The 115,343-nt window shown below is 48.0% G+C and carries 114 protein-coding genes and 3 tRNA genes (1 of these 117 only partly in view); 17 read left to right on the top strand and 100 right to left on the bottom strand.

Features of this window, described 5'->3' with window-relative positions; genetic code table 11:
* Nucleotides 1–17: 17 nt before the first annotated feature.
* The 9 genes from ACUUHJ_RS14115 to ACUUHJ_RS14075 form a co-directional block, all read right to left on the bottom strand.
* Nucleotides 18–623 (bottom strand): TetR/AcrR family transcriptional regulator, encoded by a 606-nt coding sequence (locus ACUUHJ_RS14115; RefSeq protein ID WP_017248223.1) that lies wholly within the window; start codon nucleotides 621–623, stop codon nucleotides 18–20.
* Nucleotides 624–818: 195 nt separating this feature from the next.
* Entirely contained in the window at nucleotides 819–1,721 is a 903-nt protein-coding gene (locus tag ACUUHJ_RS14110; RefSeq protein WP_472299122.1) for a C40 family peptidase, read from the bottom strand.
* 301 nt (nucleotides 1,722–2,022) lie between these two features.
* The gene (locus tag ACUUHJ_RS14105) at nucleotides 2,023–2,649 is read right to left on the bottom strand and encodes a fumarylacetoacetate hydrolase family protein (protein WP_472299121.1); all 627 of its coding nucleotides are present in this window, start codon (nucleotides 2,647–2,649) and stop codon (nucleotides 2,023–2,025) included.
* Between the two features lie 62 nt (nucleotides 2,650–2,711).
* On the bottom strand, nucleotides 2,712–3,257 hold the full coding sequence (locus ACUUHJ_RS14100; RefSeq protein WP_188068110.1) for a hypothetical protein: 546 nt from the start codon (nucleotides 3,255–3,257) through the stop codon (nucleotides 2,712–2,714).
* 133 nt (nucleotides 3,258–3,390) lie between these two features.
* Nucleotides 3,391–4,020 (bottom strand): VanW family protein, encoded by a 630-nt coding sequence (locus tag ACUUHJ_RS14095; protein ID WP_289677766.1) that lies wholly within the window; start codon nucleotides 4,018–4,020, stop codon nucleotides 3,391–3,393.
* A 158-nt stretch (nucleotides 4,021–4,178) separates the two neighbouring features.
* Nucleotides 4,179–5,225, bottom strand: coding sequence for an NAD(P)/FAD-dependent oxidoreductase (locus ACUUHJ_RS14090; RefSeq protein ID WP_289677765.1), 1,047 nt, complete (start codon nucleotides 5,223–5,225; stop codon nucleotides 4,179–4,181).
* Nucleotides 5,226–5,403: 178 nt separating this feature from the next.
* Nucleotides 5,404–5,490 (bottom strand) — tRNA-Leu (locus ACUUHJ_RS14085).
* Nucleotides 5,491–5,497: 7 nt separating this feature from the next.
* Nucleotides 5,498–5,573: transfer RNA gene (locus tag ACUUHJ_RS14080), tRNA-Thr, on the bottom strand.
* 43 nt (nucleotides 5,574–5,616) lie between these two features.
* Nucleotides 5,617–5,693, bottom strand: a tRNA-Asp gene (locus tag ACUUHJ_RS14075).
* A gap of 178 nt (nucleotides 5,694–5,871) precedes the next feature.
* Here ACUUHJ_RS14075 and ACUUHJ_RS14070 point away from each other — a divergent pair.
* A complete protein-coding gene (locus tag ACUUHJ_RS14070) occupies nucleotides 5,872–6,780 on the top strand; it encodes a C40 family peptidase (protein WP_472299119.1) in 909 nt (302 codons plus the stop codon).
* A 79-nt stretch (nucleotides 6,781–6,859) separates the two neighbouring features.
* Here ACUUHJ_RS14070 and ACUUHJ_RS14065 read toward each other — a convergent pair whose 3' ends face one another.
* The 17 genes from ACUUHJ_RS14065 to ACUUHJ_RS13985 all read right to left on the bottom strand — a co-directional run bounded on the left by ACUUHJ_RS14065 (nucleotide 6,860) and on the right by ACUUHJ_RS13985 (nucleotide 23,381).
* On the bottom strand, nucleotides 6,860–7,105 hold the full coding sequence (locus ACUUHJ_RS14065; protein ID WP_289677763.1) for a hypothetical protein: 246 nt from the start codon (nucleotides 7,103–7,105) through the stop codon (nucleotides 6,860–6,862).
* A 120-nt stretch (nucleotides 7,106–7,225) separates the two neighbouring features.
* On the bottom strand, nucleotides 7,226–9,013 hold the full coding sequence (locus tag ACUUHJ_RS14060; protein WP_472299118.1) for a M3 family oligoendopeptidase: 1,788 nt from the start codon (nucleotides 9,011–9,013) through the stop codon (nucleotides 7,226–7,228).
* Between the two features lie 143 nt (nucleotides 9,014–9,156).
* Nucleotides 9,157–10,374: a M20 family metallopeptidase gene (locus ACUUHJ_RS14055; protein WP_472299117.1), complete on the bottom strand. Its 1,218-nt coding sequence runs from the start codon at nucleotides 10,372–10,374 to the stop codon at nucleotides 9,157–9,159.
* A 37-nt stretch (nucleotides 10,375–10,411) separates the two neighbouring features.
* The gene (locus ACUUHJ_RS14050) at nucleotides 10,412–11,374 is read right to left on the bottom strand and encodes a P1 family peptidase (RefSeq protein WP_289677760.1); all 963 of its coding nucleotides are present in this window, start codon (nucleotides 11,372–11,374) and stop codon (nucleotides 10,412–10,414) included.
* Complete coding sequence (locus ACUUHJ_RS14045; RefSeq protein ID WP_064199677.1) at nucleotides 11,374–11,931, bottom strand: ECF transporter S component; 558 nt, start codon at nucleotides 11,929–11,931, stop codon at nucleotides 11,374–11,376. Before ACUUHJ_RS14045 ends, ACUUHJ_RS14050 begins: the two co-directional genes overlap by 1 nt.
* A gap of 66 nt (nucleotides 11,932–11,997) precedes the next feature.
* A complete protein-coding gene (locus ACUUHJ_RS14040) occupies nucleotides 11,998–12,834 on the bottom strand; it encodes an energy-coupling factor transporter transmembrane component T family protein (RefSeq protein WP_289677759.1) in 837 nt (278 codons plus the stop codon).
* 13 nt (nucleotides 12,835–12,847) lie between these two features.
* Nucleotides 12,848–13,708 (bottom strand): energy-coupling factor transporter ATPase, encoded by an 861-nt coding sequence (locus tag ACUUHJ_RS14035; RefSeq protein ID WP_087350826.1) that lies wholly within the window; start codon nucleotides 13,706–13,708, stop codon nucleotides 12,848–12,850.
* The gene (locus tag ACUUHJ_RS14030) at nucleotides 13,705–14,574 is read right to left on the bottom strand and encodes an energy-coupling factor transporter ATPase (protein WP_289677758.1); all 870 of its coding nucleotides are present in this window, start codon (nucleotides 14,572–14,574) and stop codon (nucleotides 13,705–13,707) included. Before ACUUHJ_RS14030 ends, ACUUHJ_RS14035 begins: the two co-directional genes overlap by 4 nt.
* A 162-nt stretch (nucleotides 14,575–14,736) precedes the next feature.
* Nucleotides 14,737–16,035 (bottom strand): sigma-54 interaction domain-containing protein, encoded by a 1,299-nt coding sequence (locus ACUUHJ_RS14025; protein ID WP_289677757.1) that lies wholly within the window; start codon nucleotides 16,033–16,035, stop codon nucleotides 14,737–14,739.
* Nucleotides 16,032–16,274, bottom strand: coding sequence for a hypothetical protein (locus ACUUHJ_RS14020; protein ID WP_289677756.1), 243 nt, complete (start codon nucleotides 16,272–16,274; stop codon nucleotides 16,032–16,034). Before ACUUHJ_RS14020 ends, ACUUHJ_RS14025 begins: the two co-directional genes overlap by 4 nt.
* 109 nt (nucleotides 16,275–16,383) lie before the next feature.
* Nucleotides 16,384–17,055, bottom strand: a complete 672-nt coding sequence (locus ACUUHJ_RS14015) for a GNAT family N-acetyltransferase (RefSeq protein WP_289677755.1) — start codon at nucleotides 17,053–17,055, stop codon at nucleotides 16,384–16,386.
* A 41-nt stretch (nucleotides 17,056–17,096) separates the two neighbouring features.
* Nucleotides 17,097–17,768, bottom strand: a complete 672-nt coding sequence (locus ACUUHJ_RS14010; protein WP_289677754.1) for a GNAT family N-acetyltransferase — start codon at nucleotides 17,766–17,768, stop codon at nucleotides 17,097–17,099.
* Between the two features lie 36 nt (nucleotides 17,769–17,804).
* Nucleotides 17,805–18,662 (bottom strand): carbon-nitrogen hydrolase family protein, encoded by an 858-nt coding sequence (locus ACUUHJ_RS14005; protein WP_173603935.1) that lies wholly within the window; start codon nucleotides 18,660–18,662, stop codon nucleotides 17,805–17,807.
* Nucleotides 18,663–18,790: 128 nt separating this feature from the next.
* Nucleotides 18,791–20,050: a M20 family metallo-hydrolase gene (locus ACUUHJ_RS14000; RefSeq protein ID WP_472299116.1), complete on the bottom strand. Its 1,260-nt coding sequence runs from the start codon at nucleotides 20,048–20,050 to the stop codon at nucleotides 18,791–18,793.
* Nucleotides 20,047–21,669 carry an amidohydrolase gene (locus tag ACUUHJ_RS13995; RefSeq protein ID WP_472299115.1) on the bottom strand — a complete coding sequence of 541 codons (1,623 nt, stop codon included), beginning with the start codon at nucleotides 21,667–21,669 and terminating at the stop codon, nucleotides 20,047–20,049. The genes ACUUHJ_RS14000 and ACUUHJ_RS13995 overlap by 4 nt, the downstream gene beginning before the upstream one ends.
* 27 nt (nucleotides 21,670–21,696) lie before the next feature.
* Nucleotides 21,697–23,187, bottom strand: a complete 1,491-nt coding sequence (locus tag ACUUHJ_RS13990) for a sodium:solute symporter family protein (protein ID WP_289677750.1) — start codon at nucleotides 23,185–23,187, stop codon at nucleotides 21,697–21,699.
* Nucleotides 23,184–23,381 carry a DUF3311 domain-containing protein gene (locus ACUUHJ_RS13985; RefSeq protein ID WP_026043050.1) on the bottom strand — a complete coding sequence of 66 codons (198 nt, stop codon included), beginning with the start codon at nucleotides 23,379–23,381 and terminating at the stop codon, nucleotides 23,184–23,186. The genes ACUUHJ_RS13990 and ACUUHJ_RS13985 overlap by 4 nt, the downstream gene beginning before the upstream one ends.
* A gap of 153 nt (nucleotides 23,382–23,534) precedes the next feature.
* On the opposite strand from ACUUHJ_RS13985, the gene ACUUHJ_RS13980 reads away from it, so the two are divergent.
* Nucleotides 23,535–25,178 carry a PucR family transcriptional regulator gene (locus ACUUHJ_RS13980; protein ID WP_472299114.1) on the top strand — a complete coding sequence of 548 codons (1,644 nt, stop codon included), beginning with the start codon at nucleotides 23,535–23,537 and terminating at the stop codon, nucleotides 25,176–25,178.
* 43 nt (nucleotides 25,179–25,221) lie between these two features.
* Complete coding sequence (locus ACUUHJ_RS13975) at nucleotides 25,222–25,407, top strand: hypothetical protein (protein ID WP_012686240.1); 186 nt, start codon at nucleotides 25,222–25,224, stop codon at nucleotides 25,405–25,407.
* Between the two features lie 69 nt (nucleotides 25,408–25,476).
* On the opposite strand, the gene ACUUHJ_RS13970 is transcribed toward ACUUHJ_RS13975, so the two are convergent.
* From ACUUHJ_RS13970 to ACUUHJ_RS13945, 6 genes are all read right to left on the bottom strand, one after another.
* Nucleotides 25,477–27,090 (bottom strand): ABC-F family ATP-binding cassette domain-containing protein, encoded by a 1,614-nt coding sequence (locus ACUUHJ_RS13970; RefSeq protein WP_289677747.1) that lies wholly within the window; start codon nucleotides 27,088–27,090, stop codon nucleotides 25,477–25,479.
* A 350-nt stretch (nucleotides 27,091–27,440) separates the two neighbouring features.
* The gene (locus ACUUHJ_RS13965; protein WP_289677746.1) at nucleotides 27,441–28,562 is read right to left on the bottom strand and encodes a sulfate/molybdate ABC transporter ATP-binding protein; all 1,122 of its coding nucleotides are present in this window, start codon (nucleotides 28,560–28,562) and stop codon (nucleotides 27,441–27,443) included.
* Nucleotides 28,559–29,425 (bottom strand): sulfate ABC transporter permease subunit CysW, encoded by an 867-nt coding sequence (gene cysW, locus ACUUHJ_RS13960; RefSeq protein WP_012686235.1) that lies wholly within the window; start codon nucleotides 29,423–29,425, stop codon nucleotides 28,559–28,561. The genes ACUUHJ_RS13965 and cysW overlap by 4 nt, the downstream gene beginning before the upstream one ends.
* Nucleotides 29,426–29,437: 12 nt before the next feature.
* Nucleotides 29,438–30,274: a sulfate ABC transporter permease subunit CysT gene (gene cysT, locus ACUUHJ_RS13955; RefSeq protein WP_472299113.1), complete on the bottom strand. Its 837-nt coding sequence runs from the start codon at nucleotides 30,272–30,274 to the stop codon at nucleotides 29,438–29,440.
* A gap of 30 nt (nucleotides 30,275–30,304) precedes the next feature.
* Complete coding sequence (locus ACUUHJ_RS13950) at nucleotides 30,305–31,309, bottom strand: sulfate ABC transporter substrate-binding protein (RefSeq protein ID WP_253721130.1); 1,005 nt, start codon at nucleotides 31,307–31,309, stop codon at nucleotides 30,305–30,307.
* Between the two features lie 286 nt (nucleotides 31,310–31,595).
* Entirely contained in the window at nucleotides 31,596–32,822 is a 1,227-nt protein-coding gene (locus ACUUHJ_RS13945; protein ID WP_472299112.1) for an NAD(P)/FAD-dependent oxidoreductase, read from the bottom strand.
* Between the two features lie 150 nt (nucleotides 32,823–32,972).
* Here ACUUHJ_RS13945 and ACUUHJ_RS13940 point away from each other — a divergent pair, with 150 nt between their 5' ends.
* A complete protein-coding gene (locus tag ACUUHJ_RS13940; RefSeq protein ID WP_016740093.1) occupies nucleotides 32,973–33,275 on the top strand; it encodes a DUF3846 domain-containing protein in 303 nt (100 codons plus the stop codon).
* Nucleotides 33,276–33,373: 98 nt separating this feature from the next.
* Here the strand turns inward: ACUUHJ_RS13940 and ACUUHJ_RS13935 are convergent, their stop codons facing one another.
* Complete coding sequence (locus tag ACUUHJ_RS13935) at nucleotides 33,374–33,910, bottom strand: dUTP diphosphatase (protein ID WP_173625954.1); 537 nt, start codon at nucleotides 33,908–33,910, stop codon at nucleotides 33,374–33,376.
* Between the two features lie 197 nt (nucleotides 33,911–34,107).
* Between ACUUHJ_RS13935 and trhO the strand changes: the two genes are divergently transcribed.
* The 3 genes from trhO to ACUUHJ_RS13920 all read left to right on the top strand — a co-directional run bounded on the left by trhO (nucleotide 34,108) and on the right by ACUUHJ_RS13920 (nucleotide 37,182).
* A complete protein-coding gene (trhO, locus tag ACUUHJ_RS13930; protein WP_289677744.1) occupies nucleotides 34,108–35,052 on the top strand; it encodes an oxygen-dependent tRNA uridine(34) hydroxylase TrhO in 945 nt (314 codons plus the stop codon).
* Between the two features lie 144 nt (nucleotides 35,053–35,196).
* Nucleotides 35,197–36,648, top strand: a complete 1,452-nt coding sequence (locus tag ACUUHJ_RS13925; protein WP_472299111.1) for an amidase family protein — start codon at nucleotides 35,197–35,199, stop codon at nucleotides 36,646–36,648.
* Between the two features lie 12 nt (nucleotides 36,649–36,660).
* Complete coding sequence (locus tag ACUUHJ_RS13920; protein ID WP_472299110.1) at nucleotides 36,661–37,182, top strand: hypothetical protein; 522 nt, start codon at nucleotides 36,661–36,663, stop codon at nucleotides 37,180–37,182.
* A gap of 31 nt (nucleotides 37,183–37,213) precedes the next feature.
* On the opposite strand, the gene ACUUHJ_RS13915 is transcribed toward ACUUHJ_RS13920, so the two are convergent.
* Nucleotides 37,214–37,663: a hypothetical protein gene (locus ACUUHJ_RS13915; protein WP_173603927.1), complete on the bottom strand. Its 450-nt coding sequence runs from the start codon at nucleotides 37,661–37,663 to the stop codon at nucleotides 37,214–37,216.
* 240 nt (nucleotides 37,664–37,903) lie between these two features.
* Between ACUUHJ_RS13915 and ACUUHJ_RS13910 the strand changes: the two genes are divergently transcribed.
* Nucleotides 37,904–38,656, top strand: a complete 753-nt coding sequence (locus ACUUHJ_RS13910; protein ID WP_472299109.1) for a class I SAM-dependent methyltransferase — start codon at nucleotides 37,904–37,906, stop codon at nucleotides 38,654–38,656.
* Between the two features lie 46 nt (nucleotides 38,657–38,702).
* Here ACUUHJ_RS13910 and ACUUHJ_RS13905 read toward each other — a convergent pair whose 3' ends face one another.
* Nucleotides 38,703–40,067 (bottom strand): D-serine ammonia-lyase, encoded by a 1,365-nt coding sequence (locus ACUUHJ_RS13905; RefSeq protein ID WP_472299108.1) that lies wholly within the window; start codon nucleotides 40,065–40,067, stop codon nucleotides 38,703–38,705.
* A 160-nt stretch (nucleotides 40,068–40,227) separates the two neighbouring features.
* On the opposite strand from ACUUHJ_RS13905, the gene ACUUHJ_RS13900 reads away from it, so the two are divergent.
* The 3 genes from ACUUHJ_RS13900 (at nucleotide 40,228) to ACUUHJ_RS13890 (ending at nucleotide 42,075) form a co-directional block, all read left to right on the top strand.
* Nucleotides 40,228–40,719, top strand: a complete 492-nt coding sequence (locus ACUUHJ_RS13900) for an NUDIX hydrolase (RefSeq protein ID WP_472299107.1) — start codon at nucleotides 40,228–40,230, stop codon at nucleotides 40,717–40,719.
* Between the two features lie 18 nt (nucleotides 40,720–40,737).
* Nucleotides 40,738–41,190: a GNAT family N-acetyltransferase gene (locus ACUUHJ_RS13895; protein WP_472299106.1), complete on the top strand. Its 453-nt coding sequence runs from the start codon at nucleotides 40,738–40,740 to the stop codon at nucleotides 41,188–41,190.
* An 84-nt stretch (nucleotides 41,191–41,274) separates the two neighbouring features.
* Nucleotides 41,275–42,075: a VOC family protein gene (locus ACUUHJ_RS13890; RefSeq protein ID WP_472299105.1), complete on the top strand. Its 801-nt coding sequence runs from the start codon at nucleotides 41,275–41,277 to the stop codon at nucleotides 42,073–42,075.
* Nucleotides 42,076–42,136: 61 nt separating this feature from the next.
* Here ACUUHJ_RS13890 and ACUUHJ_RS13885 read toward each other — a convergent pair whose 3' ends face one another.
* Genes ACUUHJ_RS13885 through ACUUHJ_RS13875 form a run of 3 tightly spaced genes read right to left on the bottom strand, consistent with a single transcriptional unit; the run spans nucleotide 42,137 to nucleotide 44,604 of the window.
* On the bottom strand, nucleotides 42,137–43,255 hold the full coding sequence (locus ACUUHJ_RS13885) for a YheC/YheD family endospore coat-associated protein (RefSeq protein WP_472299104.1): 1,119 nt from the start codon (nucleotides 43,253–43,255) through the stop codon (nucleotides 42,137–42,139).
* 59 nt (nucleotides 43,256–43,314) lie between these two features.
* Complete coding sequence (locus ACUUHJ_RS13880) at nucleotides 43,315–44,223, bottom strand: RluA family pseudouridine synthase (protein WP_142496130.1); 909 nt, start codon at nucleotides 44,221–44,223, stop codon at nucleotides 43,315–43,317.
* Nucleotides 44,224–44,256: 33 nt separating this feature from the next.
* The gene (locus tag ACUUHJ_RS13875) at nucleotides 44,257–44,604 is read right to left on the bottom strand and encodes a thioredoxin family protein (RefSeq protein ID WP_012686219.1); all 348 of its coding nucleotides are present in this window, start codon (nucleotides 44,602–44,604) and stop codon (nucleotides 44,257–44,259) included.
* Between the two features lie 151 nt (nucleotides 44,605–44,755).
* Between ACUUHJ_RS13875 and ACUUHJ_RS13870 the strand changes: the two genes are divergently transcribed.
* Together ACUUHJ_RS13870 and ACUUHJ_RS13865 are read left to right on the top strand one after the other, a co-directional pair.
* A complete protein-coding gene (locus ACUUHJ_RS13870; RefSeq protein ID WP_012686218.1) occupies nucleotides 44,756–44,974 on the top strand; it encodes a hypothetical protein in 219 nt (72 codons plus the stop codon).
* 133 nt (nucleotides 44,975–45,107) lie between these two features.
* Nucleotides 45,108–45,695: a class F sortase gene (locus ACUUHJ_RS13865; RefSeq protein WP_289677734.1), complete on the top strand. Its 588-nt coding sequence runs from the start codon at nucleotides 45,108–45,110 to the stop codon at nucleotides 45,693–45,695.
* 29 nt (nucleotides 45,696–45,724) lie between these two features.
* Here ACUUHJ_RS13865 and ACUUHJ_RS13860 read toward each other — a convergent pair whose 3' ends face one another.
* The gene (locus ACUUHJ_RS13860; protein WP_289677733.1) at nucleotides 45,725–46,612 is read right to left on the bottom strand and encodes a LysR family transcriptional regulator; all 888 of its coding nucleotides are present in this window, start codon (nucleotides 46,610–46,612) and stop codon (nucleotides 45,725–45,727) included.
* Nucleotides 46,613–46,726: 114 nt separating this feature from the next.
* Here ACUUHJ_RS13860 and leuC point away from each other — a divergent pair, with 114 nt between their 5' ends.
* Both leuC and leuD read left to right on the top strand, forming a co-directional pair.
* A complete protein-coding gene (gene leuC / locus ACUUHJ_RS13855) occupies nucleotides 46,727–48,157 on the top strand; it encodes a 3-isopropylmalate dehydratase large subunit (protein WP_289678082.1) in 1,431 nt (476 codons plus the stop codon).
* Nucleotides 48,154–48,738 carry a 3-isopropylmalate dehydratase small subunit gene (leuD, locus tag ACUUHJ_RS13850; RefSeq protein ID WP_289677732.1) on the top strand — a complete coding sequence of 195 codons (585 nt, stop codon included), beginning with the start codon at nucleotides 48,154–48,156 and terminating at the stop codon, nucleotides 48,736–48,738. Before leuC ends, leuD begins: the two co-directional genes overlap by 4 nt.
* Before the next feature lie 66 nt (nucleotides 48,739–48,804).
* Here leuD and ACUUHJ_RS13845 read toward each other — a convergent pair whose 3' ends face one another.
* The 23 genes from ACUUHJ_RS13845 to ACUUHJ_RS13735 all read right to left on the bottom strand — a co-directional run bounded on the left by ACUUHJ_RS13845 (nucleotide 48,805) and on the right by ACUUHJ_RS13735 (nucleotide 77,405).
* Complete coding sequence (locus tag ACUUHJ_RS13845; protein ID WP_289677731.1) at nucleotides 48,805–49,320, bottom strand: GNAT family N-acetyltransferase; 516 nt, start codon at nucleotides 49,318–49,320, stop codon at nucleotides 48,805–48,807.
* A 117-nt stretch (nucleotides 49,321–49,437) separates the two neighbouring features.
* Nucleotides 49,438–51,096, bottom strand: a complete 1,659-nt coding sequence (locus ACUUHJ_RS13840) for an AMP-binding protein (RefSeq protein ID WP_289677730.1) — start codon at nucleotides 51,094–51,096, stop codon at nucleotides 49,438–49,440.
* A 135-nt stretch (nucleotides 51,097–51,231) separates the two neighbouring features.
* On the bottom strand, nucleotides 51,232–51,708 hold the full coding sequence (locus ACUUHJ_RS13835) for a hypothetical protein (protein WP_012686211.1): 477 nt from the start codon (nucleotides 51,706–51,708) through the stop codon (nucleotides 51,232–51,234).
* A 92-nt stretch (nucleotides 51,709–51,800) separates the two neighbouring features.
* Entirely contained in the window at nucleotides 51,801–52,292 is a 492-nt protein-coding gene (locus ACUUHJ_RS13830) for a YajQ family cyclic di-GMP-binding protein (protein WP_472299103.1), read from the bottom strand.
* 20 nt (nucleotides 52,293–52,312) lie between these two features.
* Nucleotides 52,313–53,101 (bottom strand): SDR family oxidoreductase, encoded by a 789-nt coding sequence (locus ACUUHJ_RS13825; protein WP_289677728.1) that lies wholly within the window; start codon nucleotides 53,099–53,101, stop codon nucleotides 52,313–52,315.
* Nucleotides 53,102–53,225: 124 nt separating this feature from the next.
* Nucleotides 53,226–56,321: an efflux RND transporter permease subunit gene (locus tag ACUUHJ_RS13820; protein WP_472299102.1), complete on the bottom strand. Its 3,096-nt coding sequence runs from the start codon at nucleotides 56,319–56,321 to the stop codon at nucleotides 53,226–53,228.
* A gap of 4 nt (nucleotides 56,322–56,325) precedes the next feature.
* Nucleotides 56,326–57,549, bottom strand: coding sequence for an efflux RND transporter periplasmic adaptor subunit (locus tag ACUUHJ_RS13815; RefSeq protein WP_289677726.1), 1,224 nt, complete (start codon nucleotides 57,547–57,549; stop codon nucleotides 56,326–56,328).
* 247 nt (nucleotides 57,550–57,796) lie between these two features.
* On the bottom strand, nucleotides 57,797–59,656 hold the full coding sequence (gene pepF, locus ACUUHJ_RS13810) for an oligoendopeptidase F (protein WP_199927037.1): 1,860 nt from the start codon (nucleotides 59,654–59,656) through the stop codon (nucleotides 57,797–57,799).
* Between the two features lie 96 nt (nucleotides 59,657–59,752).
* Nucleotides 59,753–61,039 (bottom strand): UDP-glucose dehydrogenase family protein, encoded by a 1,287-nt coding sequence (locus tag ACUUHJ_RS13805; protein ID WP_472299101.1) that lies wholly within the window; start codon nucleotides 61,037–61,039, stop codon nucleotides 59,753–59,755.
* 12 nt (nucleotides 61,040–61,051) lie between these two features.
* Entirely contained in the window at nucleotides 61,052–62,125 is a 1,074-nt protein-coding gene (locus ACUUHJ_RS13800; protein WP_172138061.1) for a glycosyltransferase, read from the bottom strand.
* Nucleotides 62,126–62,151: 26 nt separating this feature from the next.
* Entirely contained in the window at nucleotides 62,152–63,102 is a 951-nt protein-coding gene (locus tag ACUUHJ_RS13795) for an NAD-dependent epimerase/dehydratase family protein (protein ID WP_289677723.1), read from the bottom strand.
* Entirely contained in the window at nucleotides 63,099–63,902 is an 804-nt protein-coding gene (locus ACUUHJ_RS13790; RefSeq protein ID WP_087350231.1) for a glycosyltransferase family 2 protein, read from the bottom strand. The genes ACUUHJ_RS13795 and ACUUHJ_RS13790 overlap by 4 nt, the downstream gene beginning before the upstream one ends.
* Nucleotides 63,899–64,945 (bottom strand): glucose-1-phosphate thymidylyltransferase, encoded by a 1,047-nt coding sequence (locus ACUUHJ_RS13785; RefSeq protein WP_289677721.1) that lies wholly within the window; start codon nucleotides 64,943–64,945, stop codon nucleotides 63,899–63,901. Before ACUUHJ_RS13785 ends, ACUUHJ_RS13790 begins: the two co-directional genes overlap by 4 nt.
* 122 nt (nucleotides 64,946–65,067) lie before the next feature.
* Nucleotides 65,068–66,240 carry a glycosyltransferase family 4 protein gene (locus ACUUHJ_RS13780; RefSeq protein WP_472299100.1) on the bottom strand — a complete coding sequence of 391 codons (1,173 nt, stop codon included), beginning with the start codon at nucleotides 66,238–66,240 and terminating at the stop codon, nucleotides 65,068–65,070.
* Complete coding sequence (locus tag ACUUHJ_RS13775) at nucleotides 66,221–66,643, bottom strand: hypothetical protein (RefSeq protein WP_087350223.1); 423 nt, start codon at nucleotides 66,641–66,643, stop codon at nucleotides 66,221–66,223. Before ACUUHJ_RS13775 ends, ACUUHJ_RS13780 begins: the two co-directional genes overlap by 20 nt.
* A 105-nt stretch (nucleotides 66,644–66,748) precedes the next feature.
* Complete coding sequence (locus ACUUHJ_RS13770; RefSeq protein WP_472299099.1) at nucleotides 66,749–67,432, bottom strand: DnaD domain-containing protein; 684 nt, start codon at nucleotides 67,430–67,432, stop codon at nucleotides 66,749–66,751.
* Nucleotides 67,433–67,553: 121 nt separating this feature from the next.
* Nucleotides 67,554–68,843 (bottom strand): asparagine--tRNA ligase, encoded by a 1,290-nt coding sequence (asnS, locus tag ACUUHJ_RS13765; protein WP_472299098.1) that lies wholly within the window; start codon nucleotides 68,841–68,843, stop codon nucleotides 67,554–67,556.
* Nucleotides 68,844–69,060: 217 nt separating this feature from the next.
* Nucleotides 69,061–71,958 carry a WIAG-tail domain gene (locus tag ACUUHJ_RS13760; protein WP_472299097.1) on the bottom strand — a complete coding sequence of 966 codons (2,898 nt, stop codon included), beginning with the start codon at nucleotides 71,956–71,958 and terminating at the stop codon, nucleotides 69,061–69,063.
* Nucleotides 71,959–72,130: 172 nt separating this feature from the next.
* The gene (locus ACUUHJ_RS13755; RefSeq protein WP_064200000.1) at nucleotides 72,131–73,642 is read right to left on the bottom strand and encodes an AAA family ATPase; all 1,512 of its coding nucleotides are present in this window, start codon (nucleotides 73,640–73,642) and stop codon (nucleotides 72,131–72,133) included.
* On the bottom strand, nucleotides 73,635–74,162 hold the full coding sequence (locus tag ACUUHJ_RS13750) for a hypothetical protein (protein WP_472299096.1): 528 nt from the start codon (nucleotides 74,160–74,162) through the stop codon (nucleotides 73,635–73,637). The genes ACUUHJ_RS13755 and ACUUHJ_RS13750 overlap by 8 nt, the downstream gene beginning before the upstream one ends.
* Before the next feature lie 173 nt (nucleotides 74,163–74,335).
* Entirely contained in the window at nucleotides 74,336–75,598 is a 1,263-nt protein-coding gene (ltrA, locus tag ACUUHJ_RS13745; protein ID WP_106834678.1) for a group II intron reverse transcriptase/maturase, read from the bottom strand.
* Nucleotides 75,599–76,204: 606 nt separating this feature from the next.
* Entirely contained in the window at nucleotides 76,205–76,684 is a 480-nt protein-coding gene (locus ACUUHJ_RS13740; RefSeq protein ID WP_289677715.1) for a cell wall elongation regulator TseB-like domain-containing protein, read from the bottom strand.
* A gap of 28 nt (nucleotides 76,685–76,712) precedes the next feature.
* Nucleotides 76,713–77,405 (bottom strand): hypothetical protein, encoded by a 693-nt coding sequence (locus ACUUHJ_RS13735; protein ID WP_289677714.1) that lies wholly within the window; start codon nucleotides 77,403–77,405, stop codon nucleotides 76,713–76,715.
* 133 nt (nucleotides 77,406–77,538) lie between these two features.
* On the opposite strand from ACUUHJ_RS13735, the gene ACUUHJ_RS13730 reads away from it, so the two are divergent.
* Nucleotides 77,539–77,718, top strand: a complete 180-nt coding sequence (locus tag ACUUHJ_RS13730; protein ID WP_133257456.1) for a hypothetical protein — start codon at nucleotides 77,539–77,541, stop codon at nucleotides 77,716–77,718.
* A gap of 63 nt (nucleotides 77,719–77,781) precedes the next feature.
* Here ACUUHJ_RS13730 and ACUUHJ_RS13725 read toward each other — a convergent pair whose 3' ends face one another.
* The 15 genes from ACUUHJ_RS13725 to ACUUHJ_RS13655 all read right to left on the bottom strand — a co-directional run bounded on the left by ACUUHJ_RS13725 (nucleotide 77,782) and on the right by ACUUHJ_RS13655 (nucleotide 93,294).
* On the bottom strand, nucleotides 77,782–79,086 hold the full coding sequence (locus ACUUHJ_RS13725) for an amidohydrolase (RefSeq protein WP_173603902.1): 1,305 nt from the start codon (nucleotides 79,084–79,086) through the stop codon (nucleotides 77,782–77,784).
* A gap of 16 nt (nucleotides 79,087–79,102) precedes the next feature.
* The gene (locus ACUUHJ_RS13720; RefSeq protein WP_012686190.1) at nucleotides 79,103–79,726 is read right to left on the bottom strand and encodes a redox-sensing transcriptional repressor Rex; all 624 of its coding nucleotides are present in this window, start codon (nucleotides 79,724–79,726) and stop codon (nucleotides 79,103–79,105) included.
* Between the two features lie 15 nt (nucleotides 79,727–79,741).
* Nucleotides 79,742–80,647, bottom strand: a complete 906-nt coding sequence (locus tag ACUUHJ_RS13715; protein WP_472299095.1) for a ComEC/Rec2 family competence protein — start codon at nucleotides 80,645–80,647, stop codon at nucleotides 79,742–79,744.
* A gap of 41 nt (nucleotides 80,648–80,688) precedes the next feature.
* Nucleotides 80,689–83,592 (bottom strand): ATP-dependent DNA helicase DinG, encoded by a 2,904-nt coding sequence (gene dinG / locus ACUUHJ_RS13710; RefSeq protein ID WP_472299094.1) that lies wholly within the window; start codon nucleotides 83,590–83,592, stop codon nucleotides 80,689–80,691.
* Nucleotides 83,593–83,683: 91 nt separating this feature from the next.
* Nucleotides 83,684–85,093: a tetratricopeptide repeat protein gene (locus ACUUHJ_RS13705; protein ID WP_472299093.1), complete on the bottom strand. Its 1,410-nt coding sequence runs from the start codon at nucleotides 85,091–85,093 to the stop codon at nucleotides 83,684–83,686.
* Between the two features lie 82 nt (nucleotides 85,094–85,175).
* Nucleotides 85,176–85,559, bottom strand: a complete 384-nt coding sequence (gene panD, locus ACUUHJ_RS13700; protein WP_007723146.1) for an aspartate 1-decarboxylase — start codon at nucleotides 85,557–85,559, stop codon at nucleotides 85,176–85,178.
* A 21-nt stretch (nucleotides 85,560–85,580) separates the two neighbouring features.
* Nucleotides 85,581–86,447 (bottom strand): pantoate--beta-alanine ligase, encoded by an 867-nt coding sequence (gene panC, locus ACUUHJ_RS13695; protein WP_472299092.1) that lies wholly within the window; start codon nucleotides 86,445–86,447, stop codon nucleotides 85,581–85,583.
* A complete protein-coding gene (gene panB / locus ACUUHJ_RS13690) occupies nucleotides 86,444–87,307 on the bottom strand; it encodes a 3-methyl-2-oxobutanoate hydroxymethyltransferase (protein ID WP_289677708.1) in 864 nt (287 codons plus the stop codon). The genes panC and panB overlap by 4 nt, the downstream gene beginning before the upstream one ends.
* 260 nt (nucleotides 87,308–87,567) lie before the next feature.
* Nucleotides 87,568–88,551 (bottom strand): biotin--[acetyl-CoA-carboxylase] ligase, encoded by a 984-nt coding sequence (locus ACUUHJ_RS13685; RefSeq protein ID WP_064199991.1) that lies wholly within the window; start codon nucleotides 88,549–88,551, stop codon nucleotides 87,568–87,570.
* Nucleotides 88,541–89,764 (bottom strand): CCA tRNA nucleotidyltransferase, encoded by a 1,224-nt coding sequence (locus ACUUHJ_RS13680; RefSeq protein WP_472299091.1) that lies wholly within the window; start codon nucleotides 89,762–89,764, stop codon nucleotides 88,541–88,543. Before ACUUHJ_RS13680 ends, ACUUHJ_RS13685 begins: the two co-directional genes overlap by 11 nt.
* 127 nt (nucleotides 89,765–89,891) lie before the next feature.
* Complete coding sequence (bshA, locus tag ACUUHJ_RS13675) at nucleotides 89,892–91,034, bottom strand: N-acetyl-alpha-D-glucosaminyl L-malate synthase BshA (protein WP_289677706.1); 1,143 nt, start codon at nucleotides 91,032–91,034, stop codon at nucleotides 89,892–89,894.
* A 16-nt stretch (nucleotides 91,035–91,050) separates the two neighbouring features.
* The gene (gene bshB1 / locus ACUUHJ_RS13670) at nucleotides 91,051–91,746 is read right to left on the bottom strand and encodes a bacillithiol biosynthesis deacetylase BshB1 (protein ID WP_472299090.1); all 696 of its coding nucleotides are present in this window, start codon (nucleotides 91,744–91,746) and stop codon (nucleotides 91,051–91,053) included.
* Nucleotides 91,743–92,153, bottom strand: coding sequence for a methylglyoxal synthase (locus ACUUHJ_RS13665; protein WP_056492842.1), 411 nt, complete (start codon nucleotides 92,151–92,153; stop codon nucleotides 91,743–91,745). The genes bshB1 and ACUUHJ_RS13665 overlap by 4 nt, the downstream gene beginning before the upstream one ends.
* A gap of 48 nt (nucleotides 92,154–92,201) precedes the next feature.
* Nucleotides 92,202–92,954 (bottom strand): 4-hydroxy-tetrahydrodipicolinate reductase, encoded by a 753-nt coding sequence (gene dapB / locus ACUUHJ_RS13660; protein ID WP_472299089.1) that lies wholly within the window; start codon nucleotides 92,952–92,954, stop codon nucleotides 92,202–92,204.
* Complete coding sequence (locus tag ACUUHJ_RS13655) at nucleotides 92,947–93,294, bottom strand: nucleotide pyrophosphohydrolase (protein WP_472299088.1); 348 nt, start codon at nucleotides 93,292–93,294, stop codon at nucleotides 92,947–92,949. The genes dapB and ACUUHJ_RS13655 overlap by 8 nt, the downstream gene beginning before the upstream one ends.
* A 216-nt stretch (nucleotides 93,295–93,510) precedes the next feature.
* On the opposite strand from ACUUHJ_RS13655, the gene ACUUHJ_RS13650 reads away from it, so the two are divergent.
* Nucleotides 93,511–94,368, top strand: a complete 858-nt coding sequence (locus ACUUHJ_RS13650) for a YitT family protein (RefSeq protein ID WP_172138011.1) — start codon at nucleotides 93,511–93,513, stop codon at nucleotides 94,366–94,368.
* A gap of 58 nt (nucleotides 94,369–94,426) precedes the next feature.
* Here ACUUHJ_RS13650 and ACUUHJ_RS13645 read toward each other — a convergent pair whose 3' ends face one another.
* The 23 genes from ACUUHJ_RS13645 to aroB form a co-directional block, all read right to left on the bottom strand.
* Nucleotides 94,427–95,242: a sporulation protein YpjB gene (locus tag ACUUHJ_RS13645; RefSeq protein WP_472299087.1), complete on the bottom strand. Its 816-nt coding sequence runs from the start codon at nucleotides 95,240–95,242 to the stop codon at nucleotides 94,427–94,429.
* A gap of 48 nt (nucleotides 95,243–95,290) precedes the next feature.
* A complete protein-coding gene (locus ACUUHJ_RS13640) occupies nucleotides 95,291–95,890 on the bottom strand; it encodes a DUF1405 domain-containing protein (RefSeq protein ID WP_016740044.1) in 600 nt (199 codons plus the stop codon).
* A 76-nt stretch (nucleotides 95,891–95,966) separates the two neighbouring features.
* Nucleotides 95,967–96,758: a menaquinol-cytochrome c reductase cytochrome b/c subunit gene (locus ACUUHJ_RS13635; protein ID WP_016740043.1), complete on the bottom strand. Its 792-nt coding sequence runs from the start codon at nucleotides 96,756–96,758 to the stop codon at nucleotides 95,967–95,969.
* A 28-nt stretch (nucleotides 96,759–96,786) separates the two neighbouring features.
* Nucleotides 96,787–97,458: a menaquinol-cytochrome c reductase cytochrome b subunit gene (gene qcrB, locus ACUUHJ_RS13630; protein ID WP_007716591.1), complete on the bottom strand. Its 672-nt coding sequence runs from the start codon at nucleotides 97,456–97,458 to the stop codon at nucleotides 96,787–96,789.
* A gap of 1 nt (nucleotide 97,459) precedes the next feature.
* Complete coding sequence (locus ACUUHJ_RS13625; protein ID WP_064199985.1) at nucleotides 97,460–97,978, bottom strand: ubiquinol-cytochrome c reductase iron-sulfur subunit; 519 nt, start codon at nucleotides 97,976–97,978, stop codon at nucleotides 97,460–97,462.
* Nucleotides 97,979–98,229: 251 nt separating this feature from the next.
* Nucleotides 98,230–98,652, bottom strand: coding sequence for a DUF2487 family protein (locus tag ACUUHJ_RS13620; protein WP_012686171.1), 423 nt, complete (start codon nucleotides 98,650–98,652; stop codon nucleotides 98,230–98,232).
* Between the two features lie 89 nt (nucleotides 98,653–98,741).
* Nucleotides 98,742–98,957, bottom strand: a complete 216-nt coding sequence (locus ACUUHJ_RS13615) for an IDEAL domain-containing protein (RefSeq protein WP_012686170.1) — start codon at nucleotides 98,955–98,957, stop codon at nucleotides 98,742–98,744.
* A 9-nt stretch (nucleotides 98,958–98,966) separates the two neighbouring features.
* Nucleotides 98,967–100,085 carry a hypothetical protein gene (locus ACUUHJ_RS13610; RefSeq protein WP_289677701.1) on the bottom strand — a complete coding sequence of 373 codons (1,119 nt, stop codon included), beginning with the start codon at nucleotides 100,083–100,085 and terminating at the stop codon, nucleotides 98,967–98,969.
* A gap of 103 nt (nucleotides 100,086–100,188) precedes the next feature.
* Nucleotides 100,189–101,136 carry a tetratricopeptide repeat protein gene (locus ACUUHJ_RS13605; RefSeq protein WP_472299086.1) on the bottom strand — a complete coding sequence of 316 codons (948 nt, stop codon included), beginning with the start codon at nucleotides 101,134–101,136 and terminating at the stop codon, nucleotides 100,189–100,191.
* 128 nt (nucleotides 101,137–101,264) lie between these two features.
* Nucleotides 101,265–101,915: a zf-HC2 domain-containing protein gene (locus ACUUHJ_RS13600; RefSeq protein ID WP_289677700.1), complete on the bottom strand. Its 651-nt coding sequence runs from the start codon at nucleotides 101,913–101,915 to the stop codon at nucleotides 101,265–101,267.
* Nucleotides 101,912–102,502 (bottom strand): RNA polymerase sigma factor, encoded by a 591-nt coding sequence (locus tag ACUUHJ_RS13595; RefSeq protein WP_007716581.1) that lies wholly within the window; start codon nucleotides 102,500–102,502, stop codon nucleotides 101,912–101,914. Before ACUUHJ_RS13595 ends, ACUUHJ_RS13600 begins: the two co-directional genes overlap by 4 nt.
* A gap of 148 nt (nucleotides 102,503–102,650) precedes the next feature.
* Entirely contained in the window at nucleotides 102,651–103,772 is a 1,122-nt protein-coding gene (locus tag ACUUHJ_RS13590) for an amidohydrolase family protein (protein ID WP_472299085.1), read from the bottom strand.
* 316 nt (nucleotides 103,773–104,088) lie between these two features.
* On the bottom strand, nucleotides 104,089–105,369 hold the full coding sequence (gene aroA, locus ACUUHJ_RS13585) for a 3-phosphoshikimate 1-carboxyvinyltransferase (RefSeq protein ID WP_472299084.1): 1,281 nt from the start codon (nucleotides 105,367–105,369) through the stop codon (nucleotides 104,089–104,091).
* A gap of 91 nt (nucleotides 105,370–105,460) precedes the next feature.
* A complete protein-coding gene (locus ACUUHJ_RS13580; RefSeq protein WP_289677696.1) occupies nucleotides 105,461–106,564 on the bottom strand; it encodes a prephenate dehydrogenase in 1,104 nt (367 codons plus the stop codon).
* Between the two features lie 70 nt (nucleotides 106,565–106,634).
* Nucleotides 106,635–107,729 carry a histidinol-phosphate transaminase gene (gene hisC, locus ACUUHJ_RS13575; RefSeq protein WP_289677695.1) on the bottom strand — a complete coding sequence of 365 codons (1,095 nt, stop codon included), beginning with the start codon at nucleotides 107,727–107,729 and terminating at the stop codon, nucleotides 106,635–106,637.
* A 29-nt stretch (nucleotides 107,730–107,758) separates the two neighbouring features.
* On the bottom strand, nucleotides 107,759–108,577 hold the full coding sequence (trpA, locus tag ACUUHJ_RS13570; protein WP_472299083.1) for a tryptophan synthase subunit alpha: 819 nt from the start codon (nucleotides 108,575–108,577) through the stop codon (nucleotides 107,759–107,761).
* Nucleotides 108,578–108,579: 2 nt separating this feature from the next.
* On the bottom strand, nucleotides 108,580–109,800 hold the full coding sequence (gene trpB / locus ACUUHJ_RS13565; RefSeq protein WP_472299082.1) for a tryptophan synthase subunit beta: 1,221 nt from the start codon (nucleotides 109,798–109,800) through the stop codon (nucleotides 108,580–108,582).
* Nucleotides 109,763–110,431, bottom strand: coding sequence for a phosphoribosylanthranilate isomerase (locus ACUUHJ_RS13560; protein ID WP_289677692.1), 669 nt, complete (start codon nucleotides 110,429–110,431; stop codon nucleotides 109,763–109,765). The genes trpB and ACUUHJ_RS13560 overlap by 38 nt, the downstream gene beginning before the upstream one ends.
* Complete coding sequence (trpC, locus tag ACUUHJ_RS13555) at nucleotides 110,428–111,228, bottom strand: indole-3-glycerol phosphate synthase TrpC (protein WP_472299081.1); 801 nt, start codon at nucleotides 111,226–111,228, stop codon at nucleotides 110,428–110,430. Before trpC ends, ACUUHJ_RS13560 begins: the two co-directional genes overlap by 4 nt.
* Nucleotides 111,218–112,243, bottom strand: coding sequence for an anthranilate phosphoribosyltransferase (gene trpD, locus ACUUHJ_RS13550; protein ID WP_016740028.1), 1,026 nt, complete (start codon nucleotides 112,241–112,243; stop codon nucleotides 111,218–111,220). The genes trpC and trpD overlap by 11 nt, the downstream gene beginning before the upstream one ends.
* Nucleotides 112,237–113,751 (bottom strand): anthranilate synthase component I, encoded by a 1,515-nt coding sequence (gene trpE, locus ACUUHJ_RS13545; RefSeq protein ID WP_472299080.1) that lies wholly within the window; start codon nucleotides 113,749–113,751, stop codon nucleotides 112,237–112,239. Before trpE ends, trpD begins: the two co-directional genes overlap by 7 nt.
* A 286-nt stretch (nucleotides 113,752–114,037) precedes the next feature.
* Nucleotides 114,038–114,415, bottom strand: a complete 378-nt coding sequence (gene aroH, locus ACUUHJ_RS13540) for a chorismate mutase (RefSeq protein ID WP_064199973.1) — start codon at nucleotides 114,413–114,415, stop codon at nucleotides 114,038–114,040.
* 2 nt (nucleotides 114,416–114,417) lie between these two features.
* Nucleotides 114,418–115,343 carry the 3' portion of a 3-dehydroquinate synthase gene (aroB, locus tag ACUUHJ_RS13535; RefSeq protein WP_472299079.1) on the bottom strand. 175 nt of this gene lie beyond the right edge of the window, so 926 of the gene's 1,101 nt are visible here — the last part of the coding sequence; its start codon lies beyond the right edge, outside the window; the stop codon is at nucleotides 114,418–114,420.

Here is a 115,343-nt window from a genome sequence, read left to right as displayed (position 1 = left end):
CCTATAAAATGGATCGGTTAAGGCTTGGCAGCAATCCCTTTCATAATCATCGACATGGCTGTTTCTAACACCTCTTCCGGTACGTCTTCATTTTCCCAGTAAACCCAACGCATCCCGATGAATTGTCCGATCGACATGAGACAATAAGCCAGCGTCTCATGATCCATCTCTCGAAACGCTCCTTCGTTCATGGCGTTCTTCAAACTTCGTACGTACCCGGCTGCCAGTTTGGCGTAATACCAGCGATACAGCTCCTGGTCGACGAGCGCAGCCTGTTGAATAATGCTGTACATATTGCGATGATGTTTGATCCAACGAAAAAAGGCCAGAAATCCTAGGCGCAAATTCTCTTCTTGCGTGGTTGCTCCCATGATCGCTTCTTTGATCGTGGAACGTAGCTCTCTACTCAGCTGCCTGATCAATTCATCATAAATCGCTTTCTTCGACTCGAAATAATTGTAAAATGTTCCTTGGGACACCTGTGCATGCTGCGTAATCAAGACGATAGATGCATCATAATAACCCAGCTCTCCAAACACATGCTCTGCGGCATCCAGTATTTTTTTACGAGTTTCCTGTCCTTTCTTGGTTAAAACAGGGGTAGGTAGACTATTTTCTGACACCTGAATCACCTCTCAGTTTTTATTATATGTATATTTCTGAATATTACAACACATTTCGTGTTGCGAACGTAAAAGCGGTATGATTCCCTTTTCCCTATTGGCAAAAATTGACGCGAAACGATCTGTGCGAACAAGCGTCATATATAATACAAAAGCTCCCATGCAAATGCACGAGAGCTGAAATGGATTGGATGCTTAAATGACGCGCTTGATTTTCACTGTGCGCTTTTCCCAGTTCGTTCCATCGTACTTGGAATAAGTCACACCAGGACTGCCGTACGTGTGCAGGATTTTCCCATCCCCTGCATAAATGGCTACGTGTGTAATCCGATCAGAAGTACTGTTTACCGATGCCTTCATGAAGATCAGATCACCTTTTTGCAGATTGCTCTTGGAAACAGATTTCCCTACAGTAGATTGCTGGCGGGAGTCGCGCGGCAATGTAATGCCCGCTTCTTTAAACACGCGCTGTGTAAAGGAAGAGCAATCGAATGTTTTGGTCGTACTGCTGCTAGAGCCGTATTTGTAATTGGTGCCCATATACTTTTCGCCATTTTTAATGACTTGATCGGCAACAGTGATTGTCGGCTTTTCTGGCTTGCTTGGCTTATTCTCTGAGGAATTGCTCTCAATAACACGACGAGCCCCTACAAATTTGTCACTGTACTCCGAATATGTTTTGACAACTACCTCGTCTTCCCCTTTCGAAGAATAAACGAATTGATCACTGCCTATGTATATTCCCATAAAAGTTGGGCTACCGCTTCCGCTAGAGGCGAAGAACACCAAATCTCCTGGCGTTACGCTTTTTTCGGATACTTTCGTCCCAGTCTTGTACAGGCTAGAGATTGTGCTCCCGATGGAAATCCCTACTTGTTTGTACGCATACGTAGCCAGCTCTGCTGATCCGAATTGCTTCGGTCCCTTTGCTTTGTACTCGTAATCCTTCCCGATCAAAGAAGTAGCAATATTTGCAACCTCTGATTGTTTTGAATCTTGTGTCTTAGCGGCCACTACTCCAACTTGACCACCCATTAACAGGGACGTACTCAGCATGACTGCTACTGTTGACCTCATTACCCAATCTCGTTTCGTCACTTTCTTTTCCTCCTTGTCATGTTGTGGCACCCGTCTTGGGTACATGGACAGAATAGCGCAGGAGGAAACAGGAGGATAAGACCGTAAAATTTTCCAATGATGGAATTGGTAGCATGGGACTAGTCAGAAAACAAGGTGTAACGTAGGCGGTTGCTACTCCTTAGTTCCATAGAACCACAAAGGTTACAAAACGGTATCAAAGATAATTTTCGCCGCAAAAACCCGCTCTATTGCTGGCCCGAGCGCCAAACAAAAACCATCTTCTGCTTGTTTCTGTCAGAAGATGGTTTTCCATTTGTCCCTATTTCATTTTCGCCGTAAACTGCCCCCACGTCTCTTCTCCCCACTTGAGAGTGAGGACGTCTCCATCCGTAACAGGTCCTACCCCCGCTGGCGTACCCGTGTAAATGATATCCCCTTGATCCAGTCCTAGATGTTCGGAAATATAGGCAATAATCGTTTCCAAATCAAAAATTACATCACGCAGATTGCCGCGTTGCACTTGGTCTCCATTTTTCAGCAAGGAGAAATCCGTTTGGTGCAGCGCATGAATGCCAGGGAAAGGATGAAAAGAAGTCAAAATCGCTGAATTTTTAAACCCTTTTGCCAACAACCATGGATGCCCTGCTTTCTTCAGCTCGCTCTGAACATCCCGCAAAGTAAAGTCGATCCCCAGTGCTATTTTGTCAATCATCTCGTCAAGAGAAACTCCAGCCTCATACGGCCTCGCGATGTGAATCACAAGCTCCGCCTCATAATGGAGTTCTCCACGAGATGAAGGAAGCTCAATGGCCTCACCGTTTGCCATTGCAAGCGCATGTGTTGGCTTATTAAAGATCATTGGCTTGGTTGGCACATCGTTCCCCAACTCCGCAGCATGCAATCGATAGTTGCGACCGATAAAGTAAATATTTTTGACGTGCTCCATTTTGTCTTGTCCTCTCCTTTGGTGGCTGTCTTTTTTTCACTATATCATGGCTACATGGCGTCTTACAGCTTGTCTTGTTCGTCCTCTTCCATGCAGTTTCCATAACCAGGCCAAAGTCGGGCATTTCCACGTGCTTCTACTTCAATCACGGTATCACAAATACATTCCAAAGCACTCTCCAGATCCATCTCTTGCTCGGAGCTCCAGGAAAACTCGTAATGAAAAATCACTTGTTGCTCTGTCGCTTCGGAGAGGACAAAGGCAAACTGCTGTTGTTGTTCCACGACATGCTTTCTGGCTTCAACCGTTGCTTCCACCGAGAACATGCCATCCCATTCCGCCACCATATATGTAGAAGTAACATCAATCCACAGGGAAGGAGTATCATTCGTCCGCCGGAAAATAACAGAGTCTTCCCGATAAAACCCGTAGCCAGAAGGCAGCGCACCCGAGAGCTTGAATGGGATTCCTACTGGCAAATCATGTGGCTTCAATGCGTGGACAAGTCTCCCAGGCAAAAGATAACAACCATCCTGCTGGCGATCTAACCGTTCTCCCATGACGAGAACCTCTTGCTTGTGTGAATCACCTGTCACCTGAACGAACATCACGGCACCTCCTTCTAAAACAGTATGGTCAGGAATGCATGACTCAAAACCAAATCAGCATCCATTTTTTCCCTGTAAAAATACCGAAAAAAACAGGGTTCATCCATAGGATGCCCCCTTTATTCCTTCGAAGCTACGCACGTATGATCGCAATCACAACATGTTCGTCATCGTATGATTTTGCTTTGATTTTCACAGGGAAATCATACAAGTTGACAAATTTAAAATCCATATAGCCATACGCGACTGTGGCATCTTGACCCACTGGCACGTATCTCACCGATTTGCTGTGATTATGCCGTTCCACCATGATCATTCCCGCTTCAGCAGCTGCATTGTAAAGCGTGCTGGAAACCTGACATATCCCGCCTCCATAGTCATCAGCGAGCTGCCCGTTCTGAATGACTCCAGCCTTTTGCCAACCACCCTCAGGCAAATTCGAATTTCCCACTATCTCGTTGAAAGAAAACACCTGTTGCGGCTTGATTTTTTCATTATGAATCTTGCTCAATGCTTGCGTGATGTTATGTTTACGCTCATCTGTGCTGTTTTTCATCGATGAGTAATAAAAGCCGAGAACCTCGTCTTCCTTGAGGCCCATCTTCTCCACATACTTTTCCTGCAACTTATCCTGCAACTCGATAGAAGGAGAAAACCGGTCTAATTGTAATGCCATTGCATGCTCAGGCGCGAAGTTCATACTGAGCGAGAACACAAGGGCCACTGTAGCCATAGTGATCAGCCAATGCCGAACTTTCTTCATTTCTACTTCCTCTCCCACATTTGTTGATCGATTATCTAGCACGAAGTTCCCTATTTATATCGTCTGACCTTGTTTTTCTACCTTGCCTTTTACAATGTAACGTATGGGAAAAGCGACAATCAACCTGCAAATGTTGGGCTTTTTGTCCTATATCAATTCTACTCGTCGTCCTCATCGATAACCCCAAGAGCTTTGTTCTTTTCTTTAAAGCGCTGGTTATGAGAAGAAACGTACGCCATCCGATCTGCTACCGGGTCAATGTGCAATTTGGCACTGTTTACGGCTACAGCCGCATCGGTGAATGCTCCCGCGATCAGCGTAATCTTGCTGTCAAAGCTCGCAAAATCGCCCGCCGCAAAAATCCCTGGTAGATTCGTTGCCAGACGAGGGCTGACAAATACATTCCATTCATCCATGTCCAAGCCCCACTCTTTAATCCCGGTGAAATCGGCCTTTAATCCGTGATTGACGATGATGGCATCGACATTGATTTGCTCCGTCTCGTCTGTCTCTAGATGACGTAGCGTCACTTTATCGATCGTTTCTTTATCTGAGCTTTGCAATTGCGTGACCGCATATGGGGTGCGTACGATCGCAGATGACTCCTTCATGCGCTTCACATTCCGTTCATGTCCACCAAATACATCACGGCGATGCACGACCGTTACGGATGCTGCAATCTGCACCAGTTCATTTGCCCAATCGACCGCGGAGTCCCCACCACCTGAGATAAGGACGTGCTTGCCACGGAATGGCTCCAGTTCCTGCACGGTATAATGAAGATTTGTCACCTCGTAGCGCTCTGCTCCTTCGATCTCCAGCTTTGCCATTTTCAAAATACCTCGGCCTAAAGCCAATATGATCGTGCGGGTCCAATGCCGTCTCCCTGATTTTGCAACGAGTATGTACGTGCCATCTTCTTGTGGCTCTAGTCCAATGATCGCCTCACCTAAGACGATGGTAGGATCAAATGTCTTCGCTTGTTGCACCAGATTGGCAATCAGCTTTTCACATAACTGTGGTGGTAATCCGCCTACATCCCAGATCATTTTTTCTGGATAGATCAACATTCGTCCACCGAGCTCTTCTTTCGCTTCAATGAGTTTCGTCTTCATATCGCGCATTCCGCTATAAAAGGCAGCGTACATCCCCGCAGGACCACCGCCGATAATGGTTACATCAAACAGCTCCAACTGTTCTTCCACAACTACCCCTCCACTGTCTTTCTCGTTTGTTTATGAATCATCAAATGATAATGAAAATGATATTCATTATCATAATGTGATTGTAATGGAAAATGGAGGAGGATTCAACATGCTAGAAAAAATAAAAAGGCTCGTAATTAGCTTCATCCGCTAATTTACGAACCTGTTGTTTGCCATATGGTGCGGTCGAGAGGACTTGAACCTCCACGGTGTTGCCACCACTAGAACCTGAATCTAGCGCGTCTGCCAATTCCGCCACGACCGCATAAAAATGGTGCCGGCAATAGGACTTGAACCCACAACCCCCTGATTACAAGTCAGGTGCTCTACCAATTGAGCTATACCGGCACATTACGAGAAACTATTCAATTCGCACATTCTAGTAAAAGAATGGCGGAGCTGACGGGACTCGAACCCGCGACCTCCGGTGTGACAGACCGGCGTGAACTCCAACTTCACCACAGCTCCATGTGGTTTTTGTCCCCCATCTTGCGGCGACTTCTGTAATATAGCACGATCCTATCTCGTGACGCAATAGTTTTTTAAAAATAATAGAAAGATTAATTTTTTCATAGATTTACCAAGCAAAATCCGATAGAATTTTATCTAGATATGCAGATTTTAGTAGATTGGTGGAGACGATGACATGAAAAAGACTTCGAGGCTACTCACCTTCCTCGCCCTCTTCACTCTGCTGCCTACTGCTGCCCATGCTTCCTCATCGGCATATGTGGTATCAGCAGGTGATACGTTGAGCAAGATCGCTCGCGAACATCAGGTCACGGTGGATCAAATTATTCAATGGAACCAACTGAATGATGATCGATTGTCAATTGGACAAACATTGTCAATTCATGGTGCAAACACTTCTGGCTCCATTGCGACTGACATTCCATCCGATGTTACTGTCGATCAGAATGATAACGCTACCACTGAGTCTAAAGAACTAACCGCTGGTGAAAAAGCCCGTGTCACTGGTGACGTGCTGAATGTGCGTAAAAAGCCTTCGACTGACGCAAAAGTGTTAGGCAAGCTACGACTCGGTTCCATTGTAGAAGTCGTAGAAACGGGTAGTGAATGGACGAAAATCGAATTCGAAGATCGTGAAGCATACGTTGCTACAGAATTCCTAAGTCCAAACCTCACTTCTACCGTTTCGCTGCCTGCCGAGGTAAATGCAGAAGACCTGGGTCGTTTGCAGGAAATTTTTGAGCCATTGCTCAAAACACCATACGTTTTAGGCGGAACAACTCCGAATGGCTTTGATTGTAGTGGCTTTACTTCATACGTTTTTGAGCAGCTTGGGGTTACACTCCCACGCACTTCTGAAGATCAATTCCGTGGCGGTCAAGAAGTATCACTGGATCAAGCACAGCCGGGTGACCTTTTGTTCTACGATGCGCTTGGAAAAGGACGCGTGTCCCACGTAGCGATCTATCTGGGTAATGGAGCAATTGTGCACGCGAATGGCGAAGATGTTCGTTATGGCAAAGTCGAATACATGCATAAGCTATACCCGTTTTACGGTGTGAAGCGTTACGCTAATTTCCAGTAAGCTTTCCTACACGGATAAGCAAACAAACAGCCCTATCTGCCTTTTCAGCGCAGTTCGAGGGCTGTTTGTCGTTCTATGCTTAATGTATTTCGGTATTATGTCCCTGTTGTTGCTGCTGTTGTTGCTGCCCTCCGATTTCAATTTTGCCCAACGCTTGCTTCATTTTGTCGAGCTGAAGTTGATAATCACGAACGACAACGGTAAGAACACTGACAGACTCCTTGAAATCCGGCTCGCTGCTTACTCTGTCGATGGCTCTATGTAAATGCAGCATTTTGTTCTCCGTTTCCCGTAATAGGTCGAGTAACTGCAATCCATTTACCACGTAATCACCTCATCTGTTTTTTCTTACTTTCTCCTTCCCCTCTGTTCCCTATGCGCACAAAAACGCTTTGCAGCATAAATAAAAAACGCCCGCTAATGGGACAGCGGACGTTCTTCCTATTTAGTTCAGGCGAGCAGACGCGAGCTCAACGAATTTTTCGATATCTTTTGCAACCAAAGAAAGGGAATTCCGCCAGAAATCAACGGAGCGTACATCTACATCCATGATGGCTGCTACATCCGCAATGCTCATTTTGCCCGTTACAGACAAGAGCTTGTCGTACTGCTCAACAAAAGCTTCCCCGCGCTTCAGATACTCTGCGTACAAGCCTTTCGCGAACAGGAGTCCAAAAGCATATGGGAAGTTATAGAAATTGTAATCCGCGCTATAATAGTGCGGTTTGCATACCCACATGTATGGGTGCAGGGCTGCCGGGTCCAAACCATCTCCGTACGCGTCCTTTTGCGCTTGCAGCATCAGTTCGTTCAGAGTGGAAACAGACAAGGCACCTTCTGTTCTGCGCTCAAAGACAGCAGTCTCGAACAAGTAACGGCTATAAATATCAACGATCACCTGACTTGCTCCGCTGATATCATTTTCCAAAATCGCAAATGCTTCCTCGGAAGTCGCTTGTTCAAGCGCTGCATTAGCAATGATGGTTTCGCACAAAATGGACGCAGTTTCAGCGATTGGCATTGGGTAGTCGCTATTCAAGAAAGCTTCGTTTACAAGACATTCTCCGTGATAGCCATGTCCCAATTCATGTGCCATTGTGCTCACATCGCTGTAGCTGCCTGTGTAGTTGGACATAATTCTGCTCTCCCCTACGATGTGCAGGTTGTAGCAGAATGCCCCTCCACGCTTGCCTTCGCGAATCTCTGCATCAATCCACTGATTGTCATAAGCTCGTGCTGCATAGTTGGCGAGCTTTTCGCTAAAGCTACCAAAATGCTTCACGATGAAATCGCGGGATTCCTCATAAGAGAAACGCATGTCTGCCTCGCCCACTGGCGCAAACAAATCATAAAACGGCAACTGAGCGCTCTCATGACCGAGCAGCTTCGCCTTTGTACGGAAGTATTGATGGAAGGACGGGAGGCTCTCACGCATTGCCTGAAGCATTGCTTCAAGCGTCTCGCGATCCATGCGGGAGTCTTGCAACGTCTTATCCAGTGGTGATTCATAGCCTCTGAGTTTCGCTACGGTAATAACCTCGCCCTTAATTCCGTTCAAGCTGGCAGCAGCAGCATCAACGATTTTTTTGTAAGCGGCGAGCTCCGCCTCGTATGCCGTTTTGCGAAGCTGCGGATCTTTTTCGTTCGCCATGTTTCGCACCACTGGCAATGGAAGCTGTTTGTGCTCCCCATCGACTGTAATGTCTACCAACAATGTGGAGGTCAACATTTCATGGAGCTTTGTCCACGCATTTGACCCTGTATTTTTCATTTTTGCCAAGATGATTTCTTCTTTTTCGCCCAGCATGTATTTGCTCTTGTCTGACATTTCTGTCAACATAAAACGATGTGTTTCTAACAGTTCCGACTGGATAATCAACTCGTTCAGGTTACTCAACGATCCTAACCATTTTTGGAATTGTACGCCTGGTTCAACCAATTCAACAGCCTGATTCTGCACTTTTTCAATCGCGAGCAATGCTGCTTCATTCTTGGCATCGACGCTGGCAGTCAGCTCTCCGTAGGCGTACAAGCGGAATTGCGTTTGCAGGACGGAGGTCATCATCGTGATGTATTTCTCCATCTTCGCTACTGCATCTTCTGAAGATTGCAAGTTTTGCGCTGCCCAGCTTTTGATCTCTTCTGTTTCCCGTACGAACTTCTCCCAATCTTGTTTCCATTCTGGTGCATCAAATGAGGAATACAAGACGTCCAAATTCCAGCGCATATTCATGGGCACGCGCCTCCTTTTCACTTATGTAACAAGCCTATTGTAAAAAAAATTAGATAGATTCTGCAAGTTTTTACTAAGAAAACTTCTTTTGCGAGAATAAAAAGACTCTGCCGCTAGCGTAAGCAGAGTCCTTTTGTAGACGATCAAGCTCGTACCGGCTGCGTCAAAAACGTCAAGGCAGACAAGGCAAAAAGTTGGGTAGATTCTACCAATTGGTCAATCGCTACGTACTCGTCTGCATGATGAGGGATATGGCGATCGCCTGCGCCTGTTGTCAAAATCGGAATGCCTGCCTTCTGCAGGAAGGTTCCATCTGTCGCACCTGGAACGCCATTGTATACGGGTTCCTTTTTCGTGATTTCCCGATAGGCGCTCGCGACAGCGGTCACGACTTCTTCCTTCATGTCAGTCAACGTCCAAGGACGCTCTTCGATGACTTCCAAGGTTGCTTTGAACTTGTCATCTTCTTTACTCAATCCTTCTAATATGGCACTGATTTCTTTGTATAGCCCTTGGTGGTCCTGCCCGGGTACCGTGCGAATATCAAGTGTGGTCATGCATTGATCGGGTACAACGTTGATTTGGGCGTCTCCTTTGACTGGTGCCTGCAAAATCGTCGGAGTGATACTTGGCCACCCCAACATTGGGTGCTCTCCCAGACGAGCCATTTCCTTGCGCTCCAGCCCCTCTAATGCGACTATGGCGCGTGCCATCCTTGTGTTTGGATTGATTCCTGTCAATGGCATAGCTCCATGCGCCATTTTACCAAACGTACGAAGAATCGCTCGCATCGCTCCTTTTTGCGTGATGCAGAGCTGATTTTCTTCCGGTTCGCAGATGATCGCCGCATCGACATTATTGGCCCAGCCGCGCCGGATGAAATCTTTGATCCCGATCATCATGCTCTCCTCATCGCAAGGGATGCACAGGAGGATTTTGCCTGTAAAAGACTGTTTGGATCGTTGGATTGCTTTGACGGCACATATCGCGGCAGCCAGATTTCCTTTTGTGTCACAGGAGCCACGCCCGTAGATACGCCCACCAGATATTGTCCCGCCAAAAGGGTCGTAGCTCCATGCACCCCGGTCCCCTTCTGTTACGACATCTGTATGGGCTTCGAACAAAAGCGTTTTGCCAGGTCTACCCGAATCGTAAAACGCGATGACATTCGGCCTGCCTGGAACAACTTCTTCATAGAAGACCTGCAACCCCATATTGCGAAGATAATCGGCGACAAATAGCGCGACCCGCTCTTCATTCGCTCCTGCCTGATCAGGGCGAAACACACTCGGAATTCTAACGAGCTCCTGCGTTAGGCGCACAACCTCCTGCTCGTCAACAAAGGATATCACCTGATTCATCCGCCAATCCTCTCCTCTGCATCCCATTATGGTACACCTATTCCTGGAAGTAACTGCGATAAGAAGGCAGTCCTCCTGCTTCCTCTGCGTGCTTAACGGCTTGGATGACGGCTTCAGCCAGAACATCTGCGGACAACGCGCCCACCAAGTCTACACTCGTCTCGACTTCGCCTGTTGCGACCGCAAAGATCGTATCGCCATCGTACATGGTGTGAATCGGCCGGATCGTACGGGCAAGCCCGTCGTGAGCCATTTGCGCTACTTTGTTTGCTTCTGCTTTGGACAAGTGGGCATTGCTCGCGACTACGGCAATCGTCGTGTTTGTACCTGGAGGGATCGGGGCAAAAGCTCGCTGACGCATTAACTCCATGCTATCCCGAATCGTTCCCTGTTCATCTCTCGGGCCAGCTATAATCGTCCCTGACTGGGGATCTACGACATGACCGACCGCATTGACAGCGACGATGGCACCAACGACGAGTCCATTGGGTAGAATGACGGAAGCTGTGCCCAATCCGCTCTTCATCGCATTCCCAAATCCATTCAGCTTTCCTACTGACGCACCTGTACCAGCGCCGACGTTTCCTTGTGCTACTGTCTCACAGCTCGCTGCCTGTCCTGCCTCATAGCCCATTTGACGATCCGGACGAACCCGATGGTCGCCTACAGCCAGATCGAACAAAACTGCTGCTGGAACGATAGGAACGACACCAAAGCCAACATCCAGTCCGATGCCTTGTTCTTCCAAATACTGCATGACACCTGTAGCAGCATCCAAACCGTATGCACTACCACCAGAAAGACAAATCGCATGGACGACACTCACCAGATTGACAGGGTCCAAGAGGTCCGTCTCGCGGGTGCCCGGGGCAGAACCCCGGACATCCACACCACAAACAGACGGCTTTTCCAGCATAATCACACTACATCCCGTTAATGTTTCTTCGTTTTGTGCATGCCCGACGAGAACGCCAGGTACGTCAACAATCGTTCCACTCATTATAAGTCTCCTGAAATTTTTGATTTTTGCCTACCTGCTGAGCCCAATTTTTTCCAAGCCGCAACAACAGCCACCGTAACAATGACAGAAACAATGGCTTCTGGCAAGCCGCTCGTGATCGCGACCGTGGTCGCTACACCGAGGGTCATATATCCTCGAATGACGGCCATGCCCAGTACCAGGATCGTGTTGGTCATCGCCCCAATAAAGCCAGCGGCACCAATCGCTAAATACTGATTGACGTTTTTCAAACCAACGTAAGTCAAGTAAGCTGTCACACCAATGAACAAGCGTGGCAGGATGGCGACGAGAGGGTCTTTAAAAAGCGGAACGGTGGCATTTAAGAAAGAAGAGACTCCAAATATAAGGCCAATGATCATACCAACGCCCCAACCCTCCATTATGCCCCCGATAACTGCCGGGATGTGCATAATAGTGGCATTGCCCGCTGCTGTCGGAACCGGAATGTAGCCGAGACGTGTCACGCCGAGCAAAATCGCGATCGCGCCCAGAACGCCTGCAATGACAATCTTGCGAACGGTCAAGCCTTTTTCCATGCATACTCCTCCTTTTACGCGTTTTATGTGGAATGCCCTACTCGGGCGAGTTCCCGCTAGTCTCCCTTACCAAGGTATGGCGAGCATGATGGCAGAAATGACAATGCTTGCGATCAGCGCGACGTAATCTTTGCCTACTGCCTTGTATTGGGTGTATCTAGTCCGTGCGGCACCTGGTGTGTAGCATCTGGCTTCCATTGCCAAAATTAAATCTTCTGCTCTGGAAAGCGCCACATTGAACAACGGGATGATGATGGGAAACATGTCTTTTGTTCGCTGGATGATCCGCCACCATTCTCCTGTCCCGAAATCTGCACCACGGGACGCTTGTGCTTTCATCATTTTTTCCATTTCCATCGCGAAGGTAGGTACAAAGCGCACAGCAATCGTGATGATCAATGCAAACGCGTGAACCGGAAACTTTACTTTTTCCAAGGGCCCTAGCAGTCGTTCCATTCCGTGCGTGAGTTCCGTCGTAGAAGTGCTCAGCGTGAGGACACTAGATAAAAAGATCACTTCTACAAAGCGCATAGCTGACACGATGACGAGGCGCACACTCTCACTCGTGATCGTAATGAAGCCGTATTTCAAATAAACGGTTCCGCCATTGACAACCTCCCCGTAGAAAAGCAACTGCATGATTGCCAAAATAATGATAAAGGGGATGGCGGGCTTGATCCCGGATATGCCGTAATGCAGGGGAATTTTCGAGATTCGAAACATCCAGATACAAATGGCTAAAGCAAACAGGTTGCCCACGTATGTATCACAGATGGCAATCGCTAGGATGAGGATGACGAAAGCACCCAGCTTGAAACGAGGATCGAGACGATGAACGACAGAAGCAGTGGGTAAATATTGACCGATGGTAATATTGCGCGTCAATTCAAATTCTGCTGACATGTGGACCCCCTCCTTAGCGGTTCATCAGTTTCAAAATTTCCATTGCCGTCTCTTCAGGTAAAAAAGCGCTTGGATCGATGCTGTAGCCCTGCTCACGGAGCCTGTATAAAATATCAACCGATTCCGGTGTTCCGATATGATGCTGGCGCAGCAATTCCTGATTGCCAAAAATTTCTCGTGGTGTCCCCTCACAGACTGAATTGCCGTTTGCCATGACGTAAACGCGATCAGCAAGCTTTGCGACCTCTTCCATATTGTGTGAGACGAAAATAACCGTAAGCTTTTCTTCCCGATTGAGACGGCGGATGCGCTCCAATAGCTCAAGACGAGAGCGCGGGTCTAGCCCTGCGGTTGGCTCGTCAAGCACGAGAACCTTGGGTTGCAAGGAGAGGACGCCAGCCAATGCCACCTTGCGCTTCTGTCCGCCACTCAAGGCAAAAGTCGGACGGTCTTTCATCTCCTGAAACGAGAGGCCAACCAAGTCCATCGCCCATTGAACGCGTCGCCGCACCTCCTCTAAAGGAAGCCCCATTCGAAAAGGGCCATAGGCTACATCATCACCGACCAGCTTTTCGAACAGTTGATCCTCCGGGTTTTGAAAAACGAGCCCTACTTGTCTGCGCAACGTACGAATATCGATCTTCGGTTGAGAGACATCCATTCCATTGATGATGACCGTACCGGACTGAGGGCGAATCAGGCCGTTAAAATGCTGGATTAACGTCGATTTTCCCGAGCCGGTATGACCGATAATGGCCAAGCATTCGCCCTCTGCCACCTGGATAGTTACCTGATCGAGAGCACGATGTTCGAGAGGCGTTCCCTGCATATAGACATGAGATAGATTTTCTACGTTTACGATCGGTTGCGTCATGAACCACTCGCCTCCGCTTGTCTGACGTACAGACGATTAACCTCCGCGACAACTTCCTCATTGTGGATGAGATCAGGTGTAAATTCGCTATATTCGGAGTGAACGAGATGAGCAATCCGGCTCGCGTCCGGAACATCCAGATGCAGCTCGCGAAGTCTTTCCTGATGGGAAAATACTTCTCGCGGAGTGCCCTGCAATACGATCTTGCCTCCCTCCATCACGATGACGCGATCCGCTTCTGCTACCTCTGACATGTGATGGGTCACTGTGACAATCGTCATTCCGTCGCGGTGCAGCTTGCGAACGACTGCCAAAATATCCTGTCTACCGTAGCTGTCTAGCATACTCGTCGCTTCATCCATGACGAGGCATTGTGGCTTCATCGCCAATATCCCCGCAATGGCGATCCGCTGCTTTTGTCCGCCTGACAAATGATGAGGCGGTCGATGGCGAAATGCACTCATTCCCACTGCCTCTAGAGCAAAATCCACTCGTGTTTTCATCTCTTCCGCCGATGTTCCGATGTTCTCCAATCCGAAGGCCACATCGTCCTCTACAATCGTCGCGACAATCTGGTTGTCCGGATGCTGAAAAACCATTCCGACACGACTCCTCACTTCATGAATGCGTTGCTTTTCACGCGTGTTGATTCCGTTAACGATGACGTCGCCTTCCTTTGGAGTCAAAATTCCATTGAGATGCTTAGACAGTGTTGACTTACCGGACCCATTATGACCAATGATGGCAACATACTCTCCTGGAAACACCTCCAGGCAGACATTTTGCAGGACAGGAATTTGTTGATCTTGGTTAACCTGATAGGCAAACGAGACATTTTCTACACGAATAATCGGTTGTGGTGTCATGCTCTCCCCTCGTCTCTTCGTATAAGTCGTATGTGTTGTGTTCCCATAAATAAGCAACTACCATGCCAAATAAATTTGTTTTTAATTTTCTGTAAATTAAAGCAACTAACGGTGGCACTCTGTTGCAATTATGCATCGACATTGTTGCAATTGCATCAATTTTTACGACCTTTCGTAGCGCTTCATTTTTCTCCAAAGGGTGGACCGATCCATTCCCAAAATTTTCGCCGCCTCCCCTTTGTTTCCCTTCGTTTCCGCCAAAACCTTTCGGATGGCTTCTGCTTCTCCCTCTTCTTGGTCTCGGTAAGATTGTCTCTGATACAGCTTCTTGGCAAAAAAAGCTGTGTCCCTCTTGCCAAGCGCGTCATCCTTGCAAAGCAAGACCATTCTTTCCACTACGTTGCGCAGCTCTCGTACATTGCCTGGCCAGTCGTATTGTTTGAGAACGTGGAAAACGGCCTCTTCTACTTTCAAATGCCTTTTATTTTCCCGTTCCTTGATTTCTTCCATGATCGATGTCACCAATAGAGGAATATCTTCGATTCGCTCTCGCAAAGCAGGTAACTCAAGCGTCAACACATTCAATCGGAAGTACAGGTCTGAACGAAACTGCTTTTCCTCAACCAGTCGTTCCAAATCCCGATTCGTTGCCGCTATGATTCTCACATCGACTGGGACGATACGCTCTCCGCTGATTCTGCGCACTTTTTTCTCCTGCAAGATACGCAAGAGCAATGCTTGGATCGGAATCGACATCTCTCCGATTTCATCGAGAAACAGAGTGCCACCGTGGGCCAATTCAAATAGCCCGGGCTTTCCACCTTTTCGCGCGCCAGTAAAAGCGCCCTCCTCGTATCCAAACAACTCGCTCTCCAATAAATTGCCAGGGAGAGCCGCACAGTTAACCGGGATGAACGGTCCGGTTGCACGCTGGCTGCTCAAATGTATCCCTTGAGCGAACAGCTCCTTGCCAGTACCAGTCTCTCCCTGTATAAGAACGGTCGCATCTGTCCGCGCAAATGTTTCCGCCCATTCCTTTGCTTCCCGGATCGCAGCAGATTCTCCAATGATATCCTCCAGGCGGAATTTGGCTTCCAAGCCGCTCTCCATGCTTTGCTTGCGAATGCGCATCTCCATTTTTTGAATGTCGGTAATCTCTTTAAAAGTGGAAACCGCCCCCACGATTTCACCCTCTACCACAATCGGCAAACGGTTGATGATAATTTGTCGATTCAGGATCGTGGCAATGTCACCTATTTCTTTTTTTCCCGTTGCCAAAATCCTCAACATATCTGAATTAGGGATATAACGGGTAATTTTTTGTCCAACAATGTTACTTGGCAGACCGAGTATTTCCATCGCGTTTTTATTGACCCCGATTATAATCGAATCCCGATCGACCGCAATGATCCCGTCATGAGAAGCGTCCAGAATCGCCTGCATGTGGATGTCATGGATCATTTGCCTGGTTCTCCTTCCTCGGCATGCTCAAGCATGACTGCTACTTCTGGTGCTGGCCTTCTTGCCCGACGCTTTTTTCGTTTCTTTTTCCGTAAAATGAAAATGGACAGGAGCATCAGTGCGAGGATGGCTAGTTCGATTGGTTGTTCCAGCTTTGCAGAAGTCCAGCCACTCATGCCCAGCAAGTGAAAGATGACGGCTATGTAAAGGAAGATCGATGCTAGATTTTGAGCTTTCACCTGTTTCACCTCTGTTTTTTTCGTAATAATCTGACTAGCACTCTACGAAAAACTCCCATGGAGCCGTGAACATCGCTCCACAGGAGAGTTGGTTCTTGTTGTCTTTCAATTAGATAGGGAGCAGCTCCACCATTTCTTTGCTCTCCAAGTCTTTCACCATGTCGAGCCACGCTTGTGGCTTTTGTGGAAGCACGGCGTAATATCGCTTCAAGAACGTGACGATCAGATCCGCTTCGAGGGTCGTTTGCTCCTCGTTAGTCGGCATGAAGCCCAGATCGAGTCCAGATACCGCTTCGCCGTCATTTTGCCAGGACGGATGCACATACGTAAAGTTCGTACGTTTGTAGCCCAGATGAGAGAGCACTTCACGACGTACAAATGGGTCCATTGGCTTGATCCCGCCAAAGCTGTGCTCTGCTACACGATACGGGTCGTAGATTTCTGCAAACATCCCGTACAGCTCCTTGCCGTTTTCAGCAGCCAAGGCGAGCAGGTCCTTTTGACGCTCTCTGGCGAGGAATCGTCCCACTCCGAGTCCTTCGCGACCAATGATCGTGAAGTCTGTCATGGCTACGTTCATGTCTGTGTAATAACGGTATTCGGTAGCGCCCACAACTTCTCCTTCGTGTACAGCTACAAATACGCGAATGCCTGGATCTTCGAGCGGTTCTTTCCACAGATTGTACGCCAATACTTCCTCAGGCGGGAAAACCTCTTGCATCAAACGGTGCATTTTCGCAAACAGCGGATTGTCAATATGTTGAATACGTACGAATTCCATTAGCCAAATCCCCTCTCGATCGATTATGTCGGATAAACACCCTACAGATGCTGTTGAAATGGATTTTTCCATTCCATGAGTGTCGCATAGTTGCGAGATTCCTCATCTTCCAAATAATTCGCTACGACCTGAACAGGCGTGCGGCCACAGTGCATGAGAAATGTAATCACCGGGTCTCTTACTTCCCCTGTCAGAACATGCTCCAAATACTCCTCAGGTGTCCATTGGTTTGCATAACGTCCATATCCTGGCATGCGACCTCCGCCCAGCAACCTGCGCAGTCCTTTTTGTACCACCAGCTCATACATTGCTTGCATCATCTGTTGACCCAATCCCAGCTTGCGGAAGCTCGGGCGGATGCAAATATCTACAATGTATAGCGTGTCCCCCTCAGGATCATGATTACGAATATAACCGCTATCCGTGACATCTTCCCATTTATGCTCGGGGTGAGCGGGATCAAACTTCACGAGCAACCCTGTCATCGAACCTGCCAAAACGCCGTCTACTTCTATACAAATGGCACCTTCCGGGAAGAGCGTAATATGGTTCGTCAGCTGCTCCTGATTCCACCATAGCTCAGACGGGAACGGCGGGGGAAAGCTCTCCGCCTGTATTTGGATCAATTCGAAGAAGTCTGCGCGATTGTAGTTGCGTATGACGGCTTTGCGTGGCTTGTTCCCTTCAAATACATACAGCTCTTTTCTGTACATATGCACCCTCCTGCTGTCCAGATCACGATGGAATGCTTACTTCCAGTCTGTATACAAATCGGTGCGGCGGTCGCGCCACGTTGTGACCGAACCTTTTTCCCGCACATCGTATAGCAATTGGATATCCAGGTCAGCGGTTACCATCATGTCGTGGTTGATTTCCCCTTCAGCAAGAATGCCTCGCGGAGGGAACGGAACATCGTTTGGTGTCAAGATCGCCGCTTGTCCAAAGTTCGCTCGCATGAAATCAACGGTCGGCAACGAGCCTACTGTTCCAGTCAGCACGACATACACTTGGTTTTCAATTGTCCGGGCATGACTGGTATAACGTACGCGGTGGAATGCGTGGCGATCATCCGTGCAGGATGGGCAGAAAATGACGTCTGCACCCCGTGCTTTGGCGATGCGCACCCACTCAGGGAACTCGATGTCGTAGCAAATAATCATCGCTACCTTCCCTTTGTCGGTCTCAAAGATTTGCAACGAATCGCCAGCCCCCATGTTCCAGCCTTTTACTTCCCATGGCGTGATATGGATTTTTTTCTGCTGGCCTACACGTCCATCCGGGTAGAACAGAAAAGCCGTATTGTAAAGCTTGCCGTTTTCCTCAATGATGTGCGTTCCACCAATCAGATGCATCTCATATTTGGCAGCGAGGGAACGAAACAGCTCGACATATCGGTCCGTGAATGCTGGCAATGCTGTAATCGGCAGCGCATTGCCCTGTTCGTCTCCGATTGACATGAGTTGAGTCGTAAACAGCTCCGGGAAAAGGAGAAATTCTGTGTCGTACTCTTGCGCGTTTTTCACGTAGTGCTCAACTTGATTGGCGAAGTCTTCAAAGCTATGTATGGTATGCAGATGATACTGCACAGCGGAAACACGCATTTTCATGCCATTCTTCCTTCCTCAGACGTGATAACAACCTCTCAGACTAAAATATATCAAAAACAGTCTGTAAAGTCTCGTCATAGACTGTATGAAAAAAGTCGCCTATCCGCTTAGACGGGCGACTCTCATATTTATTGGTTGATGCACATCCGCAAAACGGTTTTGTAGAGCAGCTCTGTTCCGAGTGCCACGTCTTCATAGGCTGCGTATTCTTGCGGATTATGACTGATACCGTCCTTGCAGCGGACAAAAATCATCCCGTAATCACAAACGTAGGAGAGCGCCAATGCGTCATGGAAAGGACCACTCATCAGCTCACGTACAGAGGCACCGAGCTTGCTGCTCTCCTCATGCATGATTGCCTTAATCCAGTCGGCACAATAACGCGGTTCACTATTTGTATCTTCCGTAATGGTATAGTGCAACCCACCTTCTATGGCAGCTCGCTCAATCGCCTCGCGCAACGCTTGTTCGCGCTCATCGCGACGCTTCAAATCGATATCCCGCAAATCAATCGAAAAACGCACCCGCTCGGGAATGATGTTGCGCGAATCCGGGAAAACCTCCAAGTGACCAACTGTACCGACTGTTGGTGCTTGTGGATCGAGCTTTGCCAGCTCGTTTACTGCCAAAATTACTTTTGCCGCTCCGACTAGGGCATCCTTTCTCATCGTCATCGGTACGGAACCAGCGTGCCCGGCAAAGCCAGTCAGCTCGACCGTCCACCACAATGGCCCTGATATCGCCGACACGATCCCAATCGCTTCTCTCGCGTCATCGAGAATCGGCCCCTGCTCAATATGCAGCTCCAGATAAGCACCGATGCTGTCTTTTGGATAAATAGACGCTTCCAGGCGATCAGGATCGCACCCAAAATCAATCAGTGCCTGCCTGCGTGTGATCCCGTTTTTATCCGTCCTCTCCAAGTCCGCCGGTTCCAGCATACCGAGAATACCTTTGGAACCAAACAGTCCTTTTTGAAAACGGCATCCTTCCTCGTCACAAAACGCAACGATTTCAATAGGCTGTGCAGGCATGATTCCTTGTTCATTCAACGTCTGGGCGACTTCTAGTCCACCCAATACGCCGATCACCCCATCGTACTGACCCCCGTACGGCTGCGAATCGATATGCGAGCCAATCATCAAGATCGGGGCTTGTTCATCCTTCCCCGCTATCCGGCCAATCAAATTGCCGAAGTCATCGATCCGCGTCTGAAGACCGGCTTCTTTCATCCAGCTAGCCACCAGATCTACGCCTGCTCGGTCTTCAGCAGACAAAGCGAGTCGACATACACCCGTTTCGCCTATTTTCCCAATTTGCGCCAATTGCTCGATTCGTTTTTGCAGGCGTTCTTCGTTGATCGCAAGTTTCCTCGCTTTTACGTTCATGCTTGCAGAACCTCCTCATCTTGGCGATGATAGACGAACTCTCCATCTATCATCGTTTTGTCTACGCGCAGCTCTTTGATGCGATCTGCCCGCGTTGCCAAAATATCACCGTCCAGCACCACGAGATCAGCCAGCTTCCCGACTTCAATACTCCCTTTGATCCCCTCTTCAAAACTTGCGTACGCTCCGTTCCAAGTAAACATGCGAATAGCCTCCATGATGCTGACCCTTTGATTGATCCCCACATCCTGACCTGTTTTACTCAACCGATTAACAGCAGCATGAATCCCGATCAGCGGGTTGAAATCAGTCACGGGACTATCCGATGCGCCTGCCGCAATGATCCCCGCGTCTAGCTGATCCCTCGCCGGAAACATATGTCCGACACGCTCTCCGATGTTTTTCACATACGAATCACCGTAATCGTAGATAAAAGCAGGATTCGGAATGGGTACGACACCTATCCGAGCCATTCTCGCTAACAGATCAGGCGCAGATACACCCGCATGCTCAATCCGATGTCGGTGGTTCTTGCGCGGATGGGCTTCTAGTGCCGTTTCAAAGCATGTCAGCAGCATGTCAATCGCTCGATCTCCCTGGGCATGAGCGGTAATTTGAAAACCTTTTGCATGTGCCTCTCCCAAAATAGTATTCAACTCGTCCTGTTCATAGTAGAGAATTCCGTAATCATCTGGTCGGCTGGTGAACGGTTCACGCATGGCCATCGTGGGCGCAATGCTTGCCCCATCCGTAAAAACCTTCGCAGGTCCGATACGGAAGCGAGCATTCCCCGTACCCGTTACCATTCCGGCATCGATCATCCTGCGGACAAAATCATCAGATTGATTCAGCGCACAAACCATTGCGTAGATGCGAACTTTCACGTCACCTTTCTGTACCGCTTTTTGCATTGCCCGATAGTTCTCTGGACCGTATCCTCCCGCATCATGGACACTCGTAATGCCCGCAGCAACAAAGTCTTTCGAAGCCAACCGCAGACCTTCGATATACTCGGCTTCTGTAAAAGCAGCTTTTTCAAACATGTTCATATGTGCCGTTTCGATGAGGAATCCGGTTAGCTCACCATCTGCATCACGCTCAATACGTCCACCTTGTGGATCGGCTGTGTCTCTGTCGTAACCCGCAATGGCAAGCGCTCTGCTGTTTACGACAGAGTGATGAGCGCACGTCCTCATGACGAAAACGGGATGAGCTGTCGTCACTTCATCCAGCTCGGCGAGTGTCGGATAGCGTTGCTCGTTCATGAGATTTTCATCGAAACCACATGCCCTCACCCATTCCCCTCTGGGTGTTTTTTCCGCTTGTTCTTTCAGTGCAGTGAGCAGATCATCAATTGACCCGATCCCTCTCGCTTTGCAATCAACCCCCAGCTTGTTCGTACCGTATATCGTAATATGCAGGTGGGCATCGATGAAGCCGGGCAATAGACTTTTCCCTTGCAAATCAATGACGTTTGTATGTGATTGAATCAACTGCTTCACATCTTCACTAGACCCGACAGCAAGAATGCGATTCCCTCTGACTGCCACCGCCGCCGCCACCCGATTCTCTTGATCTACCGTGATCACCTGTCCGTTGATAAAAACAGTATCTGCCATATAACTGCCTCCTTTAAAGGATTAGTTTTAAAGAGTTGGTGTCCCTTCTGTGTTTGCGGCATGACGATTCAATGCAAAAAGATTCCTCGTCACAAACGTCACAGTAAACATCACGACAAGATTGACTAGCAATGCCACGACACCAATGTTCAAGTCTTTGACAACGGCTGGCCAATTCGGGAACAGGGTCGCAATCGTCACTTGGAAAATAGTCACATACGCAACGGTTGACACCCCACATAAAATTCCGGCAAACGCTCCGTATTTATTCACCCACGGCTTGGCAGGAAGACTAAAAAGCAATGCTGGAAACAACTGTGTGACCAAGCTGTAGCCCATCAGTAGCAACGTAACGAGCGTATCTCCCCCACTCAGAGCAAAATTCAGCGAGATCAACGAGATGACAGGCACCAACCATTTGGCAATCCGGGCGATTTGTACGTCAGATGTGTGTGGAGCCATAACTTTGTACACATTTTTCGCCAAAAGCGTCGCCCCCGTCATCAATAGCATCGAGCCTGGTACGAGTGCCGTTAGCAAGCCTGCTGCTCCAATGATCCCGACTACCCACGGATCGAATGTTTGCAACGACAGACGAAGTAAGGACAAATCACCGTCCGCCCCTTTTAAACCGGGGACTTGCAGGATCGCCGTAAATCCGACAAAAAACACAAACAAAAGCATCAAGGTATAGAGCGGCAGCATGATCGTATTTTTGCGGAACACATTCGCATTTTTCGCAGAAAACACAGAGCCGAACGTATGCGGCCACATGTAAAAGCCGAACACCGTTACTAGCACCGTCGAAATGTACCAGGAAATGCTTAAACCCTCCTCAGGGAACGTCAAGAAACCAGGATTGGAGGCTTGTACGGCTTCAAACATTGGCTGGATGCCCCCGTAGTAATGAAACGGAAGATAAAGCCCGAGGAAAACGACGACAAAGAAAATCATGATGTCCTTGATCGCCGCCGTCCAAGCCGAACCGTGAATTCCGGAGATCATGACGTAAATGGTCACAACAATGACCCCGATCCATATCGCAGCAGCAGGCGAAATCGAGCCATAGGATGCTTCCGATACGATGATCCCCAACCCTTTGAATTGGAGGACGAGATACGGAATAATCGCAATGACTCCGACTGCTGCCACCAAAATGCCGAGTATCGGACTCTTGTACTTGCTTACAAAAAAATCGGATTGGGAGACGAGCTTGTGCTCTTTGGCATACTGCCAAATCGGCGGCAAGAGCCAGTAGGAAATGACATAGGCGAGGGAAATATAAGAGAGAACGTAGTAAGAAGGTGCCCCTTTGGAGTACGCCCAACCACTGCCCCCCAAAAAGGTGAATGTCGTATAAATTTCGCCTGCTACCAGCAAGAAAATAAAGATCGAACCGAATCCTCTGCCGCCAACGGTCCATTGTTCCATATTCATGTCTTTCCCTTGTTGCGCACGAATACCGGAACAGAAGGACAGCAATAAAAAGGCAAAAATAATGATCAAGGCGATATTCATTGGCCGTCCTCCTTCGTAGCAGGATCGATTTTGTTGAGGAATGCCATGATGACAGAAGTTAAGACTACCCAGAGAACAATCCAAAACAGGACAAACGGCATGCCTAATACATAAGGCTCAACCCGATTCACAAACGGAATTCCTCCCAGCATCCCAATGAATGGCAGTACCCCTAGCCAATCTCTCGCTTTCATACGACTCCCCCCAGTTTGCTCGATTTGTCCCATTGCCTGTACATATCCTGGACATGTACATTAGTATTATCTAAAAATTCAAATATTTCCTTTGTTCACATGGCTAGAAAACGGAACGAAGTTTTGTGCGAGTAGCCAAAAGATGAAGAAGGCATGGTGAGCGTAATGATTACTGTCCGTGAGCTCATACAAGTTGGTGGTTTTGATGAATCGTCAGTGCTTGCAGGCGCGGACTCTTTAGAAAATGAGCTGTTGAATGTTACTTCCTTTGATTCTCCCGATGGCCATAGGTGGTTGCGATCTGGTGAATTCGTTCTGACGACAGGCTTTCCATTCCTCTCTCAGCAAAAAACATGTACAAAACGACTGATAACACTCATCGATGAGCTAGTCGCCATCGGCACACCTGGGCTTGCCATCAAATTAGGTCGATACATCGAGGATCTTCCTGAAGCCGTTCTCTCTCACGCTACGAAAAAAGCATTTCCCATCCTGTCCTTTCCGATGGAAAAAGCTTGGTCAGATGTTATCGTGCCAGTCGTTCAGTACATCAATGACAAACAGCGCATCGAGCTGGACAGAACCCATGCCATTTATGAACGGTTTCATCACTTTTTGACGGGAGGAGCTCCGATTTCTACATTGACAGATTTACTGTCCGATATCCTTGCTGCTCCTGTCTGCATCCATGTCCCCCAGCATAAATGGAAATGGGATTCCTCGCTTGGTTCGATCCCACGCGATGATTCATTGGACAAGCGGTACGGTCAACGCGCCCCGATCCGACTAACACAAGAGCCGCTTAGCAGACAAAAAGAGGGAATCCATGTCCGGTGGCTTCTCCACGACCAAATCGTGCAGGGAACCATCATCATTGGACAGCGGGAGCGTGATCTATATGCGTGGGAAAAAGTCGCCATCGAGCAAAGTGCTGCCCTCTTATCCCTTGAAATGCAGCGACAACGAGCTATCCAGGAAACATTCCAACGTTTTCGCAATGATTTTTTGCAACAACTAGTCAGTGGGCAGATCGTCTCACACGAAATGCTCATGCGAAAGGCGGATGAAGTCGGCTGGGAGTTGTCCGATCACTATATCGCGATGCTCCTAAGCACCTCCCCTCATGACAAGACCGGCATGGAACTTTGGCAAGAAAATCATCATCTTCTGAACGCGTTTCACAGCTTTTTTTCTTCCAATGGAGCGATTCTGTGTGGATTGGATCAGGAAAATCGTGTCCTCTTGCTCGTGCCGAAATCTAATCATGCGCCCACTGAATCGCTCTCGCAATGGCTGCAAGAACAGTGCTTACAGACGTTCACCAAGCAATTGGATCAGCCCGTCTTTGCAGGAATTGGGCGATATCATCCAGAACGGGAAGGCATCGTTCGCAGTTATCGGGAAGCGCTAGTCAGCTTGCAAACCGCATTACATTCGGCAAGCACAGCCAACGTCGCTTCTTTTCGCGTCAAAAGCTACCACGACTTGGGACTCGAGCGAATCATGTACGCAGTCGATCCTGCGACAGAAGCCCAAGCCTTTGCAGAAGAATGTCTGGGTAAAATCCAAAGCTATGATCGAGAAAAAAACGGACAGCTCTTACAAACCTTGCAAGTGTTTTTGCAAGCGGATGGTAATTACGCCGAAGCCGCGCGTCGTTTGTATGTCCATAAAAATACAATCAAATACCGCATTCAGCTCATCCGCGAGTGGACCGGATTGAATGCGGAAAACGGACACGATCAAATGCTGCTTCGCATCGCCATAACTGCATATGTCATTGGGCATCGTCATTAATCTTGGTATAATGAATGGGAAAGTCAGGTAGGAGGAACAGCAGATGACCGAGTGGTTGAATAAACCAGTGAAGACCATACAAAGACCAAAGAAACGAGGTACGGTAGAATACATCGATGACCAGTATATCGTGGTGTTCTTTACTTCCCCGCGAAAAGAGCGCGTTATTTTCTCAAGCAAGGAAGCGTTCCTTAATAAAGTCGAGTTCGTGGAAGACCCCGTTTCATGAGAAAAAGCCCCTGACTTCAGCACTTCAATTAGTGCGAAGCCAAGGGCTTTTTATATGTGCGTAGGTAGCTTACGCGTAATGCTCGTCACGCAGGCGTTTGATTTCATCGCTCTCCAGGTACTCGTCATATGTGATCATTTTATCAATGACACCCTTCGGCGTGAACTCAATGATCCGGTTCGCAATGGTTTGAACGAACTGGTGGTCATGAGATACAAACAGAAGTGTACCGTCGAACTCAATCAAGCCGTTGTTCAATGCTGTAATGGATTCCAAATCCAAGTGGTTCGTCGGTTCGTCCATGATCAATACGTTGGCACTCGCCAGCATCATCTTGGACAGCATGCAACGAACTTTTTCTCCCCCGGACAATACGTTTGACTTTTTCAGCGCTTCATCTCCAGAGAACAGCATGCGACCGAGGAATCCACGAATGAAAGTCTCGTCTTGATCTTTAGAGTATTGGCGCAGCCAGTCAACCAGGCTCAAATCGGAGTTAAAGTACTCCGCATTGTCTTTTGGGAAGTACGCTTGGGAAGTCGTAACGCCCCATTCGAAAGAACCGCTATCAGGCTGAACTTCGCCCATCAAGATTTGGAAGAAGGTTGTTTTCGCCAGCTCATTTGGTCCGACAAACGCAACTTTGTCCCCTTTGTTGATGGTGAGGTGAAGGTTTTCAAACAGTTTTTCGCCTTCAATCGTCTTGCTCAAGCCTTCGATTGCTACGAGGTTTTTACCCGCTTCACGCTCTGGCTTGAAGTTGATGAACGGATACTTACGGCTAGAAGGACGAATGTCTTCCAACGTAATTTTCTCCAACAGCTTTTTACGCGAAGTCGCCTGCTTGGACTTGGAAGCATTCGCAGAGAAACGCGCAATAAACTCTTGCAGCTCCTTCATTTTTTCTTCTTTCTTCTTATTCTGATCACGAACCATTTTCAGCGCCAATTGGCTGGATTCGTACCAGAAGTCGTAGTTACCTACATACATTTGGATTTTGCCAAAGTCAATATCCGCAATGTGCGTACATACCTTGTTCAGGAAGTGACGGTCATGGGATACAACGATGACGGTGTTTTCATAATCCGCCAGGAAGTTTTCCAACCAACGAATTGACTCGATGTCCAAATGGTTCGTCGGCTCATCCAAAAGCAGGATGTGTGGATTACCAAACAGCGCTTGCGCCAACAGAACACGTACCTTCTCCGTACTAGCGAGATCCTTCATCTGCTTGTCGTGCAGGTCTGTCGGGATACCGAGACCGATCAGCAAGCTAGCTGCATCTGCTTCGGCCATCCAGCCGTTTAGCTCTTCGAATTCTCCCTCCAATTGGGACGCGCGATTGCCGTCTTCCTCAGAGAAATCTTCTTTCATGTAAAGAGCGGTCTTCTCTTCCATGATCTCGAATAGGCGCTTGTGGCCCATAATTACCGTTTTTAACACTTCGTACTCGTCGAATTCAAAGTGGTTCTGCTTTAATACAGCGATACGCTCGCCCGGTGTCACCGAAACGTGACCGCTCGTCGGATCGATCTCTCCGGAGAGGATCTTCACGAAGGTAGACTTCCCTGCACCGTTCGCACCGATGAGGCCGTAACAGTTACCTGGGGTAAACTTAATGGATACATCTTCAAACAGTGCGCGCTTCCCGTAGCGCAGCGTCACGTTCTGAGTGCTTATCATCGTCGCAATACCTGCCTTTTTTGAATCGTTCAAACACTTATCTTACCAGAGATGACCTCATTTTGCAAAAGGTAAACGATTTCGTGCCTTACAAAAAATACTGGATTCATGAAATGGACTCTGGCAGGGAAAACTACCATGGCAATCCAGTGGGAAGGAGGCTTACGATATGTCCAAGCAAAATGGTGTCAAAAATGAGATGGGAAAGAAAGAAAACCCTTCACAAACCCGCAGATCGAACACAATTAGCAAAGAACAGACACGCTCCAAGCAACGCGGCGAATAACGAGTGACTCCATCAAAAACCGGCCTGCGGCATATGCAGACCGGTTTATTTGCAAGAAATCAGATCACACACTGGCCTGCAACGGAATTCGGGCAGGGCGATGTGTCTGTACAGGTTGTGAATCCACGTAGATCGATACATTGTGCAACGTCACGTACACAATGCTCTCCTCTTCTACGTTCAGCTCCATAAAGCGCTGCCTGCTCATCTCTGCCTCAAATACCTCCTCCGTGTCCAATCGCTTCAGGTCAAGGCGAACGATCGGCCCCAAGAGCGAAATATGGTTAATCTCAGCCTGAACCGATCTGGCAGACTTCCCCTCTGGCGGGCGCAACGAAATCTCTACATCGTGTGGCCGCATGTATCCGACAGCGGGAGCCTCCACCGCTTTGTCCTTCCAATCTGTCTCGAACTCTGCCTCACCGAGCTTGATTTTGCCATTTTGGATTCGTCCGTGAAACAGATTGACCCGCCCCAGAAAGCTGTACACAAACGGATTCGCCGGATGATGATAAATTTCTTCGGGCGAACCTACCTGCTCCACTCGCCCTTCATTCATCACAACTACCTGATCCGCCAATTCCATCGCTTCCTCCTGATCGTGTGTAACGAATAGAATCGTTAGCCCAAGCTTCCCGTGCAGATGACGGAGCCAGCGACGCAGCTCCTGCCTCACTTTCGTATCCAAAGCGCCAAACGGTTCATCCAGCAACAAAAATTTTGGTTCCACTGCCAACGCCCTCGCCAATGCAACACGCTGGCGCTGCCCACCAGATAGCTGTGAGGGATAGCGATGTGCGAGACCTTCTAGCTGCACAAGTTTTAACAGGGAATGAACTTTTTCACTGATTTCTTCCTTGCTCGGTCGTGTTTTGCGTGAGCGAACGGACAATCCAAACGCAATGTTGTCAAAGATGTTCATATGCCGAAACAAGGCGTAATGCTGAAAAACAAACCCAACCTGCCGCTCGCGCACGTCGCGGTTCGTATTATCCTCTCCGTGAAAGAGAATCCTTCCCTCCTGCGGTTGCTCCAGTCCAGCGATGAGACGCAAAAGCGTCGTTTTTCCCGATCCGGAAGGTCCGAGAAGCGCTACGAGTTCGCCTTCCGGGATGTGCAGATTTACATTTTTCAGCGCTGTAAAGCTCTTATAAGACTTGGTTATGTTCACTACCTCGATACTCATCCGGCTCTCTCTCCTGTCACGTCGTAGTGTTGTTCCTCATCCAGCTTTACCTGCCGCTCGGTCTTCCACTCGATCAGGCTTTTCAGAATAAGCGTCACCAAGGCTAAGGCAGCAAGCAAGGTGGCTACCGCAAAGGCAGCAGCGAATTGGTATTCGTTGTAGAGAATCTCCACATGCAACGGGAGCGTATTGGTCATGCCGCGGATATGACCAGAAACGACGGATACTGCCCCGAATTCACCCATGGCGCGGGCATTGCACAAAATGACCCCGTACAAGAGCCCCCATTTTACATTTGGCAGCGTGACGCGTAAAAATGTTTTCCAGCCGCTTGCTCCGAGCGAGACTGCCGCTTCCTCCTCGTCTCTTCCCTGTGCTTCCATGACCGGAATCAGTTCACGAGCGACGAACGGAAAGGTAACAAAGGTCGTCGCGAGCACGATACCGGGAACCGCGAAAATGATTTTGAAATCCCACGCCGCAAGCAAGGGTGCCGCCACACCTTGACTCCCAAACAAAAGGACAAAGATTAGGCCCGCGATGACTGGAGATACGGCAAATGGCAGGTCTATCAACGTAAGCAATACATTTTTACCCGGGAACGAAAACTTGGCGATCGCCCATGCAGCAGCGATCCCGAACGTCACATTCAGCGGTACGCTAATGGCTGCCACTAGCAAGGTGAGCCTAACAGCGGATAACGTTTCCTCCTCAGTAATTGCGGCCACGAACACCTCCGCCCCTTGCCGAAATGCTTCTGTAAAAACAGCCACTAATGGCATGATCAAAAACAAGCCAAGAAAGAGCATGGCCACAATAATCAGTGTCCATCGGATATAAGCTGGCTCCGTCAAATGCTTCATACGTCATACCTCCTAACGGGCCGCATCGAATTTATTGATTTTCCATTGCAAATAGTTGATGACCAAAAGCATGACAAAGGAAATGACAAGCATGACGGTTGCAATTGCCGTTGCGCCTGCATAATCAAACTGCTCCAGCTTGGTCATAATCAAAAGGGGTACAATCTCTGTTTTCAACGGCATGTTCCCGGAGATGAAAACGACGGAGCCATACTCCCCCAAGGCTCTGGCGAAGGCAAGAGCAAAACCCGTAATGATTGCCGGTAACAGATGCGGCAAAACCACCCGCCAAAATGTATTCCATCGGGTAGCGCCCAACGTAGCCGCCGCTTCCTCCATTTGCAAATCCCAATCCTGCAAAACAGGCTGGACGGTTCTGACGACAAAAGGAAGACCGATGAATGTTAGTGCAACCCATATACCGATGGGGGTGTACGCTACCTTGATCCCCCACTCCGCCAGGTACTGCCCGATCCAGCCATTTTCAGCGTAAATAGAAGTCAGAGCAATCCCGCCTACTGCGGTAGGTAAAGCAAAAGGCAGATCAACAATGCCGTCAATGATCCGCTTCCCCGCAAACTGATAGCGAACCAACACCCATGCCACCAAGACACCGAACACCGCATTGAGACAAGCCGCGAAAAAAGAAGTCATAATACTCACACGAATAGAGGCAAGGACCCTCGTATCCATAATCGTCCCGATGAATTGCTCCCAGCTCATCGTCGAAGCTTTTAAAAACAAGACAGACAGAGGGATTAGCACCAGAAGACTCAGGTAGATGATGGTATAGCCCATGGTCATGCCAAAGCCTGGCAGAAACCCTCTGTTGCAGAGTGATTTTCTCATGAAGGTAACTCCTCTGAGGAAAGTGTAGGTCTATGGTTTATAAAGTTGATCGAAGACGCCTTGATCTGCAAAATGAGTCTTTTGTGCTTTCGTCCAGCCGCCAAACAACTCATCGATAGTAAACAATTGGATGTCAGGGAATGCGGGTTTATGTGCTTTGAGTACTTCCTGTGAACGAGGGCGGTAGTAATGCTTGGCTGCGAGCTCTTGGCCTTTTTTGGTATACAGGAACTGGAGGTACGCTTCTGCTACTTCTCTTGTCTTGTGCTTGTCAGCGTATTTGTCAACGAGGGTGACAGGCGGTTCAGCCAAAATGCTCACGGACGGATTTACAATCTCAAACTTGTCTTTCCCTAGTTCATTGACCGCGAGATACGCTTCGTTTTCCCATGCAATCAGCACATCCCCCATGCCACGCTCGACAAAAGTAGTGGTTGAACCACGCGCCCCGGAATCGAGGACGGGTACATTTTTAAACAGTTGTGCGACGAATTCTTGTGCCTTCGCTTCATCTCCCCCATTTGTCTTCAAGGCATAACCCCAGGCAGCCAAGTAATTCCATCTGGCTCCCCCAGACGTTTTCGGGTTCGGAGTAATCACGGAGATACCAGGCTTGATCAAATCATCCCAATCTTTGATTTGCTTCGGATTGCCTTTACGTACCAGAAACACAATCGTGGAGGTGTAAGGCGAGCTGTTTTCCGAGCGCTTCTTTTGCCAATCAGCAGGAATCAGACCGTGTTCGGCAATCGCGTCAATATCGTAAGCGAGGGCAAGGGTCACCACATCTGCTTCCAAACCATCGATGACGGAGCGGGATTGCTTGCCTGAACCGCCATGTGATTGCTTGATCGTCACTGTTTGACCTGTCTTTTGTTGCCACTCTGAGGCAAACTCCTTGTTGATATCTTGGTAAAACTCTCGCGTCGGATCGTAGGAAACATTGAGCAGCTCTACCGTAGTGTTGCTGCCCCCTGCTCCCTTACCAGTTTCTGCTGGTGCAGCAGCCGAGCAGCCAGCCATAGCAGCAGCCATAGCAACGATTCCTACTCGTTGCAGGATCGTCTGGACCTTGCCTTTCGTGGTTTTCATACAGCTCACCTTCACTCCTCTTTTAATCTATAGTAATTTACTCGGAATACTCTGTTATTGAAGATTATACCTGCCTTTCTGTTCCTGTCAACGATATTTCCATCTACCCTATGCTAGGCAGGTAGGCCACGTTCAACTGTTATTCGCCTATCCAGTCAATTTGGGCCCGCCCGTTCTGATTTACTCAAAAAAACAAGCCTTCCCGCTCAAATGGGAAAGCTTGTTTCGATCAGACTGTGGCACTAGCATATTTCCTCCGGTCAAAAGCAAAAAGATCGGCGTCCGTGTGACTTCCTTTTGTAATCAGATCACTGATGATTTGCGCGCCGATCGTCGAATAAACGGTTCCGTTCCCTCCATAACCTAGCGTGAACAAGCAATGCGGATACCCTTCCTGCTCCCCAAACAGCGGGAGTCCATCATGCGTTTCAACAAAAGTCGCTCCCCAATAATATTCGGCTCGCATGGGAATCTTTGGAAACAACTCTTGGATCTTTGCGAGTAATTGATCCCGCTTCTTCAGACTCGAAGCATTTTTCTTTTGTAGGTCGTTCAACGGCTCATCAAGTCCTCCGACAATGATTCTGCCCTCCAAACAAGTACGGATATACAAATAGGGACGGGCGGTTTCCCAGATTAAACAGGCATTCGGCCAGCCCGTAAACGCTTCGACTGGATTGGTCACGATGGAAAACGAGCTGGAAATCACCGCGTTGGCATTGCGTTTCATGGTTTGTGCTTCGTAGCCAGTCGCAAACACGGCACGCCTGCACTTGATTGTGTACCCACTTTTTGTACAGACCAAAAGTCCTCCATCCTGGACTTTTTGATGCACCACTTCCGTGTTTTCGTATACGCGCATCCCTTTTTTCACAGAGTGGGCGATCACACCGTTGGCAAATTTGTACGGATTGAGTTCCGCATCTCCCCTGGAAAAAATAGCCCCTGCCTTCGAAAAGGAGAATCGCTGCTCTATCTCTGAACGCTCCAAATACGTGACTGGAAAGCCGTATTTCTTCAATAACTGGTATTCTGTCCGCAAGCTCTCCGCATCAACTGGTTTACTGGCATAATACAAGCTGTCACGCCTTATGTAATCGGGAGATTGGTTTAGCTGCCCCGAGATTTTTTCCAATTCATCAACAGCCTGCCGCGTCAGTTCGTAAAAACGAACTCCTTTTTGCTCACCGAACGAATGGATACAGGCTGTTAACGTTTTATCGTTGCATATTTGCAGCAAACCGGTATTAGCGCTGCTGCTGCCCCCACTCACCCGCCGTTTATCCACGAGGATGACATCCATATCATGCTGCTTCAAATAATAGGAAACGAGCGCTCCTGCCTCTCCACCACCAATGATGAGGACATCACACTTCACATCCTCAGTAAGAGAGGGATAGAGGGGTGGCACTGGAAATGTTTCTGGCCAATACAATTTTCCGGTCACGAATATCATCAGCATGTCCCCTCAGGCTGAAAGTATCATTACGGACGTTCCTTCAATTCTCAACCATTAGGATAACCAACACGCCAACCGGCATCCCCTCCCCTATCGCCCAATTCATTGCTTATACGGTATGATGGGTGTTAGAAGGAGTGATTGCGCTTGACTACGGTATATGTTAAGCTTCCGCACGAAAATGCAGTTGTTCGAGAAATCGCTGGGACGGATGAACTACAGGAGCTGGTGGGCGGAGACTATGAGGTAGTGGAAGATGACCATCTCGAGGGAATCTCCCTTGTTGTGAATGAAGATGCTCGCGGAGTAGAAGCAAATAATTTCCCCATTACGTCAGATGGTTTTTTAGACTGGGTCTATGGACCTTGCGTTTTCGTCAAAGCAGATGGACGTTCGCTTACAGCTGACGACCTTTCGAGAATTGACCGGTTTTTATCCTCCAAAGGATAAGGTTTTGATCAAAACAATGACCCCTGACCTATCAGCTCACGTCTATGTACACGGCTGATGATCAGGGGTCTTGTATTTTCACTCAAATAGAAAAAGAACTAGCTCTTGATACCGCTGCTGCCGAAGCCACCCGCTCCTCTTTCCGTCTCATCCAGCTCATCGACTACTTCGAACTGTGCGACTGGAACGATTGCAATCACGCCTTGTGCAATCCGATCCCCTTTTTTAATCAAGTAGCTATGTGCATCGACTTCTTGTTCAACGGTTACTTCGTTTTCGCCAGCACCCAGACATACCTTGCCGCTTTTTCCGGAAGCGATCCGAATGTTATCGATCAGAACGCATACTTCACCACGATAACCAGCATCAACAGTCCCTGGTGCATTGGACAAGCGCAGCTTTGTTTTTGCACTGATCCCGGAGCGAGGGCGCACTTGCAATTCAAATCCTTCTGGAAGTGCGAACGCCAAGCCTGTTGGAACCTTTGCAGAATGTCCTGGGGCAATCAATGTATCCTCTACCGCGACCAGATCAAAGCCCGCGTCCATTGCTCTCGCGTACGCTGGGATCACGGCGTCTTGGTGGAGCTTTTTAATTTTCACCTGTGTAACCGGGCGCTCATTTGTCATGTTCATGTATTAGTCTCTCCTCATATAGCCTGTCGGCTGATTACCATTCATAGTGTACAAGAAGCAACCACATCCAGCAAGAAGCTCCGATTTCATAAAAACCTCACAAACCCCTTACTTTTTTAGCGCATCTAACAATGGAATGTGGTATAATCACCGATGCATCTAAAATCACAATTGAAAAAGAAAGGTGGAATTGTACCTTGCAAGTACAAAAACCATATCGCATTTTGTTGTATTACAAGTATACTCCTATTGAAAATTATGAGGAGTACGCAGCCGAGCACTTGCAATTTTGCAAGGATAACGGGCTGAAAGGGCGGATTATCGTAGCTCCGGAGGGCATTAATGGAACCGTATCTGGAACGATTGAGCAAACTGACGCCTACATGGAATATGTGCGAAAAGATCCACGTTTTAGTGATATGTGGTTTAAAATAGATGAGTCGGAAGAGCATGCATTCAAAAAGATGTTTGTGCGTCCGAAACAGGAGCTCGTAACCTGGCGTTTGGAGGAAGATGTCAATCCGAATGAACTAGTTGGCACCTATCTGAACCCAAAAGAATGGTACGAAATGATGCAGGAAGAGGATGTCGTGATCCTCGACGGTCGCAACTATTACGAATACGATTTGGGACATTTCCGTGGTGCGATTCGCCCTGAAGTGGACTCATCCCGTGAGTTCCCTGAGTGGATTCGTGAAAACATGAGCCAGTTTAAGGATAAAAAAGTCCTCACCTACTGCACAGGCGGTATTCGTTGCGAAAAGCTGACAGGTATCTTGCTGCAACAAGGTTTTGAAAATGTGTACCATCTTGAGGGCGGAATTGTCACGTATGGTAAAGATCCAGAAGTACAAGGGCGCCTGTGGGATGGAAAATGCTACGTGTTTGACGAGCGCATCTCCGTACCGATCAATCATACCGAAGAAGACGTCGTCATTGGCCGTTGCCATTACTGCGGTACTGTCGAAGACCGCTATGTAAACTGCGCCAACCCATTCTGCAACAAGCAGCACTTCTGCTGCACAGAATGTGAGACAAAATTCAAGCGTTCTTGCTCCGATGAATGCCGCGAGCACCCTCGCAACCGTTATGTAGAAGCGGAAGAAAAAGCGAAGCTGGAAGCTGCTGGATCAAACGTATAATTTGGTACAAACACAAACAAGCTGATTCTCTCGTAGAGTCAGCTTATTTTTTATAGGCAAAAGGCTCACACTCCCCTCTCATTCCCTTTCCCTGAATTTGGTACTATAATAAAAATCAAATCATTCGCAAAAAGGGGATACATTATGTCAGTGATTCATGAAACGAGCATTCTCGAATGGCAAGCTGCAATGACAGCTGGAACCACGACTTCGCGGGAATTGACCCTCGCCTTTTTACAGCGGATTGCCACTTACAACAAACAAGGCATCCGAATCAATGCCATTTGTGAGCTAAATCCAGATGCACTAGCGATCGCAGAGTCACTGGATCGAGAACGAGCGGTGTCAGGCAGTCGTGGGCCGCTTCACGGTATCCCTGTACTGATTAAGGATAACATTGCGACATCTGACAAGATGCACACGACGGCTGGAGCTCTAGCTTTAGCTGATTCGTTTGCCTCTGCGGATGCATTCGTCGTTACCAAGCTCCGAGAGGCGGGCGCGGTTATTTTAGGGAAAACCAATCTGACGGAATGGGCTAACTTTATCTCCAATGACATGCCAGATGGCTACAGCTCGCGCGGTGGACAAGTGTTGAACCCATATGGTCCTGGTGTACTCGATGTCGGCGGGTCTAGCTCGGGGTCGGCTGCTGGGATTGCCGCAGGTTTTGCTGTTGTGGCAGTCGGTACGGAGACTTCTGGGTCGATTCTCCATCCAGCAGAACAAAATTCGCTCGTGGGAATCAAGCCTACTGTTGGCTTAATCAGCCGTTCGGGTATCATCCCGATTTCCCATAGCCAAGACACAGCCGGACCGATGGCAAGAACCGTGACAGATGCAGCTATTTTGCTTGGCGCACTTACTGGCATAGATGAAAAGGATCCGGTGACTGGAAAAAGCGAGGGTCTCGCGCATACCGATTACCTCCCCTTCCTCGATGCAGATGGATTGCGGGGTGCACGCATCGGCGTTGTACGCTCCAGATTTTTGGCTGAGTGTGAAGCCGAAGAAATCGCCTTGTATGAAGCAGCAATTGAAAAGCTTAAAGAGGCTGGCACAACTATCATAGATGCGGTCACCATCCCGACAGAAAATGCCGAATGGAACATACATGTTCTCGTGCATGAATTCAAGGTTGGGGTAAATGCATACTTAAAAACGTTACCTGCCTCCTACCCGATCCGCTCCTTACAGGATGTCATTGCTTTTAATCGGGCACATGAGGAACAAGCCCTGCTTTACGGGCAAGAGTTGTTGGAGAAATCCGAGCAAACCAGTGGCACACTGACAGAGCCGGAGTATCTGGCTAATCGAATGTTCGATTTGGAAATGTCACAAAAACAAGGCCTTGATGCTGTCATGAAGGAGCACGAGCTCGATGCCCTCTTGTACCCTGGCAGTACGGGTTATGCGATCCCGGCCAAAGCTGGTTACCCTTCCATTACGGTTCCGGCTGGCTATACTTCCGCAGGCAAACCATTTGGCATCATGCTTACTGGCTTGGCATTCCAGGAACCTACTCTTCTTCGCCTGGCCTACGCTTATGAGCAAGCAACTCGACTACGAGTAGCTCCAAATATGACGACATTGTAGAGAAATCACAAGATGAACCGATATAACGGACTTTTTATTGGTACAGCAATCCCTTTTAAGCAACTGAAGAAAATCATTCGCAAATTCAACTATGATTACTATGACAAAGCCAGTCCCGAACGACAGCAAGACTTTATCGAAATTATTCCAGATTTCCACATCAGTCACTCTGATGATCCACACCATAGGCTAGAGTGCATCATGGTGGAATCAGCGTATTTGAACAGATTTTTGAAAATCGTAAACCACCTAGATTTCACTTTCATCCTCTGCCAGTATCGTCACGGTCATTTTCAAACGATCATGAATGAAATCGAGTATAGTGTTACGAGCTATCGCTCCTTGGAAGATGTCGTCTATCTGGTATTCGAAGATGAAGATGATATCGAAGGGAAATTCGCTAAAAAACTGCGCACGCTCCCACTCGAAAAACAATTTGCCTCAGCCCCCGGAATCAAAACGAGCAAAGAATATCAGCATCTGCTAAATACATGGGTAAAGGAAGTACTCGCCTATCCAGCAAAAAACGCATGAGACCTATTTGGCCCCATGCGTTTTTCCCTTTCTACATCGTCTTGCTTTCTTGCTCCGCTTTCCCGAGTCGATCCTGGAACAGCTTGCTCAATTGACCGATGTTTACTTCCCATTCCTCATCCTTGTAATAAACTGTCGCTTTGGATTCGCCTTTTTTACCTACGATACGAATATTCGCTGTCTTCACTTCATAGGTGCCATCTTCCTTGAAGGAAATATCCGCATCTTTAAGCTCTTTGTCCAATACCGGGGTAATCGTCTTATCAACGACTTCCTGCGTCGCTACGGCTGCCTGGCGTCCCATTTGGATCACTTCTTCAGGACTGAATTGGAAAAACAACACGAGCACAACACCAATAATAGCTGCAAGCGAAATAATTCGAATGATACTTCGCACCACCCATTGGGCAGCCATGATGATGATTATGATAGCTAGCGCAATCGGCCAGTAATCTTTGATCAGTTGAAGTATTTGGTCCACGTATATCCCTCCTTCGATTTCAGTTTCGCCAAAAAATACCGAAACCAAATCTTCTTACAGAAAAAAACCGTCACAGCAAAGCGGACGGAATCACAAAAATGGGTTGTCTATCATTAAATTCTCGTAAAAAAAGCAAACTCCTGCTCTCATTTTCAATCATTTTAAACGAATAATTGACATCATGATCATCTTTTATCCATAATAGGAATCCGAGAAAAAATGGAAACGGGGAGATATAGGATGAAACAAAATCTGTATGATCAACTGGATTTTTATCAGGACTATCAAAAGCTGCGTCTGTCTGGTCAATCGGAGAATGATATAATCGAACAGCCTGCCTTTCGTGGATGTCTCCCTTCCCTAAAAGGTTTGCGTGTACTCGACCTCGGTTGTGGTGGCGGACAGTTTGCCAGATACTGTGTAGAGCAAGGCGCAAGTGAAGTGATTGGTGTTGATCTTTCCCACAACATGCTGGAATATGCCCGAACGAATAACAGTCATGAGAACATTCAATATCTACATGGCTCCCTGGAAGACATTGAGCTTGCCACTCATGACTACGATCTCATTACGAGCTCTCTCGTCATGGACTATGTTCGTGACTATGAGCACGTGATTAACAAAATAAGCCGCGCCTTGCGCAACGGAGGACATTTCGTTTACTCCACACTCCATCCACATATTACTGCTCGCAAAAAGGTCGAGGGCTGGGTACGCGACGAAGAGGGGCAGAAGCATTTCTGGCCCTTGGACAACTACCTGGAAGATGGAGAACGTGAAATGTACATGATGAACGGCAAAAAGGCGCTTTTTTACCACCGCTCCATGTCCACTGCTGTCAATACGTTAATCCAATCGGGGCTTACCCTACAGGAGATTATCGAGCCGACCTGCACGCCAGAAGGACTTCTCATCCAGCCACATCAGATTTCAGAAGTAAGAAGACCGACGTTTATTATTTTCAAGACGCAGAAGATTGCTAAAAAGGAATGATGAAAAGCCCGGGAAGTGATCCGGGCTTTCTGTATCATTTCGATGCTTATTTTTTCCCATTCTCATCCAGAGCTTTTGCATAATATTCTTCCTGAATAGACTCCGGCACCATACTCCCGCCCGTCGCCCATACAATATGGGTCGCATTATTCATTTTTTCCGTTAGCCCTTGCTTCACCAGGTAGTGACGCCCTGCCTCCTGCTGAAACAATCGAACAGATCCTGGCATGCCCGCCAACGCAGACGGCTCCAATCGAATGGATTCGAGATCACGCAAGGCACGCAACAAGGCGTATAGCTCTTCGTCAGCGACTGTATATACACCACTGAGCAGATTTTCCATGGTTTTCCCTACGAATCGCGAAGGACGGCCAACAGCCAAACCATCCGCCTCTGTCTTGTTATCGATTCCAAAGTCTTGAACGGAAACTTTGTCATGCAGTCCTGTCATTAAACCTAGCAGCATGCAGGGTGAATGGGTAGGTTCCGCAAAAAAGCAATGAACATTGTCTCCGTAGATAAGCTTCAATCCGTACGCCACGCCGCCAGGACCTCCCCCCACCCCACACGGCAGGTAGACAAACAACGGGTGATCGTTATCTACTGTAATCTGCTGCTCCTCAACCTGTTTCTTTAATCGTCTGGCTGCTACTGCATAGCCAAGGAATAGACGCTTGGAGTTCTCATCATCGATGAAATAACAATTCGGGTCGGCGTCCGCCTGCTTTCTGCCCTCTTCCACCGCTTTCCCATAATCCGATGCGTATTCGACTACCTGGACCCCTTTTGCCCGCAACAATTCCTTTTTCCATGCTTTAGCGTCCGCTGACATGTGAACAGTGACTTGAAAACCGAGCTTGGCGCTAATGATCCCGATGCTCAAGCCGAGATTTCCTGTCGAGCCTACTGCAATAGAATAACGGGAAAACAGTTCATGGAAGGCATCTGTGGCCAAAATAGCATAATCATTGTCCGGTTGCAGCATCTGATGCTTTTGGGCTAATTCTTCTGCATGTGCCAGCACCTCGTAGATGCCGCCCCGGGCTTTGATCGAGCCTGCAATAGGCAAATGGCTGTCGCATTTTAACCAGAGATTCCCCTGAATATTCGATGCAAAGCGAGCCTCTAGATGCTTTTGCATCTCTTTTATCGGAACGAGTGGGGACTCAATCAGTCCACCGGCAGCGCTCGTCTCGGGAAAAGCCAATTGAATGAACGAGCCAAAACGCCGCAAACGTTCTTCAGCATCCTGGACCTCCTCAGGCGTAACCAAGAGAGTTGCTTTTGCAATCTCGTCATAACCAGGGTTCGTCCAAAAAACTTCATCGGTCTCTAGCATGCTAGGAAGAAGCGGATATTTCGTTTTCCACTCCTCGATTGTTAACCCTTCCACATTTTCATTGTCTCCCATCTTGAACGAGCCCCCTATTCTTCCTTCCACTCTTTTTTTTATTATAACGAAATATTACAAAACTTCTTTAAGAAAACCAAATAAAAATAACTGCTGAATCCACTCATTTGATACAATGGTCGTTAAAGAAGTTGACTGTAACAAAAAGGAAAGTGATAACATGTATCGCTATACCATATGCTTTCTCAAACATAGAAATGGAATACTCATGCTAAATCGCAACAAATCACCGTTAATGGGGCTATGGAATGGCGTAGGCGGTAAGCTAGAGCACGGAGAGACTCCACTGGACAGTGTCCTTCGCGAGGTTCGGGAAGAGACGGGCATTTTGTTAGAAACCGCTTGCTACAAAGGAATTGTCTCTTGGCGAGTCGATGGGGTTAAAACGGGCGGTATGTATGCATTTCTCGCTCATCTTCCAGAAGACTACGAGCGCTCTCAAACCCCACAGGTCGTGGAAGAAGGTATACTTGACTGGAAAGAGCTAGCTTGGGTCTTGGACCCCGACAATGCTGGCGTTCCAGAAAACCTTCCCAAGTTTTTACCTTACATGTTGGAAGAGGATGAACCTTGTCAGCATATCTTTACGTACGAAAATAGCCTGGTTGTCAACTACGAAACAGCTTCATTGCCAAAGCCGGTAGCCACTTGAATCGGAGGAGAAACACAGATGGAAATTCGCAAGCTTGCAGCACAGGAACAACCACCAATGGATTTACTTTTTATGGCTGACCCCTCTGTCAGATTGGTGAAAGATTATTTACAAAGAGGCCAATGCTACGTCGCTGTTTTGGAGGAGAGCATCGTAGGTGTGTACGTCCTGATACCAACCAGACCGGATACGATTGAGCTTGTAAATGTTGCCGTTGATGAAGCCCATCATGGCAAGGGCATTGGCAAAAAGCTCGTTCTTCATTCCATTGAAGTATCCAAATCTCTCGGTTATAAGACGATCGAAGTCGGCACAGGGAATTCTAGTGTGGATCAGCTCGCGCTTTATCAAAAGTGTGGATTTCGGATGAGTTGGATCGATCGGGACTTTTTCTTGCGGCATTATGAGGAAGAAATTTACGAAAACGGGATTCAAGTGGTAGATATGGTTCGCCTCTCTCAAGATATTTGAGATGATTGTCTAGAAACAGTGTGAACCGAATGAGTATACATAATTTATATTATGTTATCTTTGTATAGGAAAAGGTGATGCCAGATGATCACGCACTTTTCAAAATTAACCTTACAAACTGTGTCCATCCAAGGGGTACATCAGGTTTACGCAGACCGTCTCGGCTTTCCGATTTCATCTCAATCAGACAAACAGATCACGTTTCAAGTCACACCCGATTTTCGTTTAACCTTTGTAGAAGTGTATGAACCGATATCCCCCGCCCATATTGCTTTTCAAGTGCCTTATTCCCTGTTTCATCAATCAGCGAAAAAGATCAAAGAATCTGGTCTTTTGATTGTTCGATGGGAGGATGGGCATGACATTGATGAGGAAAAAGGACGGCTGAACCTGTATTTCCGTGATGGTGACGGGAATCTTCTTGAGATTATTGCCCACGAGTATGTGTCAGAGGAGGTCATCGAGCCATCCACTCCCCTGCACATTCTGTATTTACGGGAAGTGGGCTGTCCTGTGGAAAGTGTACCTGTTTTTACGCAATGGCTAAAATCGAATCTCAGCATGAAAACATACGAGGATGGCGATATTTTTAACTTCGTTATCAGCGGAACGGCACATATTGTAGCCACATGGAAAAACAGGCCTTGGATTCCCATTGCCATGAAAGCGTTGCCACCGAAAATGCACGTCACTTTTGGAACACCTGACCAAACGTTCCTACAAAAAGTGCGGAGGCGCTTTGAAAAAAGCAACGTCCTCTTCCACTCGGATGCTCAAGAGCTGACGTTCGTCAAGAAAGGATACTCGTTTTCTGTTATCCATACACCCGAATTCGCTCCTGATATCCCGAGCAAATTGCAATTACCACTTTCTATCTCCACCTAGCAATACAGCGGCAGACGGGGACTTCAGACGTTGTCCCTACTGCCGCTGTTCTGCTTTCACGCTATCCTCGGGCGACCTTTCTCTTCAAAAGTGGCTCGCGACCTTCGCGTCCTTGTGTTTTCGCAAGGTAGATGGCGTATTCAAGCGGGCGAGTAATGGCATTCTTGTACTGCCCCGTTGCCCCCATCTCCCGGAAAATTTCCCGCGCTGGCTTGGGATTCACTTCGATCAGCCAGGCACGACCATCTACATCGATACCAATATCCAGCCCAAATTCAACCATCCGTCCAAAATGATCCTCGAGTGTTTCCGCTGTTTGAAAAGCGAGCTGCTCGCAATCATGCACGATCTGCGCAGTACGTTCCTCCCCGAACCTCGGGCGGAGAAATACCGATACAGGGATAGCTCTTCCGCCTCCATGCAGATTAGAGGTGGCACTGCGTTCTGGACCCACGCGAATCCCATGACCTGTAATGCTCCATTCACCCTGCCCATTCTTTTGAATCAAGAGACGCATGTCTACTGCCCGCGAAGGAACCAACTGCAATCGAAGCCCTTGCTGAACGATGTATTTCTCCTGTCTCGTCCAACGATCTACCCATCTCTGGGCGGCGGCTTTGTCTCTTACGACTGTGGATACTTTCGCCCTTTGCTTGTTACGACCGAGCAGTCGAAGTTCGTCGCCACGCTTTTCAATCGACAGGATGTTTCGTCCCCCTGTTCCATTGAGTGGCTTTACATAGAGCAACGGATGCTTGCCTAACATGTTCACCAGGCTTTGTCGGTTGTACAGGTGTGTCTCCGGAAGCCAGCGATGCATTCTCGGGTCCCGATGCAGCACCTCATGTACACGCCATTTGTTTGCCAAGCGATTGTTTGCATACAAAAAATTACTCGTCCGCCGAAAGGCCACATAGTTCTTAAACGCTTGTGTTGGTGTATAGCGGTATCGGTCGAATACAGCGTCTGGACGGTCAAATATTCTTGCTTGCCAGCCACCATTACTCCCTGGGACATACCCTCTCACCTGCTTGCCGGCTCCAAGGACATCGTTTGGTGAAAACAGGAAGGCGGTACAGCCCAGTTCTTGTCCAGCCTTGAGCAGTCGCCGAAAATAGGTTGGCTCTGCAAAGCGCTTGCCTTCCCGCCAAGTCAAGATGCCGATTATGGGTCGTTTCAAAAGACCACCCTCTCTCGTTTCCTCCTTGGCAGTTTATTCAGTCCGTCGTCAAATGGCGATTATCTCAGCTTCTTTTCCAAGTGAAACAGATCGAGTGGCAACGGGGCTGTGACTTCGATGACTTCTCCCCCGAATGGATGCTCAAATTTGAGCACGGCTGCGTGCAGCGCTTGTCGCTTAATGAGTTCGCGCTTGCCACCATACAGTTCATCCCCTAGAAGCGGGTGCCCAATATGACTGAAGTGAACGCGAATTTGATGGGTTCTCCCCGTCTCCAATTGACATTCTACTTTCGTGGCTGTTTGAAAACGTTCCTTCACCTGGTAATGGGTAATCGCTGGATCGCCGTTAGGTGTGACTCTTCGGCGCGTCCCATGATTTCGATCTTTTCCGATGGGTTCATTGATTTTCCCGCGCTCTTTGGGCATTTGTCCCGAAACATACGCGACATAGGTACGCTTGATTGTGCGCTCACGCAGCATTTCATCTAACAGGGCAGAGGCCCACGGATGCTTCGCGTACAGAACAACGCCTGACGTATCCTGATCCAGTCGATGGACATGGCGGACCTTGGCTTCCAAACCTGTACGGAAAAAGTGCCCCGACACGAGATGATCCAACGTCACATGATGGTAGCGTTCGGTCGGATGTAACAGAAGACCGACCGGCTTATTCACGATGAGCAAATGATCATCCTCGTACAAGATCTCCGGCGCTTCACTGGCCGGATCAAGCCCCAATGGCTCTGGCTTGCACATCCTCAGACGAATTTCCTGCCCTGCTTTACCTACAACATGCTGAGCGACAGGTTCCCCATCCAGTAGTACTTCTTTGTGTTGGAATAAAAGATGGACCTGCTTGCGAGGCAGCTTCCACTCTTCGCGCAGCAGGTTCCCAATCGGGATGGCATCATCTTTGTCTCGGAGGTGAGCCACGAGCCATTCCCCTTCTTTTTTCATGTATAACATTTCTGTCTATCTCCCTGCTCTATGTTCATGCAATTACGCTTGCTCGATTCCTTTACTAACTTGAATAGCACGATCCAGGAAATGCTCGATCTCCTCACGACTTTTTCCGAGCTTGCTGACGAATCGAACCAGTTCTTTTCCATTGTGGAACGCAATAAAGCTCGGAATCCCGAAGACATCGTACTTTTCGGACAGGTCCGGGAGAGTATCACGGTTGACTTCGATCATATCCAGCTGTTCTTTGTATTTTTCCTCCACGGCAGGCATGAATGGATCAATGCGATGACAATCTGGGCACCAATCCGTGAAGAATTTGACGATGACTGGCTTGGTTGCTGCGATTACTTGCTCGAACTCAGCTTCTGTCTTAATTTCTCTCATGTTATCTTCCTCCCAGAATGATTTGGAAATAGTGTACCACAGGCGCGGGCTGTTTGGGACGTTTAGGAGAAACAATTGCCATCACTAACAAATGAGCAAACGGAAATCCTATCTCTTGTAACCCCAAAAAATTTCAAGGTAGGTGCTACTCATGAAGAAATTCGCTGCTTTGTTAATGGTTGCATGCTTGGTAACTACTGCAATTCCTGTGTCTGCCGCAACACATGACGGTCACAAAAAACACCACAAGGTACAAACAAAAGCGCATCATATGAAGACCAAGGCTCACCATATGAAAACCAAGGCACATAAAGGCAAAGCTCATATCAAGGCTCTGCCGAAAACTGGTATGGGTGGAGCAAGCAATTAAAGGGGGATCTTCCCCCTTTTCTTTGCAACTTATGAAAAAACTTCTTGGGTCCCTTCTATTCATTAGTTTGGTTACAATTGGTTGCGGCCATACAACTCAACAACCTGTCGAAGCTCCTAAAATCGAAAGTACCATGCAAAAACCAGCAGGGCCCATCTATATCAAACAAACGGTTACCGTTTATGGTCCTTCGCTGCCACCTCAACTGACGTTCCTTCCTGCCCCTCCTCTTCCAGACGGAATCATGCCAACACTTCTACATATTCCGAAACTGAAACTGCAAGCTCGTGTAGAACCTGTCGGCGTTTTACCGAATGGGCAAATGGATGTCCCAAAGGCTTTTGATCGCGTGGGTATTTTGTCGCCATGGACGAAGCCCGGAATGAAGGGGAATGCAGTGATCGCCGGTCATTTTGATCATTATACGGGTCCAGCTGTTTTTTACCATCTGAAAAAACTAAAGCCCGGTGACAAAATCACCGTGCGTGAAGCAAAAGGAAAAACGCTTACCTTCCAAGTTCGCAGAGTAGAAAGCTTCCAGACGGCCGAAGCTCCCATCGACCAGATTTTCGGGAATGCAGAGCGCTCCCATCTGAATTTGATTACCTGCTCCGGTAAATTTAATAAGAAAACACAGGAGCACGCTCGCAGGCTCGTCGTCTTTTCCGAACTTGTTCAAGATACAAAGCTCCAAGATGAAAAACCCAGTGTTCGCAAATGAATGCGGCGACTGGGTTTTCTTGTTTGCCTTTAAATTTTTCCACCCTGCTCGATCAGATATTGCACAAATGCTTCAGCCGGGCGTGACAACGGTTTGTCCTTCCGATACGCCACAACGAGTGTGCGAGAAGGTTTTGTTTTTATCCGCACATAAGTTGGGGGTTCGATCGTTCCGGGTGCGAGTGTAATCATCTTCGGTGCAAACGACAACCCCATGCCTGCTGCAACAAGTGACTGAGCCGTCTGGATGTTCGAGCTCTCAAACACGATTCGCGGTCGGAATCCCGCCTGCTCACAGAGCCGAAGTGAAATCGTGCGGAAGCCTTGTCCTTCTTTTAACAGGATAAAAGGCTGATCGGCTACCTCTGCGAGATCGACTTCTTTTCGTTTCGAGAGTGGATGATTGGCTGGTACCGCCAAAAAGATTTCTTCGTTGATCGCGGGAATGATTTCCAGAGACGGATCACTGATGGGCATGGTTAGTAGGCTAACATCAATTTTTCCCCGTACGAGCAGCTGCTCCAAATGACTCGACGTTTCCTCCATCAATTGCAGCTCGACGCCGGGAAATTGTTTTGTAAACGTAGGCAACACCCTTGGCAGCACGTACGCCCCTGTGATCGGCAAGCTTCCTACAAGCAATTTGCCGCTTTCTCCTACCGCATAAGCTCTCATTTCCCGCTCAAGTCCCTCTGACATGTCGACAAGCGTTTGCGCCACCTGTATAAAGCGCTGGCCTGCATCAGTCAGTTCTACGTGCTGCGGCAAGCGATGGAACAAGCTGACACCGAGTATTTTCTCCAGCTTCGCAATTTGTTGACTCAACGACGGTTGGGCCAAATGTAATCGATTGGCTGCACGGGAGAAACTGCGTTCTTCCGCAACAGCGAGTACATAACGAATTTGTCGTAACTCCATATAGACCTCCCGATAGGCAAAAACTATCCTTCTTATAATTATTATATCTTTGAACTATTCTCTTTGCCATGTTACAACATTGTTAAGAGTTTTTGAACGAAGGAGGAAAACATGATGACAGCCCGTACGATGTTTGAAAAGATTTGGGATAATCACGTTATTCACGAAGAGGCAGGCAAGCCGAGCCTTTTGTATATCGACCTGCACCTGGTTCACGAGGTGACTTCACCGCAAGCTTTCGAAGGACTTCGCTTGGCTGACCGCAAAGTACGCCGACCAGAGCTTACCTTCGCAACGATGGACCACAATGTACCGACTGCTGACCGTTTTAATGTCAAAGACCCGATTTCTCGTCAACAAATGGAAACCTTGACGGCGAACTGTGAAGAGTTCGGGATCACACTCGCGGATTTGAACAGCCCGGATCAAGGAATCGTCCACGTCATTGGTCCTGAGCTCGGGCTCACACATCCAGGCAAAACAATCGTCTGCGGTGACAGCCACACCTCCACTCACGGAGCATTTGGTGCCCTTGCCTTCGGTATTGGTACCAGTGAAGTGGAGCATGTACTCGCGACACAATGCTTGCAGCAATCCAAACCAAAAACAATGGAAGTACGCGTAAACGGCGACCTGCCATTCGGTGTCAGTGCAAAAGATTTAATTTTGGCGATTATCGCAAAATACGGAACTGACTTTGCAACTGGCTACGTCGTAGAATACACAGGCGCTGCGATCCGCAACCTGACCATGGAAGAACGCATGACTGTATGCAACATGACGATTGAAGGTGGCGCTCGTGCCGGCTTAATTGCTCCTGACCAGATTACGTTTGACTACCTGAAAGGCAAGCGATTCGTTCCACAAGGGGAAGATTTCCTTGCAGCTGTCGAAGCTTGGAAAGAGCTGTGCACGGACGAAGGTGCTGTGTTTGATGCCTGTGTAGAAATCGAGGCAGCCGAGATCGCTCCGCAAGTGACGTGGGGAACGAGCCCAGGTATGGGGACAAACATTACCAGCACCGTTCCAAGCCCTGAGTCATTCGAGACAGTCGCTCAGCGCAAGGCGGCACAGGATGCTCTGGCGTACATGGACCTTGCACCTGGCACTCCGATGAGCGAAATCAAAATCGATCGCGTCTTTATCGGCTCCTGTACAAACGGTCGGATCGAGGACTTGCGCAAAGCAGCCGAAGTGGCAAAAGGACGCAAGGTCTCCCCTTCCGTACACGCGATGGTCGTTCCTGGCTCTCAAGCAGTTAAGCAGCTCGCTGAACAAGAAGGCTTACATCTCATTTTCCAAGAAGCTGGCTTTGATTGGCGCGAATCTGGTTGCTCCATGTGTTTGGCGATGAATCCGGATATCCTGTCCGAGGGTGAGCGTTGTGCTTCTACCTCGAACCGGAACTTCGAAGGACGTCAAGGACGCGGCGGACGGACACATCTGGTCAGCCCGGAAATGGCAGCAGCAGCAGCTATCGCAGGTCGCTTCGTCGATGTTCGTGAATGGAAAAGCGAGAACGCTAGCAAGGAGGTCTTCCAATGAATCCATTTGTCATCCACACCGGAGTGGTAGCCCCACTCGATCGTGTAAACGTAGATACGGACGCAATTATCCCTAAGCAGTTCTTGAAGCGCATTGAGCGCAGCGGTTTTGGTCAATTCCTGTTCTACGAATGGCGCTTTACTGTCGATGGTGCGCCAATCGATTCGTTCATTCTGAATACGCCTGCGTACAAGGAGTCTACTGTCCTTCTTGCCCGCAACAATTTTGGCTGCGGCTCCTCTCGTGAGCATGCGCCATGGGCTCTCCTTGATTATGGTTTCCGCTGTGTAATTGCTCCATCCTTTGCGGACATTTTTTACAACAACTGCTTCAAAAACGGCATTCTGCCAATCAAGCTGAGCGAAGAGCAAGTCGATGAGCTGTTCAACCGTGCCGAAAACAAGCCGAACTATCAGCTGACCATCGATTTGCAAGAACAAGTCGTTCGTGACAATGAAGGTCTCTCCTACCCGTTCGAGGTTGACTCCTATCGTCGTTACTGCCTCCTGAATGGTCTCGACGATATTGGAATTACGTTACAGTACGAAGATAAGATCGCTGCATACGAGGCAAATCGTTAAGTTTCAATCGATAGCATTACGAATAGAAAAAGCGAAGGCATCCACGAATGTGTGCCTTCGCTTTTATCATATTTTCTCTAGAAGAATATACATGTGGCTTTCATCAAAGTATTGACCGCCATTTTTCAATGCACGCTTTTCTAACCCATATGGAAGAAAGCCCATTTTCTCATAGAGACGAATGGCAGCCGGATTGGTCGTGACGACAGCAAGCTGTACCGTATCAATATCTCCCCGCTCCTTTAAGTAGGCAAGCTCTGCCTGCATGAGCGCTTGTGCGACACCAGTCCCGCGATACGCTTCACGAACGTACATGGAGACGATTGAAGCTTTGTGTCTCGCTTTCAGCCCTCTGTGGCGGAAAAAACCGATGATACCAGCCAGCTCTCCCCCCACAAATGCACCAAAATAGCCGCTATCACCTGACTCCCCTTGAGAAAGTCTTTGCCGCCACTCTTCCATCGTTACCTGCATTGCTTCTTCATAGGTAGAGCCGAATGCGTCTGGGTCTGTTTGCAGCCCTTCCAGTCTAATCTTTACCAACTCATCTGCATCGTCTGGTCCCAAAAATCTAACTTCCATGCTAGGCTGCACCTCTCCTATTTTTGATTTCCACTTATCTTAGTCAAGAGTTGCTCGAAAGTAAAGAACTATCTAAAAAAAGCGCCAGGAGCATCTCCCTAGCGCTTGAACCTCATCCTATGCAGTTCCCGTCTGGTTTGGATTGCTTTGCCCAAACAGCTCTAGTGCTTGCTCCCGCAGCTTGAACTTTTGTATTTTACCGGAAGCGGTCATCGGGTATTCGTCTACAAACTGTATGTAGCGAGGGATTTTGTAATGAGCGATCTTCCCTTCGCAATAGTCCCGTACCTCATCCTCCGACAACGTTTCATGAGGCTTTACCCGAATGCACGCCAGCATCTGCTCTCCATATTTGGCATCAGGTACCCCTACGATCTGGACGTCCAACACTTTTGGATGCGTATAGAGGAATTCTTCCACTTCACGGGGATAAATATTTTCCCCTCCGCGAATGATCATGTCTTTGAGCCTGCCGGTAATCCGATAGTAGCCTTCCTCATCTACGGTTGCCAAGTCTCCGGTATGTAGCCAGCCTTCGTGATCGATTGCCTTGACTGTCTCCTCTGGCATATTGTAATAGCCCTTCATGACCAAGTATCCTCGCGTGCACAGCTCACCTTGTACACCTGGCGGCAAAATGTCACCTGTCGCGGGATCGATGATTTTTGCTTCCACCTCTGCGTGCAGACGACCGACAGTCGATACTTTTCGCTCGAGAGAGTCCTCTGGGACGGTTTGTGTGATGACGGGAGAAGCTTCGGTTTGTCCGTACGCTATCGTAATGTCACGGATTCCCATTTGATCGACGACCTTCTTCATGACCTCAATCGGACATAAAGAACCAGCCATGATGCCTGTTCGCAGGGAACTCAGGTCACGCTCGGCAAACGACGGGTGGTTCAATTCCGAAATAAACATCGTGGGTACACCGTACAATGCTGTGCAGCGTTCGGCTTCCACAACCGCAAGGACCACACCAGGATCAAAGGCGATGACAGGAACCATCGTCGCACCTGTCGCCACACATGCCAAAGTCCCCATCACACAGCCAAAGCAGTGGAAAAACGGAACCGGAATGCACACCTTATCCGCTAACCCGAGCCGCTGACATTCCGCTACCTTGATGGCATTGTTGACGATATTGACATGCGACAGCATGACTCCCTTTGGAAAGCCAGTCGTCCCGGATGTGTACTGCATATTGATGACATCATCAGGTGAGAGCGTCGCCTGGCGCGCGTTCCGCTCTTCTTCCGTGACCCATGCAGCACGTTCGAGCAAATCACTCCACAAAAACATTCCGGGTTGTTGCTCATTCCCTAGATAGATCACATTTTTTAAATGCGGAAGCCTTTTGGATTGAAGCGCTCCAGGTTCACAGGTTTGCAATTCTGGGCAAATCTCTTGAATCATGGCGAGATAATTCGCATCGCGATAGGAATCCATTAAGAGAAGCGTCGTCGCCTCTGATTGACGTAGCAAATATTCCAGTTCATGTACCCGGTAGCTCGTATTGACGGTTACCAGTACACCGCCCATTTTCGCTGTGGCAAATTGTGATATCACCCATTCAGGCACATTGGTTGCCCAAATTGCGATATTTTCCCCTTTTTGAATGCCAAGAGACATAAATCCTCGCGCTGCTTGATTGCATATCGCTTGAAATTCTCCAAACGTATAGCGAAGCCCTCGTTCGTGATAAACCAGCGCTTCCTTTTCCTGATACTTACTGGCTGTGTCGTCTAACATGTTGCCGATTGTGGTCATATGAATCATACAAGCACCCCCAAAACATTCAGACTATTCTGTAGGATTCTTCTTTTTCGCCACAATCCCTTCTTTTTCCATTATCGTCCTTCTTTTCCTTCCTCTCAAAAAGAAAAGCGTCCCTTTTCTGGAACGCGATCTGTTTTACTTCACAACGATTTTTTTCGTAGTCTCTATCTTGTATGGCAGATGGTTGCTGTAGTTGAGCTCTACGCGAATTTCATGCTCTCCCTTGGGCAACTTTTTCAGCAAAAACTCTGGTTGATAAATCATCCCTTTTGGTTCGCCATTCAGGTATAGATGTGCGTGTCCCTCTCCAAAGACTGGGGCCTCGGCCAATTCGCCATTATCCTGGACGAACGTGAAGTTCTGTGTTAGCAAGGATACCTCTGCCGTTGTCCCATCCACCTTGACCTCCATATTCACCGCCGGCTTTTCTGCCCCTGCTGGCTGGTTCATGGGAGCGCTCGCTGTAACAGCGGCAGCTGGATCCGATGGTCGATAAGAGTCCGAGACGCTCAGAGGGTCTTTGACCAGAAGTACGATGCCTGCCACCAGTACTACAAGGAAAACAATTCCGCCCAAAATGAGATTGCGCATACTGATAATAAAGACCTTCATGTCTCTACTCTCCCTTTCGCAAGTGCTTGTCACTTATTTGTACATGCATATGCGAGAATGAAGAGAGTTAGAAGCAAAAACTTTTCTAGTAGTTATCGGTAGTTAATAAATTGTACTTCCAAAGGCAGATCAGCCTTGCGGATTGCATTGATAATTTGCTGTAATTCATCTTTGCTTTTTCCCGTCACGCGTATTTGATCGTCTTGAATCTGTGTTTTCACTTTGAGTCCTGTATCTTTGATGATGCTGTTGATCTTTTTCGCATTGTCTTTGTCGATCCCCTGCACCAGCTTGACACGCTGACGGACAGTACCACCCGCTGCCGGTTCCGTTTTGCCGTAGTCGAGGTTTTTGATCGGGACATCCCGTTTAACGAGCTTGCCAAGCAAAATGTCCTTTACCTGACTGAGCTTGAATTCGTCATCGGAGACGAGGACGAGCTCTTCCTTTTCCAAGGAGATACTGCTCTTGCTCCCTTTGAAGTCAAAGCGATTTTCTATTTCTTTTAATGCGGTCTGAATCGCATTGTTCACTTCGGCCAACTCTACCTTGGACACGATATCAAATGAGCTCTCTTTACTCAAAGGAATTCCCCTCTCTTTTATTAAATCGCGCGGATCAAGCCACCGTCGACGAGGAAGGATTGACCTGTCACGTAGCTGTTCGCTGGCGAAGCCAAGAACGTCACCATGCGAGCAAACTCGTCAGGCTGACCGTATCTGCCCAATGGGATTTGCTTCTCCCAATTTTCCCTAACTTCATCAGCACTGATGCTCTTCGCCTCTGCGGTAAGCCCATCCAATTGTGCCACCCGATCCGTCGCAATTCTGCCCGGCCCAATGGTGTTAATCAGAATCCCATCTGGTCCGAGTTCTGACGAAAGCGTCTTGGAAAGGCCCAATACCCCAGTACGAAACGTATTGGACAGAATCAAATTCTCAATCGGCTGTTTAAAGGACGAGGAAGCGAAGTTGATGATTCTGCCAAACTGATTCGCTCGCATATGCGGCAAAACAGCACGAATGGCACGTACATAGCTGAGCAAATTTAGCTGGAAGGCTTGCATCCACTGCTCGTCGGTGAGCTGATCGAATCTGCCTGTTGCAGGCCCACCTGAATTGTTAATTAATATATCGACGCTGCCAAAATGCTTGACCGTTTCTTCGACAACTCGCTTGATATCTTCTTCCTTCGTCACATCCATTGTTGCGGCAAGAGGTGATTTTCCAGTAGCCTGTTCGATCTCTGCACGAACGATTTCGAGAGCAGCTTCATCTCTACCGCATATCGTGACATTCGCTCCTTCTTGGGCGAGGCACTGCGCTGTTGCCTTTCCCAATCCTTTTGACGAGGCGAGTATCAGAGCCGTTTTTCCTTGCAAAAATAGATCCATATGCATGCTCCTTTCATGGTTCACTCATGTATGTATCTTGATCTCTTTATTCTACAGAACTTTCAGATGAAGGAAAAGCAAAAGAGAAGGGGTACAGCATATGCTCCCCTTCTCTTGCGAATCGCTATACCTCTGTCGGAGGTACGTTCTTGTCTTTGTTTTGCTTTGCCTCTCGTTTTGCTTCGCGCTTCGCTTGACGAGCCGCTTTTCTTGCCAGTCTTTTTGCCTTCGCCCCCTCAAACAGGGAGTACAAGACAGGAACGAGCACCAGTGTTACGACCGTGTGAAAAATCAAACCGGAGATAACGGCTGTTGCAAGTGGCGCTTCCAAATCTGAGCCTTCCGCCATGGCAAGACCCATCGGCAGCATCCCGAGGATCGCCGTCAGCTTCGTCATAATAACGGGACGAATACGTTCCTTCGTTCCTTGGATAATCGCCTCTGCAGTTTCCATTCCACGTTTGCGCAGCAGGTTGATCCTATCGATCAAGAGGATCGCGTTGGATACGACGATACCGACAAGCATGATAATCCCGATCATCGCCATTTCACCGAATGTCCGTTGTGTAAGGACGAAGCCAAGCACAACACCGACCAAGGCCATTGGAATGGTCAGCATGATGATAAACGGCTGAGACATCCGCCCGAACTGGGCAACCATGATGACGTAAATCAGAGCCAGAACACCTAAGAATACGAATATCCCTTGGCTCATGTTCGTGCTTTGCTCTTTCAACTTACCGGCGATTTCCACTTTATAACCCGCTGGAACAGGCACGTTTGGCAATTTCTCATCAATCTCACGGCCTACTGCCCCTAATTCACTTCCCAGCATCTCGGCAGACACCGTTACGATGCGTTCGCCTTCTTTACGCTCAATCGTAATCGGAGACTTACTGTACTCCATAACCACCAGATCTGCCAAAGGCACTGCTGCCCCGTCTTTCGATGTCACCGTAATCGTTTTGAGCTGATCTGGGTGCTTCAGCCAGTTGTCCGGCATCTTGGCAACGACGTCTACTTCAATTCCATCTTGTGTGATCGACGTAATGTGTTGGCTGCCGATTAACACGCTCATTTGTTGCAAAAGTGAACGGTGATCTACATTCAGTCTAGTAAGTGCATCTTGTTTTGGCAGCAACGTGACCTTTTCTTTTCCTTCTTTAAAATCGTTGCGAATGTTGGTGAGCCCGTTGATCGTGCCAAGCATCGCTTCCAAATCGGTTGCGACCTTCCGCATGACCTCCATGTCATCCCCGTAAACATCCAGTTGGATCGGGCCGCTTCCGCCTTGTTGTCCGAAAGACATAGAGACGGATTCGATTCCTGGGGTCTCATTCAGGCGCTTATTAATATCCTCGTTCAAAGCGTCCTTATCACGTGTTCTGTCCGTCTTCGGAATTAAGGAAATGAACAAGGTTGCTTCTTCCTTGGAAGTAAAGAAGAATACATCCTTTATCTCCGGGATCTCCCGCAGCGATGTTTCCGCGGTGACGGCTGCTTTTTGGGCTGTTTCCAACTTAGAACCGATTGGCATCTTCATATTGACAAAAACAATATTTTCGTTGGCGTTAATTCCTTGACCCATTTTCATAAAAGGTGTGAGGAAAGCGGAACCAACCAGCAATGCAATCGCAAGTAAAACCGTTTTTACCCGATGTCTAATCGCTACTTGTAAAATACCACTGAATACGCGAATGATAAGGTGTTCCTTGCCTTCTCCTTCTAACGAAACATGCTTATCCTTCTGCAAGAAGCGATTGGAAAACACGGGAACGAAGAAGTAAGCAGCGATCGTCGATGAAATAATGGCAGCGGAAACCGTAAAGGCAATTGTGGCCAAAACCGGTTTCAGCCAATCTTCAAAATCCGCAAAGACAAGTGGCAAAAAGACGATGATGATCGTGAGCTGCGAGGTGAACACAGGTGTCAAAACTTCTCTTGTACCTTTAATAATAGCCTGCTTCAGCTCTTCGCCCTTTTCCCGGTAGTGATAAATACTTTCCAATACAACGATGGCGGCATCGACGATCAAGCCAACTGACAAGCTCAGCGACAGCAAGCTGATCATATCAATGTTGTAGCCTGCGAGTTTCATCGCGATGAACGTCATGAACGCAGAGAGCGGCAGCGTCGTAGCGATGACGAGTGTGACCCTCCAGTTGCGAAGGAAAACGAACAAGATGATGATCGCAAGCGCCCCACCAATCATGACATCCCGGCTGAGGTTGCTCACCGCATGCTCGACAAAGGAAGCTCCTTCGAACATAACTTTGATGTTGTATTTGCCGTTTGCTTCTGTGTTTATTTTGCGAACGACTTCTTCTACACTCTTTTGTGTCGTGATCAAGTCATAGCCATCTGCCCGCGTCACGCTGAGTTGAATAAACACGGAACCGTTTGTCAGGGCGACGTAGTCTTTCACTTTTCCACGCAAATCTTCAATTTGTGCCAATTGGTTCAGAGAAACGGTTCCTTTCGGTGTATCAATTGGCAGTGCCTCTATCTCCTGCGGGGTCTGATAAGTATTGTCAATCATGACAACCGTATCAAATCCCGTGTTCTCCAGTGTACCAATCCCTTGCTTCCAGTTTGTATCCTGAAGCTGTGAAATGATAGCCGCTGGCGTTGTTTGATAGGCATTCAATCGCTGTGGCAAAAAGGATATGGTAATTTTATTCTCGAAGCTTTTCTCTTCTACGATTACTTCCTTGACGCCCTCAACTTCTTCAATACGGTCCTTGATCGACGTTTTTGCCAAGCTCAACATGGTCTTCGGCTCTGCTCCGACGACGGCAAAATCAATCATTTGATCGCTACCCATATTGCTCTGAAAGATATCTACAGTGTTAACGGCTTTCGGAAAACCATTTCGGAGACGGTTAACGGCATTTTGTACATCTTGCTTAACCTCCTCGCCTTTTCCTTCATTTGCAGAAATATTGATTCTAACGTGACCTGCACTTGTTGAAGAAGAGTATTTTTTAATATCATTAATCGACTTTAGTTCTTGCTCTACTTTCTTCGTTACTTTTTCTTCCATCTCTTCTGGTGGAAGTGCACCACCGGAAATTCTTACGTTAATATCTGGGAAATTCGTCTTTGGAACCAATTCGACATTAAAACTGAATAAGGAACCCAAACCTGCAATGACGAGCAAAAATGTAAACAAGTAGACGATTAGCTGTCTTTTCAGCAAAAAGAGAATCACTTTGTTCATGCAACTATTCTCCCTTCGCCTCTACTTTTTGCCCTTCGACGTAGAATGTAATTCCACTGCGCAGGAGTTGGTCGCCTTCTTTCACTCCAGATACGACTTCGATGGAGTCTCCGACCAATTGACCGGTCTTCACTGGTTTTTTTACTGTCAGTCCATTCTCTACTGCCATTACGTAATGGTCGGTTTGACTCACGCCGACACTTTCTAGCGGCACGAGGAAGCCATTCACTTGGCGCGGCACCTCAATTGTTGCGGCCATTCCTCCACGCCAGTACCCATCTGTATTCGGAATCGTGATCTCGACGCGGTACTTCCCTGTATCCTTGTTCACAACTGGAGAGATAAATGCAATGGTCCCTTCACTTTTCTTACCATCGTCTGCCAAAGCCTGCACCTTCGTTTTCTCACGGAATTGGCCGATCAATTCATTGGAGACATCCAAGGTTACCTTTACGTCGGACAGGTCAACAATACGAATAATTTCTTCACCTGGAGAAGCCTGTTCTCCGATTTGCAGCCTTACATCCACGACTGTTCCTGCAAATGGCGCCTGAATTTTCGCATCATCCAAGCTCTTCTTCGCGCGGTCTACACCACCAGCAGCAGCTTTAATCGATGCATTGGCGACCATGACATCTTCTGGCTCCGCTCCTTTTTGCAGCTCATTCAGAGACAGCTGAGCGTCACGCAGTGTAATCTCTGCTTGCGTAACGGCCCGTTTACTCGCATTTATTTCGTTTTGCGAAATGGCTCCGCCAGCAAACAGCTTCTCACTTGTTGCGAGGTCCTGCTTTGCTTTATCCAGACTGTCTTGCGCACTTTTTACCTGCAAGCGTTTCTGCTCAAGTGCTTCTGCTGTCGCGCCTTTTAGCGTCTTGATTTTCCGCGCTGCTGCTTCCTCTACCTGCCCCTGTGCTGCTGCAATTTCTTTTTGGGTGTAACGCGTATCCAATGTGGCCAGTAGCTGTCCTTGGGCGATTTTTGCTCCTTTGGTCGCGGAGATCGCTGAGATCGTTCCGCCTGTACCAAATGACAGTACCGCATCCCGCTTGGCTTCCACCATCCCTGTGACTGCAAGCATCACTGGCTTTGTTGCCTTTTGGACCTTTACAACCTCTACTACCTTCGCCTTTGCCTCTGTCTGCTGTGATGCCTCTGGTGCTGGTGCTGAACAACCAGCAGCGACCAACATGACCGAAGCCAGAATAATGGATGCCCGTTTTTTCACTAGAATTCCTCCAAATTTTCACAATCATTCCTCATGGCGTAATTGTGCCAGTTTTTACCTCTGCTGCAAAACAGTCAGCGGGTGGAAATTTATCTCCGTCCCAAGACGGATAACAATATCGAACAGCGCATAAATAGATACGCAACAAAACTGGGAAAGTTACCTTTTATTGGACGATCCTGAGGGAAAATTTACAAAAAAAGCAGCCAAGTCATAGACTTGAACTGCCTTTTGGATTTGATCCATGTTATTGCTCGACCAGCTGTTCCAGTTCTTCGAGCAATTCCTTGAAGACACTCAATGCTTCCGCAATCGGCGTTGGCGACGTCATGTCTACGCCTGCGCCTTTGAGCAGATTGAGTGGATAATCTGAACTGCCGCCCTTGAGGAACTGCAAGTAACGATCCACGGCTGGCTGACCTTCCTCCAAAATCTGCTTGGAAAGAGACGTCGCGGCCGAGAAGCCAGTCGCGTACTTATATACATAGAATCCGCGATAGAAATGAGGGATCCGCGCCCATTCCAGATCAACTTCGCTGTCTACGACCATATCTGGACCATGATAGGCAACATTGAGCTCACGGTAAATCGTACTGAGAGATTCGGCTGTCAGCGGCTCTCCCTGCTCTTCTTTTGCATGCACAATTTTCTCAAACTCGGCAAACATAGTTTGACGGAATACCGTTCCACGGAACTGCTCCAGATAATGATTAATCAAGTACATGCGCTGTTTCTTGTCTGTCGTCGTCTCGAGCAAATGATTCATCAGAAGTGCTTCGTTCAATGTAGAAGCTACTTCTGCTACGAATATCTTGTAATCGGCATACGTGTAAGGCTGTGCGTGATTGGAATAGTAGCTATGCAAAGCATGCCCCATCTCATGCGCCAGCGTAAACATGTTGTTGACGTTGTCCTGATAGTTCATGAGGACAAACGGATGTGATGTGTAGGCGCCCCATGAGTAGGCTCCGCTTGTCTTTCCTTCATTTTCATGCACATCGATCCAACCGTTGGAAAAGCCCTCATCCAAAATGCGACCGTACTCCTCACCTAGTGGATGAAGCGCTTCTTTAATCGTTGAGACAGCCTGATCATACGGAATTTTCATGTCCGTCTCAGGTACAATCGGCACATACAAATCGTACATGTGCAATTCATCTACGCCCAATAATTTTTTGCGCAAAGCAATGTAGCGGTGCATGAGCGGAAGATGCTCGTGGATCGTTGCAATCAGGTTATCGTACACAGGGAGCTCCACATTATCGGCAAACAAGGCTGCGTACAGGGCAGACGGATATTTTCTCGTACGTGCGTAGAAAACATCCCCTTTGATGGCAGATGTCAGCGAGGCTGCGATCGTATTGCGGAACTTACCATACGTACTGTACAATGCCTCGAATGCTTCTTTGCGCACGCGTCGGTCCTTGCTTTCCATGAACTGCGTATAGCGTCCCTTGGTCAGCTCGACTTCCTCGCCGTTTTCATCCGTGATCATCGGAAATTTCATGTCAGCGTTGTTGAGCATCCCAAAAATTTTGGAAGGAGAGGACGCAAGCTCGCTCATGTTTGCCAGTAATGCTTCTTCCTCGGCGGATAGCGTATGTGGCTTAAAGCGAGTAATCTCATCCAACAAAATACGATAGTGCTCAAGACCCTCTACTTCTTTGATCCACGTCTGCAAGTCTTCCGTCGGAATCGCCAAAATCTCCGGCTGTATGTACGAAATGGAGCCGTATACTTGCGTGCTCAGGCTAGTCGCTCTGTCAGTCAACCCTTGATACTTACTATTCGCATTGTCTTCGTCTCGACGCATACGTGCATAGACGTACACTTGGTCAAGCGTCTTCAACAATTCATCTTGCAGAGTCAACACGGCCAGCAGCTGTTTACCGGAAGTAGCCAGAGAGCCTTTCATTGCTGCGATTTTTTCTGTGAGCTGTTTTACTTTTTGAACGTCCGCTTCCCAATCATTATCCGTGGGATACATGTCCTCAAGACGCCATTTGTATTCAGCGGGGACGTCACTGCGTTTCGGCAGTGTTTTGCTTTTATTCACCGTGATCACTCCCTCGTTATTCATGTAAGATGAAATGGTCAAATCATCCATATGTGTATCCTATCGTATTATGCCTACAGGTTCAAATCAATCAGACGCTTTCACGTTTTCCATAGAAAAAAGCCGAGCTTTCCCGAAATGGAAAAGTCAGCTTCTCCCTACACCGATATAGTGAAAGCCCGCTTCCTTTACCTCCTGGTTCGGCCAGGCATTTCGTCCGTCTACCAAGAGCGGCTGCGCCATGCTTTGATAAACCTGTTTCCAATCCAGTTGCACACACTGTTCCCATTCTGTGACCAATAAGGCGGCGTGTGCTCCCTCGCATGCTTCTGCTGCGGATTGCGTATACGTGATCTGTGGAAACTGCTTACTGACACCAGATACCCCAATCGGATCGAACGCCTTCACGGAAGCACCTTTTTGTAGGAGTGCTTCTATCAATTTGAGCGATGGCGCTTCGCGGATGTCATCCGTATCTGGTTTAAACGTCAACCCCAGAACGGCAATTTGTTTGCCTTTCAGATCAGGGAGTTGCAAGCACAGCTGCTCCAAAAACCAGGCCGGCTGCGTCGCATTCACTTCTCGCACTTTATCCAAAATGCTTAAGTGAATATTGTGCTCAGCTGCGAGCTGCAATAGTGCAATCGTATCCTTCGGAAAACAGGAGCCGCCATAGCCTACTCCTGCCCGTAAAAATTGCGGACCGATTCGGCTGTCCAGTCCCATTCCTCGCGCGATCGTCACGATATCCGTCCCGAGCGCAGTACTTAACCGTGCTAGCTCATTCATGAAGGAGATTCGCGTGGCCAAAAATGCATTGGAAGCGTATTTGATCAGCTCCGCGTTTGCTCTGCTGGTGATTACTCGCGGTGCCTTCACACCGCTGTACAGCTCCTCCATGCGGGCCGCTGCCTGAGGATTATCTACACCAATGACGATTCGCGAAGGCTCCAGTGCGTCTATTAATGCGCTCCCTTCCCGTAAAAACTCCGGGTTGGATGCAACAGATACCCCTTGACAGCCAGCCAGCATCCCCGCTACTTTTTCGCCAGTTCCGACTGGTACGGTACTCTTGATTACCACGATGCGTTCTTGCGGTTCGAGCGAATGGACCTTTTCCACGTCAGAAACAGCCCCGAGTAAATACGTTAAATCGGCTGTGCCGTCTACTGCTTCAGGTGTCCCTACACAAATGAAAAAAATCTCTGCATCCTTCGCTTCCGTCAGATCCGTATAAAAAGTAAGCGCGCCATCATCCAATACTTTTTTCAATGCCTCATCCAAGCCCGGCTCGTAAATCGGCGAGATCCCTTGGCGCAATTTTTCTACTTTAGATGCAACGAGGTCAATACCCGTCACCTGATGACCGTTCATGGCAAGGGAAACAGCAGTTGTCAAACCTACATAACCGGTCCCAATAACGGCAACTTTCATTCCTTCACCTCATCATTTTTTCGACACACGCAAATAGAGCTCTTCTAGCTTCATCCGTTGCTTATGGATGTCATGGTTTTTTTCTACTTTCAGTCGAGCCTCCGTCGTGATCTGTGTCCACTCGTGACTTTCTGTTAGTACACGGTTTATCATTTTCCCGAGCGCAGTCGGTGATTTCTCCGGAACCAGATACCCCGTCACTTTGTTTTCAACCAGCTCCGGAATCCCCGCGTGATAGGTGGAAATGACAGGGCGTCCGCTCGCCATCGCTTCCATGATGACATTAGGAATTCCCTCTTGGTTGCCATTTCGCGCTGTCTTGCAAGCGATGATGAATAAATGGCACTTGGCCAGTTCGCGCTGGACTTCACGATGTGGCAGAGCTCCTTTGAGCACGACTTGTGTGCCTAGCCTGTTTTTCTTAATCAGTCGTTTGAGCTTCTTTTTTTCTTCTCCATCACCGACGATGATTAGCTTCGCCTTGGGATATTTTTTATGCACATGCGTAAACGCCTTAATTAGCGTATCCATCCCCTTTTTTTCAGTCAGTCTCCCTACGCTTAACAATCGGTACTCCCCATTATCCACGGGCTGTGGCGGCAGCATGGGAAATTTGCGCAAATCAATTCCCGAGCGGATAAGGGTAATTTTGGACGGAGGACAGCCGAGACGAATCAGTCGCTTTCTCATGTGATTGCTGACGACTGTAAACGCCTGGCCCTTCCGAAAGAGACGCATAAGGGACCGTCTGTACACTGGATTTTCTTTTACACGCTTAGTCGCATCAAAGCCGTGAAAGGAAGTGATCAGGGGGAGCTTGCTTTTTTGTGCATAAGGAAGCAATTCTAACCCGGCAGGGCCAAAACGGGCATGCAGGCATTTAAAATTTTTTCGCCGCAGCCAAGTGGAGAGGCCGGCCATATGCTTGCGCACATAGACCGGCGAATAAGGAAATTGTTTTCGATTAAAGGCTCGCTGTCGGGTCAACACGACGGGTTTGACCACTTGATGTCCAAGCAATTGCTCGTAAATGAATGTTTCACTCTTGGGAAGAAACTTTCTGCGATAAACGAGGACCCGATGCATGCAACTGGCCTCCTTTATGACGGGTGTTACCCCTTCGATTGCGAACGAATCTCTGCTAATTGATGGCGAAGGCCCTCTTCTAGCGTCACTTTTGGTTTGTATCCCAAGCGTTGTTGGGCAAATTGGATGTCCGCACAGGTTCGTAGAGAGTCACCTGCGGGCCCATTTTGATACGTGATACGAGGGGTCAGATTCATTAACGTGCCCATGATGGATAGCACATCAATGAGCTTGATTTCCCGATCTCCCCCCACATTAAAAATGTCACCAGGAACAGCATGCTGTGCAGCGAGCAAATTCGCCTCTACCGCGTCTGTCACATACGTAAAGTCTCGTGATTGCTGACCATCACCATAGACGATGACCTGCTCGCCTTTCATCATTTGGCGAAAGAAACGATGGAAAGCCATATCCGGACGCTGTCTGGGACCATATACCGTAAAGTAGCGAAGCATGGTAACCGGAAGTCCATAAGCTTTCACATAAACCGAGCAGATTTGCTCCATCGCTTCCTTGGTCACTCCATAGGGGGAAACTGGGCGAAGCGGCGCATTTTCATTCGTTACGATCCCTTGCATCGTCCCGTAAACCGAAGAGGAGGACGAGACCACGATGACAGGTGGCTTCGGTCTTTGCAAACAAGCCTCCAACAATTCTTGTGTGGCCAAAATATTATGGCTAACATAATCAGCAAAGGACTTTCCCCAGCTGTTTCTCACGCCCGGCAAGGCAGCGAGGTGAAAAACAACATCGACGTTCTCGAGCCAAATGTCCCAACGCCCCGTCTGAAGCGTTGTCGAGTGGAAGGTGAAGGCAGGGTGTTTTCCTATTTCGGCCAGATTACGTAATTTCGCAGCTACATCGTAGTTATCGATGAACCCGTCTATCCCGATGACTGTTACGCCATCGTTCAACAATCGCTGCGTCAAATGAGACCCAATAAAACCTGCACAGCCGGTGACAAGAGCTTTCTTCATCGCCTCCGACGCCTCACTTTCTTGAGCCTTCTAATAACTAAATAACCGTCCTTGTAACCATAGATGGCCTTGTACTTTTTGCCCCACCTATTCAGATAATATTTGAATGTTTTTTTTCTTAAATAATTTCGGCGGAACTTCATCTTGCTATCCGTGAGCTGACCTTTATGCTTCGTCCGGTTGTAAAGGATTTGGTTGATGTACCTCACCCGATACTTTTCAATTAATCGCAAAATGATTCGCCGATCCTCCATAATCCTTCCCTCGTATCGATCCGAGGTATCCCAACCACCCACTTGATGTAGGGCTTCTACGCGATAGCAACGTGGAGAAACCATCCAGCGATTGTACTTCAGAAACTGGTATTTATTATGAAATGTCTTGTGCTTCACCTTAATCGACTTGGTATATTTTCCATGCCGAACTTTCCAGATGTTCATGTTCCCATAGAAGAGAGCTGTGCTTTTCCTGCTTTTGTGGATGTATTTTTTAAGTACAGCCAGCGTTCGTTTCGGTAACCAGTCATCGGAATCGAGTTGTACGAGATAAGGAGTATCCACCATTGACAATGCCTGATTCATGACTTTGCCGATCCCAGAATTTTGTTCCATTCGATGATACATAATGTTTGGGTGGTACATATATTTTTCAATTTTACTTCTGGTGCGATCGGTGGACGCATCGTCAATGATCAACAGCTTCCAATCCTTTGAGGTTTGATTCAAGACGCTTTTGATGGCTTTACGAATAAACTTGGCGCGATTGTATGTCGGAATGACTACAGTAAAGGTCGGATTCATACGTCCTCCCTCTTGACTGCCGGAATGCAAATGGACGATTTGTCGCTTACAATGAAGACTCCCGTACTGTTAGAAGATTGACCCGTCATCATCGATGAGCGGCCGAAAACGCTGTTAGTTATTTTCCAGGCAATGTCATGCAACGAGCAATTTTCCAGCAAGATACTATTTTCGAGATACGAGCAATTTTTCAAGCTTACGCCATTTTGGATCGAGACGTAGGGTCCGATTTGACAATTTTCGATCACACAATCTTCACCGATTAGTACGGGACCCGTAATCTTCGAATTTTTTACAATCGTTCCTTTGCCAATTTGATGTTGATTGCCTAGCTCCCTCGTAAGCATCCACTGGTTGGCCTCTAGCCAGCGATCAATAGTTCCCACATCCGAATATTTCCCGTTGGTGACGGAGTGAGCCAATTTGAATCCGCGTTTAATCATCGATTGAATCGCATCCGTTATTTCTAGTTCGCCTCGGGGAGATGGCTGCAGGGTAGCAATTGACTCAAAAATAGGTGGCGTAAACAGGTATGCGCCAATCACAGCGAGGTTGCTCTTTGGCTGACGTGGCTTCTCCTCTACAGAGATTAGTCGTCCTTTTTGTACTTCTGCGATCCCATAATCCTGTGGTCTCTCCACTTGACTTAGCATCACGACACCGTCAGATTTCCCCTTCGCAAACGCTTTGGTAAGCCCGTGAAGCGAATCCATCAATAAATTATCACCTAGTAGCAAGATAAACGGTTCGTCTTGCAAAAACGGTTGCGCTAGCTGGACTGCATGGGCAATTCCCAGTCGTACCTCCTGCCTGATAAACGTAATGGTAGCCCCGAATTGACTACCATCACCCACCATGGGAGGAATCTGTGATTGAGAAGGATGTATCACGATGCCAATGTCCTGAATGCCCACTTCACGCAGTTTGCGAATGCAATAGTGTAAGACCGGGTGATTGGCCACAGGGAGGAGGGTTTTCGGTTGCGAATAGGAAAAGGGGTGCAGTCGCGACCCACGTCCAGCACACAAGATTAACCCTTTCACAAGTATCACTCCCCAGTTGTGCTCTGCGATACTTATAAGGTATGCGTATCTGGATTGCTGGACAGGGCAGACGTCCACAATGACACAAGAAAAGGCAACCACCTATATCATTTCCACTCGAACTATCCTGTTTTTAAAAGCTGTTGTTTCTCTTCACTTCGTGTTGGAACGACTGATTCAAATATGTTCAGATAACCTTGCGCAGTTGCATACCAAGAGAAAAACTTGGCTCGCTGCAGGGCCTGTTTGCCCATTTCATTCCGGACGGCTGGTGAACTCCACAACAGTTCCCAGACAGCAGGCAATCCTTTTTCCCAATCTTTTGGCGGGATGATAAAGCCACTTTTCTCGTGGGCAACGACTTCACGAATGCCGCCGCGTGGAGTGGAAATGACGGGCTTTCCGGAAGCCATTGCTTCTAAATTGACACGGCAAAACGCTTCTTTCCAAACAGACGGTGTCGCCACGACATCCCCAATTTGGTAGTACAGCGGCATTTTTGCGGATGGGACGAAATTGACGAAACGCACCTTTTCCCCCAAGGGCTTCGCAAGTCGTTTGAGCTCTCGAACATACGGATTTAGGCGATTGCTGCCGTATCCCGTCCCCCCCACAATCACGAGTTTGGCTTTCGGGTCTTGTTTGCTCACCTGGCGAAAAGCTTTGATCAGCACATGTACCCCTTTGCCGCGCATAAGTCGTCCGGCATAAAACAAGATGCGATCATCTGGCTTTAATCCGAGATCTTGACGCATTTTTTTGACCGCTATCTTTGCAACCTGATAAGGTGTGACATCGACTCCGAGGTGAACCGCATGGATTTTATTGGCAGGAATCTTGCACGTCCGAATAAAATGTTGACGTAAAAATTCACTGTTCGTAATAAAACCCGTTGCCAGTCGAACGGCACGCCTCATATTTTCCTTGCTGATGATCGGCTGTGACCCGTATACATGAGAATGCATATTCACAAAGACTGGGATCTTGGGAAAATGGCGTTTTAATGTGAGAACATAGATCGGTCTGTTTTCCACAAGAATGACATCTGGCTTGTTTTTCTTGATATGATGAATAATCCGGCGCAAATATGGCTTTGGCCCTTGATACGGGACACGAATGAACCGCCGATTTTCTTCCACGGATGAGGTAGGGTAGGTCGCACATTGACGAGTGTAGATCGTCACGTTGTGCATGGGCTCGATCATCTTTGTGACCTCGTCAATATCGTGTTCGACCGAGCTTCCTTTGACCGGTGGTACAGAAAAGGGACCCGGACTAATAATCGCGATGTTCATTTCGCTCGATCTCCCACTCCTTTTTCAGTGAAAGAACCACTTGATACAAGTACTGCAATTGTTTGGCATGGTTTTCTTCAAGCTTCTCCCATCTTTCTTCCCATGAAGCAAGCGCCTCTTTCAATTCCATCACTTCTTGCTCAAGCTGGTGAACCTGTTCCACGACGGCCTCGTCGGTCTCTCTCATAATAATTTCGAAAGTAGGCTCCAAGAGCAGTTCCTTCGGCTGCTCTGCTGTTGTATTTACGACCAGCTCCTGGACGTTTTCCGTTACTACCTCATCTTGTTTTTCATTGGCTTTTACGATTGAAATACGTTGAACTGCCTCATCTACGACATAGCTTCCTGAAAACACACCTGGTGTTACCCAATGAGACAGATCCCATTTTTTTCGTTTTTCCACAAGTTATCGCCTCCTGAAGCTTGCATCTACGTAATATGTTATGACAGACAAGGAAAATGGGTACGTGTACGGTGACATAGAAAAAACCGCTTGATTTGGATGAAATCAAAGCGGTTGCCCGTGGTCTCTCATATTTGCTTGTCTGCGGAAGTTCAAGCTGTAAAGGCGCGCTTGTTCTACAGTTGTTATCTGTTGCTTTTGCCATTCGAGCAGGATCCGGTCAATATAGCGGATGTGGAGCTTGCCGACAGTTGCAGCCTCACGCAAAGCGGTCAAAATCAATTCTTCCTGATAGCCGTCCTGTTCGGTCCACATATGGATGTTCTCCAATTCAAACGGCGCTAGCGGGCGGCCAAATGCCTGCTCAAAACGAGCGTAAATGGCAACAGGTTCGGCATCCAGAGAAACGGCCACTTCCATAAAAGGGTCCATACTTCTCGGGTCTGCTTGCTGCTCCCGCCAGGTCTGATACAGCTTTTTGTACAACGGAGTCAAATTGTATTGCTCATGACGCATACCAGTTTGTGGATCGATAAACTCATCTATCGTAATCCAATCTTCTTTTAATAGCTTTTGCAGAGATTGAATCAATCTCATGCTAGTCATGGACATGCGTTCCTCCAGCTCTGTTAAGGTCGGGAATCGATTCCCTTCCTGCTGAAAGGACAGCAGATGAATCAGTAGCATCATCTCGTCATCAGTCAATGACATACGCTTATACATTTTCAAAAGAAGATTGGAGACGGATGTTGCTCCTTCTTGCAACAATTGCAATATATGGGAGTCCATAACGCATATTCACCTCTGGGTTGGGATAACAAGGGAGTGCGTAAAACGCGCTGTCAAACAATAGGAACACCCTGCTGCCCTCGCGCAACAGGGTGTAGATCGTTCATCGATAAAAGGAACTCTATGGGTAGAGACGATTCAGCATGCGTGGGAATGGAATGGTTTCACGCACATGATCCAGCCCGCAAATCCATGCAATGGTACGCTCCAGACCCAAACCGAAGCCGGAGTGAGGAACTGTACCGTATTTGCGCAGGTCCATATACCAGCGATAAGCCTCTTCCGAAAGCTCATGCTCAGCAAAACGTTTCTCCAACAGTTCTGGATCATCAATCCGCTGGCTACCCCCGATGATTTCACCATAGCCTTCTGGTGCGATCATATCCGCGCACAGAACCACTTCTGGACGTTCAGGGTGTGGCTTCATGTAGAAAGCCTTGATTTCGGTAGGATAATGGGTGATGAAAACAGGCTTGTCGAAATGGTCCGCAATCATCGTCTCATCCGGTGCACCGAAGTCGTCTCCCCATTTAATCTCGCTACCTTTTTCCTGCAAGAGTTTAATCGCATCATCATAAGAGATGCGTGGGAACGATCCCGTTACATTTTGCAGTTTTGTTGTATCGCGCTCCAACGTTTTCAGTTCGCGCTCACAGTTTTTCAATACGGATTGTACCACATGAGAAACAAACGCTTCCTGAATACGCAGATTTTCTTCATGATCTACGAAAGTCATCTCCGGCTCGATCATCCAGAACTCGATCAAGTGACGACGTGTCTTGGATTTCTCGGCACGGAAAGTTGGTCCGAAAGAGTAAACGCGACCTAACGCCATAGCGGCTGCTTCCATATAAAGCTGGCCGGACTGCGAGAGATACGCATCTTCATCAAAATATTTGGTATGGAACAGGTTGGTGGTACCTTCCGCAGAGGTCGGTGTCAAAATTGGCGGGTCTACTTTTACGAAACCGTTCTCGTGGAAGAACTCATACATGGCGCGAATCACCTCGGAACGCACAGCCATGACTGCACGCTGACGTGGAGAACGCAGCCACAGGTGGCGATGGTCCATCAGGAAGTCAACACCGTGTTCCTTCAAGGAAATCGGATATTCCTGGGCGATCTGAATAATTTCCACACCTGTTACTGTCAGTTCGTAACCGCTTGGTGCACGGTCATCCGCACGAACTGAACCAGTTATGTAAAGTGAGCTTTCTTGTGTGAGCTGCGATGCATTCTCCCACACCTCTTCAGCTACTTCCGCTTTTACTACTACACCTTGAATGAAGCCGGATCCGTCGCGGAGCTGCAAAAATTGAATCTTGCCGCTGCTGCGCTTGTTGTATAACCAGCATCCCAGGCGTACTTCTTGTCCAACATGCTGCCCGATTCGGGCAATCGTCGTCAACATTGAATAATTCCCTCCATTTACCATGCCAAGCAAATACAGACTAAGTATACCAAACAATTATACTATTGGGGGCCTGCAAATTCAATGAAAGTCTCCCTGTATAATGTTAACGATAAAATAATTATGTAAACTCAATATACATTTGGGAGACCTGATCTCAACATCGGCCTCCCTGCTTCTGAATCATCCACTCGCCCCATTGTTGTTTCCTACCGAATTATTTATCGTCCTCGCTATCGTATTCTTCACTACTTTCATAATCTTGCTCGAGGTCACTATCATCCGTGTCTTCTTCATCTTCATCCGTGTCGTGATCGTCCATGTCATCCTCGTCCATGTACGCATCATCCCTGTCTTCCTCATCCGTATCTTCGTCGACCATGTCCTCATCTTCCATGTCTTCCTCATCCGTATCTTCGTCTTCCACGTCTTCCTCATCCGTATCTTCGTCGACCATGTCCTCATCTTCCTCATCTTCCACATCTTCATCATTCGTATCTTCGTCATCCATGTCTTCCTCATCAAAGTCGTGATCTTCCTCGACTTCTTCTGCCTCCAGTTGTTCCCTCTCTGTTGACCAGTCCAACATTTCGTGTGGGACATCTACTCCTTTTACTCCAATCCCAATCCAGTGAATCACACCAGTCGCTTCCTGCCCCTCCTGATTGCGAAATACGGTAATGAGTGCCGAAGTCCTTTTCGTATATTTGAGCGATGTATAGATGCCCGGTTGATTTGTCATCGCCACCATACAATAATGTGTATCCGCAAAAGGCTGCGGCAATCGAACAATCACATCTGTAGACTTGCTTGTGGCAGAAAGCCTGAAGGGGACGAAACCGTATTGTTGCAAGGTTACTCCAATATGATTATGGGTCTCAATTACCGGAAAGGATAATTTCTCCGCATCAATGGACTGATTTGCAATGTGATGCGTAGTGATAGCTTTGGACGCAATTTTAGAACCGGTCACGGAGTCCTCTGCCAGTTTTTCCTGCGTAATGATCCGGTTTTGCAGATGCTGTTCTGTTATGCTCTTGCTAATCAGATGACTTCCTTTGAGCGTTCCTTCCTTAATATGTGTTCCATCCAGGCTGCCTTTTATGACATGAGCACCATGAACGGAATGGCTATCTAGCTTGCTCGCATCAATGCTCTGATCGGCTATTTTCTCTCGGGTAACACTGCCGTCCTGTAATTTTTCCTTGGAAATGGAGTTACCCTGGAGATGGTCCGCTTGAATGATGTGACTGTTGAGATGTGTAGATGAAATTGCTTTTTCCGCAATCTTTTCCGCCGTCACGGCTGATCTGCCCAAATGTCGGGTCTTGATCGCATCTTTGGCTATTTTGGGCGCTGTGATGACAGCATCACCAAGTTTGCTTGTCGTAATGCTTAGATCTGAAATTTTGTCTGTAGAAACAGATTCCGGCGCCAATTTTGAGGTGGTCACCAAGTGGTCATGCAGATGCTGGGTCTGGATGATGTACTCGCGTAAATGATTGCCGCCAATAATTCTGTCAGTCAAATGCTGTTCTTCCACAGATCTTCTTGCCAGCTTTTCTGAGCGAATGGTTCCGTCAATCAGATGCCGTGAACTCACGCTCTCATCGAGCAAGTGTTGCTCTCCTACACACCTGTTCGCCAATTTGTCGGCAGTGATCGCCTTATCAGCTATCTTGGCTGAGGTAATTTGTTGATCCCCAATTTTTTTAGCCGTCAGCATCCCGTCTTGCAAGTGACTCGATAGGACACTGCCAACTTGTAAATGTGTGCTGCCAATTGATTCTTTGGCGAGCTTTTCTGCCGTGACACTGTTGTTGTCCAAATGCTCAGTCAATATCGCATACGGCCCCACTTTATCGCTGGTCACCGCTTCTGGATGTAAATGCTGGCTATAAATGGCCTGAAATGCAATGTGATGATCTGTGATGCTGCCAGCGCTAATGTTGCTGCCATCGATTAGCTCTTCCGTGAGATGATGATGGTAAATGGAGCCTTCACGAATATGTTGAGACTCAATTGTATCTTCGTCTATCTTCGTCGAAGTTACAGCTCCATCGCGTAATTTATCGCCTGTGACAGCTCCATCCTCAATCTTCACTGTGTTGATCACATAATTGGCGAGGTTACTTGTTTGAATGGTCCCCATCTTTATTTTTTCCGAGGTAATCGATTGATCCTGGATCAACTCATTCGTGATCGCTTGCTCTTGAATATGCTTGCTTTGGATCGAGTGATCGGCAAATTTCATCGAGTCGATGGTTTTATCGGCTAACTTCTCGGAAGTAATACTATGGTTGATCAATTTTTGCGCGGAAATCGAATAATCCAACAAATGCTCGCCGCTTACGATTCCCTGCCCCAGATGATCCCTCTGTACCGCATGCGGGGCGAGTTTGGTGGAAGTTACGCTCTTGTCCGCGAGTTTACTGCTGTCCACGGCATAATCCTTCAAAATCGAATTATCCACGGCGCCTTGCTTAATTTTTGACGCGTCGATGGCCCGGTTCGCAATTTTTTCTGTTGTCACGGATTGATCTGTCAAGTCGTCTGTATAGACAAATGATTGGACACGATCATCATTTCGGTCTTTGATGACCTTCGAATAAAAGTTCGGATTGGTAGTTGAGCTTTGTTTGGAGGATGCGTTTTGTTTGGAAGATACGTTCTGTTTGGAAGACGTATCCGGTTTGGAAGACGTATCCGGTTTGGAAGGTAAATCCTGTCTGGAAGCTGAATCCCGTCTGAGAGTTGAATCCTGTCTGGAAGCTGAATCCCGTCTGGAAGTGGAATCCTGTCTGGAAGTTGAATCCTGTCTGGAAGTTGAATCCTGTCTGGAAGTTGAATCCTGTCTGGAAAGCGAGTCCTGTTTGGAGGATAGGTCCTGCTTGGGTACTTTGGGAATCGGGTTTTGTTGCTCTTTCGGTGTGGCAGCAGAGATGGGAGGTATTCTGTGACTGCTCTCCAAATGACTTTCAAGCAGATTTAATTCGAGGTCTTCCATCCACTCCCGATCGGGTGATGATGTATATGAGAGCGGTAACTCGTGCATGGTCTGCCTAAAGGTTTTGCTCAGACTTTTGTTTGCTTTTCGCCGGTTCACATTGGCCATAGGGTCTCCTTGCCTCCTGATTTCATTCCCGTATCACCTTTGTAGGATATTCATCCATTTACTTATTTGGCACCGTGTCTACAAAATTGTTTCATCCTGATTTGCCCAAGTGGCCAGCAAACACAAAAAACCTGCTTCGCCGACTCTTCTCTTGGCTAGCAGGTTCATTATGTTATACAGCAACTTCTTCCTTCGTTTGTGACAATAGGGCCCTAAACTCATCGCCTTGCAGAACTTCCGCTTCCAACAATGTATGCAAGCCCGTTTGGAATACGGAATCAAACTGTCTCAAAAGATTGCGAGTTTCTGCGAGCAATCCTTCCAGGAGACGCTCAACCTCGTCATGAATCCGATTCTTATCCACGTATTGCAAATGTACAATCCCTAGCTCGGACATACCGCTTTGTACAATTTCCTGTGCCATTCCCAGCGCCTGCTCGAAGTCATTCTTCGATCCAGTACTGCGCCCACCGTAGTAGATTTCCTCCGCTACGGCTCCTCCAAGGCTAACCATGATTTGTTTCTCCATCGCTTCCTTGGTATACAGATAGCGGTCTTCCATTGGATTTTGTCGGACGTAACCCAGTGCTTTGCCTCGTGGACTCAGCGTGACCTGCGAAACAGAGCCTGGTCGTACGCTCTCACTGACAATGGCATGTCCCAATTCATGGAGAGCAACGCGCTTCTTCTCTTCCTCAGATGCTTGACGGTCTACCTTCTCTCCGAGCATAACCTTGTCAACCGCATAGCCAAAATGCTTCGCTGTGATCTTGTCCTGGCGGTCACGCATGGCATAAATAGCTGCTTCATTGGCTACACTCTCCAGCTGCGCGCCAGAAAATCCGAATGTCTCCTGAGCCACTTTTTCCAGTGTGACGTCCTCGCCTAGCGGTTTATTGGCCGTATGAATGGTCAAAATCTGCTCGCGTGCTGGTTTGTCCGGAAGATCAACGCTAATATGACGGTCAAAACGACCGGGACGCAACAGCGCTGCGTCGAGCATGTCCTTCCGGTTCGTAGCTGCCATGACTAAAATCCGCGGTTTGTCAGTCGTAGCTACACCATCCATCTCCGTCAACAGTTGATTCAAGGTTTGATCGTATTCTCGCTGCTGTTGACCATCCCTTTTTCCACCGACGACATCGATCTCATCGATAAAAATAATCGCGCTGTCTTGCCCATTTTTCTCTGCTAATGCCTTCGCTTCCTGAAACAATTCACGGACGCGTTGTGCACCGACACCGACGTACATCTCCACGAACTGCGAACCCGATGCCGCCACAAAAGCAGAATTTGTATAGTTTGCTGCCGCTTTCGCCATCAGTGTCTTACCCGTACCAGGAGGACCTGTCAAAAGAACACCTTTAATCGGGCGAATCCCGTATTGCTCAATTTTGTCTTTGTACACGAGAAAATCAAGCGATTCCTTCAGTTCTTTCTTAGCGCGTTCCTGTCCACCGATATCAGCAAACTGCACATCCGATTTCGGCAGCTCATGCTTGTTTGCTTTTCTTTTCCCCCCGAGGGCGACATTTCCACCTTGGCCATTTTGCTGACGGATGACCAGAAAGTAAATCGCACCCAGTACGGCTCCGAACACCAGGAATGGCGTAATGTTTACACCTAGAAAAATAAGAAAAATCAACAGTGCAGGTACGACGCCGATCAGTATTTCCTTACGCACGTGCCGTCACCTCTTTTTCATTGGATCGGGGGATGATGGTGTAAAAATCCTCCGTTCCTTTTTTCATATAAACATAAATGTTCTTGTCATCCATCGATGCAGATGCTTGGTCGAGTTGATTCCCCTTTTTCCATTGTTCCATAAGGACGGGAATACGGCTATATTCATGCAACTCCACTGCTTCGGTAAACACAAATTGACCACTCTGCCAAATATCGTGCATCGTTGTCGACTGATTGTCGATGTCAATGACCACTTCTTTTTCCCCTGCGATCTTTTTTGTCTCCGTTAGCAGATTCCGATATTCTGCTGGAAATGCGTCTGGTTTTGTAACAGTTACATCTATTTGAATTTTATCTTTGTTGATTTCCAAATTGCCCAATGTTGCGGACTGCATTTGTCCAATTTCTGCACGGATTGGCTCCTCAATCTCCATCTTTTGATACAAGAACCATCCTCCGAACAGGAGTGCCAAGGTTGCCACCAAAGATAATCCAATTGCGCTCTTTTTCATCTGCACGGCTACTCCCCCCATAAATATCGTTCTCGTTTTCTCTCTCTGCAACGTCCCCAGTATATCACACGAGTATATCATTTTCTTATACAGATGTTGGATGGAAATCGAGTAGGAGGGAGTGACTAACTCCCGTCCTCTCACACCACCGTACGTACCGTCCGGTATACGGCGGTTCATCAAGCTTGACGAAGAACAGAATATCGTTGTACTAAACTTTTCAGCCCTTGTTGTTGCCAGTATGCAACTCCGAGGGCTTTGTGTATTTGAGGAGTCTTTGTGGAACGCCACGCACCCTTTCGGGTGTTTGCAATTTCTATTGCTTGGACGTGTGATAAACCCAGAGAACGAAGTTCTCGATATCGGGTTTTTATTCGCTTCCACTGAGACCACAAGCAAAGTCGGAGTCTACGCCGTATCCATTCTTCGATGGATTGTAGAATTTTCTTTGCATCTGCAAGGGCGAAATATCCAACCCATCCCATGAGATACTGGTTTAGCTTCCGAATCCTTTCATCCATAGAGATGCTCCATACCGGATTTGTGATGAAGCGGATTTTCTCTTTCAACTTCAGAAGTGATTTTGGATGAAGCCGAATCCTTGCTTGCTTTGCGTTAGTGAAACTGAAACCGAGGAACTTACGTTTCCAAGGTCGATCCACTGCACTTTTCTGCTCATTTACTTTTAGCTTAAGTACCTTCTCCAAGTAGTTTTGGATACTCTCTTTTACCCGTTCTCCCGCCCGCTTTGTTTTCACGTAGATGTTGCTATCGTCTGCGTATCTACAAAAGCGATGTCCTCTCTTTTCCAGCTCTTTATCCAAGTCGTCAAGCAGGATGTTCGCCAATAACGGACTAAGCGGGCCACCTTGTGGTGTGCCTTCTACTGCCGAGAGGCAGACTCCATTGATCATGATGCCTGCTTGTAAGTATGCGCGAATAAGTTTCAACAAAGCTTTGTCTTTTACTTTTCGGGCAACCCGACTCATTAAAATATCGTGATTTACCCGGTCGAAGAATTTCTCTAAGTCCATATCTACGACAAAGCGATATCCTTCGGAAATATAAGATTGTGCTTGTCTCATAGCGTCATGCGCACTGCGATTCGGTCGGAATCCGAAACTGGATTCTGAAAAGTGGGGATCGAATATGGGAGTAAGAACTTGGAGAATGGCTTGTTGGATTAAGCGATCTATCACGGTAGGAATACCTAATAACCTTACCCCTCCGTCAGTTTTCGGGATTTCGACTCTGCGGACAGGGGAAGGTTTATAGGTTCCTTTCATAATCTGTTCTTTAATGGTTAACCAGTGTTCACGGATATAATCGCGCAGTTGTTCGGTTGAAACACTGTCGATTCCCGCCGATCCTTTGTTTCTTTCCACTCTTTCGAGCGCCACTAATAGATTTTCCCGTGATAGGACTTTCTCCAACAACTCCATGACGATACCCTTTCCTTCGCACGCATCCTTCTAGTCTTGTCGGTCAATACTCAGCCCTCTCTTGTACCCTCAGGGCTTCACCCTTATTCTCCAAGAGTAGTTCCTTACGGAATTCTGCTTCACAGTTTGATCACGAAAGTGATTAGCGGATGTGTTGACTTAATGTTCAGCCCTTCCCCGTTCAAGCGTCCTATACTTGGGTACTATGGCTTCTGCTGACTTCTGCATGTTCAGCGACTCCTTACGGAGACGGTTACCAACATTTGAAGGCACTTCATGCAGACCTCCCCAGGTAAGAACGATAACTTTCATCCCATGTACCTGCCCAAGTTTACTGCTGTATTCCTTGGCTGTATAGGGCTTCGTCTTGTTCAGCAGACTCGCCCGAATACAACAGCCTCAAATTGGATTCGTGTACCTCAGGTCGGGACTTTGCCGCCGGCTTCCTCCAGATTCCACCTCACGGTAGACACCCTTGCCTTGAGCTAACGGTTGGTACAGCCAACCCCCGTTCGGGACTTACACCCTAGAGTTATCGCCCATGCTGGGCGCACTGCCAAACAGGCCTTCTCCCATAAGGAAAAGGCCTTTCGTGATGCCAGCGTCTTAGCTTGGCGAGAGCACGTATGAGGTTAACAGAACGCCAGTGAATAGATCATAGTGAATGTAATGAAAACGACCGTCTTTGTCTTTGACAGTGACTTCCCAAAATTTCTTATCGTTTTCGAGACCAGGAACCAAATGAGTGATCTCCGATTGCGGGAAGGACTTGTAAACCGCCTCTTCTACATTCTTTTTTGGAACAGCAAGATCCATTCGATCGAAGCTAACTTTTTGATCGGTCATCCAAGCGACAACTTGTGTCCCCGCCTTATTTTTCCCAATGACGACAGCGTAGCTCTCCTTGCCTCGATATTCATCAATGGTTTCAATCTCCGTGATTGTCGTGCGATCCTGGACCCACTGACGAACGGTTTCCTCAAATTGATTGCGCTCTCCTGCTACAGAAGCCGTCAGGTGATAGGCGAACCCAGCTCCCGTAAGTAAAATGACGGCTACGATTGATAGGATAATTCGTACTAACACAGCAAGTAACTCCTTTACGTGGCTGACATTACAATCGGAATCGAAGCTGTTCTCTCTTCACTCCAACTGCCGTTTGTATTTGCAAATCTAGCTCCAGTTGGCGAAGCTGCCCCGTAGTTGAATCGTACCATAGTTGGTAATTGACTTTCATTCCGTTCGTTATACTCGGAGTCAAATCCTGAAGAGGGAAGGATGGACCTAACCACATTGATAATAACGAAGAGACTTCCTCAGGTGGGACCGCTATCCGGTATCCACTCCATCCTTGCCCTGCAGTATCTTCAAGGCGTTCAGGGCTGACCGATTGCAAAACTCCCTTGAGCAATACTGCGTGCTCATACGGGGTGAACATCGCATACGGCAGAGCGGCATGATCCTGTACCTGGCCATCCATTCGCACCGATACTGGCTGCCCATCTTTTCTGGCTATTTCAAGCTGGTGGCCACCGATTTCTCCTGCGAGCTGAAATTGCTCATTTTGATATCGCCCATGCAAGGTCTGATTCTGCATGTATACGAGAAATGAGCGTTCCTCGTCCTTCGTGATCTGCTCCAAAAGCTCCGCTACCGTCTTCGTCTGCTTCGTCCCTGTTGTTTGTCTGACCGCAGGCGCAGTATCTGTATTGGCAGATCGACTTACTGTTCCCAATACAATCCCGAGGAGAAATAGACCGAGTAGGATTGGAATGAGCCACCACAGCATTTTGGGCCGGATGTACATGTCGTCCCCCCTGTCCCATTTTTGTCTCTAGCCTATGCTATACGGGAAGGTTTTAGAACGACACGGAAAAGTTGCTAATCATAGCTTAAGGTTGGGCGGTCATACTACACATACACCCCGAGGAGGTGAGCGCGTGACATCTTCGCAACAAACCACATCTCCTGACATACTTGGGTTTCTGCTACAGGAATACCGCGTCTCCTGGGCAGGATTGTCGTCTCCCTTGCGTCAATGGTCGCACACACCCACTCTTCATTTTCGCCATCATCTCCTGACAAAAGCTGTGGCAAAAATGAACAACGGAACGTCTTAGTATCCAATTCCCCTACCTACACCTGCACTGCCTTACTCCTGTCCCCCACCTGACAGGAGCCTTTTACCGTTTTAACGTTTGGAATACGCGGTTTGCTTCGTAAATCGCGCGCTCCTCATCGATGGTCAACAACTTATGATTACGCATTAAGAATTTACCCGCTACAATTGTATCTTTCACATCTCGTCCATTTGCCGCGTACACCACGTGTGAAATCGGTTGGTGTGCTGGGTGGAAATGAGCTTGATGGCTATCCATCACGATCAAGTCAGCTTGCTTGCCTACTTCAATGCTTCCGAGTGTTTCTTCCTGGAACACCCCTTCTGCGCCATAACGAGTAGCCATGCGAAGTGCTTCCTCTGCTGGAACCGCTACTGGATCGTTATTTACACCTTTGTGTAGGATCGCAGCGAGCTTCAATTCCTCAAACAAATTCAAATTGTTGTTGCTTGCCGAGCTGTCCGTACCCAGCGATACGCTTACGCCTTTTGCCAACATTTTCGGAACAGGCGCAACACCGCTTGCCAGCTTCAGGTTGCTCACGACATTATGAGAAACTCTCACGTTGTATTTTGCCAAAATGTCGATTTCTTCATCCGTAAGGTGAACAGCGTGCGCGACGAGTGTTGGGCGATTGAACATGCCCAGCTTTTCCAAATGAGCGACTGGACGCAGTCCGTAGTCCTTCTCGTTTTGACCGACTTCCCAAGCGGTTTCAGACATATGGATATGAAGCGGCAAGGACAACTCATCGGCTTTTTCGATAATTTGGGTAATAAATTCTGGCGAGCAGGTGTACGGCGCATGCGGTGCCATCATGACGGTAATACGTCCGTCTGCCTGATTATGCCATTCTTTTGCAAAAAGAGTCGCGTCTTTCAGCTTTGTTTGACGTTCTTCTTCGGAGCACAAGCCGATCATCCCTCGGCAAAGGCGGGCACGCATTCCAGCTGCATCGACTTCCTTTGCCACAACATCCATATGATCATACATATCCACAAACGTAGTGGTTCCCGTACGAATCATCTCAATAAGCGACAGTTGAGTACCCCATTTTACTGTATCTCCCGTGAATTGCGCCTCCAATGGCCACATTTTGTCTTCCAGCCATTGTTGCAGCGGCAAATCATCTGCATAACCGCGTAGGAGGGACATACCAGCATGTCCATGCGTGTTGATTAAACCAGGCAGTATGTAGTCTCCTTTTTGATCGATAACCTCATCGTATCCTGCTTCTGATAGGTCCTCAGGAGTTGGGCCCACATACGTAATCTTGTTACCTTCGAATGCTACGGCACCATCGTAAATGACTTCATTCGTATCGTTAACGGTAATGACTGTTGCGTGAATGAGGATCGTCTTTTTCATAGTATACACTCCATTCTTATGTCAAGTAGTAGGCCAGGCTTTGCAGGTTGGACGTCACGTCCGCATAGTGAATGCGAACATCTTTTCCTGCGCGAATCGTCGTAGGGGCAAAATTCAAGATCCCCTTGATACCCGCTTGAGTCAACTGATCACATACGGATTGCGCTGCAGGTGCCGGTACCGTAATAATCGCCAGCTTGATTTGCTTGTTTACGATTGTCTCTTCCAGCTCTGATAAAGGCTGAATCGGTATACCTGCGACTTTTTTGCCCTGCTTCTCTGGATTATTGTCAAAGATGGCCGCAATCCGCATGTTATCTTTCAAATAAGCGTTGTAGTTACTAATGGCATGGCCCAAATGCCCAGCTCCGACTAAAGCGACACGAATTTCATCTGTTAGCTTTAGAATTTCGCGTATTTTTTCCACCAGATAATCGACATCATAGCCGATTCCCTTTTTTCCAAAATCACCAAAAGCTGCAAGATCTTTTCTGATTTGGGCAGGATTCACATCGAGATTCTTGCCCATCTGTTGGGAGGAAACGGTGGTCACCTCAACTTGCTGCAAATAACTGAGGTAACGCAGATAAATCGGCAAACGACGGACGACCGCTTCCGAAATCTTTTCGTGTTTTGCCACGTTCGGTCTTCCCCCCTAATTCTTTTGCTTCAAAATCCGATATTCTTTTCCATTCGATAAAATGGTAATGGAACCGTCGTGGCTGGTAACGTATGTCTCGGCCCATGACTCTCCCAGGCGCTCCATGACTTCCGTCTGACCGTCTTTCATTTGATCCCGGGATCGGCCTGTCTGAATAATGGCGACCTGGGGATCGACCTGCGTCAGAAACGGTTGCGAAGAGCCTTGATTGCTCCCCTGACCAGCTACCTTTAGCACTTCCGCCTTCAATCTGTCATTTTGCCGTTCCAACAGTCGCTCTTCTGCTTTTTCATTCACGGCACTCATAAATAAAAATCGCAGTTGGCCATGCGTCAATCGAAAAACGAGAGAATTATTCTGGGGCGATAAAAATAACGGTTCATCCGGGAGCAACACTTCCATGGAGATTTCTTGGTCTAAGGTAAGTACTTGTCCTTGCTCTGCTTCCATCTGCTTTTGGTTGGAGCGAAGCAGCACGACATGGCGAATGGATGGCGCGATCAGCTTGGGTAAAATGACGGCATCTATAAGCACTTGTTGGCTCAATGAAGCGTAGCCTCCCATATGCTCAAGCTGATCATTTGTCAACACTACATAGTCGAGCCGTGTGATCTTGAGCTCTGCCAAGCGCGCTGATAAAACGGGCCAATCTTCTGCCGTACCCGTATCAATCAGCATCGTTTTGCCGCCTGGCATTCTCAAAAGCGTACTCTCACCATGTGGAAGTGCCAAGTAGGTGACAATGAGACCCGAAAATTCCTGTTCTGTCTCCGTTTCAAATGGGTCATCTATCTTCACTGCTGCTTCTTCCAAATACAAATGGCTATCAATCGAGCATGCGCTAAGGAAAATCGCACTAAGAACTACCATCCACCAACGCCACGCTTTTTTCCATAACATTTATTTTATCACCTTAATCCCTATGAGACTATTGCTTCATTTTATGAATCTGACAGGGATTGCATACTAAGGAATGGCTCTATGCGCTCTCGCAGTGTTGGCCATGGACCGCTTTCGATTTGAAATGGCGGCAAAGATTGAAGGAATGAGCGTCCATATCTCGCCTCAACCACACGCGTGTCGAGAACGATCACGACCCCTCGATCCAAGTGATGGCGAATTAATCGTCCCACCCCTTGCTTAAATTGCAGAACGGCTTGTGGAAGAGACAACGACATAAAGGCATTTTTTCCTTCTGCCTTCAAAAGCTCTGCCCTTCCTTGATAGACAGGGTGATTCGGCGGAGCAAACGGAAGTCGAACAATGACCAAACTGCTCAGCCATTCCCCCTGGATATCGACACCTTCCCAGAAGCTGCTCGTCCCAAGCAGAACACTTCTCTCCATGCTTCGGAACAGTCGCACCAGCTTGCTCCGGTTGTTGCTATCAATCCCGTGACCGAATAACGTATACGGTTCTGGAGCCTCCGCTAGCCGCTCCTTCATCGCTTGATAAACAAGGCGAAGCATCGAATGGGAGGTAAACAGGATCAGCGTCCTTCCTTTCGAAGCCAGTACGACATCCACGCACCCTTGTATGACCGCCTCCAAATACGTGTGGTCACTCTCTTTACCTGGTGCCGGAAAATCTGATGGAATCAACAGCAGTCCCTGCTCTTCATAATGAAACGGCGATGGCAATGACAAAGTGCGCACTCGTTCCTCGGGCAGTTGGTCGAGACCAAACTGGCTTTTGATGTAGGAAAAGCTGTTTTTGACCGTCAGAGTGGCTGATGTCAAAATCAGACTCCGTTTTTGCGCGAACAGTGGTTCTGCCAGTGAGTCTGCAACCTTCAAGAGTGCTGCGGACAAATGCACCTGCTTGCGAGCTGTACGGGACTCTACTTCCATCCAATACACATACTCGGCATCCTGCTCAAGTAAAAAGAAGTGAAGCAGCTCAACAGTATTCTGCCAGTCTTTGATGAGACCAAATAAATCTGTCAGTAGACTACGTACAGCAAAAGGTGGCTTTTCCTCTTGCGGAGTCGTTCGCAAAAGCTGCTCGATGCCCGCTGCATACGCAGTCATCCCTTTAATCAGCTTTTTGGTTACTTTGCGTATCTTCTCGTGTTTGCCTACAAACGATTCGATCCGATAACGTACCGTCTCACGACCAGCGTCCGTCGTCTCCTCCGCACGATCTGATGCCCATGCATACAAGAGCTGTGTCCATTGCTGCGCTTTCTCTCGCAAGGTCGCGGACTGTTTTCTCAGCTCCAAAAGTTTTGCCACTACCTCTTCTTGTACCGCAGGCATCCAGCTTTGCAGTTCTTCGGCGAAGCGTGCAATTGACCCACTCTCTTCAACCGATGCACGATCTAGCAAGAAAAGAAGCTGCGTGGTTGAAAACTGCTTGCCTAAATGCTGTGTCGCAGCATCCTCCAAATGATGGGCCTCATCGACGATGGCAACTTCATACGCAGGTAGGATCCTGTTTTCCACTTGTAGATCGCTGATGAAAAGGGCGTGATTGACGATGAGGACATCGACATCGCGGGCCCGTTCCTTCGCCTGAAAATAGTAGCAGCGACTAAACCACGGACAAGCCCGATTCAAGCAAGAGCCCGTATCACTTTTTACCTGTTGCCATAGCAGTTGACCACTTGGAGGCATGCTCAGTTCTTCCACGTCACCGGTAATAGTTTGCGTGAGCCACGTCAGCATCTGTCCTTTGACCAAGCGCATTTCTTGGCTGCTTCCTTCTACAGGCTCGTCCACAGCTTGTTCAAATTTACGCAAGCATAAGTAGTTTCCTCTGCCTTTTAGCGTCGAAGCAGTAAACGAAAACGGCAACGACTCCTGCAAGGTAGCGATTTCCTTATGGAATAGCTGTTCCTGCAATTGAATGGTATTGGTACTGACCACCAGCTGCTGCTGATTGTGATGAGCCCAAATGATCCCCGGCAAGAGATAGGCTAATGATTTGCCCGTACCTGTCCCTGCCTCTACCAATAAATGGGTGCCATCCTCCATTGCCTCATAGACGGCATGCATCATCGCTTCCTGAGCATCCCTACGTTGATACCCCGACATTTTCGCCTGCATGTACCCGTTTTCGCCCAAAACATCCTCGAGCTGCTCGGCAAACGCTTTGGTCACTGTCGCATCGATAGGAGGATGCTTCAGCGACGCTGTTAATTTTTCTTCGCGTTTCCGAAGTGCCAACTGGCGATAAATATCCCACATATCGGAGGAATCCGTTTCGGTTGGCGTTCCATCCAGCTCTGGCAGCTCTATTAGCTTTTCCATCTCGATCTGCCGCAAAAGAACCTCGATATCCGAGCGAAACGAAGAGACGAGCATCTGCAGCCGTTGGATCGTTACAAGTGGCAGTTTCTTTAAAATATCCAGCAAGTGGAGAAACAGCTGAGCCGTGGCAAGTGCATCACTATCTGCTTGATGAGGATTATCGTGCTCGATTTCCAGCTCAGACGCCAGTTCTCCGAGTCTGTAGCTATTTTGCATCGGCAAAAGAACGCGGGATAGCTCCACCGTATCAAGCACGTAGCCGTCAAACGCATAATAGCCCTGGCTCAGCAGGGCTTCTTGTAAAAATTGGAGATCAAAGCTTGCATTATGAGCAACAAAAGCTCGCCCGTCCAATAAACGCAAGAAATCTGGAAACACTTCTTCCAAGGAAGGAGCATCTGCAACCATCTCGTTGGTAATCCCTGTTAATTGGGTAATAAAAGGGGGAATATCCTGGCCCGGATGAATCAGGGTGGAAAAACTCTCGGTAATCTGCCCGTCATCGATTGCGACGGCACCAATCTGAATGATGCTGTCCCCTTGGCGTGGATGGCTTCCCGTCGTCTCAAAATCTACAACTAGTAATCGATTCAAACGTTGTCACCTCGTAACCTGAGCGGAAACATTCAATCCGCACTCATTCACATTCGGCAACGATGGGAAATATTCCTGCTCTCCTGTACATTTACGGCTGTACCAGCTCCGTCTGCATTTCGGATTGACCGAGCTTGCTTGCACAAAGTTGCAGATAGATGGGGATTTCCCATAACTGTTCTGCGAATGGCAATGCCCGTTGAAAATATTGTTCAGCCAGGCGCCAATTTTCTTCCACAACCGCGATTCTTCCCAGATGAAAATACCCTAACGAACGTACATATGGCTCAGCGTCTTCCAGGAAATACTTTGCCATCCGTTTTGCTTCTTGTGTATCCCCCAGCTTTTCGTATGCGGAAATCATCCCCGATTGTCCGAGGCGATTGTCTCGGTTTTTCTCCAGCATGATCCGAAACGCTTTGATCGCTTCCTCTACCCTTCCGTCAAACAACAGCATCCAGCCATAACTAAAAAGAAAGTCGTCATTTTCGGGTGCAAGACTGATCGCTTTTTTGACGAGCGTCAATGCGCGCTTCGTACCGGCAATCAGCCAAGTATTCCAGGCCAAGCCATGCCACGTCCACCCATCTTTTGGGGAACGCTCCGTCAAAAAATGATAGCAAATCTGTGCCCGGTGGTAATTGCCCACTGTTTCGTATAAAGAGGCCATTTCCTGAAGAGTATCGCTGTCCAAATCGCGTGTCGGCAGTTGCAAGCCTTTCGGCGGGCTCCACTCCACCGTCTGGTCCATCGTATGCAGTAATTTGGCAGCACGTAGCCATAGCATCTGCGCTTCCCAATCGTGCTCGTTTTTTTCTAGATACGGTTCCAATTCGTCCAAAGCTTCCTGTGCATCGCCATCTCTTAAATAGCATAGCGCGAGGTTGTATTTGGCTTCTTCCTGTTCTGGCTTGATCTCGAGAGAAGTCTTAAAAGCTTGTGCCGCCTCTAGCCATTGCTCCTCTTCCGCAAGTATACACCCGATGGCATTAAAACTGATGGCCACAATGGTAGGTGAGCCTGCTGTCCTCCCGAGAAGTCGGAATTCCCGAAAAGCTAATTCTTTCTCCTCACACAAAAGGAGACTGTAGGCGTAATATAGGCGCCCACTTTCCCAGTCTGGCGATTTTTGAACCAATTCTCCAAAACACTTTTTCGCATCGTGGAACATACGCAAATGATAAAAGCCTTCCCCACGACGAAAAATCGGCTCGTATGCGTTTGTTTCAATGGCCTTTGGTGATTCTGTTTTCACCTTCGGCTGATGTGCCTTTTTCTCTTCTGCCGGAAGCTGTCCTTCCATTTCCTTGATGTTGCGAATCGCATTCGATAATTTTTCTTCGAATTGCAGCCACAGGTCTACGACTGTATCACTTACTTGGCGCAATTGAAACAATTGTTCCGCGAGCTGAAGACGTTCTTGTTCAGAAGCCCCCTGCCATTTCTCTTCAATCGCCTGCGCTTTGTTCCGAAGCGTATGAAACCAGTCCTCGATTTTCACAAGAAAAGCCACCCCCTATGAGGCATGAGTACTTTCATTGTCTCACAAGGCAGGTGGCTCTATGCAGGAGTCGACAGATCGCTTACAGAATCGTCGCGTGTACTTCTTCCGCAATCAATTCTTTGATCTGATTTTTTTCATCCATGATGGCGACACGTGGCTTGTAGGTTCTTGCCTCTTCATCCGTCATCATCGCATAGGCAATAATAATCACGATATCGCCCTCTTGTACGAGACGTGCAGCTGCTCCGTTCAAGCAAATGACGCCACTGCCTGGAGCACCTTCGATGACGTAGGTTTCCAGACGTGCTCCATTGTTGTTATTGACGATTTGTACTTTTTCATTTGGCAAAATATCCAACGCATCCAACAAATTTTTGTCGATGGTAATACTTCCTACATAGTTCAAGTTTGCCTCAGTTACCGTTGCGCGATGGATTTTTGCTTTCATCATGGTGCGGAACACTATATAATTCCTCCCTTATTACTATTTGATTGATGTAATCGTATTGTCGATCAGACGTGTTTTGCCAAATCGAACAGCTAGCGCGATGATGATCGTCTGACCTGCTGTTTCCTGCGCCATTGGTGTGAGCGCTGGATAGCTCAAAATTTCCACATAATCAATATCAGCCAAAGGTTTTTCGGAAATCATTTGCGTAATACGATCCTTGATTGTAGAAAGAGCCACGCCTTCGCTCAGCCATTCTTCTGCTTGCCTCAGGCTCTGTGATAGCACGAGTGCTTGTGTTCGCTCATCCGCTGACAAGTAGACATTCCGAGAGCTCAGGGCAAGCCCATCCGCTTCGCGTACAATCGGGCATGGAACGATTTGCACTGGCATCGACAAGTCATGAACCATTTGCGTCACAACAGCTACCTGCTGGGCATCCTTTTGTCCAAAAAAGGCGTAATCGGGCTGGACAATTTGAAACAATTTATTGACGACGGTCGATACGCCATCAAAATGACCCGGACGAGAAGCTCCACACAATGGAGTCGTCACATTTGCCACAGAAATATTGGTCAGCATCGGGGTCGGATACATCTCGCTCACTTCCGGGATAAACAGGAAGTCCACTCCCGCTTCTTCCGCCATTTTGCTATCTCGTTCGATATCACGCGGATAACGTTCAAAGTCTTCATTCGGTCCGAATTGCAGCGGGTTTACGAAAATGCTCATCACAACCAAATCGCATACTTCACGGGCAGCTTTCACCAAGCTGAGATGTCCTTCATGCAGAAAGCCCATAGTCGGTACCATTCCGATCGTTTTGCCTTGCCGACGAGCATCTTTTAAATGAACACGCATTTCTGCAATGGTGGAGACTTGCTTCATCATTGTTTGCATCATGACTGTTTTACTCCTTCCCCGTACAATTCCTTGATGGTTTCTTCAGAGGCATGGAAGACATGCTCTTGTCCTGGGAAGCTTCTTGCTTCAACTTCTTTGTTATAAGTCTCCACTGCTTCACGGATTGTTTCCCCAATATTTGCGTAGCGCTTCACGAATTTTGGTGTGATATCCGATGCATAGCCGACCATATCATGGAACACCAGCACTTGCCCATCGCAAGTTGCACCCGCTCCAATTCCGATCACAGGGATGTCCAGCTTGTCTGCAATCATGCCTGCGACCTCTTCCGGAACACATTCCAGAACAATAGCAAATGCTCCCGCTTCTTGAATCGCAAGGGCTTCGTCCAACAATTTTTTGGCTGCCTCCAGATCTCTTCCTTGTACTTTGTAACCGCCTAATTGATGTACCGATTGCGGAGTAAGCCCAATATGTCCAACGACAGGAATGCCTGCTTGTACACAGCGTGTAATGATTGGGGCGAGTTCACGGCCCCCTTCCATTTTGACCGCCTTGGCCAGCCCTTCTTGCATTAGTCTGCCCGCGTTTTTCACCGCTTCCTCAAGTGTACCGTGATAGCTGAGGAAAGGCAGATCTGTCACGACAAATGCACGCTTGGCCCCTCTCGTTACTGCTTTCGTATGATGTAGCATGTCCTCCATCGTAACAGGGATCGTGGAGTCATAACCAAGTACGACCATTCCCAATGAATCGCCGACTAAAATCATATCAACGCCAGCTTCATCTACTAATTTGGCTGACGGATAATCATAGGCGGTCACCATGGTAATCGGGGTTCGCGTTTCTTTTTTCTTGCGGATACTCGAAGTCGTAATCGGTCTGTCGTTTTGTGCCATTTTTCATTGCTCCTCTTTCGCATCAAGCCCGTGGATCGTGTGAGGAATAAAAAAACCTTCTCGCGTCAATCGGGAGAAGGTTTTCCATGTCAAAAAGACATTTTGCGTTAGCGGATTCCTTCTGTCTCGGTCCACACAGGCTCTGAGCAGATTTTTGTCCTTGCACGTATTGATTTAAGATTACACGATAGATACAAAAATACTCCGGGAGTACCGTTCACGAAGTGATACAGCCTCCAAATTGGAGTATAACAAATGCTTCAATCATTTGCACGATAATTGACATCAGCCGAATAAACTTTGTGAATCTGTCCAGCCTGATCCTCGACCATGAGTACGCCTTCTTCATCCAAACCAACGGCACGACCTTCTAGCTGTTGTGAAATCGTCTGGAGGGTTACCCATTTGCCAATGGTATATGAATGGTTCTCCCACTCTTGTTTTACACGCTCGAAGCCAGTCTGCAAATAGTGGTCGTACTCTTCTTCAAAAATTCGGCAGAGCCGCTGGATAAACGTAACACGCTTGAGTGACTCACCAGATTCAATTCGAAGCGAAGTCACAATCTGTGCCAGTTCAGATGGGAAATCAGACTCGACGCTGTTGGCATTGAGCCCTATTCCGATTACTAAATAATTGACCCGATCAGATTCTGCATTGAGTTCTGTCAAAATCCCGCATACTTTTTTGTCACCAATAAAAATATCGTTCGGCCATTTGATTTTGACAGGCAACCCAGTCTCTTCCCGAATTGTTTTCGCTACAGCAACCGCCGTTAGCAATGTCATTTGAGGTGTCTTCGGTAACGGAATCGATGGTCGGATGATCAGGCTCATCCAGATCCCCGTTCCTTTCGGAGAATGCCAGGGGCGACCGAGTCTGCCTTTCCCACCTGTTTGCAGCTCGGCGAGCACAATCGTACCTTCTACTGCCCCTTTTGCCGCAGCCTCGTGTGCGAGCGGCTGTGTAGATACCACCTCATCGTAAGCGATGACATTTTGACCGATCCGATTCGTTTCCAGTCCAGCCATAATTTCTGCTGCGGACAAGCGATCAGGGGCAACCAGCAGGCGATACCCCGATTTGCGAACCGCCTCTACCTCGTAACCATCTCGACGCAGCTCTTCGATATGTTTCCAAACGGCCGTCCTAGAGCAGCCGCATGTTTGGCTTAATTCTTCACCGGAGATGAAACTGCCTGGCTGATCACGGAATGCTTGGAGGATGACTTGCTTAATGTTCATCTTGTGCAACCTCTTTCTTTGCAACTTCGACAAGTGCTTCTGGTGTATTTGGTAAACCGTGCAGAGCCGTTTGTCTAAGTAACGATTCCAAGACGCGGACAATCCACTCGCCTGGCTTTTTCTGAACGGCTACTTGCAGGTCAAGCCCCGTGATTGCCAAATCCTTGATGGTTTTGACAGGCATGTTTTCGTATTGATCGAAGAGTGCCTGCATCGAAAACGATTGCCTCTCCTCCCACCAACACGCTTGCAATAAAAGGTAGAACTCGTTGCACGTGTCCCACCCGACTTCAAGCAGCAATGGCCCCCACTCGATCGCTTGAGGGACATCCCATTTCGGCTGCAATCGCGCAAGAAGTTCAACCAAGCAACCAATTACTTCTGTTTCGCGTTTGGACATTTTGAGGAATCGGCATACTTCACGCGCTTGCACAGGTGAATAATTCGCAGCAAACAGGAGCAACGACCATTTTTGCGTCACGGTTTGCAAATGACGGAGCCGCCAAGCATGCTCACTTGAGAGGATGAACAATTTTTCTACTTCTGGGGCATAAGCCAAGAGCTTCGTTTCATTCAACAACTGACAACCAACCTCTGGGGCTTTATTATCGAGCGTTTTATTCAGCTCTTCCCTGATGCGCTCCACAGCAATATGAGCTAACAAAGGGGCAGTCTGTTTCATAGCAAGCATGGTCTGATCTTCTATAGCAAAACCTAACTGGGAAGCAAATCGCACACCTCGTAAAAGTCGAAGGGCATCCTCCTGAAATCTCTCTAGTGGAATGCCTACAGCCCGGACCAGCCGATGCTCCATGTCCTCTTGTCCACCGAACGGGTCGTGCAATACTTGATGACGATCCATCGCCATTGCGTTCATCGTAAAATCACGTCGCTCCAGATCGAGCCGAAGTTCTGAAACAAACTGAACCTCAGCAGGTCGACGGTAATCTTCATATTTTCCTTCCGTCCGAAACGTGGTTACTTCAAATAACTGCCCCTCGACTTTTACAGATACAGTACCGTGTTTCAGACCAGTCGGGACATGATCGGGAAACAATCGGATGACGTCGCCGGGATGGGCATTCGTACATATATCAATATCATGAACAGGTCGTTGTAAAAGCCAATCGCGGACGCAACCACCCACGTAGTAAGCTTCAAAGCCGTGTTCCTCCAATCTGTCGAGAACACGCTTTGCCAATTCTATCGCCAATCCAATCCCCCCTTTCTGGTTTGCTCCGCCTGATCTACACAAGGAGGCGTTTTTCATGAGAGTTCTGTATGGATTGTTCATTTTACTATCCAAGGTGCATCAGCTAGCCAAAAGCACCATCTTACGTTCAAAAGCTTAGGTTTTCTTCGGATTTGCTTGCCAGCAAGTTAGCGTAGAGTGCCTCATACTGCGAGGCAATCGTTTCATGACAAAATGTTTTGCAGGATCGCTCAATGCTGTTCGCAGAGAATTCGTGGTATAGCTCTTCATTTTGCAAGAGACGTATTGTTTCTTTCGCCATGCCTTCCACGTCGCCAATTGGACGCAAGAAGCCGTTCACACCATCCAGCACGACTTCGGGCAAACCTCCTGCCACTGTTGCGACGACAGGCACACCACAAGCCATTGCTTCTAGTGCAACGAGACCGAAGCTTTCCTTTTCTGATGGAAGCAGCATGATGTCTGCCATCGACAATACCTCAGCTACGTCTTCCTGCTTGCCGAGGAAGCAAACATCGTCGTTCAGACCGAGCTCAGCGATCATTTTGCGGACCAGCCCCATTTCGGGACCTTCACCAATAAGGATTAGTCTGGAAGGCACTTCTTCACGTACGCGTGAAAATATTTCAATCACATCTGGCACTCGTTTGACCGGACGAAAATTAGAAATGTGCATAAGAATTTTTTCACCATTCGGTGCAAAAACCTTTTTCAGCTTCGTAACCTCTTTTGGGTAGTAACGCCGCTTGTCTACGAAGTTGTACACTGGGACAATTTCTTTTTCCGTATGCAGCAGCTCTTTCGTCTGCCTGATCAAATCATGTGACACCGCTGTTACCAAATCGCTTCGCTCAATACCGAAGCGGATCATATCACTCAGATTCGAGTCATAACCCAGAACAGTAATATCCGTCCCGTGCAGGGTGGTCACAATCTTCAAATGATCCCCTACCATTTGCTTGGCAAGGAACGCACACAACGCATGTGGCACAGCATAATGCACATGTAATAAGTCCAGGTTTTCATTTTTCGCCACTTGCGCCATTCGGTTCGCCAAGGTCAAATCATAGGGTGGGTATTTAAAAACATCATAGTTGTTCACTTCTACTTCATGATAAAAAATGTTCGGGTGAAACGCACCTAAGCGAAATGGCATTCCACCAGTAATGAAATGGACTTGATGTCCTCGCTCAGCCAATAGCTTACCAAGCTCCGTAGCTACTACGCCCGATCCGCCCAATGACGGATAGCATGTAATCCCGATCTTCATACAGTGTCACTCCTTCTCACAAGCTCTTTAATACATACGGAGCTGCACTGACAAATCCTTCTGCGTAGGCTACACCAGCCTGCTGACCAAATAGTCGTTCTCGGTACTCGACAGACTCCAGATACCCATTGGTAAGGGGTGTTTGAACACTGCCTTCTTCTAGCTCAAACTGACTGCGGTAGCAACGCAGCGCCTCCATTTTTTGTGAATAAACGCCAGTGATATCCACGACAACCTGCGGTGTGACAGTGGAATTAATAAAATAGTAAAGGAATTGCGATGGTCGATAGGAAGGCAAAGAAGGCTCCGGCAAATACTTGCGGATGCCTGCATTAAACACCGCCTCGCGAACAATTCGGCTTACGCTTTCGTGATCTGGATGACGATCCGAATAATAAGGCGCAAGCACAATGGCTGGACGTGTTTCGCGAATGAGCTTTACGACGCGTTCAATCGAACTTTCCCTGACTGCTTCCAAGCCACGATCAGGCAAGCCAAAATTATAGCGGGCAGCTACTCCCATCACTTGGTCAGCTGCAGCCGCTTCCTGTTGCCTTCTCTCCACCGTTCCATTCGAAGACAATTCCGCGTAGGTCAAGTCGAGAATCCCCACGCGCTTTCCCTCTTTCGCTGCCAAAATCAGACTGCCTGCCGCGCCGATCTCGACATCGTCAGGATGAGCGCCGATTGCCAAAATATCGAGTGAACTCATGCTTCATTCTCCTCATGCACCACTTCACGCCAATCCAGTTGTCCCAGCTCCAAGGCCTTCAGCATGATTTCTGCCGAACCGAGATTGGTGGCAAACGGTATCTTGTGCACATCACACAGTCGAAGCAGTGCGATAATATCAGGTTCATGCGGTTGAGAGGTAAGCGGATCACGCAAAAAGATAATCAAATCCATCTCATTGCGGGCGATCATCGCACCGATTTGTTGATCGCCCCCTAATGGTCCTGACAGAAATCGGGTTAGGGAAAGCGACGTAGCTTCCATGATTCGCGACCCAGTTGTTCCTGTGGCATACAGGTCATGTTTTGCCAAAATGGATTCATAGGCCATCGCTAGTTGCACAATCTGTTCCTTCATTCGATCATGGGCAATCAATGCAATTTTCAAGAAAACCTCTCCCTTATGGCTGGGTAAGTGTATATGTTAAACAAACGTTTAATCAATCAGATGTTCCAATCCGTAAATCAATCCGTTCATATTCATTACAGCTTTAATGGCCATATTCACGCCAGGCATGAAAGATTCCCGGTTAATCGAATCATGGCGAATGGACAGCGTTTGGCCTGTTGCCCCAAACAAAACCTCTTGATGGGCCACCATGCCTGGCAGGCGGACACTATGAATCCGGAAGCCTTCGTAATCCGCTCCGCGTGCCCCAGGAATTGTTTCTACCTCCTCCGGATGCCCTTGCTTGAGCTCTTCCCGAACGGCTGCAATCATCTCCGCAGTCTTCAAAGCAGTTCCGCTTGGTGCATCCAGCTTGCGATCGTGATGCAGCTCGATAATTTCCACATGTGGCATATATTTTGCTGCCATTGCGGAAAACTTCATACATAGAATCGCCCCGATTGCAAAATTCGGAGCAATGATGGCACCCAGTCCTGCTTCTTTATAGCGCTCCGTCATCTCTTGCAGCTGCTCTGTTGTCAGCCCCGTTGTTCCAACAACCGGTCGCACACCACGAGCCAGACAGAGCTCCATATGATGATACACCGTATGCGGTGTCGTAAAGTCTACCAAAACATCCGGCTTCATTTCGTCCAATTGTTGATTGATTTCCTCTTCGCTCCCACGCGTATCCAGATTGCCTGTAAAAATAAGCGCCGTATCCTGCGCTAGCATTTTCACTACTTCTTGCCCCATTCGACCATTTGCGCCAGCAACTGCTACTCGAATTTGTTTAGTCATGCTGCTCGTTCTCCTCTATTCTCGTCCAGCGATCTTTATCGCGGGTATTAAACTTGTGCATAATACGATCAAACGCTTCCTGCAAATCGATTCCGAGTGAGTTTGCGAAACAAATTAAGATGAAGAGTACGTCACCCAGCTCTTCTTCTACTGTTTTTTCGCCTTCGTCCTTTTTCTTCGGTTTTTCGCCATAAAAATGGTTAATCTCTCTGGCTAATTCACCTACTTCTTCGGTCATTCTAGCCAGCATGGAAAGCGGAGAAAAATATCCTTCTTTAAATTGCGATATGTATTGATCAACTTCTTGCTGCATCTCTTGCATTGTCTTTTGCCGTTCCATCCGCCCACTCCTTTTTCACATTCTTCTCTCTTTCACCTATCGTACTAAAAAAGGCTTCGTTTGCCAAATCACAATACTTCGTCTTTCCAGCATATGGACAATCAAACGAGCGTTCATTTATAATGGCTTTCGGATAGCCCTCAGGTAACACAAGTATTACCTGCACATCAAGTCCGGGGGGAAGCCTGTTTCCTGATCCGGCGAACAGGAGGATATATGAAAATTCGTCTTGACAGTATCATTGCCATTATCATCGGTTCTGCCATTATGGGATTTGGTATTAACGCGTTCAACATTCCCAATCATCTAGCTGAGGGCGGTATCACTGGTATCAGTATTTTGATCAAGCTGTTAGTTCCGGTTGTAGATCAGGGAATCGTCTTCTTTGTCCTGAACGTACCGTTATTTTTCTTGGGCTGGAAAATTCTTGGACGAACTTCTTTTTTCTACACGATTTTGGGAACGGTTTCTCTTTCTGTCTTTTTATCCTTATTTGATGGTGTGCTTCCATTGCCGATGAAAGATCGCCTGCTTGCTTCCCTGTATGCCGGAGTAGCGGTTGGTGTCGGCTTAGGGATTATTTTCCGTTACGGTGGAACGACCGGCGGTGTGGACATCATTGCCAGACTGCTTCAGAAATACATGGGTATTAGCATGGGAAGAACGTTGTTTTTCGGCGACATTTTGGTCATTGGGGCGTCCCTCGTCTATTTGAATCTAGAAAGCGCCATGTATACCCTTGTCGTCGTCTTTATCGCAGCACGTGTCATCGACTTTTTTCAAGATGGCGCTTATGCAGGAAAAGCATTGACGATCATCTCCAACGAAGCAGATAGCATCTCCAAGCACATTCTCGATGTAGGTCGTGGTGTGACACTCTTAGCCGGTAAAGGCGCCTACTCTGGCGAAGAAAAGAAAGTCATCTATGTCGTTGTCAGCCGAAATGAAGTCATGCGTTTTAAAACCATTGTGCAAGAAATTGACCCGCATGCTTTTGTTATCGTAAACGACGTGCATGAAGTTCTCGGAGAAGGCTTCACCCTTGATGAAAACAAGAAACCGCTTCACGATTAGCGTGAAGCAGCACAGAAAAACCCTTGCCTTTTCGTACAGGCAAGGGTTTTTGCACCTTTTAGGTCGAACGGATTTCGCCGTCATATTTCTTCCATGCCACGTAAGACAAGGCCATGATCAAAGCTATCGAGATAGAAGCGAGAATAAGTATAGGAGAATCTGGCCGCATCATTAAACGAGCAAACGTACTCTTCTCTTCTCCCACAAACGCCACTTGAAAGGAGCTGTTCAATTCTCGCAACGCCTCACGAACTAGCTGCCAATCTACTTGGCTGTTTCGCATCTCTTTGGATATGATATCGTACGCAACCATAATCGAGGACATTTGCCCCTCTGGAAGCTGAATACTCATCCCCGGCTTAATAGCCAAAAATAATCGGTAGTTCTCATCAAACTGTTCGCGAAACTGACCGAAATTCCGCTCAACAGCCGATAGCTGCAGGTTTTGGACCTGTGTGACAAGAGAAGGATAGTAGCTACGCCACATCGGCTGGTGATCATGGGTCAGTGCGTCTATGGCGATACGGACCCGCGTGGCATGCCACAGCAATTGTTGTTCACTTGCATTTGCAGAAGCAAAGCTTTGCTTGGCTGCCAGTATAGACTGGGTCACTGCATTCAGACTTTCAATTCGTATTGGATTGGGCAAATGCTGGTTCGGGAATCGGTCTGCTAGCTGGACGATGCGTTTCTCTGCCCCTTCAAGATCTCCCTTTTTTGCATACGTCAGGAACTCATGCGCAATTTGATCCAAGGCTGCCAACTGCTTTTCTTCTATCGGCTGATTCAGCTTCGAGTACAAATTATGAATGGGCCACGACAAGAACAACCCGATCATGAGAAAGAATAATAAAAACCGGATGTTTTTCTTCAACGCAAATAACCTCCTTCCCTAGTACAGCCTATGGAAAGGAGGACAAGATTAGACCTTATTTGTCGTATACTTCATATTTACCCACCAGATCACCGAGATCGAGATCAGACTGAGAAGAACCGTAAACAAACCAACGAAACCCTCATACGGATCCAGCACACTCGGCAGCCACGGATGGATGTCCATGACGTAATCGAGAAAATCATTATTCAGTGTCCACAGCGCAGCGATTCCTACCGGCAGAAGACTTAGCTTGTAAAAACGCGCATACAATACAGATTCCACAGCCATGCCGGTGTGGGAAACAATCAGCATCAAGTCTGTCACGCGCACTTCATTGCCCATCAGCCAACCAGCCACGATAATGCAGACGGCCCAGACACCATACTTAAAATTGGTGATGCCAGCCAAAGCTTCCAGTACAGGAATGTGGCGACCCAACAAATAGGTAAGGAGTACAAGCGAAAAAAGTCCGCTACCTGTCGGGCTGTCCGGGACAAAAGGAATTAAATATGCTGGTGTCACAGCCAATTGGTTACCATACCAGATAAATCCATATATGGTTCCTAAAAAGTTGACGACGAACAGCGTCCAAAGAAACCACCTTTTGCCCAAAGATTGCCGAAACCACTCCCATATCCAGATCATCTATAATCGTCTCCCGCTGTGTACGCCGCTAACGAAAAAGCTGACCGCATTACCAGCCAGCTTTCCCCCTATTAGCTTATTTCAAGCCAGCCAAGTAATCAGCTAGCTTTGCGATTTCTGCATCATCTTTGATCATACCGCCTGGCATTGCGCCTCTACCATTCTTGATGATATCAGTAATCTTGGCTGCATCCAAAGTTGCCCCGATTTTTTGGAGGTTTGGACCCATACCACCCTCCATGTTTTTACCATGGCACCCCATACAGCTTGTTTGCGCTTTCCAAAGCGCATCTGCTTTAAAACTAGTGTCAGCTGGTGCAGGTGCTGTTGCACTCGATCCCTCTTTGCCACCAGTTCCTTTGCCTTTATCTGGGTGAGCCAGATGATATTCATGGTTTGCCGCCCAAGTCAGGTAGAAAACACCAACGAGTGCAGTCAGCATCAAGCCTGTAGCAACTGGACGCTTGCTAGGACGACGCTCTTTGCTGGTATCCAGCCAAGGCGCCAACATCAGTGCACCAAATGCGATACCTGGAATGACAACGATACCGAGTACGACCCAATCCCCAGCAGCCCAAGGATATTTCAGCATTTGATACAGGAACAAGAAGTACCAGTCTGGCAACGGAATGAATGAAGTATCATTCGGGTTTGCTTTGTCAGTTAACGGCGACGGATGTGAAACCGTTAACACAAGGAAACCAACCAAGCAAACAGCTGCCACCATCCACTCTTTCAACAGGAAGTTTGGCCAGAACGGCTCGTTTTTACCTGGAAAGTCGGAGTAGGCTGGAGAAATGTTTGGAATACGCTTCGCCGATACTCGGGAATCTCCGACGAAGGTAGCATCTTTATCTTGTTTTGCCATGCTATTTCCTCCTTTTTTCGAAGACCGATTATAGTGGACCCGAGATACCTTGCGAACGGATCATAACAAAGTGAGCTCCCAACAGACCAAGCAGTGCGCCTGGGAGGAAGAACACGTGAATCGCGAAGAAACGGGTAAGGGTTTGCGCCCCTAAAATGTCTCCGCCTGTGAGCAATGTTTTCACATATGGACCAATGAGAGGTACAGAGTCAGCGATCTGCACGCCTACTTTGGTCGCAAAGTATGCGGTGTTATCCCAAGGCAAGAGGTAACCTGTGAAACCGAGACCCAGCATAACGAAGAAAATCAGTACACCGACTACCCAGTTCAATTCACGAGGCTTTTTGTATGCACCTGTAAAGAATACACGCAGAGTATGTAGGAACATCATCACGATTACCAAGCTGGCACCCCAGTGATGCATACCGCGTACGATTACCCCGAACGCTACTTCGTTTTGGAGGTACTTAACGGATTCGTAAGCATTGATAACGTCTGGTACATAGTACATCGTCAAGAACATACCAGACAAGATTTGAATAACGGTAATAAAGAACGTAAGTCCACCAAAGCAGTAAACAAAAGCTGAAAAATGATGTGCCGGGTTCACGTGCTCAGGTACTTCGTGGTCAGCCAGGTCACGCCACATCGGAGTGATGTTTAAGCGCTCGTCGACCCAATCATACATTTTTTGCATCATTTTAGCCGTTCACCCCCGGACGAGGATTTGCTTTTACTTTACCTAAATACAATTTTCCATCTTTGACTTCTGTCTCATACTCATCAAGAGAGGCCGTAGGTGGCGTTCCCAAAATGTGCTCGCCATTGATCGTATAACGACCCATGTGGCAAGGACAGAAGTACTCATTCGGTTGTCCTGCGCCAGTTCCCCAGCTAACCGTACACCCTAAGTGCTTACAGATCGGGGACAGAGCAAGAATCTCACCCTTGTCGTTCTTGGTAACCCATGCAGTAAGTGTTGATTCTGATTCATACCAACCGTCCTTGGTATGGACCTTGAATTCAACGCGTTTTGGCACGGCACTAAACTCATCCGGACTGCCGACAGCTACTTTATCTCCACCTGCATGTCCTTGCAGAAGGGGGTCTACCGCAAAACGAATCATTGGGGTGATCATTCCCGCAGCAAGGAATCCGCCAGTTCCCATCAGGGCGTAGTTCAAAAATGTACGCCTGGAAATTTCGCGTTTGTCTCCCATATCTTTTTCCCTCCTTATCCTGTAAAATAGCGCTACGATGGCATTTTTATACATATACACTAGGTCAATCCCAATCATAGCTAACGCCTATAAAGATGTCAAGAATGTCCAGTGGACATGTCTTTGCCCAAACGATGTGTGACATGATATTGTTGCCAGATTGTCAAATTTAAGACCTTGCCCCACCCATTTTTCTGTAGTATTACCGGAAAACGCTTTCTCTATCGCGTCTCTTTTTTTAGTCAAATCGATTAACTCTGTCCAGTTTGCCACAACTTGATGACCTCTTTATACAGCACATCCACGGTCACTTCGAAACGCAAAGAAGATTCCAAGTCTTCATCTCCTACCAATAACGTCAACACGCCTTCCTCCGCCCTCTCCTTTACTTGAATCTTTTCTCCGCGGAAATAAAGCAGTACTTTATAAGGAAATTCCGCCGGTGTTCGTTGTTCCAGCTGTTCTTCTCCTATGTGATAGCTTAACGGAAATAGTAGCACACGTCCCTTCAGCCGTTGCTCAATCCCGGCAGCTACATTTAATAAGTAGTTCATGCGTACAACATGCTCTTCTACTTTTCTGTCCGAACTGTACAAATAAAGAGGGAGCAGCGCGGTATCCACAAAGGATCGCAACTCCTCCCAGTTTTGAAAATCGTTCAAGTTCCACTGCATAGAGCCGTCTCCTCATTTCCTTGTTCATCTCTGGAAACAAGCGTACCATGAATGGTTGGAGACTAGCAATAACGCATACGATTATGTATTTAAGCTTGCTCGTAAGCCATGATCTCTTTCAATTCGTCTGTTAAGCGCAAAAACAGCTCTTTGTTTTTCGATGCAAGCGCCTCATCAATCTCCTGGACTAGCGTGCGTTTGCGATATTGACGCATCTGCTCGTCGATCACCATTTCAGATAGCAAACCGGAAACCATTTGATTGTTCGTTCCGTACGCGTTGGAATAGAAATTCGGCCACTCCATACCCATCCCTCACTTCAATAAAATAGTCGTTTCGGTAAAACCATTGTATTTTCGAAGCCAAGTCTGGCTCGCATACGTTGCGGTGTATAACCACTGCTCCTGTTCGTCTTGTCCGACGCGCAACAATCCAAGATGCACCATCATTTTGCATACCCGATTCACCAAGATATCTGTTGGTGAATCGTAGTAAAACTCTTTCATCCAATGGAGCAGCGTGTCCATTAGAGATTGCTGACTTACCCATCCAGCTGACGCGATCAACGGAATGAGCTGAACCAGCATTGGCAAATTGGGGACAGCCCGCTTGTAAAGCCTCATCCAGAAGCGAATGACATCATGATACAATTGATCGTTATACGGTTGTTCCAGTCGCTCCCTCCCTGCTTCCGTGACCGCTACCTTACCGTCCACTTCAACGATCCAACGGTGATAGTAGCAGAAATCGTAGAGCAAGGAAAAACGGTCAGGGTATAAATCAAAATGCAACCCGTACCCAAAACGCCATTTTTGCGGCAATAGCGGCTCTTCTTTTACGTACAAAAATTGAAAAAGCTGCTGCTGATGACGCTTGTACATGCCACCTTCCGCGGTAAGCGGTACTGGCTCCTGCTGGAGAAATTGTAAAAATTGCATGATATCATCGCATAGTGCTGTTCCTTCATCCCTGTATGCTTGTGGACCCGGATGAAGCAGTGCGTTTGACTCACGCCACTTTGTCAGCCAAGCTTGCAAGTAAGGCTCACGGATATCCAGCGGAATTTGATATTGCCCTACTGTCTTACTTTTCGCCGGAAAAATCCATCCTCGCTTCATTGCAGCCGCGACAAACTTCCGTCCTTCCTCCTGCTTTTTTTCCTTTTCACATTCCAGTGCCACTCCAGCCTTCGCCAACAAATCCTCAAGCGACATGACCGTACGCTTGTCCAGGAACAATTGGAGCAAAAAATGGGTTTCTGCACTGCTCAGTTGCTCAACTTCTTGAGAGATTGTCAGCCTGTGTCTCAAGCTGGACAACAATGACGTAATCAATTCGTTTTTGGAATGAGGGTTGCATTCGCATCCGTAATGGTTGGCAATCTGATGGAGCTGCCGGATATCGGTGTAAACCAAGATCTCAGCCAAGTTCATCTGTGCATCCCTTCTTTACGATGGCTTACTTGTCTCTCATTCTTGCCAAAATGCGGAAAAATAAACAGGAAGCCACCGAAGTGACTTCCTGTTAGTCGATTTTTTATTGCTCCTCGTCGGATTCATTGTCCCACAGGTCGTGAAGTTGTTGGTATTCCTTCGCTTCCTCATAGCGTCCGGCTTGACTCAAAAGGGCAATTAGCCTGCGGATCTGGTCCAGATCGAAACCTGACAACGATACATATTGCTTCAACGCCTCAATCGCTGCTTCTGTTTTCCCCATCGAAAGATTCACATCTGCAGCTAATGGATATGCAGCCACATACTCCTCGTCAACAGCTTGCAAACTATTGACCAATTCTACTGCTTCATCCAGCCGTCCTACGTGGAATGCCATCAGTGCACAGCCGTAGAGTACTTCTGGCGAACGATCCATGACCAGCGCCTGACGGAATACTTGGTAAGCCTGTTCGAATTGACCGCTTTGTGCGTACGAACGCCCCTTCGTCAAAAGCATAGACAGACTTTCATCCCCGGCTTGTTCCAAGAGTTTCATTGCTTTCTCGTCTTCTCCAATACGGAAATACAAGTTACCCAGTGCTGCCATAATATCTTGGTTGTCTGGCTCCTTCAGTCTCGCTTGCTCCAAGTACTTGACCGCTACTTCATCTAAGTCTTGGAGTGAATACAGATCTGCTAACAATAAGTCAAGCTGAATGCTTTCGAAGCCAGATTCTTTGCATTCATAAAGAAGATGTTGCGCCGTCTCAAAATCACTGGAATCCAATGCAATCTCCGCTAGCAGCAGCTGGCATTCTCTGCGCAAAGAGGAATCCATTTGCGGATTTTTGGCCATGACATCTGTCAGCAATTGACTCGCCTCTTCCAAATGACCAAGTCGATACCAGACCTCTGCCAAATACATCATGACATCCGGCAAATCTTTTCCATGCTCCTGAACCTTTTGCAGAGCGGTCAAGCCCAACTCGACTTCATCGTTCTCGATCCGCTTGATCGCTTCGTCTATGACATACAGCCACTTTTTCGGCATTTCTTTCACCTCATATGTATTTTGCGTGGCCTTGTTGCTCTACGCGCTTGCTGAACAACCACTCTAATAAAATAGCCACAAAAGACCGTCCGAAGACGGTCTTTTCTTTTACTCTTGATCATATACCATTATGCTCGTGTTAGCCAGCTCATTGTAAGAACAGTAATAAGGATTCCAAAAATACTAAGTACAATGCTGTAATTCGGTTTGGCTAAATCAGGAGAAGTCGGCTTCCCATCGAGTGGTACGATCGAAGCAGTAGCATGTTCCAGTGAATCTCCTTGCGCCGAATATGGCTGGGCTTCTACCACATACGTACCGTCATCTGTTTGCATAGAAGAAGAAATGACTTGAGCCTTTGGCGTGTTAATTTCCATAACTTCTCCATTAATCACGAGCGAATTCGCTTGCTCCGTGGTACTTGAATTCACATATAAAGTGAACGAAAAGACCATCAGCAACAAGACAGCTACACTCGCAGCCATGCGTCGCATTCTCGCTGTCACGCTGAAAATTTTTCTGCCAATCGGGATCGCCCATCGCTCTTCCGATAAAATACGGGCCATCACAGCGTCTACAATGGAACGGGATGGAGTTACGGAATGGTATTCTTCTTTATCCATTTCCATCCACTCACCACTGTCCGACCAAAGCTCATAATCGGAACGACAGGCATAGCATGCCGCCATATGGTGATCAACCCGGCGTTGAGTCACCTCAGGCAACAGATTTTCGGCGTATTCAGGCAGAATTTCCTGAACTTCTTCACATCTCATCATCGATTCATCCCTTCAGCTTCATCCAAATGAGGGTCCAGGATGTAGTTTTCCAACTGTCCACGAATACTTTGCCGCGCTCGAAACAGTAGAGACTTCACAGAGCTCACGGTTAAATCCAGAATCGTAGCGATTTCTGTGTAATCCATTTGTTCGTACTCGCGTAATATCAGTGCTGAGCGCTGCTTCTCTGGCAAGCTGTTGATCGCCAGTCTTACCATACTCTCCCGTTCATTCCGGAGCAAAACTTGCTCAGGCAGTGTCTTGGGAGATGCCATAGGTACTTGCAACGTATCATCCAGATACACGTCAGAATTGCGGCTTTTGCGCAATTCACTTAGTACGGAGTTGCGTGCAATCGTATAGAGCCAGGTGGAGAATGTAGCTTCTACATCTCGGAAAGAATGAATGCTCTTATACGCCTTGTAAAACGTCTCCTGACATATATCCTCCGCTATATGCTCTAAATGTGCCTGACGCAAAAGATGAGTAACAAATGAGAGGATCTTTTTTTCATATCGACGAATCAGTTCAGCATAGCATTCCAGATTACCTTCTTTAATCTCTCGGATAAGCTGGGAATCGGTCATGATCAGAGATTACCTCCTTGCGATTCCGATCCCTCAGCGGCCTTTTGCATAATTAGACTGCTGGGGATGTAAAAAGTTGCGCGACCTTACGATTCTTTTTCACGTTTGTCTACTGGAAACCATTCACGAAAAAACCCCCAAACCGGGGTTATATAACATAAGAGTAGGGCTTCGTGTCGAATAAACACTTACCCATACCAATCAAAGGGATAAATCGCATATTTCGATATATCCATTTACCGTTCGACATAACAGATGTTGGAAGATGCATTTCACTAAAATTGAGAATAGTGGAAAGATCATTCTTTGTCAACCAGTTTTCCTTTTTCAGGAAAACGATATCAGCGTCTGCGCCAGTTGTCAAGCTTCCTTTTCGCGGATACAGTCCAATTGCTTTTGCAACATTTGTCGAAGCGAGCCTGACTAGCAAGCAAAGCAATTCTTCTGGCGTACACCAGCTCTTTCGTGTATCAATCCGAACATCGTGTATCGGAGAGGCTACTTGGCAACTCCCAAACCATTGACGATGTAAGTGACGTAGACCTTGATCTGTCACTTCAGCCGGCAAACGAAAAATATGCAGGTACGGGTTATTTTCTTCAAAATGAAAGGCCGCTTGAGAATCTGTCATGACAGTACGCAACCGCCAATAACGAGTAGCCTCCATCCAGATCTGTCGAATAAGTTCCCGTTGTTCTTTTTTCAGAAACGGGTCATTTTGTACCTGCATGTGCAGGATCGTTTGTTTAGACGTTTGAAGTTGCAAAAGCGTTTCCCATTTTATTGTGGAAATTTCTTCTGGATTTCGAATCGTGACATGAAACGAAGAATAGCCGTGGTTGATCCACTCGGCTAAGCGGTCACCGTAAAGATCGGCGACATCGATTTCCACATGCCAAACATAATCCAGCAAACTGTTGAAATGCTGGGTTTGTTGATAGTGAATCTGCGGTCTGCTCATCCAACGCTCTGGCCGGAAGACGTCCACCATGCTTGTACATCCCATGCTGATGAGATTTCGCATGGCTTCTATATAAACATCAACATCTTTGATTTTATACAACGAATGTGTCAGGAGTGCGACAAAACCGGGCAAAAGATACATACCAGTAGCATCTATTTCTTCATACAAATCGTTGAAGGGGTTTTTCGTCAAGGTATCTTTAGCCATTCGTACAATTTTCCCATGACGGATCCAAATATCTACTTCTCTCATTCCTCGTGCTGTGACAATCGTTCCCCCGCGTATGACCATCCCTTGCTCCAGCATAGCCCGTCCCCCTCCCACCTATCTTGCACACACTACCCTTGTACGAGCATATGCACAAAAAAGGGGAAAAAGTACTCATTCGAGCCAATCCGCTTTTTAAACAAAAAAAGACCGTCGTTGATGTAAGCGCATTCAAACGACGGTAGCACACGCGTGCTTTCTTATATTGGATAGGAGTGGAGAGAAACCATACTGTAGTTTTATAATAAACGGAATGTAAGCGCTTGTCAAATCATTTTTGCTAAAATTCGGAACGCTTTGTCTTTGCACGAAAAAAGAAGCCTGTTACCCTTTAAAGGAACAGACTTCTCTTTCATTATTGGCTGATTTTCACAAGCAAGTCATGAAATCCAGGGAACGATACATCAATCGCCTCATCGTTTTCGATTTTCGTCTCACCCTCGGCAACGAGACCTGCGATGGCCATCGCCATGCCAATTCGGTGATCCCCCATGCTATCGATGACAGCCCCCGTCAATCCTGTCTTTCCTGCTATGATCATTCCGTCATCGGTAGGTGTCACCTTAGCGCCGAATTTGGACAGTTGACTAACCACCGTGGCAATACGGTCTGTCTCCTTTACTTTCAGCTCTTCGGCATCACGGATCACGGTCTGTCCTTTCGCTTGCGTTGCCATGACCGCAATTACCGGAATTTCGTCAATCAGACGTGGAATAATATCCCCGGCAATTTCAATCCCGTGCAGCTCCGAATGCGTCACGAGGAGGTCTGCAACCGGCTCTTCATTTACGATTCGCTCATTCAAAAGCTCCAAGCTTCCCCCCATCGCCTTGACAACATCAATGATGCCCGTGCGACTTGGGTTGATTCCGACATTTTCAATGAGAAGAGAGCTGCCTGGTACAACCATTACCGCTGCAATCAAAAAGGCAGCGGAAGAAATGTCACCAGGAACAGAAATGGCACGGCCTTTTAGTTTTTGTCCGCCCTCTACTGAAACGGTCAAGCCATCACGCACGACTTGTACACCAAATGCTTGCAGCATACGCTCCGTATGATCGCGGGACAAATGCGGCTCTGTTACACTCGTCACGCCTTTAGCCTGTAACCCTGCCAGCATAATCGCTGACTTCACTTGAGCACTTGCAACTGGGGAATGATACGCGATCCCTTGAAGCTCCCCACCTCGAATGGATAACGGTGTATATTCACCATCTTTTCTTCCATCGATTTTGGCGCCCATTTGACGAAGCGGTCCGATTACACGACGCATTGGTCTTTTTGCAATAGACTCATCGCCTTCCATCACCACATGGAAAGGCTGTGTCGCCATGATCCCTGCCATTAGACGAATGGTCGTACCGGAGTTCCCTACATCCAAATGTTGAGATGGCTCCTGCAAGCCGTACCAGCCTTTTCCTTGTACGGTTACGGCATCTCCTTGTTGCTCAATCTCGATCCCCATCCGACGAAAGCAGCTAATCGTGCTCAAGCAATCGGCACCCGGCAAAAAGCCTTCAATGGTTGTCGTTCCTTCTGCTAGAGCTCCAAACATAACTGCACGATGGGAAATGGACTTATCTCCTGGCACGCGAACGGTACCTTTGATTTGTTTGGCTGTTTGTACGCGAAGCATTACTTCCACTCCTTTTCTCTCTCACGCTCTCCAAGATCACCAGTCGCACTGTGAAGCGTCTTCGTTGTAAAGTGTGTTTGCATAAAAAAACTTATGTGCGCTTGTATACATTGTAATCGAAAAAGCGAAGAACTTCCTCTCCCTTTTCTAACTCTTGTTGCGAATGGAACGTAATCCGTAGCACCCCAAAAATGTCTTCTCGTGTCTCTCTGATTTGAAGATTCGTGATGTTAATATTTCTTGCTCCCAATAACGTCGTGATCCGTCCGATTTCGCCAGGGTGGTCCGGGATATCGATATACAAATCGTTCAAAGGAGGTAATGCACCCGTTTTGCGCTCAGGCAAGCTATCCCGGAATTCTCGTGCCGTTTTGAAGAAGTGCTCGATTCCTTCTGGATCTCCCTGTTCTACGAGGTGAACGACATCTTCCAATGCGTTTGCCCAATCTTTTGCGATTTTGAGGATCGGGTCACGGTTTTGCAGCAAAATATCACGCCACATCTGGGGGTTGCTCGAAGCAATGCGTGTAATGTCACGGAAGCCACCAGCAGCAAGCGTGGTATGCCAAGCATTTTCCTCGTCATACCCTGCCACTAGATTGACCAGAGCAGAAGCGAGGATGTGCGGGAAATGACTAACCGCACCCACGACCTGATCATGCGAAGCCGCGTCCATTTGCACGACTTTTGCACGAGTGAGTGTAAGTAGTTCAGACAATTGCTTTACTTTTTCTACAGATGTTCCCGGCGCTGGTGTCAAAACATAGTAGGCGTTTTCCATCAGACGGTCAGAAGCAGCTTCCACGCCGGATTTGTGCGAGCCCGCCATCGGATGTCCACCAATAAACGTAACATGATCGGGAATGATATCCACCGCTTGTCTGACAATGCCTGCTTTTGTACTGCCAACATCCGTAATGATCACACCGGGCTGCAGCTCCATTTCCACTAACGAGCGAATGGTTGCAACGATTTGCTCTACAGGTGATGCGAGGAAAATGACATTCGCTTCTCGAACTGCGGTCTGCAAATCAGTTGTACCAGCATGAATGACACCTAGAGTCAGTGCTTTATCCAAACAATCCTGACGTAAATCGTAGCCGACTACCCGAATATTTGGATCGCGTCGCATCGAGAGCGCAATGGAACCGCCAATTAGCCCGACGCCGATTACAGTAATAGTGGTTTTTTTCATCTCCACTCTCTATCCTTCCTTTATCTCTCTTAGACAAAGATGCCGAGGCATGCCCGGCATCTTTGTCCTTTTATTTCAATGCTCCAGTCACGATTTCTTTTAAGACAGAAAGAATCTTATCATTTTGCTCTTTGGTCCCGATGGTAATACGTTGAAAACCCGGGAAGCCTAGCGCATTACCAGAGCGAACGATGATGCCTTGCGAGAGCAGCTTTTTGAATACCTCATCGGAATCCATTTTCAAATCAACCAAGATAAAGTTGGTCTGAGACGGATAGTAGGAAAGCCCCCACTCGTCAAAGGAATCGGTAAACTGCTTCATTCCTTCACGGTTACGATCGCGGCATGCTTTTACAAATTCCTGGTCTTTCAACGCCGCACGTGCTGCTACTTGGCCAAGTGTGCCTGTATTGAACGGCTCACGCACATGTTCCAGAGAGGAAATGAGCTCTTCTGACGCGATCCCGTAGCCGATACGAAGAGCAGCCAGACCGTAAATTTTGGAGAACGTACGCAAAATAATCAGGTTCGGATACTCAGCGAGCATCGGTACTGTTTGTGGATATTCTGGATCAACCACATACTCGTAGTAAGCCTCATCCAAAACGACAAGCACATCTTTTGGAGTCTTTTTCATGAAAGCTTCCAACTCGGATGTTGTTACAATCGTGCCTGACGGATTGTTCGGGTTACATACCCATACGACCTTCGTTTGTTCGTTGATGGCAGCCGCCATCGCTTCGAGATCGTGAACGCCATCTTTCAACGGCACCTCAATCAAGTCTGCACCTTCAATAATCCCATTTGAGCGATATTGCGAGAACGTTTGCGTCGCCATGACTGCATTTGTTCCTTCGCTCAAAAAAGCACGAGAGATCATCAACAGAATTTCATCAGACCCGTTGCCGAAAAACAATTGGCTTGGTTTGACCCCGAGGAAATCAGCAAGATCCCAGCGCAGATTAAGGCTTGCACCGTCAGGATAAAGGGCCAAATTGTCCAACTGTTCCGAAATGGCAGCTTTCGCCTTTGGTGAGGAACCAAAAGGATTTTCGTTGGACGCCAGCTTGATGACTTCGGTTAAACCAAATTCACGTTTCACGTCATCAATGGGCTTGCCAGGTTGATATACCGGGGCATTGAGTATGCGTTGTTTCGGTTGCATCCACGTTCACTCCAGTCACATTTTTCCCACTATTGTAGCGCACTGGCTAACTGATGTACAAAGGTTTTTATTTTTTCTATAGCTACTGGCATTTGTTTGAGGTCTTTCAGCTGCTCAGCATGCTCCTCGATTTGCTGTACAATGGCGCTTCCCACAATGACACCATCCGTATGGGGTGCTACTGCTCGTACCTGATCCGGCGTGGATATTCCGAAGCCTACCGCAGTAGGAACCGATGTGCTGGCCTTTACTCGTTCCAGAAAATCGGCCAAATCCTCTCGCAGGTCCACCCGGGCACCCGTCACACCGAGCGACGATACACAATAAAGAAATCCGGTTGCTTGCGCGCCAATCGTATTGATTCTGGAACTGGAAGTTGGTGCCACGAGTGAAATGACATGAACGCCATTCTGTTTTGCTGCGGTTACTGCAGGATCGCTTTCCTCAATCGGCAAATCAGGAATGACAACACCGTCCGCCCCATAAGCGGCAAGATCGGCAAAAAAGCGCTCAATGCCATATTGCAAAACCGGATTGAAGTACGTGAACAGGACGACGGAAGCCTCCATACCTGATTCGCGTAGCTTTTTCACCAATTGCAAAGCATCCCCGATCGTCACGCCATTTTTCAGGGCGCGCTCTGAAGCCCGTTGAATCGTTGGGCCGTCTGCCAATGGATCGGAGTAAGGGACGCCGAGCTCAATGAGATCTGCTCCTGCTTCGACCATCGCTTTTACGAGATGAAAGGTTGCTTCTATCGTTGGATCGCCTACGGTTAGAAATGGGATGAATCGTTTGCGATCACGATCCGCGAATAATTGATCGATTCTGTTAAGAGCTGTCGCCATGATTACTCTCCCCCTTCTGCTGTCAGCGCTTCTTGAATAGTCAGCACGTCCTTATCGCCTCGACCAGACAAACAGATTACTAATATTTTGTCTGAAGACATCTCTTTCGCACGTTTTATCGCTTCTGCTATCGCATGTGCGCTCTCCAACGCCGGAATGATGCCTTCCGTTTGGCAAAGTACTTGTACCGCCTCGAGTGCTTCCGCATCTGTTACCGATGTATAGGTCACTCTTCCACTGTCTTTGAGATAGGCGTGCTCAGGTCCTACTCCTGGATAATCCAAGCCAGCCGAAATCGAATGCGCTTCTTGCACCTGACCGCTTTCATCTTGCAACAAGTAGGTTAAGGAACCATGGATGACTCCCGGGCGTCCGAGTGTTAGTGTTGCCGCATGCTTTTCCGTATCCATTCCTTTTCCTGCGGCTTCTACCCCTCTGAGCGAGACAGACTCATCCTGGATGAACGGATAAAACATACCAATCGCATTACTGCCGCCACCAACACAAGCAACAACCTCATCCGGAAGCCTTCTGAGCATTTGCAGGACTTGACTGCGCGTCTCTTCTCCGATAATTTTTTGGAATTCGCGAACCATGTACGGGTATGGGTGTGGACCAACGACAGATCCGATGACATAAAACGTTTCTTCTACGTGAGAAACCCAATGGCGAATTGCTTCGTTTGTCGCATCCTTAAGTGTACGAGAGCCAGATACCGCAGGGATGACTTCTGCTCCAAGCAGCTTCATGCGAAAAACATTCAACGACTGGCGACGAATATCTTCTTCCCCCATGAATACCTTGCACGAGAGGCCAAGCTTTGCCGCAACGGTTGCACTTGCCACTCCGTGCTGACCAGCACCTGTTTCAGCAATAATAGATTTTTTGCCCATGCGTTTGGCTAGCAATGCTTGGCCCAAAGCATTGTTCAATTTATGTGCGCCCGTATGGTTGAGGTCTTCTCTTTTCAAATAGATTTGAGCGCCGCCGACCGCTTTTGTCAAACGCTCCGCATAGGTGAGCGGGGTTGGGCGTCCAGCATACTCGCTGAGCAGTCCATTCAATTCCTGAACAAACGCCGGGTCACGACGCGCTTCTTCAAAAGCGATCTCAAGCTCTGTCACCGCATTCATCAAGGTTTCCGGAATAAACTTGCCTCCGAAGGCACCAAATCGTCCGTTTTCGTCAGGCACGACTCGCGTAGTTGTTTGAATGTTGTTCATGCGCCTTCACCCTCTCTACCAATGTTTTTATTTTTTGAGCGTCTTTTACGCCATCCGTCTCTACTCCACTTGACACATCGACTATCCCTGCTTGATACTGTCTCATTAATTCTCCGACATTCTCCGCATGAATCCCTCCAGCGATGATGCAGTCTGCTGCCTGGCATGCTGCTTGCAATGCAGGAATTTGCTCCCACGAAAACTTTTTGCCTGTACCACCTGCTTGACTAGGATCATACGTATCAAATAAAAAGGCACTGACTATACCTTGATAAGATTGGATTGCTGAAGCAGCATCCGCTTCTCCGCCCACGGCCAACGCCTTCCACACCGGAATAGCGAACCGCTCCCGAACTTGCTGGCAAAATCGTGGCGTCTCTTGTCCATGCAACTGGATCACGGTTAACGGTGCCTCGCTCAGTACTTCCTCCAGCTCTTCCATCGTCGGATTAACGAACACGCCAACTGCAGGAGGATGGCCCGGAACGGCTGCAAGCAATTGTCCAGCAGTATGGGCATCAACTTGTCGCTTACTTGGAGCAAAAACAAGGCCTACGTAATCGACTTCCAGCTCTTTTAACAGTGCAAGTGTTTCCACTCGCTTGATCCCACATATTTTCAAACGAGTCATACACTCACCCCCGGTGCCGCTTCTCCCACGAGATCAAGAACTGCCCGCTCTACGTCTGTTTGACGCATGAAATGCTCTCCAACCAGCACAGCCCGGGCACCTGCACTTCGAACATTCACAATATCCGCTGGTGTCGAAATCCCACTTTCGCTCACGATCGTCAATGACGCAGGCAGTTCTGCAATCAACTCATGCGTAACGGCTATGTCCGTTTGAAACGTATTCAAGTTTCGATTGTTGATCCCAAGCAATTTCGGTTCCATTGCTTGAAAAACAAGCTCGCATTCACGTTTGTCATGGACCTCTACCAGTACATCCATGCCCAGCTCCTCGGCAGTTTGGTTCAGGTGGCGAAGCGTTTCCCGATCGAGAATCGCAGCAATGAGCAACACACAATCAGCACCTGCTGCTCTTGCTTCCACGACTTGAATTTCATCCAGAAGAAAATCTTTTCTGAGTAACGGGCGATCAACAGCCTCGTGAATTTGCCGTAGATAGCTTAAACTCCCTTGAAAAAAGGACTCGTCTGTCAAAACAGACAAACACTCTGCTTGAGCGGCCTGATAAGCCTTCGCGATGGTCACTGCCTGGAAATCAGGTCGGATTAACCCTTTAGACGGGGATGCTTTTTTCACTTCGGCAATCACGCTTACAGGCCGTACACTTGTCTCCAATGCTTGACGAAATCCGCGTGGAGGCTGGACTTCCTTCGTTGCATAAAGCAATGCTGAAACCGTTGTTTCTGTATAAAGACGTGCGATCTCCTCGCGTTTCTTTTCCACGATTTTACGAAGCATGAATCATACCTCCTGCGATGTGACGAACGTGCTCCAGCTTGCGCATGACCAGTCCGCCGTCGATCAGTTCCGCTGCACGTATAACCCCAGTTTCAATCGAGCTAACCCGATCTGCGAGGTAGAGGATCGCACCCGCATTTAGCAAAACGATGTCGCGTGCTGCCCCACGTGCTCCGGAAAACACGTCGTGAATGATCTTGGCATTCTCATTGGCATCACCGCCGCGTAAAGCATCCTTCTCATGTCTGCGCAGGCCGAACTGCTCTGGCTCGATTTCATATGTCAAAATACGCCCATCCCGCAACTCGGCAATATGACTCGTTCCCGTGACAGTCAATTCATCCAGTCCATCCGAGCCTGCTACAACGAGCGCTCTTTTCACATCGAGCTCGTGTAAGACTGCGGCTACATTCGGAAGCAGCTTGGCATCATAAACGCCCATCAGCTGATGGCTGGCTCCTGCGGGATTCGTCAATGGCCCAAGTAAATTAAACACCGTGCGAATCGCCAATTCTTTTCGCGGGCCAGCCGCATGCTTCATCGCTTGGTGGTACAGAGGAGCGAACAGGAAGCAGAGATTGGTCGCACGCAGGCAATCTGCGGCGTCCTTGGGAGATAAATTAACGGGGACTCCCAACGCTTCCAACACATCAGCACTTCCGCTTTTGCTGGAAACCGCACGATTTCCGTGCTTGGCGATGCGTACACCGTCAGCTGCTGCGACTACTGCACTCGCCGTCGAAATGTTAAAGGTATGACTTCCGTCTCCGCCTGTTCCGCAGGTGTCTACCAGACCTGGCAGCTCGATGGGAAAACTCATCGCGCGCGCTCTCATGGCTTTGGCAAAACCGATAATCTCTTCCACCTGCTCGCCCTTCAAGCGAAGGCTCGCTAAAAATGCACCAATCTGAGCTGGAGTTGCCTTCCCGTCCATAATCTCGCCCATAGCCTCTTCTGCAACCGTCCGTGTTAAGTGCTTCCCAAGCAGAATTTGTTCCAGCGCGTATGTTAGCATGACAACTCCACCTTTCTGACAAACAGCTGTTCCGCTTTTTCCAACGCAGAGAGCATCGCTGCTGCTTTGTTCACCGTCTCTTGGTATTCACTCGCAGGGACCGAGTCCGCTACGATGCCTGCACCTGCCTGCACGTGTGCGTAACCATCCTGAAAGAACAACGTTCGAATCGTGATGCAACTATCGAGTGAACCATCAAATGAAATGTAGCCGATTGCTCCTGCATACAGATGACGTGCGTCAGGCTCAAGCTCTGCAATAATTTCCATTGCCCGCAGCTTGGGAGAACCGGATACCGTACCAGCCGGAAAAGCACTCAGCAATGCATCGAAAGCGTGCAGTCCCTCACGAAGCTTGCCGGTCACATGCGAAACCATATGCATCACATGGGAGTAGTTTTCAATAACCAACGCTTCCTCCACTTTCACGCTTCCGTAAGTAGCGACCTTTCCTACATCGTTGCGCCCCAGATCCAGCAGCATGTAATGCTCGGCTCTCTCCTTTTTATCTGCCAAAAGATCAGCCGCCAACGCAGCATCTTCTTGTGGGGTTGCCCCTCTTTTCCGCGTTCCTGCAATCGGACGCATCTCTACTTTTTCATCTTCTACACGCACGAGTAGTTCTGGTGAAGTCCCGACGACTGTCTCGCCCTCGTATTCGAGATAGTACATGTACGGGGAAGGATTTAATGTACGCAGCAATCGATACACCGCAAAAGGATCGACATCCGTCTTTACGGAAAAACGTTGGGATAACACGACTTGAAAAATGTCGCCGGCTGCGATGTATTCTTTCGCCTGCACGACTAGCTGCTCGTATTGCTCACGCGTCATATTTGGCTGTACTGTCAATGGCGCTGGTGTATCTGCTGCTACTGGAATGCGTTGATCCATTTCAAGCGGAGCCATAACCTTGGTAGCCAGCTCCTCGATTCGTTCGCAGACTTGCTTGTATTTTTCGCCAATTGTATCCGCAGTGTCTCCTGGCTCAACATGGAGATTCACAATCAATTGAATTTCCTGCTTCAAATGATCAAAGGCGATCATCTCATCGACAAACAGAAAGCGCATATCCGGCACGCGTACAGCTTCCTTGCGATGTGCTGGCAAATTTTCGAAATAGCGCAGCGTATTGTAGCCAAAAAAGCCTACCGCACCACCACTGAGACGAGGCAGCCCGGGCAGCTTTGGGCTTTTGTAGCGATCGGTTTCTTCACGCAAAAAGGAAACGGGATTTCCTGTGTGGACATGCTTTTCACCAGTGCGATAGGAAACCGTGATTTCTTCACCTTTTGCTTCCACGATTTGAAAAGGATTCATGCCAATGAACGAAAAACGCGCCCAGCGAGCACCACCCTCTACGCTCTCCAGCAAAAAGGAATCACTTTTGCGAATCTTCTGATACAGACGAATTGGAGTCTCTTGATCTGCCAACAGTTTCATGCTTACAGGGATAAGGGAATACGACGCCGAAAGGGTCTTGACCTCGGCAAGGGAAGGGAAATACATGGACTCTCATCTCCTCAATTAGTGGGGAGAAAAGGGAATAAGACATCCACCTTTTCTACACCCGCTTCTAGAGCGAGAGGTAGGGGGAGAAATTTTAGTATACAAAAAAATCCAGACAAAGAGACCTGGATTGGGTGTCAATATGTACCCAGCCTTCTCTTCTCTCCTCAACCTAACTCATCTCAACTCTGCTCAACTCATTCTCTGCTCTCAGCCGGCTTTTGCTTATTACCGGAAAAACGAGGCGCTCTCGTTTCACTTATGGTAAAAGAGAGCGCCCTAATTGTCAACCGCGATTTGTCAAATCCGGGCGCAGCTTGACTGCATCACGCAAAAAGACGTGATGAATGTCTTTTGCTGTCTTGTCCGTATTCACATGCATCATGACACGAATACAAAGTGGCAAGCCACCTGGCACTGGGATTTCTCTTGCGCACATGAGTGGGACGTATTGCCAAGCTTCTCCTTCAAGCAGGCGGGCCGCTTGAGCGGGGAAGGTCGCACAGAGGTCCTCTGTCGTCGTAATAATAATGCTACCAATGTCTTCGGGGTTTACTTCGTTGCGGCTTACCATTTCCTCCAGCAACCATTTGGTAGCGGAGACAATCTCTTCGCGCGTATCGGCTTCCACTGTGACCGCGCCTCTGATTCCTCTCGTTCCCATCCTTATCCCTCCACTTCTTCTCTCATAACTCCCAGTATGAGTTCTTCTTCTATATTTTTGACGACTTCAACCTGCCCGATTGCCCTAGGCAGCACCAAGGCCAGCTTTCCGCCTACTGTCTTTTTGTCTCGTTTCATGGCTTCCAGCACAGCTTCTGGCGAGAGATTGCCCGGCCACGCCGTTGGCAGGTGGAACAATTCCAGCATCCGTTTTGTGCGATTGTATACACCTGTCTCGGCAAAACCAATCCGTTCCGCTACCTTTGCAGCCAAACACATCCCAATGGAGATAGCTTCCCCATGATTCAGGGTGGAGTAAGCAGACAGTGCTTCAAACGCATGACCAAACGTATGACCCAAATTAAGCAATGCACGCTGCCCTTGCTCTGTCTCGTCTTGAGAAACAATAGCCGCTTTGACTGCGCAACCTTTTTCAATGGCTTTCCCTAATAATTCTGAATCGAGCTGCCCTAGCCGATCAGCGTTGTCCTCCAGCCAATCGACAAAGGCAGCGTCAGCGATAAGTCCATGCTTCACAACTTCTGCAAAGCCTGCTGCGACTTCCCGCTTCGGCAAGCTATGCAAGGCTTTCGTGTCATAAATAACAACTTTGGGCTGATGGAAAGCCCCAATGAGATTTTTTCCGAGTGGATGATTAATCGCTACTTTTCCGCCAACCGAGCTATCATGTGCGAGCAAGGTAGTCGGCATTTGTACGAAATCAATGCCGCGCATGTACGTAGCAGCCACAAATCCAGCCAAGTCTCCGACGACTCCACCACCGAGAGCCAATACAGCAGACTTCCTATCCAGCCCTGCATCAATTGCCTCTGTCATCAATCGCTCGTAGACAGTCAGGCTCTTCGATTGTTCTCCAGCAGCAATGACAGCTGAGTGGGCTTGATACCCATGCTGCCGCAATACACCCA

It is taken from the genome of Brevibacillus schisleri (assembly GCF_055685845.1).
The sequence above is the reverse complement of the archived record's forward strand: the minus strand, read 5'-3'. Positions and strand labels throughout refer to the sequence as shown.

Coding starts and splice junctions, on each gene's coding strand:
- ACUUHJ_RS13845 (WP_289677731.1), bottom strand. CDS start 49,320: ATGGAAGTTAGATTTTTGGGACCAGACGATGCAGATGAGTTGGTAAAG.
- hisC (WP_289677695.1), bottom strand. CDS start 107,729: ATGCAACCGAAACAACGCATACTCAATGCCCCGGTATATCAACCTGGC.
- ACUUHJ_RS14000 (WP_472299116.1), bottom strand. CDS start 20,050: ATGAACGTAAAAGCGAGGAAACTTGCGATCAACGAAGAACGCCTGCAA.
- ACUUHJ_RS13650 (WP_172138011.1), top strand. CDS start 93,511: ATGAAAATTCGTCTTGACAGTATCATTGCCATTATCATCGGTTCTGCC.
- bshA (WP_289677706.1), bottom strand. CDS start 91,034: ATGAAGATCGGGATTACATGCTATCCGTCATTGGGCGGATCGGGCGTA.
- ACUUHJ_RS14095 (WP_289677766.1), bottom strand. CDS start 4,020: ATGAAGAAAGTTCGGCATTGGCTGATCACTATGGCTACAGTGGCCCTT.
- bshB1 (WP_472299090.1), bottom strand. CDS start 91,746: ATGAGTTCACTCGATATTTTGGCAATCGGCGCTCATCCTGACGATGTC.
- ACUUHJ_RS14005 (WP_173603935.1), bottom strand. CDS start 18,662: ATGAAAATGCGTGTTTCCGCTGTGCAGTATCATCTGCATACCATACAT.
- cysT (WP_472299113.1), bottom strand. CDS start 30,274: ATGAGAAAATCACTCTGCAACAGAGGGTTTCTGCCAGGCTTTGGCATG.
- ACUUHJ_RS13945 (WP_472299112.1), bottom strand. CDS start 32,822: ATGATATTCGTGACCGGAAAATTGTATTGGCCAGAAACATTTCCAGTG.
- ACUUHJ_RS13965 (WP_289677746.1), bottom strand. CDS start 28,562: ATGAGTATCGAGGTAGTGAACATAACCAAGTCTTATAAGAGCTTTACA.
- leuD (WP_289677732.1), top strand. CDS start 48,154: ATGAATCCATTTGTCATCCACACCGGAGTGGTAGCCCCACTCGATCGT.
- ACUUHJ_RS14030 (WP_289677758.1), bottom strand. CDS start 14,574: ATGACACCACAACCGATTATTCGTGTAGAAAATGTCTCGTTTGCCTAT.
- ACUUHJ_RS13655 (WP_472299088.1), bottom strand. CDS start 93,294: ATGGAACGGCAAAAGACAATGCAAGAGATGCAGCAAGAAGTTGATCAA.
- trpC (WP_472299081.1), bottom strand. CDS start 111,228: ATGCTTCGTAAAATCGTGGAAAAGAAACGCGAGGAGATCGCACGTCTT.
- ACUUHJ_RS14105 (WP_472299121.1), bottom strand. CDS start 2,649: ATGGAGCACGTCAAAAATATTTACTTTATCGGTCGCAACTATCGATTG.
- ACUUHJ_RS13635 (WP_016740043.1), bottom strand. CDS start 96,758: ATGGCAAAACAAGATAAAGATGCTACCTTCGTCGGAGATTCCCGAGTA.
- ACUUHJ_RS13870 (WP_012686218.1), top strand. CDS start 44,756: ATGAAGAAATTCGCTGCTTTGTTAATGGTTGCATGCTTGGTAACTACT.
- ACUUHJ_RS13640 (WP_016740044.1), bottom strand. CDS start 95,890: ATGATCTGGATATGGGAGTGGTTTCGGCAATCTTTGGGCAAAAGGTGG.
- ACUUHJ_RS14010 (WP_289677754.1), bottom strand. CDS start 17,768: ATGTACAGAAAAGAGCTGTATGTATTTGAAGGGAACAAGCCACGCAAA.
- ACUUHJ_RS13560 (WP_289677692.1), bottom strand. CDS start 110,431: ATGACTCGTTTGAAAATATGTGGGATCAAGCGAGTGGAAACACTTGCA.
- ACUUHJ_RS14055 (WP_472299117.1), bottom strand. CDS start 10,374: ATGAATCAGGTGATATCCTTTGTTGACGAGCAGGAGGTTGTGCGCCTA.
- ACUUHJ_RS13980 (WP_472299114.1), top strand. CDS start 23,535: ATGGTGAGCGTAATGATTACTGTCCGTGAGCTCATACAAGTTGGTGGT.
- ACUUHJ_RS14015 (WP_289677755.1), bottom strand. CDS start 17,055: ATGGAATTCGTACGTATTCAACATATTGACAATCCGCTGTTTGCGAAA.
- ACUUHJ_RS13595 (WP_007716581.1), bottom strand. CDS start 102,502: ATGACCGATTCCCAGCTTATCCGAGAGATTAAAGAAGGTAATCTGGAA.
- trpE (WP_472299080.1), bottom strand. CDS start 113,751: ATGTATTTCCCTTCCCTTGCCGAGGTCAAGACCCTTTCGGCGTCGTAT.
- ACUUHJ_RS13760 (WP_472299097.1), bottom strand. CDS start 71,958: ATGGCCAATGTGAACCGGCGAAAAGCAAACAAAAGTCTGAGCAAAACC.
- ACUUHJ_RS13935 (WP_173625954.1), bottom strand. CDS start 33,910: ATGAACATGACAAATGAGCGCCCGGTTACACAGGTGAAAATTAAAAAG.
- ACUUHJ_RS13920 (WP_472299110.1), top strand. CDS start 36,661: ATGAACCGATATAACGGACTTTTTATTGGTACAGCAATCCCTTTTAAG.
- trpD (WP_016740028.1), bottom strand. CDS start 112,243: ATGCTAACATACGCGCTGGAACAAATTCTGCTTGGGAAGCACTTAACA.
- ACUUHJ_RS13925 (WP_472299111.1), top strand. CDS start 35,197: ATGTCAGTGATTCATGAAACGAGCATTCTCGAATGGCAAGCTGCAATG.
- ACUUHJ_RS13590 (WP_472299085.1), bottom strand. CDS start 103,772: ATGCTGGAGCAAGGGATGGTCATACGCGGGGGAACGATTGTCACAGCA.
- ACUUHJ_RS13840 (WP_289677730.1), bottom strand. CDS start 51,096: ATGATTCATATGACCACAATCGGCAACATGTTAGACGACACAGCCAGT.
- ACUUHJ_RS13685 (WP_064199991.1), bottom strand. CDS start 88,551: ATGAACATTAAGCAAGTCATCCTCCAAGCATTCCGTGATCAGCCAGGC.
- ACUUHJ_RS14025 (WP_289677757.1), bottom strand. CDS start 16,035: ATGATCCATGACATCCACATGCAGGCGATTCTGGACGCTTCTCATGAC.
- ACUUHJ_RS13825 (WP_289677728.1), bottom strand. CDS start 53,101: ATGGATCTATTTTTGCAAGGAAAAACGGCTCTGATACTCGCCTCGTCA.
- ACUUHJ_RS13950 (WP_253721130.1), bottom strand. CDS start 31,309: ATGGCTGCTGCTATGGCTGGCTGCTCGGCTGCTGCACCAGCAGAAACT.
- pepF (WP_199927037.1), bottom strand. CDS start 59,656: ATGGATGATTTGACCATTTCATCTTACATGAATAACGAGGGAGTGATC.
- ACUUHJ_RS13780 (WP_472299100.1), bottom strand. CDS start 66,240: ATGAACATCGCGATTATTAGTCCGGGTCCCTTTTCTGTACCACCGGTC.
- ACUUHJ_RS13835 (WP_012686211.1), bottom strand. CDS start 51,708: ATGAAGGTCTTTATTATCAGTATGCGCAATCTCATTTTGGGCGGAATT.
- ACUUHJ_RS13735 (WP_289677714.1), bottom strand. CDS start 77,405: ATGTACATCCGGCCCAAAATGCTGTGGTGGCTCATTCCAATCCTACTC.
- ACUUHJ_RS13580 (WP_289677696.1), bottom strand. CDS start 106,564: ATGAAAAAAACCACTATTACTGTAATCGGCGTCGGGCTAATTGGCGGT.
- cysW (WP_012686235.1), bottom strand. CDS start 29,425: ATGAAGCATTTGACGGAGCCAGCTTATATCCGATGGACACTGATTATT.
- ACUUHJ_RS13610 (WP_289677701.1), bottom strand. CDS start 100,085: ATGAACTTGGCTGAGATCTTGGTTTACACCGATATCCGGCAGCTCCAT.
- ACUUHJ_RS13600 (WP_289677700.1), bottom strand. CDS start 101,915: ATGATGAGATGTGAAGAAGTTCAGGAAATTCTGCCTGAATACGCCGAA.
- panC (WP_472299092.1), bottom strand. CDS start 86,447: ATGATGCAAACAATGATGAAGCAAGTCTCCACCATTGCAGAAATGCGT.
- ACUUHJ_RS13620 (WP_012686171.1), bottom strand. CDS start 98,652: ATGCAGTGGAACTTGAACGATTTTCAAAACTGGGAGGAGTTGCGATCC.
- aroA (WP_472299084.1), bottom strand. CDS start 105,369: ATGCTTCGCGTACAAACAGCCAAACAAATCAAAGGTACCGTTCGCGTG.
- asnS (WP_472299098.1), bottom strand. CDS start 68,843: ATGTTGACGACGATTGCCCGAATCGGGCAGCATGTTGGACAAGAAGTA.
- ACUUHJ_RS13790 (WP_087350231.1), bottom strand. CDS start 63,902: ATGAATCCGACCTTTACTGTAGTCATTCCGACATACAATCGCGCCAAG.
- ACUUHJ_RS13860 (WP_289677733.1), bottom strand. CDS start 46,612: ATGGAGTTACGACAAATTCGTTATGTACTCGCTGTTGCGGAAGAACGC.
- ACUUHJ_RS13970 (WP_289677747.1), bottom strand. CDS start 27,090: ATGATAAGCACTCAGAACGTGACGCTGCGCTACGGGAAGCGCGCACTG.
- ACUUHJ_RS13895 (WP_472299106.1), top strand. CDS start 40,738: ATGGAAATTCGCAAGCTTGCAGCACAGGAACAACCACCAATGGATTTA.
- ACUUHJ_RS14070 (WP_472299119.1), top strand. CDS start 5,872: ATGAAAAAGACTTCGAGGCTACTCACCTTCCTCGCCCTCTTCACTCTG.
- ACUUHJ_RS14045 (WP_064199677.1), bottom strand. CDS start 11,931: ATGGAAAAAGGCTTGACCGTTCGCAAGATTGTCATTGCAGGCGTTCTG.
- ACUUHJ_RS13715 (WP_472299095.1), bottom strand. CDS start 80,647: ATGTTATGGAAAAAAGCGTGGCGTTGGTGGATGGTAGTTCTTAGTGCG.
- ACUUHJ_RS14100 (WP_188068110.1), bottom strand. CDS start 3,257: ATGTTCGTTCAGGTGACAGGTGATTCACACAAGCAAGAGGTTCTCGTC.
- ACUUHJ_RS13995 (WP_472299115.1), bottom strand. CDS start 21,669: ATGGCAGATACTGTTTTTATCAACGGACAGGTGATCACGGTAGATCAA.
- ACUUHJ_RS13900 (WP_472299107.1), top strand. CDS start 40,228: ATGTATCGCTATACCATATGCTTTCTCAAACATAGAAATGGAATACTC.
- panB (WP_289677708.1), bottom strand. CDS start 87,307: ATGGCACAAAACGACAGACCGATTACGACTTCGAGTATCCGCAAGAAA.
- ACUUHJ_RS13875 (WP_012686219.1), bottom strand. CDS start 44,604: ATGAGAGAAATTAAGACAGAAGCTGAGTTCGAGCAAGTAATCGCAGCA.
- ACUUHJ_RS13975 (WP_012686240.1), top strand. CDS start 25,222: ATGACCGAGTGGTTGAATAAACCAGTGAAGACCATACAAAGACCAAAG.
- trpB (WP_472299082.1), bottom strand. CDS start 109,800: ATGAACAACATTCAAACAACTACGCGAGTCGTGCCTGACGAAAACGGA.
- ACUUHJ_RS14040 (WP_289677759.1), bottom strand. CDS start 12,834: ATGTCAGCAGAATTTGAATTGACGCGCAATATTACCATCGGTCAATAT.
- aroH (WP_064199973.1), bottom strand. CDS start 114,415: ATGGGAACGAGAGGAATCAGAGGCGCGGTCACAGTGGAAGCCGATACG.
- ACUUHJ_RS14035 (WP_087350826.1), bottom strand. CDS start 13,708: ATGACGCAACCGATCGTAAACGTAGAAAATCTATCTCATGTCTATATG.
- qcrB (WP_007716591.1), bottom strand. CDS start 97,458: ATGATGCAAAAAATGTATGATTGGGTCGACGAGCGCTTAAACATCACT.
- ACUUHJ_RS13865 (WP_289677734.1), top strand. CDS start 45,108: ATGCAAAAACCAGCAGGGCCCATCTATATCAAACAAACGGTTACCGTT.
- ACUUHJ_RS13770 (WP_472299099.1), bottom strand. CDS start 67,432: ATGGACTCCCATATATTGCAATTGTTGCAAGAAGGAGCAACATCCGTC.
- ACUUHJ_RS13625 (WP_064199985.1), bottom strand. CDS start 97,978: ATGGGAGACAAACGCGAAATTTCCAGGCGTACATTTTTGAACTACGCC.
- ACUUHJ_RS13880 (WP_142496130.1), bottom strand. CDS start 44,223: ATGTTATACATGAAAAAAGAAGGGGAATGGCTCGTGGCTCACCTCCGA.
- leuC (WP_289678082.1), top strand. CDS start 46,727: ATGACAGCCCGTACGATGTTTGAAAAGATTTGGGATAATCACGTTATT.
- ACUUHJ_RS14060 (WP_472299118.1), bottom strand. CDS start 9,013: ATGAATATGCGCTGGAATTTGGACGTCTTGTATTCCTCATTTGATGCA.
- ACUUHJ_RS13615 (WP_012686170.1), bottom strand. CDS start 98,957: ATGGAGTGGCCGAATTTCTATTCCAACGCGTACGGAACGAACAATCAA.
- ACUUHJ_RS13910 (WP_472299109.1), top strand. CDS start 37,904: ATGAAACAAAATCTGTATGATCAACTGGATTTTTATCAGGACTATCAA.
- ACUUHJ_RS13800 (WP_172138061.1), bottom strand. CDS start 62,125: ATGCATCGGGTCCTCGTTTATCGCAGAAAGTTTCTTCCCAAGAGTGAA.
- ACUUHJ_RS13985 (WP_026043050.1), bottom strand. CDS start 23,381: ATGAAAGCGAGAGATTGGCTAGGGGTACTGCCATTCATTGGGATGCTG.
- ACUUHJ_RS13805 (WP_472299101.1), bottom strand. CDS start 61,039: ATGAAAGTTGCCGTTATTGGGACCGGTTATGTAGGTTTGACAACTGCT.
- ACUUHJ_RS13990 (WP_289677750.1), bottom strand. CDS start 23,187: ATGAATATCGCCTTGATCATTATTTTTGCCTTTTTATTGCTGTCCTTC.
- ACUUHJ_RS13795 (WP_289677723.1), bottom strand. CDS start 63,102: ATGAAGAAAGCTCTTGTCACCGGCTGTGCAGGTTTTATTGGGTCTCAT.
- ACUUHJ_RS13820 (WP_472299102.1), bottom strand. CDS start 56,321: ATGAACAAAGTGATTCTCTTTTTGCTGAAAAGACAGCTAATCGTCTAC.
- ACUUHJ_RS14050 (WP_289677760.1), bottom strand. CDS start 11,374: ATGAGTGGAACGATTGTTGACGTACCTGGCGTTCTCGTCGGGCATGCA.
- ACUUHJ_RS13905 (WP_472299108.1), bottom strand. CDS start 40,067: ATGGGAGACAATGAAAATGTGGAAGGGTTAACAATCGAGGAGTGGAAA.
- dapB (WP_472299089.1), bottom strand. CDS start 92,954: ATGACTAAACAAATTCGAGTAGCAGTTGCTGGCGCAAATGGTCGAATG.
- ACUUHJ_RS13605 (WP_472299086.1), bottom strand. CDS start 101,136: ATGCCGAAAAAGTGGCTGTATGTCATAGACGAAGCGATCAAGCGGATC.
- trpA (WP_472299083.1), bottom strand. CDS start 108,577: ATGGCGACAGCTCTTAACAGAATCGATCAATTATTCGCGGATCGTGAT.
- ACUUHJ_RS13725 (WP_173603902.1), bottom strand. CDS start 79,086: ATGAAAAAGACGATCCTCATTCACGCAACAGTCATTACCGTTAACGAT.
- ACUUHJ_RS13890 (WP_472299105.1), top strand. CDS start 41,275: ATGATCACGCACTTTTCAAAATTAACCTTACAAACTGTGTCCATCCAA.
- ltrA (WP_106834678.1), bottom strand. CDS start 75,598: ATGGAGTTGTTGGAGAAAGTCCTATCACGGGAAAATCTATTAGTGGCG.